Origin of the sequence: Xanthomonas sp. DAR 35659 (genome assembly GCF_041242975.1) — a bacterium.
In the GTDB taxonomy this organism is placed as follows: domain Bacteria; phylum Pseudomonadota; class Gammaproteobacteria; order Xanthomonadales; family Xanthomonadaceae; genus Xanthomonas_A; species Xanthomonas_A medicagonis.
The window spans coordinates 1,066,553-1,180,066 of record NZ_CP162488.1; the positions used below are offsets into that span (position 1 = coordinate 1,066,553).

Here is a 113,514-nt window from a genome sequence, read left to right on the forward strand (position 1 = left end):
ACACCGGCGGCAAGGGCCTGTTCGGTGTTGCCGCGCAGTTGCGCCTTGACCTGCGGATCGGCGATGGCGGCGGCCGCTTCGGCGATGCCCAACGCCTGCGCGACCGGGGCCAGCGCCGTTGCGTCGTCGCCGGCGCGGCCGTCGCGCCACAGCCAGTCGAACAGCCCGTCGATCGCCTGCGGGGTGCCGCCGGCGGCGATGCACAGCCGCAACGCGGCCAGCGGGTTGAACGGATGCGCCGGCGGAAAGCGCAGCGGCACGCCTTCCTGTTGCGCCTGCCACTGCACGAACTGGTAGGTGAAGCCGCGCTTGTGCGGGATTTCCGCCGGGCCGCGCGTGTGCAGATGCTGCAACACCGCGCCGAACACGATCGGCACCGGCACGATCTGCGCGAACGCGGGCAGCGCCTTGAGCTTGTGCCAGTGCAGATAGGAAAACGGCGAGACGAAATCGAAATACCAGTGCAGGCGCATCGTGCTTCTCCGGCGGACCACGGCCAGCTTAGCGCGATGCGCCGGAGGCCGGCGCATGCTGCAGTGCGAAGCGACCATGTCGCCGCGGCGTCGGGCTGGCGGCTGGCGTAGACAACGCGGCAGTGCCGGTCTCGCCCGGGTACGGGAACTGGGAAGCGTCGCACGCACGGAGGTTGGAGCGGATAGCGCTATTGCGCCAGCGCATGCCGCGCGCGCTTCTTTTCATAGCTCGCCGCCGCTGCGCCTTGCTAGGGTCCGCCGCGACAGCAGTGTCGCTGTCATGCGCCGACCGGCCAGGAGCATCGCCATGCATCACCCGCACGCCGTTCCGATCGCCACGTCAGTCCCATGCGTCCGTACGCCGCACGCTTCGCTGCGCCGGCGCCTGCTGCAGACCCTGTTCGCCGTCGCCTGCCTGGCGGCCGCGCCGCTGGCGCTGGCCGGGCCCTACAAGATCTTCGGCAACCACTACGCCTGGGTCAACAATTTCAACGACCCCAATAACGTCATCCAGGGCAGCTTCGGCACCGGCAGCACGCCGGAGCTGACGGTGACCTTCAATTTTTCCAGTTCCAATCTCTATGGCTACCCGGCGATCGTGCGCGGCTGGCACTACGACTGGAACCCGACCAGCGACACCCTGTTCCCGCGGCAGGTGTCCTCGCTCAGCACGATCCCGGTCAAGTTCAACTACAGTGCCGGCGGCAGCAACCTCGGCGGTGACTTCGCCTACGACCTGTTCTTCCGCCACGACACCAGCAAGGGCGTGCCGCAGCTGGAAGTGATGATCTGGGGCGGGCACAACTCCTGGCCGATCGGCACGCTCACTGCCAGCAACGTGATCAGCGCTGGCGGCTATACGTTCGATCTGTGGGAGGGCAACAACAGCGCTGCGGGTTACTACGTCTACACCTTCATCCCGCACGGCACCGCCGGGCAGCCCAACCTTCCCACCAGCGGCAGCCTCAACGTCGACGTCAAGCCGTTCCTGAACTGGCTGCAGGCCAACCGCAGCCAGGATCGCCGCTACAGCAACGCGCTGTACCTGCACGTGGTCGAGGCCGGGTTCGAGGTGGTGCGCGGCAACGGCTGGGCCAAGGTCAGCGCGACCATCGATGCGCATTGAGCCGGCGATGGGCGTGGCACCGGTGCGCATGCGTGGCGGGGACGCGGCAAGGCCGCGTGCCTGCTGATGGCTCGGGCCACGCCGCGCAGTGCGCCACGGCGTGCTGCAGGGCGCCTTTGCCGACTTCGGGAAGTGTCCTGTAGGAGCGGCTTCAGCCGCGACGAGGCGTTCCCGGGAAAGCCCGTCGCGGCTGAAGCCGCTCCTACAGGGCAAACCGCATCAGCTTGATTGCGGCGAAAGCAGGTGATCAGCGGTGCGTGCCGTCGCCAGTCGAAGCGGCTGGGATGATGCTTGGGGCGGGTCAGTTCGCGCTGTCTGGCGATGCCGGCGCGCTGGGATATCGCTCCTCGTCGAGCGCAACGAGGCAGGCGCGAGGGTCGAGCGATTGCAAGGCCTGGCGCATCGCAAGGCGAAAGGCCGCGAAGTCGAAGTCCCGTGGCTTGCGTCGCGCGCTGGCCGCGCGATCGATGGAGCCGAGCACCGACTGGTTGAAGAGCTCCAATTGCGCCATTGGACTGATCGAGCGGATCTCCGGCCAGTCCATTTGCGCAACGGAGATCAGCCGTTTGCTCTTGGGCCGATAGCTGACGTAGCCGCGGGTTTCCTCGAAGGTGAAGCCCTCCTGGGAGTCCGCGATCTCGAACCCCAGGACATACATGTCGATCGCGTTGCCGAAGTGCAGGGGCGACATGGCGGCATTGATCAGTGCCTCGATGCGTCTGAGTCGAAGCCAGCATGCGCCTTTGCTCATATCGAACACCCATCCGGACTCGATGCGTTCCGCGTATTTCACGGTCCAACTCGACGTCAGTTCGATAGAGAACCTCATGGGGACGCGCTCGCCGGATGGTGGCGGCGAGCGCATCCAGCGCGTTGCGAGGACATGGTGTTAGCAGGCGACCAGATCACCGAACGACGCTCCGGGGCATCGCTACTGCGGATACGCCCGCGGCAGCGCGCCGGCCTGCTTCATGTAGCGATCGCGCAGCTCGGTCTGGCGCGACCGCATCGGGATCGCGCGACCGCCCAGCCACACCTGCTCGGCGTAGTGCGCCACGTCCAGCGGATCGCCTTCCCACAGCACCAGGTCGGCCAGCTTGCCCGGGGCGATGCTGCCCAGCTTGTCGCCCACGCCCAGCGCCTCGGCCGGCACCCGGGTCAGCCCGGCCAGGCCCTGCTCCCAGGGCAGGCCGTGGGCCACCGCGTTGCCGGCCAGCTGGCGCTGTTTGCGCGCGTTGTGCGCGCCGTCGCCGCCCTGGGTGAAGCTCACCGCGACACCGGCCGCGTTCAAGCGCGCGGCGTTCTCCAGGGTCGCACCGATCTGGTCGAAGCTGCTGGGCAGGTCGTCCAGCGCGTTGACGAACACCGGCACCTTCACCGCCGCCAGCAGCGGCGCCAGCTTCCACGCCTCGTCGCCGCCGGCGATGGCGATGCGCACCTTCTCGCGCTCGGCCCAGCGCAGCAGCTGGCGGATGTCGGCGGCACGGTTCACCGCCACCACGATGCGGCCCTGGCCGGCCAGGTACCTGGCCAGCACGGCGCGTCCGGCCGGGGTCAGCAGCGCGTGCGGCGAGTCGGCCGGCATGCGTCCGCGCGCCTCGGCCACCAACTGGTCGAGCAGCATCCATTGCGCCGCGCGCGACTTGCCGCTCAGTTCCAGTGCGTCGCTGCCCAGGCGCACGTACAGCGCGCGCGGGCCGATCGGGTCGGGGCCGCCGTCCAGGCGCATGACCCCGCCCTGGCCGGCGATGAAGGCGCCGCCGCTGTTGGCGCCGAGCGCGGTGAAGCCGATGCCCTCCACGCGCGCGACCGGGATCAGCACCGAGTCCGGGTTGTAGGCCAGGGTCACGTCGAATTCCGGGCGCATCGGCTGGTCGTGCGGCAGGCTCAGCGCGCTGTCCACGGTGGAGGATTCGCCGGACACTTCCTCGATGCCGATTTCGGTGATGCCGCCGAACAGCGCCGGGGTCAGCGGCCGGCCCTTGGCCTCGACCACGGTCACGCCGGCCGGCGCCGCCAGGCCGGGGCCGACCGCGCGGATGGTGCCGCCCTGGACCAGCACGTCGGCATTCTGCAGGGTGCCGCGGGCGCTGGCGGTATGCACGGTGGCGCCGCGGATCAGCACGTCCTGGGCGAAGCCGGGCACGCTGCCCAGCGCCAGGCACGCGGCGAGCGCCAGCCGCTGCGTCAACGCGCGGCGCGCATGCGAGTAGGAACGGCTCATCGGGCAGCCTCCTGGCCGAGCATGAAATCGGAGGTGGGTTGCAGACGGCGATCGGCGCGGTCGTAGACCTGCGCGCCGTCGATGTAGACCTTCTCGGCCAGCGCGTAGGAACTGAAGGGATTGCCGTTCCAAAGCACCACGTCGGCCATCTTGCCCGGCTCCAGCGCGCCGGTCTGCTTGTCGATGCCCAGTGCCTTGGCCGGGTTGCTGGTCAGCCAGCGGATCGCGCGCTCGGGCGGAATGTCGATGCCGGCGCGGCGGCCGGCGGCGATCGCCTTGGCCGCTTCCTGGTTGAGCCGCTGGATGCCTTCCTCCGAGTCCGAATGCACGATCGCGCAGCCGTTGGCGGGGCGGTCGACCAGGGCGATGTTCTCCTGGATGCCGTCGAAGGCCTCCATCTTGAAGCCCCACCAGTCCGCCCACAGCGCGCCGCAGACGTTCTCCTGGGCCAGGCGGTCGGCGATCTTGTAGGCCTCCACGCCGTGATGGAAGGCGGCGACCTTGAAGCCGAACTCCTTGGCCAGGTCGAGCATGGTGGTCATCTCGTCGGCGCGGTAGCAGTGGATGTGCACGCGGATGTCGCCGTTGATCGCGCCGGCCAGGGTGTCCAGCTTCAGGTCGCGCTTGCCGCCGCTGTCGCCGCTGCTGTCGTTGTCGCCGGCGCCACGGCTCCACCAGTGGCGCTTCTCCGGCGCCCGCTTCTTCGGCGCGTTCTTGCGCAGGTACTCGCTGGCGTCGATGAACGCGGCGCGGTAGCCGGCGACGTTGCCCATGCGCGTGGCCGGGCCGCCCTTTTCGCCGTAGACCCGCTTGGGGTTTTCGCCGCAGGCCATCTTCAGCCCCCACGGCGCGCCGGGGAACTTCATCGCCTGGTAGGTGGTGGCGGGCACGTTCTTCAGGGTCACGCCGCGGCCGCCGACCAGGTTGGCCGAGCCCGGCAGCACCTGCAACGCGGTGACGCCGCCGGCCAGCGCGGTGCCGAAGCCGGGATCCTGCGGCCACACCGAATGCTCGGCCCAGACGTTGGGCGTCACCGGCGCGGTCATCTCGTTGCCGTCGCTGTGCGCGCCGACGCCGGGACTGGCGTACACGCCCAGATGCGAGTGCACATCGATGATGCCGGGCGTGACCCACTTGCCGTGGCCGTCGATACGGGTGACGTTGGCCGGGGCGGCGAGCGCGCGGCCCACCGCCTGCACACGGCCGTCCTGCAGCAGCACGTCGGCGTCGTCCAGGCGTTCGCCGTTGCCGGTCAGCACGGTGGCGTGCTCGATCAGCACCGGCGTGGATGCCAGCGGCCGGTAGGTGCTGGGGTAGGGGTCTTCGACGAAGCGCGAGGCCGCCGCGGCAGGGCCGCACAGCGCCACGCCCAGGCAGGCGAGCAGCAGATGACGCATCAGATTGTCCCCGGATGTTGGCTGCCGCGATGCAGCCGCCTGCGCACGCTAGCCCGAGCCGGCGCGCTTGCCAAGTGTCGTGCGGCGGGATTTGGGATTCGGGATTGGGGATTCGCAAAGGCGAGCTGGCAGGCGGATGCCTGGCCCGGCAGAGGCTCGTTGGCAGCGCGGTACGGCGCCGCCTCGGCCGATGCGATTTTGCGGAAGCATGGTGGAACGGCGGAGCGATGGTCCGGGTGCGGTCGGCAGGGTCGATCGCGCTGCGCCGACAGCCCGCGGAGCGCTCGCCGCACACCGTCTGCCGACGTGGGATCGGGTATAGAAGCCCAATGCCGACCGATGGAGCCGCAATGTCACAGATCCTGCCCCACGCCGTCGTGGAATTCTGGCGCAGCGCCGGTCGCGCGCGCTGGTTCGCCACCAATGAGTCGTTCGATGCGAACGTGCGCCAGCATCTGCTCGACGCGCACCATGCCGCGGCGCGTGGCGAGTACCCGGCGTGGCTGGACAGCGCCGAGGGCGCGCTGGCGCTGTTGCTGTTGCTCGACCAGGTGCCGCGCAACGCGTTCCGCGGCAGCGCGCATGCGTACGCCACCGACGGCCTGGCGCGGCGCTACGCGCGGCTGGCGCTGGCGGCCGGCCACGACCGGCAGGTGGAGCCGGAGCTGCGCATGTTCTTCTACCTGCCGTACGAGCATGCCGAAGATCCGGCGCTGCAGCGCGAGGCGGTGGAACTGTTCAGCGCGCTGGGCGACGCCGACTGCCTGCAGTGGGCGGTGCAGCACGAGGAGATCATTCAGCGCTTCGGCCGCTTCCCGCATCGCAATGCGGCGCTGGGGCGGGAGACGACGCAGGAAGAACAGCGCTTCCTGGATGAGGGCGGCTTCGCGGGGTGAGCGGCGGACGACGCGCGGCGCTCTTGTAGGAGCGGCTTCAGCCGCGACAGGGGCTACGGTGAGCGTGTGTCGCGGCTGAAGCCGCTCCTACAGTGCGGGGGCAAGCTTCTTGCGACGGCGGGCGGCGCTCAGCAACCGCCGACCAGGTCCTCGAGTTTCCATGCACCGTCGACCGCGTGCAGCAGCCAGAAACCGTGGGTTTCGTAACCGGAGTGCTGGATCAGGAAGTCCACGGTACCGTCGGCATCCATGTCGGCGAACTGCAGCACGGCGTAGTCGTCGTGGCGCTCGTCGCAATCGTCGCAGCCGTAGTCGGCGACGCTCTTGCGCAGGCGCCAGCCGGTCTCGCCGCGTTCCAGCACCGCCAGCAGCGTGGCCAGCTTGGCCGATGGCGCGTCGTCGGCCGTCGCGGGCGCCGCCGGGCCGTAGGCGCTGGCGGTGACCACGGCGATCTCGTGGCCGGGACGCGTCGTATCGGCGATCACCGTCAGCATCCGTGCCGCATCGGCCGGTGGCGTCGCGAGTTTCGCCAGCAGCGCCTTCAGCGCCGCCGCGGGCAGGCGCTTGCGCAGGGACGGATCGTTGCCCAGCGCCTGCAGCAGCGCGCGTTGCTGCGGTGCGTCCAGATCGCGGCGAACGAAGCGCTGGCCGGGATTGAGGTCGAACGAGGCGAGCAGGGCGTCCTGCGCCAAGGTGGGGCCGTGCGCGGTCTTCAAGCGCACGCGCAGGTCGCCGCCGCACATGGTGTTGTCGTCGATCGAGAAGCCCAGCGGCGTGGCCATGCCGCGCTCGGCGCCATCGACGAACACCCGCATCGGCCGCTTCAGCCCGCGCCAGTTCGCCAGGTCGGCCTCGTCCGATGGGGTATTGCGCACCGGCACGTAGCTCATCACCGTGGCGTCCCCGCCGAGCGGAGCGACGTAGAGCACCGCCGGGGGCGGCGTGGGCTGCGCCGCGCCGGGCGCGGCGGCAGCGGACGCGGCGGCCACGCCGAGCAGGGTCGCCATGCAGCATCGCAGGGTACGCATCATCGAAATCGCTCTCCGCCGAAGTGCTTCATAAAAAACGGGCGACCCAGTGGCCGCCCGCGGTGTGTCGCCGTCCTGCGTGGCGTCGTTCAGTACTTGGCCACGCCGCTGTCGACCTGGTCGGCCCAGGCGTCGATGCCGCCGACCACGTTGTGCACGCGGGTGAAGCCCAGCGCACGGAACTGTTCGGCGGCCTGCGCGCTGCGCCCGCCGTGGTGGCACAGGAACGCCAGCGCGGTGTCCTTCGGCAGCGCTTCCAGTTGCGCGCGCTGATCGCCATCCAGGGTGCGGAACGGCACGTTCACCGAGGCGACCGCGCGCTCTTCCGGCGGGCGCACGTCCACCAGGATCAGGCCGCCGGCGCGCACCTGGTCGTCGGCGTCGCGCGGGCTGAGGTCCTGCACCGGCCTGGGCGCGTTGGGGTTGTCGATGGCCAGGCCGCGGCCGCGCAGGTCGTCGACCCAGTCGATGGTGATGCCGTCGGCGCGGCGCGCGCTGGCCAGGTCGAACTGCACGCGCAGGCCGTTGGATTCGGCGGCGATGGCGGTGGGATCGGTCGGGGCGAGCTGGAAATTCGGCTGGAACTGCGCGTCGATCGCCAGCGCCAGGGTCGCGCCGGGCGCATCGGCCAGCGCGCCGCGCAGCATTTCCGCGGCCGCGTCGGTGATGGTGATCGACGGCGGAGTGCGGTCCGGTGCCTCGAGCCCGAGCAGTTCGCTCAGTTCGCCGCTGCCGGCCATCTGCAGGATGATGTCGCTGCCGCCGATCAGCTCGCCGTTCACGTACAGCTGCGGAATCGTCGGCCAATCGCCGTAGACCTTGATGCCTTCGCGGATGTCCTGGTCGGCCAGCACGTTGACGTGGGCGAAGTCCACACCCAGCTCGTTCAGCGCGCCCACCGCCTTGGCGGAGAACCCGCACTGCGGCATGCTCGGCTGGCCTTTCATGAACAGCACGACGCGGTTGGAGGTGAGCAACGCTTCGATGCGGGAACGCAGGGCGGGATCGAGGGACATGGCAGTGATTCGGTCGCTGAGTCGGACCAGCCATTCTACGCCCCATGGCATCATGGGGCATGACAGTTCCGGAAACGCTGCATCGCGTGCCCAACCACCCGTACCGCTGGCTGCCCTGGGCGCTGGCCTCGCAGGCGCTGGTCGCCGCGCTCTGGTGGGCCTGGGGCTGGCGCATCGGGCTGCCGGCGCTGCTGGCCTCGCACGCCGCGTTCGTGCTGCCGGTATTCCTGCCGCGCGCCTGGCTCTACGGCCCGGTCCTCAGCCGCCTGCCGGGCGCCGCGCCGCGGGTATGGCTGACCATCGACGACGGCCCGTCCGACGACACCGGGCCGATCCTGGACCTGCTCGACCGCCACCAGGCCAAGGCCACGTTCTTCCTGGTCGGCGAACGCGCCGCCGCGCGTCCCGATCTCGTACGCGAGATCCTGCGCCGCGGCCACGGCATCGGCAACCATAGCCACACCCATCCGCAGGCCTGGTTCTGGGCGCTGGGTCCGCGGCGCATGGCGCGCGAGATCGACCAGGCGCAGCAGGCGCTGTCCGCCATCGCCGGCAGTGCCCCGCGCTGGTACCGCTCGGTGGTGGGCATGACCAATCCCTTCGTCGCCGCGCCGCTGCGCCGCCACGGGCTGACCCGCGTCGCCTGGAGCGCGCGCGGCTTCGATGGCGTGGCCTGCGATCCCCAGGCCACGGTCGCGCGCATCGTGCGCGACCTCGCGCCCGGCGCGATCGTGCTGCTGCACGAGGGCGCGGCGCATGGGCACAACGTGGCGATCGTGGCGGGCGTGCTGCAGGCCGTGCAGGAGCGCGGCTACAGCAGCGTGGTGCCGCAGTAGCGGCGACCGTCGCGCTTGCGGTGCGCGCGCCTGCTGCCGAGCCGGGACATCGAAGGGGCTGCGGACATGACGCCCAAGGCCAGCGCCGGCCTCAGCTTTCCTGCATGAGCCCGAACGCCAGCAGCGCGACGATGACGAGCAGGGTGGCGATCGAGAAGATCAGTCCGAGTACGCCGTACAGCTTGCGCCGGTCGCGCTGGAACAGGCAGCCGACGCCCAGCCCGGCCGCGGCGAGTTCGGCGAAGACGGTGATCATCAGTCCCAGGCCGATCAGGATCGCCGCCAGCGATTCCTCGTCCAGGCCGTCGGGCCGCGTATACGACAGCACGCCGCTGAGGGCGATCAGCGCGAAGCTGAGCACCGCGGCGATCAGGCTGACGGCGAACGAAGCGATGCCGAGGCCGGAATAGGGGGCAGGAGTTGGGGAGGTCATGGAAGCTCCAAGGGCGGGAAGAACCGTTCCGGCGCGGTCGCGCACGGGAAGATGGGAAAGAAGGAGCGCGCATGGCGCCGGCTGCGTCGGCGCGCACCGTGGTGGCGTCGACCGCGGGCGGGCGGCGGGCATTGCGTGCTGGTGCGGTCGGGCGTGACGAGGAACATCGCGCGCATCGCCAGGTCGGGCATGGTTCCCTCCATGGAATGCGAGCGCCGCCGCCGACGCGCGATCGGCGACGCGGCAGTATAAGCATCGTGCGCCGCGGCGCTGGCGCTGGCGCTGGCGCTGGCGAAGCGCGGCAGTGCCTGTGCGCTGCCCTGCGGATGCGCGAATGCAGCGCGCCGATGCCGGCGCAGGTGGACGTTGCCGAACGCGCGGCGCGCGGTGGCGCCGCGCCATTTCCTGGCCATCGCGCGCCGAACCGCCTCAGCGCGGCTCGGCGACGATCAGCCAGTTGTTGAACGGGGTATTGCCGTACAGCGGCGCGAACGTGGCCTGCAGTCCGGCCGCGTCGAGTTGGGTCTGCAGGCTCTCGCGGGTGGGATAGCACTTGGGCACTTCCTGCATCCAGCCGGCCAGGTGCGCGAGTACGTCGGTGATGCGGCTGGTGCGGCCGCGGCCGCTGCTGTCGCCGAGGCCGCTGCGGATCACCAGCTTGGCGCCCGGCGTCAGCATGCGCGCGACGCTGCGGATCAGGTTGGCCTGCATGGCCTGGTCCAGGTACTGCAGCACGTCCAGGATGGCGACGCTGCCGTGGTGCTCGGGCCAGGACTGGCCCAGGTCGACCACCTCGAAGCGCGTGTCCTGCAACCCGTTGCGTGCGGCGATGGCGCCGGCGCGGCGGATCTTGGCCGCATCGATGTCCACGCCGTGGTAGCGCTGCCGCTGGCGGTCGGCGCGCAGCGCATGCGCGAGCAGGCCCAGGCCGCAGCCCAGGTCCAGCACCGGCGCGTCGGTGCCGCGCAGCGCGGCGAGCACGCCCGGGTACAGCGGATCGGTGCGCAGCTTGGTGCGCGTGTAGTAGTAGTCGTAGCGATTGCCGAGCGGATGCGTGGGCAGGAAGGCGCGGGCGATGGCCTGCGCCTGCGGGCGGGTCATGGGCTGGGTGGCGCTGGCGTCGCGCAATGTCGGTCCTTGGCAGCGGGGCGTCGTACGCCGCTAGGCTAACGCATCGCGCGCCGCGGGCAACACCTGATCGGTCCAGCGCGCATACATCGCCGCCGAGGGATGCAGGCCGTCGGCGGCTAGCATCGCCGCGCTGCCGCCGCCATCGCGGCTGGCCGTGGTGATGTCGACGAAGCGCACCGCGCGCGCCAGGCAGCACGCCTGCGCGGCCGCATTGAACGCATCGATCTGCGTGCCGATGCGGGCCGGATCGTGCGCGGGCGGCTGCGCGAACGCGGTCACGCCCCAGTCCGGGATCGACACCACCAGCACCCGCCGCGCCCACCCGTCGGCGAACCCGATCGCGCGCTGCAACAGCGCATCGAACTGCGCGCGGTATTCATCGAGGGGGCGCCTGCGGTACTGGTTGTTGACCCCGATCAGCAACGTCACCAGATCGAATGGCCCCTGCGGCGCCGCCGCGTCGATGCCGGCCGCGAGCTCGTCGGTGGTCCAGCCGGTGGTGGCGACGATCCGCGGATCGGCGATGGCGATGCCGTCGCGGCGCAGCGCCGCGACCAGTTGCATCGGCCAGCGCCCGTCGGCGTCCACGCCTTCGCCGATCGTGTAGGAATCGCCCAGCGCCAGATAGCGCAGCGGGACCTGCTGGAGCGTGGCGAAACTGCCCTGGCTCATCTACGCAACACCGAAGGCTGCCACGTCACCGGGATTCGCGGTCGCAGGAACGGCAAACGCTTTGCCAATTCCCATTCCCCATTCCCGATTCACCGCCCCGCAGCCACACTGCGCGGCTTCAGCGGCACCACCTTGGTCGCCGCCTCGGCGCGCCGCGCCAGCACGCGGTCGATGCGCGCGAACACCTCGCGCATCACCGCCGCCTCCGGCAGCAGGGTCACCCGGAAATGGTGGCGGTAGGGCACGTTGAAGCTGGAGCCGGGCACCACCAGCACGCCTTCGTCGTTCATCAGCTCCAGCGCGAAATCGTGGTCGTCGAAGGCGCGCGCGGCCGCGCCGACCACCGCCGGGAACGCGTACAGCGCGCCGGCCGGCTGCGCCAGCGACAGATGCTCGCTGGCCGCGCAGGCCTCGATCACCGCGCGGCGGGTCTCGTACAGGCGGCCGCCCGGCGCGCACAGCGGCGAGATCGTATCCGGGCCGTTGACCGCCGCGTCGATCGCGTACTGGCCCGGCACGTTGGCGCACAGGCGCAGCGCGCCGAGCAGGTCCATCGCGTTGCGGAACTCGGTGACGCGCTCGGCGGCGCCGGACAGCAGCGCCCAGCCCACCCGCCAGCCGCAGGCGCGATGCACCTTGCTCAGGCCGCCGAAGCTGATGCACGGATGCTCGCCGGCCAGCGGCGCGACCGGCACGAAGGCGGCGTCGTCGTAAAGCACCTGGTCGTAGATCTCGTCGACCATCAGCAGCAGGTTGTGCTTGGCCGCGATCGCCACGATCTTCTCCAGCAGCTCGCGCGAATAGCTGGCGCCGCTGGGATTGTTCGGGTTGATCAGCACGATGGCGCGGGTGCGCGAGGACACCAGCGTCTCGATCTCCACCGGGTCGGGCTGGAAGCCGTTCTCCGGCGCGCAGCGGTAGTACACCGGGCGGCCGTCGTTGAGGATGGTGGCGGCCGACCACAGCGGGTAGTCGGGCGAGGGCACCAGCACTTCGTCGCCGGGGTTGAGCAGCGCGCGCAGCGACAGGTCGATCAGCTCGCTGACGCCGTTGCCGACGAAGATGCGGTCCGGATGCGCATCCGGGTGCTGGCGCCGCGCGTAGGCCGCGGCGATCGCCTCGCGCGCCTCCGGCAGGCCCTGCTGGTGGGTGTAGGGATCGGTGCGGCCCATGTCGTCGGCGATCGCGCGCTGCAGGTGTTCCGGCGCGCGGAACCCGAACGCGCCGGGATTGCCGATGTTGAGCTTGATCAGCTTGCGCCCCTGCGCCTCCAGCTCCCGGGCTCGCCGCGCCAGTTCGCCGCGGATTTCGTAGCGGACTTCGGACAGGCGTTCGCGGATCGCGAGCGGCTTGATCGGGGGCGTGGGCATTGCATTGGCCGGTGGGGGCGTGGAACCGGCATGGTAACGGAAATGCGACATGGCGGCCGGGCCGGGCCGGCACCGTCTAGAATCCGCCCATGACCTCCCCTCCGATCGACTTCGACGCACTGCGCCCCATCGGCTGGCCCTGGCCCGGATTGCCCGAGGAGCCGGCCTGGCGCGCGCTGTTCGACGCGCACCCGCTGGCGCGGCCGGCGCGGGTCAGCGAGCAGCACCGCACCGGCTACGTGGTGGCCGATGCGGTGGACACCGGCTTCAAGGTCGAGTCGCTGCCGGAGTGGCAGCGGCCGCGCTTCCCCAGCCACGAGCGCGCGGCGGTGGGCGACTGGGTGCTGCTGGAGGACGGCAAGCGCATCGTCGCGCTGCTGCCGCGGCGCACCGCGATCAAGCGCGGCGCGGCCGGCGAGCACTACCACCAGCAGGTGATCGCGGCCAACATCGATACGGTGTTCATCGTCTGCGGGCTGGATGCGGACTTCAATCCGCGCCGCATCGAGCGCTACCTGCTGCTGGTCGGCGGCGGCGGCGCCGCGCCGGTGGTGATCCTGACCAAGGCCGATCTCACCGAGTACGCCGACGATGCGCTGGCGGTGCTGGAGGAACTGGCGGCGCAGGACATTCCGCTGCTGACCGTCAACGCCAAGCAGGCCGACAGCGTCGCGGCGCTGCGGCCCTGGCTGGGCGCCGGGCGCACCGCGGTGCTGGTCGGCTCGTCCGGCGCCGGCAAGTCCACGCTCACCAACACCTTGCTCGGGGTGCAGAAGATGCGCACCGCGGCGGTGCGCGAGAACGATTCGCGCGGCCGCCACACCACCACCCACCGCGCGCTGCTGCCGCTGCCCTCGGGCGCGTGCCTGATCGATACGCCGGGCATGCGCGAACTCAAGCCCACCGGCGAGGAGGACCTGGCCGAGGGCGGTTTCGCCGACATCGAGGCGCTGGCCGCGCAGTGCCGTTTCAACGACTGCGCGCACCACGCCGAGCCGGGCTGCGCGGTGCAGGCGGCGATCGAGCGTGGCGAGATCGACGCGGCGCGCCTGGCCAATTACCTGAAGCTGCGCGAGGAGGTCGCCGGCGCCGCCGGCAAGCTGGCGCAGCGCCAGGCGCAGAACGCGGCCGCCGGCAAGGCCGGCAAGCCGGGGCCGGGCAAGCCCGGCGGCCGGCGACCGCCACCGCGCACCCTGCGCCGCTGACCCGTCGCCGTACGCGCCCAGGTTCGCGATGACCGCGCTGCCCGCCGACATCCGCCACCACGCCGCGCTCGATGCGCGATTGGTCAAGGCGGTACGCGGCATCCGCCTGCTCGCTCTGGCGAGTTGGCCGGCGGCGTTGCAGGCGCCGTTCCTGGACAGCGTGGCGCGCGGCCAGCCGCGGTTGCCGCAGGTGCAGTACCCGCGGCTGGATTTCGTCGACACGCGCCGCGAGCTGGCGGCGATCGCGCAGGCGGCCGATGCTGCGCATCCGCTCGGCGCCTACCTGCAGGCCTCGGTGCGCAGTTGGGACCTGGCCGCGGCGTTGCTGGAGTCGCTGGGCACGCCCGCGGTCGGCGCGTACTCGACGCAGCTGTTCGGCGCCCCCGAGGATCCGATGCCCGGGCATGGCCCGACCACCCGCGATGCCGCGCGCCACTTCATCCACATCGCGCAGGAACTGGATCGCGAGCTGCTGTCGGCCGAGGAGCAGGTACCGGTGTCGGCCAGCGCGCTGCGCCTGCTGCTGCAACGCGACCTGGACGAATTCTTCGGCGCGCGGGTGATCGCGGTGGAACTGGATCCGGAGCTGCTGGCCAAGGCCGCGGCCGGCGCGCACCGCATCCGCCTGCGCTCCGGCGCCTCGTTCAGCGGCTACGACCGCGCGCAGCTGTTCCACCATGAAGCGCTGGTGCATTCGTTGACCGCGCTCAACGGCCGCGAGCAGGTGCAGTTGCCGAGCCTGGCATTGTCCTCGCCGCGCACGACGGCGACGCAGGAGGGCCTGGCGACCTTCGCCGAGCAGATCACCGGCAGCATCGACATCGAGCGGATGAAGCGGATCAGCCTGCGCATCGAGGCGATCGCGCTGGCCCGCGACGGCGCCGACTTCATCGAGGTGTTCCGCTACTTCGACGCGGCCGGGCAAGCGCCGGCGGAGAGCTTCTCCTCGGCGCAGCGCGTGTTCCGCGGCGTGCCTACCGCCGGCGGCGCCGCGTTCACCAAGGACACGGTGTACCTGCGCGGGCTGGTGTCGGTGCACACCTTCTTCCGGCAGGCGCTGCAGCGCGACCGCCTGCCGCTGTGCCGCTGGCTGTTCGCCGGCAAGATGGCGCTGGAGGACGTGGCCGCGTTCGCGCCGCTGTTCGAAGCCGGCGTGCTGGCGCCGCCGCGCTGGCTGCCGAGCTGGGTCGCCCGCGCCAGCGGCCTGGCCGGGATGCTGGCGTTCTCGCTGTTCGCCAACCGCATCCGCATGGACCAGGTGGAGTAGGGGGCGATCCGGAAATCAAGGAGCTGGCGCCGCACGAGGCGGGAAGCATTCGTGGGGCGCTGCCGCGTGGACGATCGAAAGCGTCGAATGCCACTGCATCGTTCTGGGGATGGCGATTGCAACCTCGCATTGCGGGCTGCCGGCCGTTCGGCACTTGAAAAATAAAAGAAATTCGATGTCTATTTTCCAGGGCGGGGAGAGGATTTACTCATGGTCGTCTCGCTTGCAAGAGAAAGAACCACGTGCTTATTCTGGGCCGCACATTTATCGTTAACGGGGGAGGCTCGCGTGTCTATAACGGAAGGCAAGGATGGGAATGCGGGAGCGGCAGGTGTCATTGCGCAGTTGCGCAGGCAAAATAGAATTCTGAAGATTTTTTCGGCTGTGGCGCTTGCCTTTCCTTTGACCTTGATGCTGATGGGTGCCCGAAGCCCTGCCGGCAAGCAGGTGTTCTCCGAGATAGATGTCAAGCGCATCAATATCGTCAATGAGGACGGGTCCAGATCCATGGTGTTGGCGGCCCGCGGATTGCTGCCCGATCCGGTGATGGACGGAAAGGTCGTGAAAACCGAAAGGAGCAAGATGCCAGGCATGCTGTTCTATAACGGCGTGGGCGACGAGGTCGGTGGGCTGATCTATGACGGCAACATCGATAAGGATGGGCAGCCCAGTGGTGGCGTGCATCTTTCGATGGATCGGTTTGGCGGAGATCAGCAACTGGCGCTGCATCATTACGAGGAGGGCGGATCCATGGAGACCGGCCTTTCCGTGTTCGACCGCGGACTCTCCAAGCAGTACGAGGGAATCTATGAGAAGTATCTGGCCGCTCCGGAAGGGCCGCAGAAGGATGCGCTGTTGAAGCAGTGGAAGGATGCGGGCGGTCAGCAGACGCAGAGGCTCTTTGTCGGCCGCACTCTCGGAAAGTCGTCTGCCGTCATTCTCGCGGACAATTCCGGAAATCCCAGGATCATCATGTCCGTCGCTCCCGGCGGGAAGGCATCGTTGGACTTTATGGATGACAAGGGCGACGTTATCCAGAGTCTCCCGGAAACACCCGTCGTGAAGAAGTAACCGCACGGTCTGGAGTCGTCATCGAGCAAGATAAGCTTGGCCGAGGGAATGCAGAGAGGCGTATGGCGTGACCGGGCTCTCGTGGAGATCGAGATAGGGATGGTGGGGGAGCCGCATTTGCGTCGTCGGCCGGTGATTGGGGGGCGAAGATCGAATGCAGCCGTTGGGCGGCGTAGGGCAAGCATGTAGGGCGGGACGTCTGTGCAGGTCGATGCACATGGCACAATCGCCCCCCAACGAACAGCGGGAACATATGGACATCGAACGCCTGCTCGACCTGCTTGGTCACACCTCCGCCAGCCCGGCGCTGATGGATTTCCTTGCCACCAACGGCATCGTGCAGACGCCGAAGGGCGATTGCACGACGCGGATCAAGAACCGGGACAAGACGCTCTCGCTGGAGTTCGGCCTCACCGACAGCTTCAACGAGACCGCACTCGAGCCGGCGGTGGGCGCGGGGTGGTTCGCGTTCGAGTCGGTGGACGTGCATCGTCGCTTCGGCGGGACCTTGCCGTTCGGCTTGTCCTTCGCGGCCACGCCTGCCGCGTTGGAGGCGGCGCTGGGGTCGCCGCTGGAGCCGTGCCGCGGCAGGGTGCAGACGCATTACCGGGCGCCCTATCTGGTGCGGGTGTTCTTCGCCGGCGGCAAGGCGCCGCAGATAGAGACGTTCCGGTTTTCGCTGCCGGACAGGTACAGCCTCGAGAACCTGCCGATCCAGTGGCATGGGCGGCGGCCTGCCGCGACGCGCGTACCGGTGTCGTCACCGGCGCTACCGGCAATGCCGGCCATGGAACTGCTGGAGTGGTTGGGTGTCTCGCCGGAGCATGCCGGGTTCGATGCCTGGTTGCGTGCGCACGGGGCGGTCGAGCGCCCGCATCGCGCCTCGCGCGCCGACGACGCGGAGGCGATCCGTCGCGCACGGCTGAGCGAGATCGACGAGATCGAGCGCCAGAGCGTGGCGCTGATCTACGAGGATGGTGCTGCCTATCGGCGGCTGTTCGACACGTCGGCACCGGCGCCCGAGGGCGACTTCGTGCTGCAACAGGTCGCGTTCTACGCACCGGGCATTTCCGGGTATGCCGGTTACACGCCCGCGCTTCCGTTCGCCCTGGTGTTCGCGGACGCGCCGGCGGCGGTCCGCGCCAAGCTGGGTCCACCGCGCGCCACGCGGATGCTGCACGGGTTGCTGGCGGATCTGTGGGTGAGCCGCGACTGGCATGTCACCGTCAGCTACGACGCGGCCCGCACCGGCATTGCCATCGTGCATGTGCGCAGGCCGAACTTGTACGACCTGCGCATGATCGGCGCGCTGCCTTGCCCGCCCGCGGCGCCGTCGGCGGTGGATCTGAATGTGCTCGGTGCATTGCTGGGGAAGGAGATCGACGACCCGGCGGTGCGCGCGGCGCTGCAGCCGATGGGATGGAGTGACGCGGCCGATGCCCTGGCGGCGGATGGCGGGCGCGTGCACGACGATCTCATGCGCCATGGCCTGCGCCTGGACGTCGCGCGCACGCGCGGCAAACGTCTGGGAATTCTGCGCGGATCGGCAAAGCACAGCGCGCGCCTCATCGGCATCCACGTCCATCGCGCGGGGGATCTGGGACGTCACGGGTTCCAGGGCGCGCTGCCGTTCGGCCTACAGTTCCATTTCACGCCGGAACAGATCGTGCAGTGCATGCAGCGCGAGCCGGACACGCATGGAGTGACGCAGGACACCGGCGACTTCGCCTGGCAGATGGAGGGCCGTCGCCTGCATGTGGTCTGCAGCCTCATCGACTGGCAACTTTATCGCCTCTCGTACACGGTGAACGAATCGGCATAGCAGTCAGTGACTTGGCGCCGCAGCGTGTGGCGTCGGTGGCTTGTGGTGTCGATCGGTCGAGCTGAACGGCGCTGCGCGACGCTCACTTGCCGCGAATGCGCGGCTGCCGATACTGCCGCGCCTGGCCATGCCCGCGCATGGCCGCCTTCCCACGAAAGGACATCCGCATGAAGATCCTGATGGTGCTGACCTCGCACGACCGTCTCGGCGATACCGGCCACAAGACCGGTTTCTGGCTGGAGGAGTTTGCCGCGCCCTACTACGTGTTCAAGGATGCCGGCGCCGACATCACGCTAGCTTCGCCCAAGGGTGGACAGCCGCCGCTGGACCCCAAGAGCGATGCGGCCGACGCGCAGACCGACGCCACGCGCCGCTTCAAGGGCGACCCGGAGGCGCAGCAGCAGTTGGCGAACACGCGGCCGCTGGCCGATGTGCAGATGGCCGATTACGACACCGTGTTCTATCCCGGCGGCCACGGCCCGCTGTGGGACCTGGCCGAAGACCCGACCTCGATCGCGTTGATCGAGGCGTTCGAGCGTGCCGGCAAGCCGATCGGCTTCGTCTGCCATGCGCCGGGCGCGCTGCACCTGGTCACTGCTGCCGACGGTACACCGCTGGTCAAGGGGCGCCGTGTCACCGGTTTCACCAACGGCGAGGAAGCGGCGGTCGGGTTGACCGAGGTGGTGCCGTTCCTGATCGAGGACGAATTCCAGCGCCTGGGCGGCCGATACGAGAAGGGCGCCGACTGGGGTGTGCACGTGGTGGTGGATGGCCGCCTGGTCACTGGGCAGAACCCGGCCTCGTCCGAGGATGCGGCGAAAGCGTTGCTGGGTTTGCTGGGCAAGTGACTGGCCGGCGGGGCGCGTTTGTCGGCGGATCGCTGGCTGCGCGCCGCCACGCCGGCGCGAGGGGCTTGCAGGCGACTGGCGAGGCAAGCTGCCTGCTCGCCTGTGGTAGGGGCTTCGGTTCCGGCTGAGTGCGGAGCCGCGCAGGTATCTGGACTTCGCTTGTCGCGGCTGAAGCCGCTCCTACAACTACGCGCGGCCCCTGTAGGAGCGGCTTCAGCCGCGACTGCATCCGGAGCCGCGCAGAGATCCGGACGGTATTCTTCGCTCAGCCACGCCGCCACCAGCGCAAGCCGTAGGCCGGCAAGATGCCATCCCATGCCTGTGGCGTGGCCGCATCGATTCCGCCATCGGCGATGGCCTGCCAGTGGCCGCTGCCCAATGCGCTGCGATCCACCGCCACCGGCTGCGCGCTGAAATTGTAGGCCGCGACGAAGTCCTCGCCGCGGGCGATGCCGAGCAGGGCCGGGTCGCCCAGCGGCAGCGCACGCAGCGGTTGAGTGGCGGCCAGGGCGGCAGTGGTGGCGCGCGCGGCGATCAGGCGACGCAGGCGGATGTACACCTGGCCGGCGAGCGCGTCGCGGTCGTGGCGCTGTGCGGCACGTGCCCAATCCATGATCGGGCGATGCAGCCAGCGGCCTTCATGGCGGCGCAGCGGATCGTTGCGATAGTCCTCGTCGTTGCCCAGCGCCAGTTCGTCGCCCATGTACAGCAGCGGGATGCCGGGCATCGCCAGCGCCACGGCGTACAGCAGCAGTAGGCGGCGCACGCCCAACTCCAGCGCGTCGGCGTCATCGGCGGCCAGCGCCGCGGCGATGCCGGTCAGTGCCGCGCTCATGCCGTTGCTGCCGTGCACGCCATCGCCGCTACTCTGGAATGCTTCGCCGCGCGCATAGCTGTCCGACGTGCGGCCGGCATAGAACTGGGCGATGCGCGCCAGCGCGAACGGGGCGACGCCATCGTCGCCGGCGGCTTCGCGCTGCAGCACGTTCCAGCCGATGTCGTCGTGGCAGCGCACGTAGCTGAGCCAGCCGCAGGCCGGCGGCAGCGCCGGGGTGCGTGCGATCGCCGCCTGCACGATGTCGCCGCGCTGCTCGGCCAGCGCCACCCAGCCGGCCGCCATCAGGGTGCTGTGGTAGGCCAGATGGCATTCGTGGCCGCGTGCGTCGCCGTCGCCGAAGTAGGGCGGCAACTGCGCCATCGGCACGATCGCCTCGGCCTTCAGCAGCACCGCCGGGGCCAGGATGTCGGTGAGCGCGCGCAGCGCCTGCAGGATGGTGTGCGCCTCCGGCTGGTTCATGCAGGCGGTGCCCGGACGCTTCCACAGGTAGGCGGTGGAATCCAGGCGGAACACCTCCACGCCCAGGTTGGCCAGGTGCAGCAGCGCCAGCGCCATCTCGCCGAACACCGCCGGGTTGCTCCAGTCCAGATCCCACTGGTAGGGATAGAACGTGGTCCACAGCCAGGCGCCGGCCTCCTCGACCCAGGTGAAGTTGCCCGGCGCGGTGTGCGGGAACACCTGGGCGAGGGTGCCTTCGTAGGCGTCCGGTGCGGTGCGGTCGGGGAAGTGGTGGTAGTAGTCCAGGCTGCGCGTGTCGCCGCGCTTGGCCGCCAGCGCCCACGGATGGTCGTCGGCGGTGTGGTTGAGCACGAAGTCGGCGCACAGGCTGATGCCGGCTTCGCGCAGGCGCGCGGTCAGCGCGGCCAGGTCGGCGTTGTCGCCGAGCCGCGGCTCGACCTGGCCGTAGTCGCTGACCGCGAAGCCGCCGTCGTTGTCGCCGGCGCGCATGCGCAGGAACGGCAGCAGATGCAGGTAGCGTACGCCCAGCTCCTGCAGGTACGGCACGCGTTCGCCGACGCCGGCCAGGGTGCCGGCGAAGCGGTCCACGTAGGCGCTGTAGCCGAGCATCGCCGGGCTGGCGAACCAGTCGGGGGCGCGCTCGGCATCGAGCCGGCGCAGCGCTGGTGGGCGCGCGTTGGCGGCGGCGGCCAGTTGCGTCAACCACTGCGGCAGCCACTGCGCGAACGCCGGATGCGCGCCGTACAGCGCTTGCAGCGGCGCCAGCAGGCGTTCGCCATGGCGCTGCAGGCGCGGCAGCAGCGCCGCGGCGGCGTCCGGATCGAGATGCGCCTGCCACAGCGTGCTGGCGAGACGGGAGAGGGCGATGGGGGTGGGGGCGGTCATGGGCAGATCGTCCGCGCCCCGGGCGGGGCGCGGAGGTGCGGTCCTCGTCAGAAGTCGTAGCGCAGGCTGATGCTGGACGTGCGGCCCGGGATCGAGCGCGCGCGGATCACGTCGGAGGAGGCATCGGCGATCGACCCTTCCTCGGCTTCGGTCAGGCCGAAGGTGTCGAACAGGTTGTTGACGTTGAGCGAGACGGTCAGCGCGTCGGTGATGCGATAGTCGGCGAACAGGTTGACCTGCGTGTAGCCGGGCATCTTCAGTTGGTTGCTGTCCTGGGTGTAGGCCGAGCTGGTGCCGATCGCGTTGACGCCCACGGTGTAGCGTTCGCCGCGGTAGCTGGGGGTCAACTGCCAGACGAAGCGGGCCTGGCGGCGCGGGGTGTTGCCGGCGTTGGCCGGGGTGATCTGGTCCTTGTCGATGGTGGCGTCGGTCCAGGTCAGCCCGCCGTTGAGGTTGAAGCCGCCGCTGCGGTACGCAGCCTCCAGTTCCAGGCCATGCGCCTTGTAGGTGCGGTCGAAGAAGCGCTGGGTGGTGGCTTCGTAGTTCTGCTCCTGGGTGCGTGCGGCGAAGGCGGTGGCGAACAGGCTCAGCCCGCCGCTGCGCCATTTCAGCCCGCCTTCGAGCTGCTTGACCACGTTCACCGCCTCGTTGGAGGACACCGAACCGTCGGCGCGGACCACGCCGAACAGCAGGCGGTCGGCATTGGCGCGGGCGCCGCGGCTGTAGCGCGCGAACGCGGCCAGGTCGTCGTTGAGCATGTAGTTGCCGCCGAGCGAGTACGACAGGTAGTTCCAGTCGTAGCGTACCGGCTTGGGATTGGCGTAGTCGATGGTCGCCACGCTGCGCTCGGGCGCCTCGATCACGCCGTCGCCGTCGACATCGACGTTGCTGGCCAGCAGGCCGCCGGCGGTGTTGCCGCGGGCGCGACCCATGTCGTAGCGCAGGCTGCCGTCCACGCTCAGCGGGCCCTGGTCCCAGCTCAGCGCCAGGTACGGCGCATTGATGTCGTAGCGCACGTCGTAGTGGCGGGTAGTGTCCAGGCCCCAGTACGGCACGCCGTAGGCATACAGGCCGTCCTGCGACAGCAGGCCGCCGCCGGCGTCGACCACGTCGAGCAGCCGCGGACGGTGCGCCAGCGACTGCACGTAGGAGTTCCAGGTCCAGTCCACGTCGATGGTCTGCCGCGAGGTGTACCAGCCGGCCTTGAGGTTGAGCGTGCCGCCGTCGGCCGCCGCGAAGTCGCGCGCCAGGCTGAGGTCGTTGACCGCGTTGCCCAGGTCGTTGAGGTGCACGTTGAACAGATGCGTGCGCAGCGCCAGGCCGCTGTAGGCCTGGCCGGCGTTCGGGCCGTCGACGTAGCGCAGGCTGGCGCCGGCGCCGCCGATGCTGGCGGCCAGGGTCGCGGCATCGGTGACCTGCGCGGGGAACGGCGCGACGAAGCGGCCGGACGTGTCGGCGATGCGGAACTTGTCGGTCAGGGTCCAGCCGCCCAGCTCGAACTGCGCCTCGGCACCGAACGCGCGCGACACCGGATGCATGCCGTCGCCCAGGTCCACCCGCGACGGCTTGTTGCCGCCATCCAGCGTGGCGCTGCTGCGGAAGTAGGGGCTGTACAGCGTGTCGGTGCCGGGATCGAAGCCGTCGATGCTGCCGAAGTGCGGCGACCCGTCGCTGCCGCTGGTCCGGGTCGGCACCGGCAGGTAGCCGGCGGCGCGGTCGTTGAGGTACTTGGCGTAGACGCGCACGTAGCCGTTGTCGAACAGCCGGGTCAGGTTGGCCTTGAGTTGGCCGCCCTTGTCGGTGGTGTAACCGGCGTCGCGCACGCCGTCGCCGCGGCGGTAGAAGCCGCCGACGTTGAACTGCCAGTGCTCGGCGAACGGCGCACCGTAGTCGAAGTCCAGGCGGGTGTTGTCGTAGCCGCCCAGGCCGCGGGTGAGGCCGATGCTGCCGCCGGCGGTCTCGCCGGTCTTGCTGATGAAGTTGATGATGCCGCCGGGCGAGTTGCTGGCGAAGGTGGAGGCCGAGCCGCCGCGGATCGCCTCGATGCGCTCCAGGCTGTAGTCGGCGCGCAGGAAGATGTCGGCGTTGCCGAAGGCGATGTCGCCGAACTCCAGCACCGGCAGGCCGTCTTCCTGCAACTGCAGGAACTTGGCGCCGCCGGAAGCGACCGGCAGGCCGCGCACGGCGATGTTGGCGTTGCCTTCGCCGCCGGTGGATTCGGACCGGATGCCGGGGATGTTGCGGAAGATCTCGGCGGTGCTGCGCGGCGCCGATTGTTCGATCGCCTCGGCGCCGACGGTGCTCACCGAGACGCTGGAGGTGAGCTTGCTCTTGGGCGTGGCGGTGCCGGTCACGAAGACCGAATCCAGGCTGACCACGTCGCCTTGCGCGGGATTGGGCTGGGCGGCGGGCGCGGCCGCGTCCTGGGCGAAGGCCGCCGGGGCGGCCAGCGCCGCGGCGACGGCCCAGGCCAGGGTATGCAGGCGGATCGAAGGGTGGTGCATCGCTATCTCTCCCGAAGCGAGGGGTGACGCGGGTAGGGCCTGCATGCGGCGTGCGGCGGCGTGGGCCGGCGCTTCGCCCATGCCGGGCAGGCGGTGGGGTGGCGCAGTGATACGGCGCTCTACAATCGATTGCAACTTGCAGTGCAGCAAAGTTCGCATCCGCCACGGTCGTGTGAGAAAAGTCTTTTGTTTTCCGCGATCTCGTGGTGCGGCGCAGCGTTACAAACGATTGCAAAGACCCGAACATTCGCTCCGCCGCCGCGGTCCGCCGCCCGCGGTGTCCTTGGCTTCCTGTCAGGCTAATGCCCATGCGCTCCGATCGCCCCTTGCTTCCGCTGTCGCGCGTGCTGGCGCTCAATGCCGGCTTCTTCGGCGTGCAGTACAGCTTCGGTCTGCAGCAGAGCAACATGAGCCCGATCTACAACTACCTGGGCGCCGATCACGCCAGCCTGCCGTACCTGTGGTTGGCCGGTCCGATCACCGGGCTGGTGCTGCAGCCGCTGGTCGGCGCGCTGAGCGACCGCACCGTCACCCGCTGGGGCCGGCGCATGCCGTACATGGTGGTCGGCGCGCTGGTGTGCAGCCTGTGCCTGCTGCTGATGCCCTTCAGCGTGGCGCTATGGATGGCGGTGAGCCTGCTGTGGATGCTCGACGCGGCCAACAACGTGGCGATGGAGCCGTATCGCGCCCTGGTCAGCGACGTGCTGGCGCCGCGCCAGCGCCCGCTGGGCTACCTCACCCAGAGCGCCTTCACCGGGCTGGGCCAGACCTTGGCCTATGTGACGCCGCCGCTGCTGGTGTGGTTCGGCATGAACCAGGACGCGGCCAATGCGCATCGCATCCCCTACGTCACCATCGCCGCCTTCGCGATCGGCGCGGGATTCTCCGCCGCCTCGATCCTGCTCACCGCGCGCAGCGTGCGCGAGCCGGTGTTGCCGCCGCTGGAATTGGCGCGCCTGCGCGGCGCGCCGGCCGGGCCGCTGGCCACGCTGCGCGAGATCGCCGATGCGGTGCGGCACATGCCGCCGACGATGAAGCAGATGGCGCCGGTGATGCTGTTCCAGTGGTATGCGATGTTCTGCTACTGGCAATACATCGTGCTGTCGCTGTCGACCACCCTGTTCGGCACCACCGAGGCCGATTCGCACGGCTTCCGCGAAGCCGGCCTGGTCAACGGCCAGATCGGCGGCTTCTACAACTTCGTTGCTTTCCTTGCCGCGTTCGCGATGGTGCCGGTGGCGCGCCGGTTCGGCCCCAAGGCCACGCACGCGGCCTGCCTGCTCGCCGCCGGCATCGGCATGTGTTTGCTGCCGGCGATCCACGACCGCTGGCTGCTGCTGCTGCCGATGGTCGGCATCGGCCTGGCCTGGGCGAGCATGATGGGCAATCCCTACCTGATGCTCGCCGACAGCATTCCGCCCGAACGCACCGGTGTGTACATGGGCCTGTTCAACCTGTTCATCGTGCTGCCGATGCTGATCCAGATCGTGACCTTGCCGATGTACTTCGATTCCCTACTGCACGGCGACGCGCGCAACGTGATCCGCCTGGCCGGGGCGCTGATGTTGATGGCGGCGGTGGCGATGCTGTTGGTCAAGGGCCGGGAATCGGGAATCGGGAATGGGGAATCGAAGAAGGGACGTCGATAAGGCTTCAGTTCGCGCCGCCGCGCTTTTCCGATTCCCTACTCCCGATTCCCCATTCCCGGCTCCTCACGCCGAATCGCGCACCACCAGCCGCACCGCCAGTTCCACCGATTCCAGCGGCTCGCCGGCGATCAGGCCCAGCACGCCGTTCACCAGCAGCGTCGCCGCCTGCGCCAGATCCTGGCGCACCGTGGTCAGCGGCGGCTGGCTATAGGCGGCCAGCGGGATGTCGTCGAAGCCGACCAGCGAGATGTCCTGCGGCACGCGGTGGCCGGCCTCGGTCAGCGCGCGGATCGCGCCCAGCGCGATCACGTCGGAGGCGGCGAACACGGCATCGGGCGGATCGGCTTTCTTCAGCATCGCCCGCGTCAACCGGTAGGCGTCCTCGCTGAGAAAATGGCTGCGCGCGTGCAGCCGGGGATCGAATTCCAGGCCATGGCGCTCAAGCATGCTCCGGTAGCCGGCGAAACGCGGCGCCACTTCCGGCAACCGCTCGTCGCCCAGGAAGGCGATGCGCCGGCGACCGATTTCGATCAGGTGCGCGGTGGCCAGTTCGCCGCCGCGCAGGTTGTCGCTGCCGATGCTGACGTAGGCCTGGCCGTCGATGCGGCTGCCCCACACCACCATCGGCAGGCCGCCGCGCGCGGCCGCGTCCAGGGCGGCGTGTTCGGAACTCTGCCCGAGCATGATCACGCCGTCGGCGCGGCTGCCGCTGGCCAGGTCCTCGACCCAGTGGTCCTGGTGACGGTCCAGCTTGGACAGCAGCATGCTGCAGCCGCGCGCGGTCAACGCATCGGCGAGCAGCGCCAGCATGGTCATCATGAACGGGTCCGACAGCGGCTGCTCATGCGCGTGCATCAGTGGCACGGCGACGCAGACGATGTTGGAGCGCCGCGAGCGCAGGCTGCGCGCGACCGGATCGACGCGATAGCCGGCCTCGCGCGCCAACTGTTTGATGTAGGCGCGGGTGCGCTTGGCGACTACCGGGCTGTCGGCCAGCGCGCGCGAGACGGTGGACTCGGACACGCCGGCCATGCGCGCGATATCGGCCATCTGCAGGCGCGCGCCGGGCGGGCTGTGGTCGGGATTGTCGGGCATGCGGTGGCGGCGGGTGGCGCGTGGAGCGGGACCGGCAGTGTATGCCACCCGCCGCGCCGTGAACGCCTGCGCGTGCGCAGGCGATCGCGGCGCACGCCTACGCCATGTGCAGGCCGCCGTTGACCGCGTAGTCGGCACCGGTGACGTAGGCCGCCTCGTCGGAGGCCAGCCAGCCGCACAGCGCGGCCACCTCCTCGGGCTTGCCGAGCCGGCGCAGCGGCACCGAGGTGGCCAGACGGTCGAGCACGTCCGGCGGAAAGCTGCTGATCGCCGCGCTGGCGATGTAGCCGGGCGAAACGGTGTTGACGGTCACTCCGCGCGAGGCCACTTCCTGCGCCAGCGCACGGCTGAAGCCCTGCATCGCGGCCTTGGCGGTGGCGTAGTTGATCTGCCCGATCTGGCCCTTCTGCGCGCTGACCGCGCCGATGTTGACGATGCGCCCCCAGCCGCGCGCGGTCATGCCGTCCACCACCTGCTTGGTGATGTTGAACAGCGAATTGAGGTTGCTGGCGATCACCGCCTGCCAGTCCTCGCGGCTCATCTGCCGGAACAAGGTGTCGCGGCTGCCGCCGGCGTTGTTGACCAGCACGTCGATCTCGCCGACCTCGGCCTTGACCTTGGCGAACGCGGCGACGGTGGAATCCCAGTCGGTGGCGTTGCCCTCGGAGGCGATGAAGTCGAAGCCCAGCTCGCGCTGCTCGCGCAGCCACGCCGACTTGCGCGGCGAGTTGGGGCCGCAGCCGGCGACCACGGTATGGCCGTTGCGTGCCAGCTTCTGGCAGATGGCGGTGCCGATGCTGCCCATGCCGCTGGTGACGTAGGCGATTCTGAGGGTCATGGAGAACTCCTTCGGAGTTGGGAATCGGGAATGGGGGATCGGGAATGGTGGGAAGCGAGGGTGCTCTTGCGATTCCCGATTCTCGATTCCCCATTCCCGGCGGCGCTCAAGCCGCCAGCGGATACAGCGCGAACAGCAGGCTGCCCGCCATCAGCAGCAGCGAAATCAGCACCGCCCACTTCAGGGTGAAGCGCTGGTGGTCGGCGAAATCGACCTTGGCCAGGCCGACCAGCAGGTAGGTGGACGGCACCAGCGGGCTCAGCAGGTGCACTGGCTGGCCGGCCAGCGAGGCGCGGGCCATTTCCACCGGGGTGATGCCGTAGTGGCTGGCCGCTTCGGACAGGATCGGCAGCACGCCGAAGTAGAAGGCGTCGTTGGACATGAAGAAGGTGAACGGCATGCTGGCGATCGCGGTGATCACCGCCAGGTACGGGCCCCAGGCGTCGGGGATCACCGCCAGGAAGCTGCGCGACATCGCCTCGACCATGCCAGTGTTGGAGAGGATGCCGGTGAACACGCCGGCGGCGAAGATCAGCGACACCACCGACAGCACGTTGCCGGCATGGTTGACCAGGCGCCGGCGCTGTTCGGCCAGGTTCGGATAGTTGATCAGTAGCGCCAGCGCGAAGCCGATCATGAACAGCACCGGCATCGGCAGCACGCCGATCACCAGCGCGGCCATCAGCGCCAGGGTCAGCGCCAGGTTCACCCACAGCAGCTTGGGTCGCTTGATGTCCTCGGCGTCCTCCACGGTCGGCAGCGCATCGCCGTCGTCGGCCACGCTGCTGTCCAGCCAGGCGTCGCCGGGCAGGGTGGCCACGCCCAGGCGGCGCCGTTCCTGCATGCCCAGGTACCAGGCCAGGACCAGGATGCCGGCGATCGCCAGCGCCATCGCCGGCACCAACGGCACGAACACGTCGGCCGGGTCCACGTGCAGCGCGGTGGCCGCGCGCGCGGTCGGGCCGCCCCATGGCGTCAGGTTCATCACGCCGCCGGCGAGGATGGTCACGCAGGTCATGTTCAGCGCGTTCATGCCCAGGCGCCGGTACAGCGGCAGCATCGCCGAGACGGTGATCATGTAGGTGGTGGAGCCGTCGCCGTCGAGCGAGATCAGCAGCGCCAGCACCGCGGTGCCGACCACGATCTTCATCGGGTCGCCCTTGACCAGGCGCAGGATGCGCCGCACCAGCGGATCGAACAGCCCGGCGTCGATCATCACCCCGAAGTACAGGATCGCGAACATCAGCATCACGCCGGTCGGCGCGATCTTCTTGATGCCTTCCAGCATCATCTCGTTGATGCCGGTACCGAAACCGCCGGCCAGCGCGAACACGATCGGCACGATGATCAGTGCAACCAGCGGCGATAGCCGCTTGCTCATGATCAGGTACATGAAGGTGATGACCATTCCGAAACCGAGCGCGGTCAGCATGGAAGTTCCTTGGGTGGTGCGGGGAAGAGGTGTGGCGCTCTTGTAGGAGCGGCTTCAGCCGCGACAGCCAGGCAGCAGAAAGATCCTGTCGCGGCTGAAGCCGCTCCTACAGAGAACAGCGGAATCAGAAGTCATACTGGAAGCGACCAGTGATCGCGCGGGTATGGTCAAGCGTCGTGCCGGCCAGGTGATCGCGGTTGCGGCTGTCGATCAGGTTCAGCATCAGCCGCAGGTTGGGCTTGAGATACCAGTTGCCGGCCAGCGTCCACGACGCGGTCGAGGCATCGAGGAAATCCGCCTGGCCATCCAGGTGCTGCGTGCCCTGCATGCGGTCGTAGCGCAGCGCCAGTTCGAACGCGCCGCGCGGATGGTTGACCTGCTTGATGCGGGTGAAGCGCCCGGTCTTGCCGTCGTAGCGGCGCGATTCGCCGGTGACGAACCAGCTCACGAAGCCGTAGGCGGACAGCACCTGCGCGCGTTGCGCGCCGTCGTCGAACACGCCGCCGCTGAATTCGCCCTGCCACGACAGCGGGCCGCTCACCTGCGCGTACTCCAGCGACCACTTGTCCACGTCGGTGTCGCGGCCGTCGGCGAAGCGCGCCAGGGTGATGCGGCTGTCGTCGGACAGATGCCCGGCCGGGCGCGGGCGGATGCTCAAGGCCGGCGCGCCGTTGGCGCCGGGATGGTCGTAGCGCTCATGCGCCAGCGACAGGCCCAGGTGCAGCACGTCGCCCTCGCGCGCGCCCGGCGCCCAGGTGCCGCGGCCGCCGACCGCGTCGCCCTTGATGTTGGACACGTCGATGCTTTCCAGGCTGTAGACGCTGGCGGCCCAGGTGTAGTCCTTGCCGGCGGCCTGCCACGACACCGCCTTGCGGTACAGCGGCGCCAGCGTACTGGCCGCGCCGCTGCGTTCCAGGAACTGGCCGAAGTTGGAGCCGGTGCGGTCGTCCAGCGAGAAGTACTGCTTGAACTGGCCGATGCTCAGCGTGCCGGCGTCGAAGGTGCGGGTCAGGTAGACGTCCTTGGCCTCGATGCCCTTGCCGTTGAAGTCGTCCTGCAGCCCGGCGAAATCGCCTTCGACCTTGTAGCCGAAGCCGAAGAACTTGCCGGACACATCTAGCCACAGCCGGCGGATCTCGGTGTCGTCGGGATTGGGCGTGCCGCGGCCATCGTTGTCGAACTGGGCGAAGTCCCAGTGCAGGCGCCCGCCGAGTTCGGCCGTGACCGGGCCGCTGTCGTCGTCGGCGGCGCGCGCCGTTGCGGCCAGGCACAGCAGCGCGCAGGCGCTGCCCAATGTCAGAGTCTTCAGTTCCACGTCCCCTCCCAGGTGCGTGTCGCAGCGATTGGATCGGTCCGGCGGCACCCGCCATGGACCGGCATGGGCGCAGCCTAGTCGGGCTTAGCTGTCATCGACCTGTCGGAAGGCCGGGAATGGGGAAGGGGGAATCGGGAATGGAAAAAGCGGGGTGTCGGAATGCGTTAGGCTTTTGCGGTTGCCGTTTCCATTCCCTATTCCCGATTCCCTGTTCCCGGCCCCAATGCGCCTGCTCCTAGTAGAAGACAACGCCGACCTCGCCGATGCGATCGTGCGGCGCATGCGCCGCAGCGGGCATGCGGTGGATTGGCAGCGCGATGGGTTGGGCGCGGCCAGCGTGCTGCGCTACCAGAGTTTCGACCTGGTGGTGCTGGACATCGGCCTGCCCGGGCTCGACGGCTTGCGGGTGTTGGCCGGATTGCGCGAGCGCGGCGATACCACGCCGGTGCTGATGCTGACCGCGCGCGACGGCATCGAGGACCGGGTGCAGGCGCTGGACGTGGGCGCGGACGACTACCTGGGCAAGCCGTTCGACTTCCGCGAGTTCGAGGCGCGTTGCCGGGTGCTGCTGCGGCGCAACCGCGGCCAGGCCAGCGAGGTGGTGCAACTGGGCGGGTTCGCCTTCGACAACGCCGCGCACAGCGTCAGCCTGGACGGCGTGCCGATCGAACTGCCCAATCGCGAGTACCGGTTGCTGGAGATCCTGATCGGCCGGCTCGGCCAGGTGGTGGGCAAGGACGAGATCGGCAACGGCCTGTTCGGCTTCGACGACGAGGCCGGGCCGAACGCGATCGAGCTGTACGTCGGGCGCCTGCGCAAGAAGCTGGCCGGCGCGCCGTTGCGCATCGTCACCGTGCGCGGGGTCGGCTACAAGCTGGAGGCGGCCGACGCCGCGCCGGCACCGCCGCACGATGGCGGCGGCGATGGCTGAGGCCGCGCTGCCGGCGCCATCGATCCGGCGCACGCTGCTGCTGTATCTGGGGGCGCTGTCGCTATGCGGGGCGGTCGCGCTGTTCTTCGCCGCGCGCGACTACGGCCAGCGGGCGGCCAACCGCTCCTACGACCACCTGCTGGTGTCCTCGGCGCTGTCGATCGTCGATTCGGTGGCGTTGGCCGAGGGCGAATGGCAGGTGGACCTGCCGTACGCGGCGCTGGACCTGTTGGCGATGGCGCCGGAAGACCGCGTGTTCTATCGCGTGTTCGATGCGCGCGGTCGCACCATCACCGGCTACGGCGACCTGCCGCGCGTGCCGTCGCTGCCGCGCCCCGGCGCGCCGCCGCAGTTGTTCGATGCGGCCTACAGCGGCGAGCAGGTGCGCTTTGTCGTGGTGGCGCGGCGGGTGTCGTCGGCATCGGCGCAGGACGAGGTGTGGGTGCAGGTGGGGCAGACCCGGCGCGCGCGCGCGTCGCTGGCGCAGGACGTGGTGTGGCATGCACTGGTCGCGATCGCGCTGCTGTCGCTGTTGTCGCTGGCGCTGGTGTGGCTGGGCGTGTATCGCGCGCTGCGCCCGTTGCACAAGATCGAGCGCGACCTGTCGCGGCGCGAGCCGTCGGACCTGAAGCCGCTGGCGGTGGCCGCGCCGCAGGAGATGCACCAGATGGTGGCGGCGCTGAACCGCTTCATGGCGCGCCTGGCCAGCAGCAACGAGACCTTGCGCGCGTTCATGGCCGAGGCCGCGCACCAGATGCGCACGCCGCTGGCGGCGCTGCGCGCGCAGGCGCAGCTGGCGCTGGACGACGACGATCCGCGCGACATGCGCCGCAGCCTGGAGGCGATCGAGCGCAACGCCACGCACATGAGCCGGCTGCTCAACCAGTTGCTCAGCGACGCCAGCGTGATCCATCGCTCCAACCTGCAGCGCTACGCCAGCGTGGACCTGGCCGAGGTGGTGCACCAGGCCTTGCACGAGGCGTTGCCGCAGGCGCAGCCGCGTCCGCGCGTGCAACTGGCCATCGCCAGCGAGACCGCACTGGTGCGCGGCGATGCCCTGCTGCTGCGCGAGGCGATCAAGAACCTGATCGACAACGCCAGCAAGTACGGCGGCGATGGCGCGCTGCAGGTGGCGCTGACCTGCGAGGCGCGCGAGTGCGTGGTGACCGTGGCCGATCACGGTCCCGGCATCGCCGCCGCCGATGCCGAGCGCGTGTTCGAACGCTTCGCACGCGGCGAGGGCGCGACCGCCGGCGGCGCCGGGCTCGGCCTGGCGATCGTCAAGCGCGTGGTCGACGGCCACGGCGGGCGCATCGATCTCTCCAATCGCGTCGGCGGCGGCCTGATCGCCAGCCTGCGCCTGCCCAGGTTGCATCCATGACCCCGTTTCGCTCGCTGCGCGTGGCGCTGTTGCTGCTCGGCTGCGCGGTGTACCACCCCGCGTGGGCCGCGCCCGGCGATATCCGCCGCTTCCCGGCGCAGGGCGTGCCCGAGGCGCGGCTGTGCATCCAGGGCTCCACCGACATCGAGGTGTTCGCCGCGGTGATTGGCGACTATCAACGACTGCATCCGCGCACCGAGGTGGTCTACCAGGACGTGATCGCCTGGGACATGTACCAGCGCTACCTGCATCCGGCGCCTGGTGCGCGCTGCGCCGACCTGCTGATCAGCGCCAGCATGGACCTGCAGACCAAGCTGGCGAACGACGGCCACGCGCTGGCGCACCGCTCGCCGCAGACCGAGGCGTTGCCGGCATGGGCGCAGTGGCGGCACGAGGTGTTCGGGATCAGCTACGAGCCGGTGGCCATCGTCTACAACACCGCGCGGCTGCCGGCGGCGCAGGTGCCGCGCACGCGTCGCCAGTTGCTGGAACTGTTGCGCGCGCCGGGCCAGCCGTTGCGCGGCAGGGTCGGCACCTACGACGTGGAGCGCAGTGGCGTCGGCTACCTGTTCGCGACCCAGGACGGGCAGATCGGCAGCATGGCCGGTGCGCTGCTGGCGGCGCTGGGCGACAACCAGGTGGTGTTGGAAGAGCGCACCGGCGTGCTGCTGGACCGGGTCGGTCGCGGCGAACTGCTGCTGGCCTACAACGTGCTCGGCTCCTATGCGCAGGCGCGGATCGACGCCGGCGCGCCGCTGGCGATCGTGCAGCCGGAGGACTACACCCTGGTCGCGCTGCGCACCGCGGTCATCCCGCGCGATACGCCGCATGCGGCCGAGGCGCGCCGGTTCCTCGATTACCTGCTGTCCCCGCGCGGCCAGCGGGTGTTGTCGCGCGAGGCGCGGCTGCAGCCGATCCTGGCGGAGGCGGGCGCCGCGGACCGTGCGACGCGCCCGGCGATGCGCCCGATCGCGCTTGGGCCGGGGTTGCTGGTGTACCTGGACGCGCTCAAGCGCCGCCAGTTTCTGCAGGCCTGGCGCAGCAGCATGCGCCGCAAGCCGCCGCGCTGAGGCACTGGCGCGGCGGGCCCTTCAACGCGCGAAGCGCGGCGCGTGCGCGGTGGAGTGCAGGATGCGCACGCTGTCGCCGAGGTGTTCCGGCGGGCTGCCGGCCAGCAGGGCCTGCACTCGCGGCCGATCCGGCGCCGGGCCGGCGTCCACGCCGACCCAGGCGTTCTTGCCGGCGCCCTTGGCCGCGTACAGGCAGCGGTCGGCCAGGCCCACGCTCTGCTCCCAGTCGCCCAGCGCCGGCCACGCCGCCACCAGCGGCCACGGCGCGAAGCCGATCGAACAGGTCAGCGCCAGCTCGCGCTGCTCCAGGACGAAGCGCTGCGCCGCCACCGCCGCGCGCAGGCGCTCGGCGAGCGTCGGCGCGGCCGTGTCGCGCGGCAGTCGGGTGACCAGCAGGAACTCCTCGCCGCCCCAGCGCACCAACAGGTCGCGCTCGCCGCACAGCGCGCGCAGCGCGTCGGCGCATTGCACCAGCGCGGTGTCGCCGGCCTGGTGCCCGTAGTCGTCGTTGATGCGCTTGAAGTTGTCCACGTCGATCATGAAGAAGTACAGCGCATCGACGCTGCTGCCGGCGTCGAGCTGGGCGCGCAGCGCCGGGCATTCGCGCGCCAGCCAGTCCTGCAGTTCGCGGCGGTTGGACACCCGGGTCAGCGGATCCAGGCGGGTGGCCGCCTCCAACTGCGCATTGCTCTGCAGCAGCTTCTGGTTGGCGCGCTCCAACTGCCGGGTGCGCTCGGCGACGGTGAGGTTCAGCAGTTCGACCATGTCGCGTTCGCGATTGACCGTGCGCCGCACGCGCTGCGTGGTCAGGCCCAGCAGCAATACGCCCAGCAGCGCGTAGCCGGCATAGGCCAGCGGATGCCGCCACGGCGGGGGCCGCACCTCGATCTGCAGCGTGCGCGAGGCGCCGAACTGGCCGTCGCGGCCGGCCGCCTGCACGTGCAGGGCGTACCGGTCCGGCGGCAGGTGGCTGACCGAGAACTCGCTGTGCGCGGTCTGCGGGTAGATCCAGGTCTTGTGCAGGCCGTCGACCCGGTAGCGCAGACGCGCCGTGCCGGGCGCGGTGAAGTCGATCGCGGTCATGCCCACGGTGAACACGTTGTCGCGATGGTCCAGCACGATCCGGTGCGCGTAGACGATATCGGTCTCGCTCTGCCGCTCGCCGGTGTTGCGGGTGTCGCTGGCGTCGAGCACGTGCAGGTCGGTCAGTACCGCGCGCGCCGGCGGGCTGCGCAGCGGCAGGCGGCGCGGATCGACCACGTCCACGCCCTGCGTGCCGCCGAAGTACAGCAGGCCGCGGTCGTCGCGGTAGCCGTGGCCGCTGTTGTACTCCTGGTTCTGCAGGCCGTCGCGGCGGCCGATGTTCTGCACGATGCGGGTCGCCGGATCCAGCACGCTCAGGCCGTTGTTGGTGCTCAGCCACAGCCGTCCCTGCGGATCGGGCAGGATGGTGTACACGACGTTGCTGCTCAATCCTTCGCGATCGGTATAGCGCGTGGCGAAGTCGCGCTTGAGGTCGATCCGGTACAGCCCGCCGGAGAAGGTGCCCACCCACAGCGCGCCGTTCTGTTCGTGCAACGACCACACCGACGCATACAAGCCGGTGCCGCCGGGACGATACGGCTCGGCCGCGCGATCGCCGCGCATGCGCCACAGGCCGCAATCGTTGCAGCCGATCCACAGCGTGCCCTGGGCGTCGCGGTACAGGCGGGTCAGCGTCCGCCCGGCCAGTGGCGCCCAGCGCGGGTCGTCCTGCACGCGGCCGTTGACCACCCGAGTCAGGCCGCGGCGGGTGGCGACCCAGAGCGTGTCGCCTTCGCCCAGCAGGTCGTTCACGTGCTCGTCGGCCAGCCCGTCCACGCGCGCCAGCGCGCCGCCCTCGCTCAGGTGCCACAGGCCGTGGCGGGTGCCCAGCCACCAGCCGCTGCGGTCGCGGGCGATGGCGCGCACGGCGCGCGCGGCCATCGGCGCGGAACTGCGCCACGGCGCGCGGTTGCCGTCGCGCAGCAACAGCCCCTGGTCGGTGCCGATCAGCATGCGCTCGCCGTCGCGCCAGAGGCTGCGCACGCTGGAGCTGGGCCAGGCTGCGGTGTCGCTGAGGTTCTCCTCGTCGTTGCGGATCACCGTCGACAATGGCCGTACCCGGTACAGGCCGCCGGTGTAGGTGCCGATCCACCAGGTGCCGGTGCCGTCTTGGTAGAAGCCGTTGATCGCGCTGCGCGGCGGCGCGTCGAAGTGCAGCCGCTGCGGCGCCGTCGCCGCGCTGTCCAGTTGCGTCACCGTGGCGTTGCTGGAACCGACCAGCACGCGTCCGTCGGCCAGGCGGATCAGGGCGCTGAGATCGCCGTGCTCGGTCAGCAGTTGCTCGCGGCTCCAGTGCGCCAGGACCGCGCCCCGCGGATCGAGCTTGAACAGCCCGGCACTGGCCGAGGCCAGCCACAGGCCCTCCGGTCCGGACTGCAGCGCCACGCATTCGCCGATGCCCGGTGGCGCGGGCAGCGGCTCGCGCGCGGTGGCGCTGAGCAGCCACAGCCGGCACTGCCGGTCCAGCGCCACCGCGCGCGTGCCGTCGGGCATCCAGGTCAGGCCGACCACCGGCGCATCGCCGCCGAGTGCGGCGACGCGGCTCACCGCGGCATCGACGTGGTCGATGCCGCGCTCGGTGCCGAGCCAGGCGCCGCCCTGCGGATCGATCAGGATCTTGGTCACCCGGTTGTGCGACAGGCCCTGCGCCATCGCCAGCCGATGCCGCCGCCAGGTGGCCAGTTCGATCACTTCCAGGCCCGCGTCGTTGGTGCCCAGCCACAGCCGGGTGCCGCGCGTCTCGAAGGCCAGGCTGTCGACGCTGCTGCTGAGCAGGCTTTGCCGGTCGCTGGGGCCCAGTTCGTGCCGATAGGTCCGGAACAGGTGGCCGTCGAAGCGGTTGAGCCCCTCCTGCGTGCCGATCCACAGGAAGCCCTGGTCGTCGCTCTGCAGCGCGTTGATCGAGAGTTGCGACAGGCCCTCGTCCAGGCCGAAGTGCTCCAGGCTGCTTGGCAGCGCGGGATCGTCGGCGGCGGCGACCGTGGCCGCCGCAGCCACGGCCAGGCTCGGCGTGCATAGCGCCGCCAGCAACGCGCAGCGGCGCGCGGCGGCACGCACGGCCGGCAGGAAGGTCGAAAGGAGTCGGCTCACGCCACGCTATCGGCCCAGGGCGGCGCTGCTTGAATGGTACCGATGCCCGGAATGTGCGCGATGCGCGCGGCCATGGCGTCGCGCCCGCCCGCTGTGCGCGTCGGCCACTCGCCAATGGTCCAGATCGAGGTCGTCCCGACCGGCGGCGAATCTGGTCCTCGTTCCGGCTGGTCGAGGTCCAGCGGCGCCATCCCGGGCAAGAACCGGCGCCGGGATACGTCCGCAGCCGCGGCGCATGCCAGACTGTCGCCATGGAGACGCCCAAGATCCTGGTCGCCGACGACCATCCCCTGTTCCGCGCCGCGGTGTTGCACGCGCTGCGCCAGGCCCTGCCGCGCGCGCTGGTGACCGAGGCGGCCAGCGCCGCCACGCTGGATGCCGCGCTGGCCGCGTTGCCCGACGCCGACCTGGTCCTGCTGGACCTGGCGATGCCCGGTGCGCGCGGTTTCTCGGCGCTGTTGCACGTGCGCGGCGAACATCCCGAGGTGCCGGTGGTGGTGATTTCCTCCAACGACCACCCGCGGGTGATCCGCCGCGCGCAGCAGTTCGGCGCGGCCGGTTTCATTCCCAAGTCCTCGCCGGCCGAGACCATCGGCATCGCGGTGGCGGCGGTGCTCGACGGCGGCACCTGGTTCCCGCCGCTGACCGCGGCACGCTCGGAGGCCGACGCGCAGTTGGCGGCGCGGCTGGCGCAGCTGACCCCGCAGCAGTTCCGGGTGCTGCTGTGCCTGGCCGACGGCCTGCTCAACAAGCAGATCGCCTACGAGTTGGGACTGGCCGAGAACACCGTGAAGGTGCATGTGACCGCGATTCTGAAGAAGCTCGAATGCCACAGCCGGACCCAGGCCGCGGTGCTGGTCAAGGCGCTGGAGCCGGAGGGCGAGGCCTGACCCCGGGCGCCGGCGGGGGGCGTTTTCTGCGACGCCCGGATACGCGATGCTATGCGCCGATGCCCGCGCCCCCGCGGGCGGAGACCACCGGACCATGCCCACCACCACCATCCGCAACGAGCAGACCGCCCACTATCCGTTCCTGCAGGAAATGCTGGACGACGACTACTTTCCCCGGTCGCTGGTCGGCAAGGGGCAGAAGATCCTGCTGCGCTTGTGCGAGGCGATCGAGGCGCAGGCCCCGGCGGACCTGCCGGCGCTGTACCGGCTGACCCACGCCGCCACCGAGGAGTTCAACGCCCTGGCGCTGGAATTCGAAGCCCACGACAGCGAGATCGAGACCGCCGCGCGCGAGAACATCGGCGTGGACTTCCTGTACATCGCCAAGGCCTACGGCTTCGAAGACGCCGACGTCGAGGAGCTGATCGCCCCGCGCGAGTGGTGAACGCCGCAGTGGGCGGCGGGCGTCGCGCGATGCGGCGAGGCGCGCGGCCGGAGCGAAGGCTGGGCGGCGCGCTCGCGACCCTGATGCTGCCCGGTTCGGTAACATGCGCGCGATCGATGTCGCCGGGGCGATCGAGGCCCCCGCGTTCAGCCATGGACTGGAAATGAACAATCTCCTCCCGCGTTGCCTGCTGGTGCTGTCGTTGCTGTGCGGCGTGTCCGGCTGCTGGCTGGCGCCGCCGTCGCCGGCCTCGCAGTCGGCCTACAGCCTGGACCGGGTGTTCTCCGACCCGAAGGCGCAGGCCCTGGCGCTGGCCGCCGAGCAGGGCAACGCGGCCGAAGTGCGGCGCCTGATGAAGGACGAGAAGGTCGACCCGGACCACATCTTCGGCGCCGACGGCATGCCGCTGCTGGCGTGGCCGGTGTTCACCGAAAGCCCTGAGGGGCTGCGGGCGATGCTGGAGAATGGGGCCGATCCGAATGCGGCGCAGCCCTATCCCAGAGAAAAGGGGCGAAGCCAAACCAATGCAAACAATGCCATGGTGCTGGCGGCACAAAAAGAAGATCAAGTTTACCTGCGCTTATTGCTCGACCACGGTGGCGATCCGAACACGCGCAATTCAAATGATGAGTCGTTGACATTTCATGCGCTGATTCATCAAAACAAGCAAAAAAACGTAAAACTCTTGATCGAGCGCGGTGCGAACGTGAATGATCGGGCTGGGATGGGAGGGACGCTCCTTGAGCTCTACACATCACGCGGCGGGTTTGAGATTTCCTACTGGTTGCTTCAGCATGGCGGTGACCCGAGCTTGGTCTATCAGTATGGAAAACCTGCCCATCGCCGTGACTCGCATGTGGTCCAATCGATGTTCTGGTACCCAGCTCCGGAAATTTCCCGTGAATGGCAGCGCAAGTGCCAAGTATGGCTGTTGCAGCATGGCTACAGTCGGCCTCCACTCTCCAATCAGTATCGTGAAATGAGGATGCATTTCGGATTCGCGATCGAAGAAAAAGATGTGCCTCTGCCCTGACCAAGAAAGTCTGAAAAAATAGGAAGGATTCTATGGCGACCAATGAAGAACTACAGCAACGGCAGGCCCTGCTGCGGCAACTGGCCGGTGAGAGCGGTGCGGATGCCGCTAACCACGGAGAGCAGCTAACGCAGATCTATCATGATCGTGAAATGGCGGGTCTTGCTGCGGATGTCTATCAGTCGGCTAAAGGCGAGGGGCAGGCGCCAACGGGCTGGGTACGAGTCAGCGAAGACTCCGATAGGCTTGGCGAATATGCCAAACAGCTGGGCGTAAGCAAAGAGGAACTTAAAGATCTGCTAAGTCCTCGGCAATCCGGCTTTCGCGCCGAGATCTACCTGCCGGATCCCAACGTCCTCGGCCCAGGCTACAAGCCGACCTTGGTCTTCAAAGGCTCCTCCGGCGAAGTGAAGATGCCGGACGGCACCCTGCGCGACACGACCGGCGAGGATTTTGCCGCCAACAACTTTCCGCAATCGGTTGGCCTGGAAACCGACTATTACGACCGCGCCATGAGCCTGGCGCTGAAATTGAAGGATGGCGGCGTCGACTTCGAAATCGCCGGCCACTCGCTCGGCGGCGGCCTGGCCTCGGCCGCCGCCGCCGTCACCGGGGCGCGCGCGACCACGCTCAACGCGGCCGGTCTGCATCCGGCCACCGCGCAGCGCTTCGCCGAACAGAATCCCGGCGTGCGGGTCTACGACACCCAGCGCATCGTCACCGCCTACCAGGTCAGCGGCGAGCTGCTGAACAACGGGATCCAGGAGAACGTCCACCGGCTCGACGCAGTCCAACGCCGGCAGTTGGGCGAGGTGATGCGCGAAACCTGCGAACTGCTCAACCAGGTGCCCGAAGGGCGCGCCATGCTCAAGCGCACCCTGGACGCCGCGGTGCCGCCACAGGCGCAGGGGGCAGTGCACGCGTTCGTCGACCGTCTCGCCGAGGGCGACACGGAGAAGTTGTTGGAGGAATTGCCGCTGGCCGCCGGACGTGTGCAGCCGTTGCTGGTCGCCAAGACCGTCGATGCCGACGGCAAGGTGGTCGCGCGGCGTTCGCCGCCGTCGCTGCAGGAGGTCAGCGAACTTGCCGGGCCGGCGTTAAGCGTGCTGCATGCGGCGACGCGCGGCGCCCATGCCGGCCACCGCGTCGGCGAAGCCGTCGCCGCGGCGGGGCGGCTCGCCGAGCGCGGCCTGGATGGTTCCGGCGATCTGGCCCGCGACGTCAGCGGGCACGCGGCGAACCTGGCCCGCGATGCGACGCACGCGGTGGGCACGACGATGGCCGAGGCGCGGTCGGCGTTCGGCGACGCCCAGTCGGACGCCGCGCGCTTGCGCGGCGAATTGCAGGCGCGCGGCGCGGCGCTGGGCGCGCGACTGCTGCGCGGCACCGAGCAGTTGTTGCCCGAGGCTTTGCAGGGCACGCTCGGCGGCCAGGCCGAACGCCTGGAACAGGCTGGCGCCGAAGCGCAGCGGCAGGCCACGCAGGAAGCCGCGCAGAGCCAGCGCGCGACCCGGGCCGACGTCGCCACGATCCGCGCGAGTTCGGCGCTACTCGGCGGATTGCAGCATGTGGGCATTACCGAGGCCGGACGGCAGCTGGATCGAGGTCTCGACGCCGCCGGGAAAGCGCTGTCCTTCGCCGCCGATCGCGCGCCGGGCGCGATGGCGGCGCAAAGCGCCGCCAGTGCCGGCACCGTCGCCGCCGCGCAGGAGTTGGTTGGCCCGGTCGGGAACTGGAACGCGGCCAAGACCGCCGCGCTCGCCGGGACCGTGATTCCCTCCGGATCGGAGGCGATGGAGCGCCACCTCAACGGCACCATCCTGCCGAGCATGGACAGCCGCGTCGCCGAGCGCGAAGCCGCGGCGCGGCAGCATCTCGCCGCGCCGGCGCAGCATCAGCCGCCGCCAAAGGCCAGCGATCCGTCCCAGCCCGGGCATCCGGACCATGCGCTGCAGCAGCAGATCAAGTCCGGCGTGGAGCGATTGAACGCGCAGCTGGGGCGCGGCTGGGATGAATCCAGCGACCGCCTGACCGCCAGCCTGCTGGTGTTGGCCAAGCGCGAGGGCTTGACCCGGGTCGATCACGTCGGGCTCAACGCGCCGACCGCGACGCTGCAGGCCGGCCAGACCGCCTTCGTGGTGCAGGGAGACAACAAGGATCCGGCCCACCTGCGCGCCGCCATGCCGACCGAACAGGCGCTGCAGACACCGCAGGCGCAGTCGTTCGCGCAGTTGGAGAGCGTCAATCGCGATCTGGCGCAGGCGCGCGCGCAGCAGGCGCAGAACGAGGCATTGGCGCAGCAGCGGGCGCCGGCACCGGCGTTGGGCTGAGCTTGGTGCGGTGTCTCGGTGCATTGGCGGTCGCTCGCGTCGCCAGGATTTCGCCCAAGGTGAAGTGGTCGGCGTAACGCTTCTAACCAATTCTCGAGACACGGACGCGGGGCGGGCCGCCACTTCACGCAATGCGTGCAACGCATCGCGTGATCTACCCAGGTCTAGCCGCGCAGCAGCATCTGCGTCATCAGCGCGCGCAGCGCCGGCGCGCGCACCGGCTTGGACAGGAAACCCCAGCCGCGTTCCTGGGCCAGCGCGCGCAAGGCCGGATCCGGTTCGGCGGTGACCAGGATCACCCGCGGCGCGGCGTTCCAGCGTTCGCATAGCCGGGCGAACAGGGCCGGGCCGTCGTGCGCGCCCATGCGCACGTCCAGCAGCACCAGCTCCGGCGCCTGACCCGGCTGCGCCGCGGCCAGTGCGTCCTCTGGGCCTGCCGCCAGTTCCACCCGGCACGCCCAGCGCTCCAGCAGCGCGCGGCTGGCCTCGCACACGCGCGGATCGTCGTCGATGCACCAGACCCGGCAGCCGTGCAGGATCGGGTCGTCGCCGTTGTCGCTGGCCATCGCGGTCGGCGGCTGCAGCCGCGCCGCGGCGGCGGCATCGCCCAGCGGCACGGTGACCGTGAACACGCTACCGTGGCCCAACTGCGAACGCAGGCCGATGCGGTGGCCGAGCAGGCGACCGATGCGCTCCACGATCGCCAGGCCTAGCCCGGCGCCGCGGTCCTGCGCGACGCCGTCGCCGAGGCGGCGGAATTCCTCGAAGATCTCCTGCTGCAACGCCTCCGGGATGCCGGGGCCCTGGTCGTGGACTTCGATGCGCAGGCTGTCGCCGTCGCGCCGGCAACCCAGCAGCACGCGGCCGCGCGGGGTGTAGCGCAGCGCGTTGGACAGGAAGTTCTGCAGGATGCGCCGCAGCAGCGTCTCGTCGCTGCGCACCGCCGCGCGCGTGGGCACGTAGTCCAGGCGCAGGCCGCGATCCTCGGCGACGATGCCGAACTCGTGCGCCAGCGCCTGCAGCAACGGTCCCAACGCGAAATCGCGCACCTGCGTCTTCAGCGTGCCCGCTTCCAGGCGCGAGATGTCCAGCAGGCTGTTGAGGATCGCGTCCTGCGCGACCAGCGCGTTGTCGACATGGTCGGCGAGCTGCCGCGCGTCGGCGTCGGGCAGCCTGCCGCGCAGCGCCGAGACGAACATGCGCGCGGCGTTGAGCGGCTGCAGCAGGTCGTGCACCGCCGAGGCGACGAAGCGGGTCTTGTAGCGGTTGGCGTTCTCCGCCTCGCGCTTGGCCTCGGCCAAGTCGCGGGTGCGCTCGGCCACGCGATGCTCCAGCGCGTCGGCCAGCGAGCGCAGTTCGCGCGCGGCGTTCTTGTAGCTGGTGATGTCGGCGTAGCTGGTGACGAAGCCGCCATCGGGCAGCGGATTGCCGCGGATTTCCAGCACCGTGCCGTCGTCCTTCTCGCTCTCGCGCATGTGCGGACGGCCGCTGCGCAGGTGATCCAGGCGGCGCTGGATCGCCGCCTCCACCGGGCCGGGGCCGAGCAGGCCGCGGCGCGCGTTGTAGCGGAACACGTCCTCGATCGGGCGGCCGATGCGGATCAGGTCCGGCGGGAAGCGGAAGATCTCCAGGTAGCGCGAATTCCACGCCACCAGGCGCAGTTGCGCGTCGATGATCACCACGCCCTGCGGCAGGTGCTCCAGGCTGCGGCTGAGGCCGGTATCGGCCTGCTGCGCCGCCTGCACGATGCCGTCCTGCGCGGTGCGCAATTCCTGCGCGTGTTGCTGCAGCAGCGTTTCCAGCTCGCGCCGGCTGCGCTGGCGTAGCCGCGCCAGGCGCTGGCGCTGCTGGAACAGCAGGCCCAGGAACACCAGCGCCAGCCAGATGCCGCCCGCGGCCAGGGCGGCGGCGCGGCCGGCGGCGCGGCTGCCGCCGAGGTCGTGCAGCAGATGCAGGCGCCAGCCGCTCTCCGGCAGCGCCATGCTCTGCCACAGCACCGGCATGCGTTGCGCGGGCACGTCGATGCGCACCACCTGGCTGCCGTCGTCCAGCGTCTCCAGGCTGCGCCGCTGCGTCGGCAGCAGCGCCTGCCGCGCGTACTGCCGGGTGGCGAGCAACTCCTCGCGTTCGTGCGCGCTCAGCGGCTGCAGCTGGCGGTAGCGCCAGGCGTCGCGGCTGGACAGGAACACCACGCCGTGGCGGTCGCTGACCAGCACCACATCGGGCACGCGCAGCCACTCGCGTTCCAGCGCGGCCAGCTCGATCTTGATCACGATGACGCCGAGGGTGCGCCCGGCCTCGTCGCGGATCGCCTGCGACAGGAAGTAGCCGGGCACGCCGGTGGTCATGCCGATGCCGTAGAAGCGGCCGCTGCCCTGCGCCAAGGCCTGCTTCACGTAGGGGCGGAAGCTGTAGTCGGCACCGACGTTGCTGCTGGTCAGGCGCCAGTTGCTGGCGGCCACGGCGACGCCATCGGCGCCGATCAGGGTCAGCGTCGAGGAGCGGGTGACGTCGTTGGCGCGTTCCAGCTTCAGGTTCAGTCGCTGGTGCGTGGCCGGGTCCGGCGGCTGGGTCAGTGCCGCGCGCAGTTCCGGATCCAGCGCCAGCACCTGCGGCAGGGTGCGGTAGCGGTCGATGCGCTGCTGCAGGCTCTGCGCGTACAGATCCAGTTGCTGGCGCAGTTGCCGGCTCTCGGCGCGCAGCGCGCGCTGCTCGGCGAACTGCCCGGCCGAGAACATCGCCAGCGCCATGCCGCCGAGGACGGCGAGCAGGAGCAGGGCGAGGTGGCGATAGCGCGAAGCGGACTGCATGCGGAAGAGTGGCCGGACGAGGCCGTCAGCTTAGCGGCAGCCGGGCGCGTGCGTGCCGCAGGCTGCAAACGCGGGCGGGTTCGACCGCGTTGCCGGTCGCGGTGGCCACGGGCGCAATGCGGCACCGTGGCGCGGCCGGCAGACGCAGGCCGCGCCATGGCGAAGGAAGCGTCCCGCCCGGGCGCTGCCGAGCGGGTGGCAAACCAGGAACCCGTCAGCGCCTGCCGATCAGAACTGGACCTGCGCGCGCAGGTCGAACGAATCCGGCTTGGTGCGCACGCCGGCACGCTCGGCGTCGGCGCGCACGTAGTTGGCTTGGAACTTGAAGTGGCTGGTCAGGTACCAGTTCGCGCCCACGGTCCAGTCGTGCTGGCGGCCGCCGAGCACGCTGCCGTCGTCCAGGTCCAGGCGGCTGTAGCGCACCAGCAGTTCCACCGCGCCATAGGCATTGGCCGGCTTGATGTTGGCGACGTTGCCGGCGCTGTACGGACGCGACTCGCCGGTCAGCACGTAGCTGGCGAAGGCGTACTGGCCATCGGCGGTGTAGTCGGGGCGGCCGTTGTCGCGGGTGACCTCGGCGCGCAGCGCCTCGCCCTGCAGCGAGAACGGGCCCTTGATCCAGATCGCCTCCAGGCCGGTGCGGCGCACCTGGTCGGCATCGACCAGGGTGCCCGAGTCGACCAGGCGCACGTCGGTCAGGCCGGCTTCCGGGCGCGCGCGCAGGCGCACGCGCGGGCTGAAGCTCACGTCCAGGCCGTTGTGGTAGCCGCGCGGATTCTCCTGCGAATAGGCCAGGCCCAGGTGCAGCACATCGCCCTCGGCCTTGAACGGGGTCCACACGCCGCGCACCGCCTGCGTGGTGCCGGGATTGTCGCCCTGCAGGTCCTTGCCGCCGTACGCGCCGGCCTGCAGCAGGTACTGCGGACGCTCGAAGGTCCATTCCACGCCGGTGCGGCGGCCCTGGTAGATCGCCTGGATCGGCAGCGCGGTTTCCAGGAAGCTGTCGGCGCGCGAACTGGTCACGCCTTCCAGGCCGACCGGCACCTTGATGTAGCCCAGGCGCACCTTGCCGTAGTCGGCGCCGAACAGGGCCTTGGTCTCGAAGCGGAAGAACACGTCCAGCCACAGCTTGGACTGGAAGTCGAAGTACACCATCGCGTCGTACACGCCCTTCTTCTTCAGCGTCGCACCGAATTCCTTGCGGCGGAAGGCGTTGTCGTCCTCCAGCCGCGGATCGTCGTCGGAGAAGTTGTTCCAGTCGTAGCCGTAGTTGCCGGTGACGGCCAGTTCGGTGCCGTCGTTGAAGGCGACCTTGGTCGGCCAATCGTCGAAACCGCTGGCGGCGGCGGGAGCGGCGGCGGTCAGGCACAGCGCGGCGAACAGAAGGGAATGGCGCATGGTGTGAGGTCTTCTCGATGAGGAAAAAGCGCGCCGGCACTCGACTGACGGGACGGCAAGGCTTGCGCGGGCGGTGCAGCGGACAACCGAGCGGGGCCGACCCTCGGCCGCGCTGCGGGCGCGTCCGTCGGAACAACGAGCCGCCCGCATGCAATAGCGGACGCATCCGGCGGTTCTTTACAGCGATGTTGCGATGGTGCGACGGCGCATTCCCCCTGAATACGCATGCGCCGGCGGCAGCGCCGGCGGCGGATCGGGACGAGGCGCCGCGCCAGCGGGGGCGTGCCCCGGCGCTGGCATTGCGCGTCGCACCGCCCTCCCAAGCGCGTGCCGGGGACACTGTAACTGCGCCGGCAACGCTGCGAACAGAGGACTAGTACCAATAGGTTATCTGCTTAGAAGCCGGCGCCGCGTACAAAGGCAGCGTTCCGCGACCCGTCTCGGGTTGCCGGCCTCTCTGCTCCGGAGCGCACGCATGCATATCCCAACTTCCCCGGCCACCCAGGCGCCGTCGCGACCGGTACCGTTCTATCGGCATACCTATGTCCAGGTGTTGGTGGCTATCGTCATCGGCGCGGCGCTCGGCCATCTGGAGCCGCACTTCGCCACCCAGCTCAAGCCGCTGGCCGACGCCTTCATCAAGCTGGTGAAGATGATCATCGCGCCGGTGATCTTCCTGACCATCGTCACCGGCATCGCCGGCATGACCCATCTGAAGACGGTGGGCCGGGTGTTCGGCAAGGCGATGGTGTACTTCCTGTTCTTCTCCACCCTGGCGCTGGTGGTGGGCATGATCGTCGCGCACGTGGTGCAGCCGGGCGCGGGCATGAACGTCAACGTGGCGACGCTGGACCAGAGCAAGGTCGATGGCTACGTGCAAAAGTCGCACGAACTGACCCTGCTCGGCTTCCTGATGGACATCATCCCGAAGACCTTGCTCAGCCCGTTCGTCGGCGACAACATCCTGCAGGTGCTGTTCGTGGCGGTGCTGTTCGGCGTGTCGCTGGCGCTGGTCGGCGAGCGCGGCAAGCCGGTGCTGAACGTGCTGGAGGCGCTGGTCGCGCCGGTGTTCAAGCTGGTGCACATCCTGATGAAGGCCGCCCCGATCGGCGCGCTGGGCGCGATCGCCTACACCATCGGCGAACACGGCCTGCATTCGCTGGTGCAGCTTGCCTGGCTGGTCGGTTCGTTCTACGTCACGTCCTTGCTGTTCGTGGTGGTGATCCTCGGTGCGGTGGCCTACTTTTGCGGGTTCTCGATCTTCAAGCTGATCCGCTATCTGAAGGCGGAACTGCTGCTGGTGCTGGGCACGTCATCGTCGGAATCGGCGCTGCCGTCGCTGATGGAGAAGATGGAGCGCGCCGGCTGCGAGAAGTCGGTGGTCGGCCTGGTCGTGCCCACCGGCTACTCGTTCAATCTCGACGGCACCAACATCTACATGACCCTGGCGGCGCTGTTCATCGCCCAGGCCACCAATACGGAACTGACCCTTGGCCATCAGATCACGCTGCTGCTGGTGGCGATGCTCAGCTCCAAGGGCGCGGCCGGCGTGACCGGCGCCGGTTTCATCACCCTGGCGGCGACGCTGGCGGTGGTGCCGGAAGTGCCGGTGGCCGGCATGGCGCTGATCCTGGGCGTGGACCGCTTCATGAGCGAGTGCCGCTCGCTGACCAACTTCATGGGCAACGCGGTGGCGACCGTGGTTGTGTCGCGCTGGGAGAACGCGCTGGACCGCGATCGCCTGCGCCTGGCACTGGATGGCGAGGCCGCGCCGTTGCCGGCGGTGACGGCCGAGCCGCTCGCGGTCCGCTGATCCGCGGCAGCGCACGACGCGCCGGCAGTGCCGGCGCGTCGCGCTTTTTCCGGCGCCGGCGCGCGCGGCGACAGCCGCCAGACAGGCCGGCCACGGCCGCGGAGGGTAGAATTCCCAGCCTCCGCGCCTTTCGACAAAAGAAGCCCTCGATGTCAAACGACGATTTCAAACAGGCCGCCCTCGACTATCACCGCCAGCAGCCGCCGGGCAAGATCAAGGTCTCCGCGACCAAGCCGATGCTGACCCAGCGCGACCTCTCCCTGGCCTATTCGCCGGGCGTGGCCTTCGCCTGCGAAGCGATCGTCGCCGACCCGAACCAGGCTAGCGAACTGACCGCGCGCGGCAATCTGGTCGCGGTGATCAGCAACGGCACCGCGGTGCTGGGCCTGGGCAACATCGGCCCGCTGGCGTCCAAGCCGGTGATGGAAGGCAAGGGCGTGCTGTTCCAGAAGTTCGCCGGCATCGACGTGTTCGACATCGAGATCAACGAGAACGATCCGGACAAGCTGGTCGACATCATCGCCAGCCTCGAGCCGACCTTCGGCGGCATCAACCTGGAAGACATCAAGGCGCCGGAGTGCTTCATCGTCGAGCGCAAGCTGCGCGAGCGCATGAACATCCCGGTGTTCCACGACGACCAGCACGGCACCGCGATCATCGTCGGCGCGGCCGTGCTCAACGCGCTGGTGGTCACCGGCAAGAAGATCGAAGAGGTCAAGCTGGCCACCACCGGCATGGGCGCGGCCGGCATCTCCTGCGTCAACATGCTGGTCTCGCTGGGCCTGAAGCCGGAGAACATCCTGGCGCTGGACCGCGACGGCGTGATCCACACCGGCCGCACCGACCTGGATCCGGACAAGGCGCGCTACGCCCGCGACACCGACAAGCGCACCCTGGCCGAGATCGTCGAGGGCGCGGACATCTTCCTGGGCCTGTCGGCCGCGGGCATCCTCAAGCCGGAGATGGTGGCGACGATGGCGCCGCAGCCGGTGATCTTTGCGCTGGCCAATCCGAATCCGGAAATCACCCCGGAGGCGGCCAAGGCGGTGCGCCCCGACGCGATCATCGGCACCGGCCGTTCGGACTATCCGAACCAGATCAACAACGTGCTGTGCTTCCCCTACCTGTTCCGCGGCGCCATCGATGTCGGCGCCACCGGCATCAACGAGGAGATGAAGATCGCCTGCGTCAAGGCGATCGCGGCGATGGCGCGGCGCGAGGCCTCGGACCTGGGCGCGGCCTACGGCGGCGAGACGCCGAGCTTCGGCCCCGACTACCTGATCCCGCGGCCGCTGGATCCGCGCCTGCTGGTCGAACTGTCCTCGGCGGTGGCGCAGGCGGCGATGGAGTCGGGCGTGGCCACGCGGCCGATCGCCGACATGGCCGCCTACCGCGACAAGCTCAGCCAGTTCGTCTACCGCACCAGCCTGATGATGAAGCCGGTGTACGACCGCGCCCGCGCCGACAAGCAGCGCGTGGTCTACGCCGAGGGCGAAGAGGAAGTGGTGCTGCGCGCGGTGCAGAGCGTGATCGACGAAGGCCTGGCGTTCCCGATCCTGATCGGCCGCCCCGACGTGATCGAGGCGCGCATCCAGCGCCTGGGCCTGCGCATCACCGCCGGCGTGGATTTCGAGATCACCAACATCCACGACGATCCGCGCTTCAACGACTACTGGCAGTACTACCACGCGCTCACCGAGCGTCGCGGCGTCACCGTCACCGCGGCCAAGGAACTGATGCGCTCGCGGCCGACGCTGATCGCGGCGGTGATGGTCGCGCGCGGCGAAGCCGATGCGCTGCTCACCGGCGTGGTCGGTCGCTTCCACAAGAAGCTCGGCTACGCGCGCAGCGTGATTCCGCTGGAGCCGAAGGTCAGCTCGACCTCGGCGATGACCGGCGTGATCAACCAGCAGGGCGCGTTCTTCTTCGTCGACACCCACGTGCAGGAAGATCCGAGCGTGGAGCAGATCGTCGAGGCCACGCTGCAGGCCGCCTATCGCCTGAAGCTGTTCGGCATCGAACCGAACATCGCGCTGCTGTCGCATTCCAACTTCGGCAGCCACGATTCGCGCGACGCGCTGAAGATGCGCCAGGTGCGCGAAGCGCTGCTCAAGCGCAAGCCCGAGCTCAACATCGACGGCGAGATGCAGGGCGACACCGCATGGGACGAAGCGCTGCGCAAGCAGATCATGCCCAACAGCACCCTGAAGGGCCGCGCCAACCTGTTCGTGCTGCCGAACCTGGAAGCGGCCAACATCGCCTACAACCTGGTGCGCGTGTTCACCGACGGCGTGGCGATCGGCCCGATCCTGATGGGCATCTCCAAGCCGGTGCACATCCTTACCACCAGCGCCACCTCGCGCCGGGTGATGAACATGACCGCGATCGCCGCGGTCGATGCGCAGATCCGCAAGCAGTTGGAGGCGGAGAAGGGCGCGCCGTAACGAGCGTGGGTGGGATGCCCGGCGGGTGCGCGCGCGATCGCCGATCGCGCCCGCTCGGGCGGGCCGGCGATGCGGGAATCGGCGTGTGTTGCTTGCGGACGTGGCGCGCTAGCGGACTTGCCGCTGCGCAATCGCAGCGTTGGCACCCGGGTGGCGTGGGCCAGTGCCCATGTGACCAACGGCCGGTGCGGGCCGCCGGCCGGGACATGCGGCATCGTGCTGGGCGGAAGCGGAAGCTGCGGTGCGGCGTTGGGGGTGGCGCGCATCGCGATGCGCAAGGGTGACCAGGGTGCGCGCCCGAGGCGCGTCGCTGGTTTCGCTGGGCATATCGGAATGAGGCGCGTCGCGCCCGGTCTCGATTGGAGCAGCGCTCCAACGACCGACTCCAGGGTGGGGTGGTGTCCTGCGCTTGCGTTGCCCAGGCCCGCATGCCGATGCCGCACCTCGCCTGGCTGCGACGCGACGCGGCCCGCGAATCGCAGGCCGGCAGCGCATAAACGGTTTAAAGTTCCGCGCGCAACGGTCGGCAACCGGCCAGCACAGACATCACGCTACCAAGCGCGTTGCGTGCGATTCGTGCAACGCCGAAGCGGCGCCAATACGGCGCCGCGAGGCCCTCAGGCCATCCGCTTGCCTACCGGCAACGGCAGGCTTTCGTGCTCGCCCTGGTTCAGCTTGGACGGCTTGCCGGTCAGCAGCACATAGGCATCGACGCCGGTAAGTTCGGCGATCTTCAGCAAATGCCGGGCATTGGGCACCGAACGATTGTTCTCCCAGTGACCCAGCGTGCTATGCGCCACACCAAGCAAGGCTGCCAGCTCGCGCAGCGTGAAACCGGCATTGCGCCGCGCCTGCATCAATCGCACACCTATATCCACGGGACACCTCGGAGCGGCAGGTTTGCGCCGCGTGTTCCCGAGCATAGTGGATGTGATCGTCCCGTATCAAGCCGGTCCATGCGGGTCATCCGAACCCGGCCACGACCTGGCTTGGACCCGGGCCGTCTGCAGCGAGACAGTGGCGAGACAGGAACGAGACAAGGGGGGCTGCGAGTCGGCATCGGGCGGCGCCCCTCGGCGCGCGCGCCGGGCGGACTGCTAGAATTCGCTGTCCCCACCCGCCGTGCCCTACCGCCATGAGCCATACCGCCACCGCGCCCGCCAATGCAGAGAAGCGCTACAGCGTCCACCGCGCCGACCTGCCGCTGAGCTGCCCGACCCCGGAGATGGCGCTGTGGAACTCGCACCCGCGGGTCTATCTGCCGGTGGACGAGGAACCCAGCCACGAGGCCAAGTGCCCGTACTGCGGCGCGGTCTTCGTGCTGGTCGACTGACCGCCGGCGCGATGCAGCGCCTGACCGTGGTGCAACTGCTGCCGGCGCTGGAATCCGGCGGCGTCGAACGCTCCACCCTGGAAATCGCCGCGGCGCTGGTCGCCGCCGGGCATCGCGCGCTGGTGGTGTCGGCCGGCGGCCGGCTGCTGCCGGCGCTGGCCGCGACCGGGGCCGAGCACATCGCCCTGGACATCGGCCGCAAGTCGCTGCTGACCCTGCGCCACGTGCCGCCGCTGCGCCGCCTGTTCGTGCGCGAGGGCGCGGACATCGTGCATGCGCGCTCGCGGCTGCCGGCCTGGCTGGGCTGGTACGCGCTGCGCGGGTTGCCGGCGGCGCAGCGGCCGCGCTTCGTCACCACCGTGCACGGGCTCAATTCGCCCAGCCGCTACAGCGCGATCATGACCCGTGGCGAGCGCGCGATCTGCGTGTCCGCCACGGTCCGCGACTACGTGCTGCGCCATTACCCGCGTACCGACCCGGCGCGGCTGCGGGTGATCCCGCGCGGCATCGATCCGGCGCAGTTCCCGCGCCGTCCGCGGCCCGATCCCGCGGCGCGCGCCTGGGCCGCGACCCAGGCGCCGGCCATCGCCGGCGACGGTCCGCTGCTGCTGTTGCCCGGGCGCGGTACCCGGCTCAAGGGCCACAGCGACGCGTTGCGCCTGCTCGCCGCGCTGCGTGCCGACGGCAGCGATGCGCGGCTGTGGTTGCCCGGCGCGCGCGAGGCCGGGCGCGCGGCCTATGTGCAGGAACTGGAGGCCGAAGCCGCGGCGCTGGGCATCGCCGCCGCGGTCGCGTTCACCGCGCCGACCGCGCGCATCGCCGAGGCCTATGCGGCCAGCGACCTGGTGCTGCAGCTGTCGCGCAAGCCGGAGGCGTTCGGGCGCACCGTGGTCGAGGCGCTGGCGGTGGGGCGGCCGGTGCTGGGCTGGGCGCACGGCGGCGTTGGCGAGTTGCTGGCGCAGTTGCAGCCCGAGGGCGCGGTACCGGCCTTCGATCCGGCGGCCTTGTGCGCCGCCGCCACGCGCCTGCTGGCGCATCCGCCGCCGCCGCTGGCGGCGATCCCCTACACCCTGCAGGCCATGCAGCGTGCGACCCTGGCCGTCTATGACGAACTCCGCCACTGAGTCCTCCCTGCTCCCGCCGCTGACGTCGGCGCGCAGCGAACGCTGGGCGCCGGTGTGGGTGCTGACGTTCGTGGCGCTGTGGCCGGCGCCCGGCCTGGCCGCCGCGGTGCTGGCGCTGGGCGCGCTGGTCACCCTGGCGCGGTTGCTGCACAGCCGCTTCCGCGGCGGCGCCAGCCTGCTCAGCGGTCCGGCCTGGGCGCTGACCACGCTGCTGTTCCTGACCTATTGGCTGCCGCAACCGTTGTCGGCGCTGGACGCGGTGGACGTGCCGCTGGCGCTGCGCGAATCGGCGGTGGACCTGCGCTTCCTGCCGTTCCTGTGGCTGGTGGCGATGGCGGTGGCGACACCACGCGGCCGCCGGACCACCTTCAACGGCCTGGCCATCATCGCCGCGCTCTGGACCGTGGATGCCCTGGCGCAGGCGCTGTTCGGCACCAGCCCGTTGTTCTGGTCGATGGACCAGCTGAAGTGGGCGATCAGCCAGCATGGCCTGTGCACGGCGCAGGAGATCGCGCTGGCCGATCGCCTCAGCGGCGTGTTCGGGCCGTGCAACCTCAAGTTCGGACAGGTGCTGGCCAGCCTGTCGCCGTTTCTGCTGTTCGCGGCCGGGCGCCGCGGCGGCGCCTGGGGCTGGCTGCTGGCGACGGCGCTGGTGGGCGTGGTGTTGCTGCTGGCCGGGTCGCGCGCCTCATGGATCACCTATGCGCTGGTGGTGTTGCTGTCAGGCCGGCGCCTGCTCGGCACGCGCCGCCTGCTGGCGCTGGGGGTGGCCGCGGTGTTGGTCGCCGGTGTGCTCGGCGCGCTCTCGCCGCAGGTGCGCGAACGCTTCGCCCGCACCACGCTGGCGCTCAGCGGGCGCGCGGCCGACGTCAACGCGGCGCTGGCCGGGCGCAGCCAGATCTGGGACGCGTCGTTGTGCATGATCCGCCAGCATCCGCTCAATGGCGTCGGCGTGCGCGGCTTCCGCGAGGCCTATGTGGGCTGCGACCCGGATCCGGCGCACGGCGGCGCCTGGGGCCGCGAGCCGGCCTTCCATGCTCACCAGGTCGTGCTCGAAGTGCTCAGCGAGACCGGCGTGATCGGTTTGCTGCTGTGGCTGGCCGGCGCCGCGCAGGCGTGGCGCGCCTGGCGCTACGCCTCGCCGCAGGCGCGCGAGCGGGCGCGGCCGGCGATGCTGGCGCTGCTGGCGACGGTGTTCCCGTTCAACACCCACCTCGCGTTCTATTCCTCGTTCTGGGGCTCGCTGGCGCTGATGCTGGTGGGCCTGTATGTCGGCGCGCTGTTGGCCGAGGAGCGCGACGCCGAGGGCGATGGCGCGCAGGCGGCCTTGCCCGCCTCTGCCTGACCGCGATCGCACGAGGCTTCGCCCGTACCCTCATCCGCCCCTGCGGGGCACCTTCTCCCGAGGGGAGAAGGAACAGCCTAGCCCCTCTCCCGCCGGGAGAGGGGTTGGGGTGAGGGTCCGGCGCGAAAGCGACGCGCGGAGTTGGGTGCACGAGGCTTCGCCCGTACCCTCATCCGCCCCTGCGGGGCACCTTCTCCCGACGGGAGAAGGAAGAGCCTAAGCCCCTCTCCCGTCGGGAGAGGGGTTGGGGTGAGGGTCCGGCGCGAAAGCGACCCGCAGACTCAGGCGCGCAATGGTGCGGCGCCCATTTCCCCGCATCCAGCTCAGTCGCGTTCGTAGAACGTGCTGCGGCCGCCGGGCTGGCGCTTGAAGCGGCGGTGGATCCAGAGATACTGCGCCGGCGCCTCGCGCACCATCGCCTCGATCGCGGCATTGACCCGCGCGGTGTCGGCGACCATGTCCTGCGAAGGGAAGTCCTCCAGCGGCGGGGCGATGCGCAGCACGTACTCGGCGCCTTCGCGGCGGTGGAAGTACGGCACCACCGCGCAGCCGGTCAGCCGCGCCAACTGGTGGGTGGCGGTGATGGTGGCCGCGGGCATGCCGAAGAACGGTACGAACACGGTGTCCTTGCCGCGCATGTCCTGGTCCGGCGCGTACCACAGGAAACCGCCGCGCTTGAGGTGGCGCACGCTGCCGCGCAGGTCCTCGTTGGCGAACATGGCACTGGCGTAGCGCAGCCGGCCGCGCTTGACCGCCCATTCGAACACCGGATTGCGGTGGCGGCGGTACATACCGGCCAGCGGCACGTATTGGCACAGCAGGCGGCCGCACATCTCCAGGGTCATGAAATGGCCCGATACCAGCAGCACGCCGCGGCCCTGCGCCTGCAGCGCGCGCAGGTGGTCCAGGCCTTCGATGCGGGTGCGGCCGCGGATCGCGGCGAGGCTGCCCCACCAGGCGCGCGCGAACTCGAACACGCCCACGCCCAGCGCATCGAAGCTGTCGCGGAGCAGGCGTTCGCGCCACGCCTCGCTCTGTTCGGGGAAGCACAGTTTCAGGTTCACCTCGGCGGCGTGGCGGCGGGTGCCGGCAAGGCGCAGGGCGAGCCAGCCGACGCCGCGGCCGAGCGCGCGCTGCAGCAGCCAGGGCAGCCGCGCCAGGACCACGGCCAGGCCGAGCAGCAGCCAGGTCGGCCAGTGCCTCGGCGAGCGCGGCGGCGGCGCGGCGGTGGTGGCGGAGGCCGGGGGGGCGGGGGAGGCGTCTGACATGGGCCAAGTTTAGCGGGTGCGGGCGCACCAGGGTCGGCGTGGTGCGGCGCCGCGCATCCGCTGCGCGCGGTCGGCGCGGTGCCGGCGATCGTCTGCCGCCTGCGCGACGCAACCCGGTATGCTTTCGCGATGCGCAACGATTTCATCGAACGGCTGCTGCGCGGCCTGTATTCGGCCGTGCTGTACCTGCTGCTGCCGGTCACCGTCTATCACCTGGTCTGGCGCGGGTTCCGCGTGCGCCAGTATTTCCAGCGCTGGGACGAGCGCTACGCCTCGTATCCGCAGGCGCGCGGCGAGCCGCGGGTGTGGGTGCACGCGGTGTCGGTGGGCGAGGTCAACGTCGCCGCGCCGGTGGTCAACGCGTTGCGCGCGCAGCGTCCGGACATTCGCTGGGTGATCACCACCATCACCCCGACCGGCTCGGAGCGGGTGCGCGCGCTGTGGGGCGACGCGTTGGACCACGTCTACCTGCCCTACGACGTGCCCGGCAGCGTCGGCCGTTTCCTGCAGCATTTCCGCCCGAGCCTGGCGCTGATCCTGGAAACCGAGTTGTGGCCGAACATGCTGTTCGGCTGCCGCGACCGCGGCATTCCGGTGTACGTGCTCAACGCGCGGCTGTCGGCGCGCTCGCTGCGCGGCTACCGCCTGTTGCGGTCGCTGATCGGGCGCGCGCTGCGGACCGTCGCCTGCGTGGCCGCGCAGTCGCAGGCCGATGCCGAGCGCTTCATCGAACTCGGCGCGCGTCCGCAACAGGTGCGGCCGCTGGGCAACATGAAGTTCGATATCGCCGTGCCCGAGCACCTGCCGCAGTTCGTGGCCGCGTTCGGCGAACGCGTGGCGCCGGGGCGGCCGGTATGGATCGCCGCCAGCACCCACGAAGGCGAGGAGGCGGCGGTGATCGAGATGCATCGGCAACTGCGCCGGCAATGGCCGGACCTGCTGCTGCTGTGGGCGCCGCGCCATCCCGAACGCTTCGCCAAGGTCGAGGCGCTGGCGCGCGACCAGGGCTGGCGCGTGGCCACGCGCCGCCAGCAGCAGTGGCCCGGCGCCGACGACGACGTGTTCGTGATCGATACGCTGGGCGAGTTGATGCTGTTCTACGCCTGCGCCCAGGTCGCCTTCGTCGGCGGCAGCCTGCAGCCGATCGGCGGGCACAACCTGCTGGAGCCGGCCGCGGTCGGCACGCCGCCGGTGAGCGGGCCGCACCTGCACAACTTCGCCGACATCTCGCGGCGCATGCGCGAGGCCGGCGCGGTCGCGATCTGCGAGGACGCCGTGGCGGTGTGCGCGGCGCTGCGCGACCTGCTCGGCGACGCCGCCGCGCGCGCGCGCATGGCCGAGGCCGGATGCGCGCTGGTCGCCAACGGACGCGGCGCGCTGCAGCGCGTGCTGCAACTGGTCGCGCACGACCTGCCGCCGGTCGCGCACGCGCCGCCGGAGTAAGGCAGTTGGCGCCGCGCCGGTGCAGGGCGGTGCCGGACAAGGTGCGCTGCGGCCCGGGTTGGTCGCGCACGTCCACGATGGCCAGGTCGACCGACGCCGGCACCGGCGCGAGAGCGCCCGCGCATCCAGGCCCGCGCATCGACGGGCGCGCGCCGGACACACGAACGGCGGACCCGAGGGCCCGCCGTTCGCGGTTCCGCGCCGACGCCGCGGGCGTTATTGCATGCTGGTGCCGGAGTTGAGCTTGGACTCGGCGCTTTGCGTCAGCAGCGCGTTGATCGACTGCACCTCGGCCACGTCCAGCGAGCCCAGCGCCTGGCTCAGCAGCAGTCGGTTCTGCAGGAAGTTGTAGCGCGCCTGCGCATACGCCAGCTGCGCCTGGTACAGGGTGCGCTGGTTCTGCACCACGTCCAGCACGGTGCGCGTGCCCACTTCCAGGCCGACCTGCGAGGCGTCGTAGGCCGCCTGCGCCGACACCACCGCCAGGCGCCGCGCCTCGATCTCGCTGATGCCGGCGACGACGGTCTGGTACGCGTTGCGGGTGTTGCGGTCGAGCGCGCGCTTCTGCTGCTCGTAGGTGTCCTGGGCGATGTCGCGCTGCGCCAGCGCCTGGCGCACCGCCGACTGGGTGGCGCCGCCGGCGAAGATCGGGATGTTCAGGGTCAGGCCGATGGTGTTGCTGTCGGCGCGCGGGGTGCTGCCGCTGCCGGAAACGCTGTCGCCCCAGTTCGCGTCGCGGCCGGCGCTGGCGGACAGGTTCAGCGTCGGCAGGTGGCCGGCGCGCGCCGCCGAGACGCTGTTCTCGGCCGCCTGCACCTGGTACTGGTAGGCGCGCAGCGACGGATTCTTGTCCAGCGCCGAGGCGATCAGGCCGTCGATGTTGCTGCTTTCGGCCGGCAACTGCGGACGGAAGTCCTCCGGCAGGCCGCGCAGGTCGCGCACCGGCTGCCCGGTGATCTCGGTCAGTGCCTGGTACAGGTCCTGCAGCGAATTGCGCGCGGTGATCGTGTCGGCGCGCGCCTGGTCGTACTCGGCGCGCGCTTCGTGCACGTCGGTGATCGGCGCCAGGCCCACTTCCAGGCGCTTGTCGGCGTAGTCGAACTGCTTCTTGGCCGCGGCTTCGTTGGTCTGCGCGGCGACCAGGGACTCGATCGCCACCAGCACGTTGAAGTAGGCCGCCGAGGTGCGCACGATCAGGTCGTCGTTGGCCGATTCCAGCGTGTAGTCGGCGGCCAGGCTGCGCGCCTTCTGCGCGCGCAGCGTGGAGAACTGGGCGAAGTTGACCAGCGTCTGCTGGCCCTGGATCGCGTAGCTGCGGCTCTTGCCGGTGCCGTCGACCTGGCCGCCGCCGCGCTCGATCTCGCTATGGCTGCGCTGCAACGACGCCGAGCCGTTGAGCTGCGGCAGCAGCGCGGCGCGCGCCTGTACCGCGCCTTCCTTGTCGTACAGCCGGGTCGATTCCGCGGAGGCCAGCTGCGGGTCGCTGTTGCGCGCCATTTCGTAGACTTGCAGCAGGTCCGCGGCATTGGCGGCCAGTGGAGACAACGCGGCGGCCAGCGCCAGGACGAGGGATCGGCGGATCATTGCGGCTTCCTTGGACGGATCAGAAAGTGAACTGGGGGACCGGCGCGGCACCGCGCAGGTAGTACGCCAAATCGGTTTCGAACAGCGATTCCACGCGCGGCGCGCCGGCGTCGGCGTGGACCAGCACCGCCTCCATCACCGGGGCGCGGCCGCGGATCGCGAACAGGCGTCCGCCGGGGCGCAGCCAGGCCAGGAACTGCGGCGGGATCTCGGTGACCGCGGCGGTGACGCAGACCACGTCGAAGCGGCGCTCGCTGTGCCAGGCGAAGGCGTCGGCGGTCTCGATGCGCACGTTGCTGCCCAGCGCAGCGGCGTCCAGGTTGGCGCGCGCGGCGGCGGCCAGGGCCGGCTCGACCTCCAGGCTGACCACCTCGCGGCCGAGTTCGCCCAGGCAGGCGCTGACGAAGCCGCTGCCGGTGCCGATCTCCAGCACGTCCTCGCCCGGCTGCAGGTCCAGCGCCTGCAGCATGCGGCCTTCGATCACCGGCTTCATCATGAACTGGCCATGCCCCAGCGGAATCTCCAGGTCGGCGTAGGCCACGGCGCGGTGGGCCGGCGGCACGAAGGCCTCGCGCGGCAGCCGCGCCAGCACGTCGAGCACGCGCAGGTCGAGCACGTCCCAGGGACGCACCTGCTGTTCAACCATCTTTTCGCGGGCTTGGGAGTAGTCGATCGTCATCTGGGGCATCCAACGCGGTGGGTCGCGCATTTTAGCCGGCGCGGGGGCCGTGCGTACGTCGCAGCATCGCCGCAGGCCCGGCGCGGCGCGCAGTGCCGGAAGTCACCGGGTCGCCCCGCCGGGGCGGGGTCAGCGCGGCGCATAGGCGCGCAGGAAGAAATCGACGCTGGCCTCGACATGGGCCTGGATCCGGCCCGGCCCGGCGTCGCGGCACAGGCCGCACATCATCAGCGAATGCAGTTCGCCCTTGACCAGGCAGAAGAACTGCGAGGCGGCCAGGATCAGGTCGGGGATGTCCAACTCGCCGGCCGTGACGTGGGCCTGCAGCAGCTGCGCCAGGTCTTCCTGGGTCCGTTTCGGACCCGCATTCCAGAACATCTCGCGCACGTAGGCGTCGCCGGTGCCCGGGTCGAGCATCATGCGGTGGGTCGCCATGGCCGATTCGCTGCTGATCATGGCGAAGAATGCCAGGCCGATCTCCACCAACTGCGCGCGCAGCGGTCCCTTGCGCGCATGCCCGAACAGGTCGTCGGGCAGCAGCGCCTGGCACTGCGCGCGCACCGCCTCGGCGAACAGGGTCTCCTTGTCGCCGTAATGGCTGTAGACGGTGAGCTTGGACACGCCGGCGCGCGCCGCGATGCCGTCCATGCTGACCCCGCTGAAGCCCAGTTCGGTGAACAACTGCTTGGCCGCTTCCAGGATCGCCGCGCGCTTGCCCATGTCCTTCGGGCGCCCCGGTCCGGCGGCGCGGGCAGTGGCTTTGGGGGAGGGAGCGGCGGAAGGCTTGCTGACCATGGCGCAATACTAGACCAGTCGGTTCGATATTTATACTATACCGCACGGTTCAATTAACGTGGCGGCCTGGGAACGCGTCGCTCACCCCGGTGCGTGACCTGGCGGTTCAGCCCGCAGCAGGCTTGCCCTCGGTTCCGGCGGCCGATGGCGCCCGGCGCAATGAATCGCTTATGCGTGCCTTACATTCGGCTAACGTTCGGCTCATTGTCGGCTAATCGAGGGCGCCGACGATGCCGCCATGGTCATCGTCCCCGTCTCCGCCGCGTTTCCCTCGCGCTTCGCCAGTGCCGTGCTGATCGGTCCCGCACACCCGGCGCGCGCCTCCGTCGAAGCCTTCATCGCCCGCGTCTATCGGCAGCGCTATGGCGCCGTGCTGCGCGGCTTCCTGCCGCATCTGCTCGCCTACCACGACGCCGATGGCACCTTGCGCGCCGCGCTGGGGCTGCGCTGCGCCAGCGAAGGCGACCTGTTCGTCGAGCAGTATCTCGAGCGGCCGGCGGAGCTGGCGATCGCCGCGCGGGTGCCGCGCCCGGTGGCGCGCACGCAACTGGTGGAGGTGGGGAATTTCGCCGCGGACCAGCCTGGCGACGCGCGCGCGATGATCCAGGCGCTGACCGCCACCCTGCATGCGGCCGGGCTGCGCTGGGTGCTGTTCGTGGCCACCCGGCAACTGCGCAATACCTTCGACCGCCTGCACCTGGCGACAGTGGATCTGGGCGAGGCGCGCGGCGAGCGCCTGCGCGGCGACCCCAGCGACTGGGGCGACTACTACGCCGCGCAGCCGCGGTTGATGTTCGGCGACATCGCCGCCGGCCACGCCTTCCTGCAGCGCGACGCCGCACCGCGGCAGGACGCGGCGGCGCCTCTCCAGGCCGGCATGTTCGGCATCTGCATGGCCGGTGCGCCGTGAGCGCGCCCGGGTTCGCCGAGCTGCTCGGTCAATTGCGTGGCAACCAGGAGCGCCTCCTTACCGGCCATGGCGCGATCGGCGACGCGGCGCTGGCCGACCAGGTCCGCGCGCTGGCCGATGCGTTGCAGCGGCACGACCTGCACTGCGTCGCCAGCCGCCTGGACAATGGCAGCGACTGGCTGGCGCTGGACCTGGCGATCCGCCTGCGCGGTGGCGTGCACGTGCCGCTGCCGACCTTCTTCAGCCCGGCGCAGGCCCAGTACGCGCTGGACAGCAGTGGCGCGCAATGCCTGGTCGCCACCGCGGGTGCGCTGCCGGGACAGGGCGAGCCATTGTCGCTGCCGCTGTCGACGCCCGGCGTGGGCTGCTGGCGGCTGGCGCCGACCCCGGTGGCGCTGCCGGCCGGCACCGGCTGCATCACCTACACCTCGGGCACCACCGGCCAGCCCAAGGGCGTGTGCCTGGAGGCGAGCGCGCTGCTGCAGGTCGCGGCGTCGCTGGTCGACGCGGCCTCCGCGCTGGCGCCGCGCCGGCACCTGTGCCTGATGCCGCTGTCGACCTTGCTGGAGAACGTCGCCGGGCTCTATGCCACGCTGCTGTCCGGCGCGCAGATCGCGCTGCCGTCGCTGGCCGAGATCGGCTACAGCGGCGCGGCCGGACTCGACATTCCCCGCTTGATCGCCTGCCTGCACCGCTACCAGCCGGAGAGCGTGATCCTGGTGCCGCAACTGCTGCTGGCGCTGGTGATGGCGGCCGAGCAGGGCGTGGCGCTGCCGGCGTCGCTCCGCTACCTGGCGGTCGGTGGCGGCCGCGTCGGCCCGGGCCTGTTGCGCCGCGCCGCGGCGCTGCGGCTACCGGTGTTCGAAGGCTACGGACTGACCGAGTGCGCCTCGGTGGTGGCGCTGAACCGGCCCGAGGCGCAGCGCCCGGGCAGCGTCGGCCGCCCGCTGCCGCACGCGCAGGTGCGCGCGATCGACGGCGAACTGTGGGTCGACGGCGTGCGCTGCCTGGGCTATCTCGGCGCGAAAGGACCGCCTGCCGGCGCCATCGCCACCGGCGACCTGGGCCATGTCGACGATGCGGGTTTCGTCCACGTCACCGGCCGCCGCAAGCATGTGTTCATCACCGCCTACGGCCGCAACGTGTCGCCGGAGTGGGTGGAAAGCGAACTGTTGCAGCACCCGCACATCGCCCAGGCGGTGGTGTGCGGCGAGGCGCGCGCGCACAACCTGGCGGTGCTGTGGCCGCGCAGCGCCGCGCTGGACGATGCGGCGATCGCGCGCGCCCTGGCCGACGTCAACGCCGGCTTGCCGGACTACGCGCGCGTGTCCGGCTTCGTCCGCGCCGCCGCGCCCTTCAGCGCCGGCGATGGCCTGCTCACCGGCAACGGCCGCCCACGCCGCGACGCGATCCTGCGGCGCTACGCCGATGCCATCGCGCAGCGCTATGCCGAACTCGAATCCCCATCCTTCCACGGAGTTTCCCGATGAGCTTCCACCAACGCCTGCTTGCCGACACCCAGGCCGAACGCGCCGCGATGATCGCGATCCCCATCATCCAGTCGGCCCTGGCCGGGCAGATCGCGCGCGAGGACTACATCGCCTTCCTCGGCCAGGCTTACCACCACGTGCGGCACACGGTGCCGCTGCTCATGGCCTGCGGCGCGCGCCTGCCGGCGCGGCTGGAATGGCTGCGCACGGCGGTCGCCGAATACATCGAGGAGGAACTGGGCCACCAGGAATGGGTGCTCGACGACCTGGCCGCCTGCGGCGTCGATCGCGCCGCGGCCGCGGCGTCCGCGCCGGCCGCCGCCACCGAACTGATGGTGGCCTACGCCTACGACACCATCGCCCGCGGCAATCCGGTCGGCTTCTTCGGCATGGTCCTGGTGCTGGAAGGCACCAGCGTGGCGTTGGCCACGCGCGCGGCACAGAGCATCGAGACCTCGCTGGGGCTGCCGCGCACCGCGTTCAGCTACCTGCTGTCGCATGGCGATCTGGACGTGGGACACGCCGATTTCTTCGCCGGGCTGATGGACCGGCTCGACGATGCCGACGACCAGCGCGCGGTGCTGCATGCGGCCAGGCGCTTCTACGGCCTGTATGGCGACATCTTCCGCAGCCTGCGCACGCTGCCGGCGCCGCGCATGGCGGAGGCGGCATGATGGACCTGGGCGGGCGCAGTGTGGTGTTGACCGGGGCCAGCGGCGGGATCGGCGCGGCGCTGTGCGGCGAACTGGTCGCCGCCGGCACCCGGGTGCTGGCGATCGGGCGCGATCCGCTGCGGCTGGCGGCGCTGGCGAGCCGGCATCCGCCAGGGCGGGTGCTGCCGTTGCCGGCGGACCTGTCCAGCGACAGCGGCCGCGCGCAGGTGCTGGCCGCCGCGTGCGTGTTGCAGGCGCCACCGTCGCTGCTGCTGATCGCGCATGCGCAGAGCGGCTTCGGTCTGTTCGCGGAACAGTCCGGGCAGGAACTGCAGCGCATGCTGGAGACCAATCTGCTGGCGCCGATGCTGCTGGTGCATGCGTTGCTGCCGCTGCTGCAGGCGCAGCCGCAGGCGGCGGTGGTGGCGGTCGGCTCGACCTTCGGCAGCCTGGGCTTCCCCGGCTTCGCCGGCTACAGCGCCAGCAAGTTCGGTCTGCGTGGCTTGATCGAGGCGCTGTCGCGCGAGTACGCCGATCGCCACGTGCGCTTCCAGTACCTGGCGCCGCGCGCCACCCGCACCGCGTTCAATACCGCCCAGGTCGATGCGTTGAACCAGGAACTGAAGGTCGGCGCCGACAGCCCCGAGCGGGTCGCGCGGGCCTTGCGCGAGGCGATCGAGCGCGGCGATACGCGCCTGCAGATCGGCTGGCCGGAAAAGCTGTTCGCGCGGCTCAACGGCGCCTTGCCCGGCCTGGTCGACCGCAGCCTGAAAGCGCAATTGCCCGTCGTGCGCCGGCATGCCGCCAGCGTCGCTTCCACTCCCGGAGAGTCCAGATGAACGCCTGCCGCCGTTGTGTGCTCCTGCTCCTGTCGCTGCTGCCGCTGGCCGCGGTCGCCGCCACCGCTACCCCGTTGTCGCCCGCGGTCGCCGCCGTGCGCGAGCAATGGGCGCAGGTCGCCTACCAGACGCCCAAACCGCAGCGCGCGCAGGCCTATTCGGCGCTGGCCACGCATGCGGCGCTGGCCAGGCAGGCCGCGCCGCAGGATCCGGCCGCGCTGATCTGGGAAGGCATCGTGCTGTCCAGCGAGGCCGGCGAGCGCGGCGGCCTGGGGGCGCTGAGCCTGGTCAAGCGTGCGCGCGCCGATTTCGAGCAGGCGCTGAAGCTCGATCCGGCCGCGCTGAACGGTTCGGCCTGCACCAGCCTCGGCGCGCTGTACTACCAGGTGCCCGGCTGGCCTGTGGGTTTCGGCGACGACGCCAAGGCGCGCACGCTGCTGCAGCAGGGCCTGCGCTACGACCCGGACGGGATCGACGCGAACTATTTCTACGGTGACTTCCTGCGCGACCAGAAGGACTGGGCCGGCGCGGCATCGGCGTTGAAGAAGGCGCTGGCGGCGCCGCCGCGGCCGGGCCGCGCATTGGCCGACCGCGGCCGCCGCGAGCAGATCCAGGCGGCGCTGCGCGAGGTCGAGCCACACCTTGCCAGCCATTGAGCGGGCGCACACACTGGCCGCCATGCGCATCTTGCTGGTCGAGGACGATCTGTCGCTGGGCGAAGGCATCCGCACCGCATTGCGCCGCGCCGCCTATTCGGTGGACTGGGTGCAGGACGGCGCGGCGGCGCTGATCGCGATCGGCGACGGCGGCATCGACCTGGTGCTGCTGGACCTGGGCCTGCCGCGCATGGACGGGTTGGAGGTGATCCGGCAATCGCGTCAAGCCGGCGCCGACGTGCCGATCCTGGTGCTGAGCGCGCGCGAGCGCCCGGCCGACCGCGCGCTGGGCCTGGACCTGGGCGCCGACGACTACCTGGGCAAGCCCTTCGACACCACCGAACTGCTGGCACGGACCCGCGCGTTGCTGCGGCGCAGTGCCGGACGCGCCACGCCGCAGTTGCAGATCGGTGCGTTGTACCTGGACCCGGAACGGCTGGCGGTGCGCTGGCGCGGGCGCGCGCTGGACCTGACCCGGCGCGAGTTCGCGCTGCTGTGGCTGCTGGCCGAGCGCCACGGCCGCGCCATCGCCCGCGAGGCGATCCAGCAGCGGCTGTATGGCTGGGACGAGGACGTGGCCAGCAATGCGGTCGACGTGCACGTGCACCAGTTGCGGCGCAAGCTCGACCCGGCGCTGATCCGCACCGTGCGCGGGGTCGGCTATGCGCTGGACGAACAGGCGGCGTCCGCGGTGGCGGCGCCATGAGTTCGATGCGGCGGATGCTGCTGGGCGGCCTGCTCGGCGTGGTGACCCTGGTGTTCGCGGTGGCGGCGTTGCTGAGCTACCGCGCCGGCCTGCAGGAGGCCGGCGAGATGTTCGATGCCAAGCTGGCGCAGTCCTCGCGGGTGTTGATGAGCCTGGTCGACGAACCGCTGGGCGAGTTGTCCCGGCTCGGACCGGCCGGCGAGCCGATCGTGATCCATGGCTGGCACGGGCAGGCGCAAGGCGTGGGCGAGGCGCTGGCGTTCCGCACCGGCCATGCCTACGAAAGCAAGCTGGCGTTCCAGGTCCGCGACGACCGTGGTCAGTTGTTGCTGCGCTCGGAGAGTGGCCCGACCCGGCAACTGGCGCCGCTGGTCGCCGGGTACGCCGACGTCACCCTGGATGGCCGCCACTGGCGCACCTTCACTCTGCATTCGCCGGGCGGGCGCTGGTTCCAGACCGGCGAGCAGGCCGATATCCGCCAGGAGCTGGCCGAGGACATCGCGCTGGGCACCGCCTTGCCGCTGCTGCTGGCGATGCCGGTGCTGGCGCTGCTGGTGTGGGTGGTGGTGAACTGGGCCAGCCGCGCGTTGAGCCGGGTCTCGCAGGCGATCGGCGAGCGCGACCCGCAACGGCTGGAACCGTTGCCGCTGCAGGGCGTGCCGCGCGAGATCCATGGCCTGGTGGCGGCGGTCAACGCGCTGATGCGACGCCTGGAAGCCGCGCTGGCGCGCGAGCGCCGTTTCATCGCCGATGCCGCGCACGAACTGCGGACCCCGATCGCCGCGTTGAAGGTGCATGCCGACAATCTGCGCCAGGCGCGCGACGCCGCCGAACGCAACGAGTCGCAACGGCACCTGGACGCCAGCGTGCGGCGGGTGGAGCGGCTGGTCGCGCAGTTGCTGACGCTCAGCCGGGTCGAACCGGGCGCGGCCATGCCGGCGCAGCAACGGCTGGCGCTGGATGGCCTGGTCGCGCTGCAGGTGGACGAGGCGCAGCCGCTCGCCGCGCGGCGCCAGCAACAGGTGCGCCTGGTCTGCAACGATCCGGTGATGCTGCTCGGCCACGAAGCCGGCCTGTCCGCGCTGGTGCGCAACCTGATCGACAACGCCCTGCGCTACGCCCCGCCCGGCGGGCAGGTGGAGGTCGCCCTGCGCGGCGAGCGCGGCCAGGCCTGCTTCACGGTCGAGGATTCCGGCCCCGGGATCGCCGAGGCGGCGCGCGCGCGCGTGTTCGAGCGTTTCCATCGAGAACTGGGCAGCGGCGTGGAGGGCAGCGGGCTGGGCCTGGCGATCGTGCGCGAGGTGGTGACCGCGCACGGCGGCGACATCGTGCTCGATACCTCGCCGGCGCTGGGCGGGCTGCGGGTCAGGGTCCGGCTTGGCCTGGCGTAGCGCCGCGCGCGCGGCCCAGGCCGGGGCGGTGTGAGGAACGTCCTGACATCGGCAGCGAACGTGGAGTGATAAATTGGCTTCTTGTGCCAGTTGAAGCCCGCGCACCGTCGGGGGGCGCGATTCGGAACGCAATGAAGCAGGGGGACCCGCGTCAGTTCACCGCCCACGGCGCGCCTGTGTCGCGCCGCCGCGCGCGCGTGGGCGGCGTTTTGCTGCTGCTGGCGCTGTTGCTGTCCGCATGCTGGAGTGCGGGCGCCGCCGCGCCGGCCTTGTCCGAGCGCAGCGTCGTCGAGCGGCCGACCGTGGTGCGCTGGACCATGGACGACGGCTTGCCGCACAACCTGGTGCATGCGTTGGCGCAGGACCGCGACGGCCTGCTGTGGGTCGGCACCTGGGAAGGGGTGGCGCGTTTCGATGGCCGCGCGTTCACCGTGTTCGATCGCCAGAACACGCCGGGGATGGAGATGTCGGGCGTGTTCGCGATCGTGCCCGAGCGCGATGGCGGCGTGCTGGTCGGCACCGCCTACGACGGGGTGTTCCGCTACGCCGACGGCCGCTGGCAGCACCTGGGCGATGCGCGGGCGCGGCGCTTGCCGGTGGTGTCGATGCTGCGCGACCGCAACGGCGCGCTGTGGGTTGGCAGCGAAGGCGGCCTGTTCCGGATCGAGGCCGATGGCCGCCTGAACGCGGTCGGCGCCGTGGCCGGCCTGCCGGCGGTGCGGGTCGCGGCGCTGCTGCAGCGGGCCGACGGCGGCATCCTGGTCGGCACCGCGCAGGGCCTGTTCCGGCTCGATCCGGCCACACAGCGCGCGCAGCGCTGGGGCCGCACGGCGGCGATGCGCGATGCGCCGGTGCGGCGCCTGAGCCGCGACCGCGATGGCGGGTTGCTAGTCGCCGGCGATGCCGGCGTGTTCTGGCTGCGGGCCGACGGCACGCTGCGGTGGCTGCGCCAGGGCCAGCGGATCGATGCCGCGGTGCAGGACCGCCAGGGCCAGTTGTGGACCAGCCTGTCCGGCGGGCAACTGCTGCGGCTCGCGCCGAACGGGAGCAGCGAGGAAATGCTGTCGATCTCCGGCGTGGTCAGCCCGGCGTTGCTGGAGGACCGCGAAGGCCTGATCTGGGCGGGCAGCACCGATGGCCTGTTCCGCGTCGCCGCGGGCGATGCCGGCGGCCTGACCCGGCGCGACGGTCTGGCCGGCGAGTACGTGCGGGTGGTGCAGCAGAGCGCCGACGGCGCGATCTGGATCGGCCATGCGACGGGACTGGATCGCTGGCAGCACGGTCGGGTCGAGGCGGTGCGCATCGCCGCCAGCGGCCGCGATCCATCGGTGCTGGCGCTGGCCGCGGCCAACGACGGCGGCATGTGGGCCGGCACCTACGACCAGGGCGTGCTGCTGCTGACCGCCGACGGCAGGATCCGGCAACGCCTCGGTCCCGAGGCCGGCGTGCCGCGGGCGACCGTGCGCGCGCTGCTGCAGGATGCCGACGGGGGCCTGTGGATCGGCACCAATGCCGGACTGGCGTATCGCAACCGCGGCCGCACCCGCGTGTACACCGTGGCCGACGGCCTGCCGGCGGCGCAGGTGCAGGCGCTGTACCGCGACCGCGCCGGCGTGCTGTGGATCGGCACCAGCGACGGCATCGCGGCGCTGTCGGCGGCCGGCGCGCTGCGCGCGTGGCCGGCCGGCGCCGCGTTTCCGGCGCACAACGCCTTCGATTTCCTGGGCGATGCCGACGGCACGCTGTGGATCGCCAGCGACCGCGGCCTGCTGCGTTGGCGCGACGGCCGCTTCCGCATCTACGACCATCGGGTCGGGTTGCCGCGCGACAAGCTGTTCCGGATCCTCGACGACGGCCAAGGCCATCTGTGGACGACCAGCAACCAGGGCGCGTTCCGCATCGCGCGCGCCGACATCGCGCAACTGGACGGCGGACGCCGCAGCTGGCTGACGGTGGACGTGGTCGATCGCAGCGACGGCATGCCCGGGAGCCAGGGCAACGGCAGCAGCGCGCCGGCCGGCTGGTTGAGCCGCGACGGCACGTTGCTGGTGCCGACCTCCGCCGGCCTGGCGTTGATCGATCCGGCGCTGCCCGCCCGGCAGGCGCTGCGCGCGCCGGTGGTGGTGATCGAGCGGCTGCAGGTCGACGGCCAGGAGCAGCCGCTGCGCAGCGACTACCGTCTGCCGGGCAGCGTCGGCCGGCTCAGCGTCGACTACGCCGGCCTGAGCTTCCGCTCGCCGGACAAGGTGCGCTACCGCTATCGCCTGCATGGCTTCGACCGGCGGTGGATCGACGCCGGCCGCAACGAGGAGGCGGTCTATACCAACCTGCCGCCGGGCGACTACCGGCTGGAGGTGCAGGCCACCACCAGCGCGCTGGACTGGGCGCGCGACGAACTGGTCGGGCGCGCGTCGCTGCGGCTGCAGGTGGTGCCGCCGCTGTGGCAGCGCGGCCCGTTCGTGGTGCTCGCGGCGATCGCCTGCAGCGGCCTGCTGCTGTGGTGGTATCGCGGTCGCAGCCATCGCTACCTGCGCCGCCAGCGCCGGCTCAACCGCATCATCGCCGAGCGCACCCACGAGTTGCGCGCGAAGAACCTGGCGCTGAAGCTGGCCGATCTGGAGCGCGAGGAACTGGTGCGCAAGCTCGCCTACCAGGCCGGCCACGACGCGCTGACCGGGTTGCCGAACCGGCGCACCGCCGATCCGCACCTCGCCGCCGCGCTGGAGCGCGCGCTGGCCGCGCAGGCGCCGCTGTGCGTGGCGCTGCTGGACATCGACAACTTCAAGCGGATCAACGACAGCCACGGCCACGAGATCGGCGACGAGGTGCTGCGCCGGGTCGGCGAGGTGTTGCGCGCCACGCTCGGCGAGCAGGCGTTCGCCGCGCGCCATGGCGGCGAGGAATTCCTGCTGGTGCTGCCGGGCCTGGACCGGGAGGCGGCGCGGGCGCGGCTGGACGCGCTGCGCGGCCGCGTGGCCGCGGTCGTGGTCCACGACGTCGATGGGCAGGACGTGCGCTGCACGGCCAGCATCGGCTTCGCCTGCGTCGGCCCGGAGCTGCGCACCCGCCGGGAACTGCTTGTGCTGGCCGACCGTAATCTGTACCGGGCCAAGCGCGAGGGGCGCGATCGGGTGGTCGGATAGCGGCGTGGCGTGCGCGCCAGGGGCAACGGGATGGCAGCGGGCGGCATGCGGCTTTCGCCACAATCCAGGCAGACGCGGTTTGCCCTGTAGGAGCGGCTTTAGCCGCGACGGGCTTTACCGGGAACGCCTCGTCGCGGCTAAAGCCGCTCCTACAGGAAACTAGAGGGAGCCCTTTATCGCCACCTGCAGGTGCGGCCGGGTAGGCGCCGCAATGCCTACTTGCCGCGACCGCGTCCGCGCAGCGGAGCGCTGCGCTTCCATCGATGCATCAGCGCGTGGCCCTGGCTATCGAACCGGCGCCGTCCGGCATCTGCAGCCTGTCCCAATCCCGAATCCCGAATCCCGGCTCCCCGCCTACAGCCGTTCCAGCACCGCGCGCGTCGCCGACTCGGTGGCAATGCCATGACCAGGCGCGGCCAGGTCGGCGGTGAAGGCGCGCGCGTCGAGCGCGGCATTCACCGCCTGCTCGATCGCCGCGGCTTCGGCTTCCAGGCCAAGCGAGTGGCGCAGCAGCAGCGCCGCGCTGAGGATGGTCGCGTAGGGATTGGCGATGCCCTTGCCGGCGATGTCCGGCGCCGAGCCGTGGATCGGCTCGTACAGGCCGATGCGGCCTTCGCCCAGCGAGGCCGACGGCAGCAGGCCCAGCGAGCCGGCCAGCATCGAGGCTTCGTCGGTGAGGATGTCGCCGAACATGTTCTCGGTGACGATCACGTCGTACTCGCGCGGCTTGGCCAGCAGGTGCATGGCCATCGAATCGACCAGTTGGTGTTCCAGGCGCACGTCCGGGAACTCCTCGCGGCCGATGCGCGCGGCGACGTCGCGCCAGAGCCGCGAGGTCTCCAGCACGTTGGCCTTGTCCACCGAGACGACGTGGTTGCGGCGTTGCTGGGCCAGGCGGAACGCGCTGCGCAGCACCCGCTCGATCTCCGCGACGGTGTAGCGGCACAGGTCGCTGGCGTCGCTGGCGCTGCGGGTCTTGTCGCCGAAGTAGATGCCGCCGGTCAGCTCGCGCACCACCACGATGTCCACGCCCTGCAGCAGGTGCGGCTTGATCGGCGAGGCGTCCAGCGCCGCCGGATGCGGCTTGACCGGGCGCAGGTTGGCGAACAGGCCCAGGCCGCGGCGGATCGCCAGCAGGCCCTGCTCCGGGCGCACCTTGGCGTTGGGATCGGACCACTTCGGCCCGCCCACCGCGCCCAGCAGCACCGCGTCGGCGCGCTGGCAGGCGGTCAGCGTGGCCGCCGGCAGCGGCTCGCCGTGGCGGTCGATGGCGATGCCGCCGATGTCGTGTTCGTGGAACTGGAAGGCGTGGCCGTGGCGCGCGGCCACGGCGCGCAACACCGCGACCGCGGCGGCGGCGACTTCCGGACCGATGCCGTCGCCGGGCAGGACGACGATGTCAGCGTGCATGGGTGGCCTCGTAGCGTTCGATGTCGGGTTGGCGCAGCAGCAGGTAGCCCATCTCGTCCACGCCCTCGAGCAGGCAGGTCTGCGAGAACGCATCGAGCGGGAAGGCGTAGACGCGGCCGTCGGGCGTGCGCAGCTCGCGCGCGGCCACGTCCACGGTCAATTCGTCGTCCGGGCGCTGCATCAGTGTCTGCACGTCGTCCTCGGCCAGCACGATCGGCAGCAGGCCGTTCTTGAGGCTGTTGTTGCGGAAGATGTCGGCGATCTCGCTGCTGACGATGGCGCGCAGGCCCAGGTCGGTCAGCGCCCACGGCGCATGCTCGCGCGAGGAGCCGCAGCCGAAATTGCGCCCGGCCAGCAGGATCTGGCGGCCGGCGTTGTGCGCCTGGTTGAAGGCGAACTCCGGGTTCGGCGTGCCGTCGGCCTGCCAGCGCCAGTCGTTGAAGGCGTGGCGGCCGAGGCCGGCGCGTTCGGTGGTGGACAGGAACCGCGCCGGGATGATCTGGTCGGTGTCGATGTTGGTCTGGCGCAGCACCACGCTGCGCGAGGTGAGGGTGGCGAAGCCGGCCATCACGGGGTCTCCTGGGAAGCGGCGGCGTCGGGGGTGGGCACGGCAGCGGCGTCGGCCGGCGGCGGCAGCGCCGCGGGGGGCGTGTGCGGCGGCAGCAGCGGCTGGTGGCGATGGGCGAAGGCGCGGGTGGTGGCGGCGACGAAGGTCAGCGTGGCCGCGAACGCGGCGATGTGCGGGGCCATCACGCGACCTCCGCGAACAGCGCGCGCGGATCGCTGACCTGGCCGTTTACCGCCGCCCAGGCCGCGGTCAGCGGCGAGGCCAGCAGGGTGCGCGAACCCGGACCCTGGCGGCCTTCGAAATTGCGGTTGCTGGTGCTCACCGCCAGTTGCCCCGGCGCGACCAGGTCGCCGTTCATGGCGATGCACATCGAACAGCCGGACTCGCGCCATTCCGCACCGGCCGCGCGTACCACCTCGTGGATGCCCTCGGCCTCGGCCTGGCGCTTGACGATCTCCGAACCCGGCACCACCAGCATGCGCACGTGCTGCGCCACCTTGCGGCCGCGCAGCACCTGCGCCACGGCGCGCATGTCGCTGAGCCGGCCGTTGGTGCAGGAACCGACGAACACCACGTCCACCGGCGTGCCGATCAGCGCATGCCCGGCTTCCAGGTGCATGTAGTGCAGGCCCTTCTGCGCCGCCGGATCCTGCGCGGCCGGGATCGGCACGTCCACCGCGATCGCGGTGCCGGGGTGGGTGCCCCAGGTCAGGGTCGGGCGGATGTCGCGCGCGTCGATGCGCACCTCGGCGTCGAAGCGCGCGCCGGGGTCGCTGCGCAACTGCGACCAGCGCTGCACGGCGGCGTCGAAGTCGGCGCCCTTGGGGCCGCGCGGGGTGTTGGCGACCCAGTCGAAGGTGACCTGGTCCGGCGCGACCATGCCGGCGCGCGCGCCGGCCTCGATCGACATGTTGCACAGGGTCATGCGCTGCTCCATGTCCATCGCCTCGATGGTGGAGCCGCGGTATTCCAGCACGTGGCCGGTGCCGCCGTTGACCCCGATCACGCCGATGATGTGCAGGATCACGTCCTTGGCGCTCACGCCCGGCGCCAGCGGCCCGTCGACGGTGATCGCCATGGTCCTGGCCTTGCGCTGCAGCAGGCACTGCGTGGCCAGCACGTGGCCGACCTCGCTGGTGCCGATGCCGAACGCCAGCGCGCCGAACGCGCCATGCGTGGAGGTGTGGCTGTCGCCGCAGACGATGGTCATGCCGGGCTGGGTGAAGCCCTGTTCCGGCGCGATCACGTGGACGATGCCGCGATTGTCCGAGCCCATGTCGAACAGTTCGATGCCGTAGTCGGCGCAGTTGCGCGCGAGCATGTCCACCTGCGCCTCGGAGGCCGGGGTGTAGTACGGCAGCTTGCCGTCGGCGCCGCGCGGCAGGGTCGGCGTGGAATGGTCCATCGTCGCCTTGGTGCGGTCGGGCCGGCGCGGCGCCAGGCCGCGCGCCTTGAGCTCGGTGAACGCCTGCGGCGAGGTCACTTCGTGGATCAGGTGCAGATCGATGTACAGCACCGCCGGGGCGGCGGCGCTTTCGGGGACGACGACGTGCGCGTCCCACAGCTTGTCGTACAGGGTGCGGGGGGCTGGGTTCATGACCGATAACCTTGCGTGGGTCTTGGAACGGGCGGGCTCAGGCGTCGACCTGGGCCGGCACGATGGCGTGGAAGCGCAGGCGGACGTAGTCGGCGCTCCAGCGGCCGCGATCGTCGCACAGCGTTGGCGTCAGCAATGCGACGGCGGTGGCGAGCACGTCCTGGCGTGTGGCGTCGTTCAGGCCGAGCAGGAATGGATCGGCGAACGTGCGCAGCCAACCGGCCATGCCGGTCGGCAAGGGCGTGGGCCGCGGCAGCAGCGCGATCTGCAGCACCTGGAAGCCATGCGCCTGCAGGCGCTGCGCATAGGCCTCGGCGCTGGGAAAGAACCACGCGAACGCCGGCGCCGGCGCGCCGTGCAGACGCAGCGCCGCATGCAGCGCGGTGACGATCGCCGCCACGTTGCCGTGGCCGCCGAATTCGCCGACGAAGCGGCCGCCCGGGCGCAGCGCGCGGCGGACGCCGGCCAGCACCCGGTCCGGCTCGCGCATCCAGTGCAGCGCGGCATTGCTGAACACCGCATCGAAGCGCGCGTCGAACGGCAGGGCGTGGCCGTCCAGCACCTGCGCCTCCAGCCCGCGCGCGCAGGCGGCCGCGACCAGCTCGGGCGAGGCGTCCACGCCCAGCACCGTGGCGCCGCTGGCGGCCAACTGGGCGGTCAGCACGCCATCGCCGCAGCCCAGGTCGAGGATGCGCTCGCCCGGCTGCGGCGCCAGCAGGTCCAGCACCGGCGTTCCCAGCGCCGGCACGAAACCGGCGTCGGCGGCATAGCCCTGCGCGTTCCAGCGCTGGCCGGCGGCGGGGACGAGGGAGGCGGCCATGGTGTTCAGGCGGCCGCGTCGGCGGTCGCCGCCGGCGCGCCCTGGCGTTGGCGCAGCACGCGGTTGGCCACGTCCAGCCAGGCCAGCGCGCTGGCCTCGATGATGTCGCGGCTGGTGCCGGTGCCGTCGTACTCGACCTCGCCGTGGCGCACGCTGAGGTTGGCCTCGCCGCGCGCGTCGGCGCCGATGCCGACGCTGTGCACCTGGTAGCTGTCCAGCACCAGCTGCACGCCGGTGGCGGCCGACAGCGCGGCGAACAGCGCATCCACCGGGCCGTCGCCCTCGGCGCGCTCGCTGACCCGCTGGCCGTCCGGATCGGACAGCTCGACCTGCGCGCTGGCGCGCTGGCCGCGGTCGCTGACGGTCATCGACGACAGCCGGTAGCCCTGGCTCTCCGGCGCGTCCTGCATCATCGCCTGCAGGTCGGCGTCGTTGACCACGCGCTGCTGTTCGCACAGCGCCTTGAACGCATCGAAGGCGATGTTCAGTTCGGCCTCGTCCAGCACGTAGCCGAGCGCACGCAGGCGCTGCTCGACCGCGGCGCGGCCGCTGTGGCGGCCCAGCACCATCTGCGAGGACTCCCAGCCCACGTCTTCCGGGCGCATGATCTCGTAGGTGCCGCGGTGGCGCAGCATGCCGTGCTGATGGATGCCCGACTCGTGGGCGAAGGCGTTGCCGCCGACGATCGCCTTGTTGCGCTGGACCGGCATGCCGACCAGCCGCTGCAGCAGCTGCGAGGTGGCGACGATGCGCGGCGTATTGATCGCGGTATCCAGCTCGTAGAACGCGTTGCGTACCTTCAACGCCATCGCGATCTCTTCCAGCGCGCAGTTGCCGGCGCGCTCGCCGATGCCGTTGATGGTGCATTCCACCTGCCGCGCGCCGCCCTCCACCGCGGCCAGCGAATTGGCCACGGCCAGGCCCAGGTCGTTGTGGCAGTGGGTGCTGAACACCACGCGGTCGGCGCCGGGCACGTTGGCGATGATCCGCGCGAACATGCCGCGGATCTCTTCCGGGGTGGTGAAGCCGACCGTGTCGGGCAGGTTGATGGTGGTGGCGCCGGCGGCGATCGCCACGCTGGCGACCTCGGCCAGGAAATCCTCCTCGGTGCGGGTGGCGTCCTCGGCCGAGAACTCCACGTCGTCCACGTACTGGCGCGCCAGCGACACGTGCTTGCGCACCGACTCCAGCACCTGCTCGCGGCTCATCCGCAGCTTGTGCTCGCGGTGCAGCGGGCTGGTCGACAGGAACACGTGCAGGCGCGGATGGGCCGCCGCCTCCAGCGCCCGTGCCGAGGTCTCGATGTCGGCGGCCAGGCAGCGCGACAGCACCGCCAGGGTCGGGCCGCGCACTTCGCGGCCGATCAGCGCCATCGCCTCGCGGTCGGACTGCGAGCTGGCCGGGAAGCCGGTCTCGATGATGTCCACGCCCAGTTCGGCCAGGGCGCGCGCCATCACCAGCTTCTGCGGCGGGGTCATGCTGCAGCCGGGGGATTGCTCGCCGTCGCGCAGGGTGGTGTCGAAAATGCGGATGCGGGGGGTCTGGGAAGAAACGGAAGTGTTCACCAGATGGGTTCCTCTACGGCGGCGGTGGCTTGCGGATGGGGATGCGGGGACGGAGCGATGCGGGCAGGAGCGGGCGGGGCGGGACGTTGGCTGCGAAGTCGCTCGGCGCTGCGGCGGCGCGGCTTGCGCGGCGGGCGCGGGCGCACCTCCGACAGCAGCGTCGCCAGCACGCCGGCGTCGATGTTGCCACCGGACACCACCGCGCACTTGCGCTTGCCGGCGACGCGGCGCCCGGCCGCCAGGGCCAGCGCGCCGGCGCCCTCGGCGATGACGTGCTCCTCCAGCGCCAGGCGGACCAGCGTTTCGCGCAGTTCCGCCTCACGCACGATCACCACATCGTCGAGCAGGCTGGCGCACAGCCGGCGGGTGATGAACCCGGGGATTTTAACCTTGACGCCGTCGGCCAGGGTGGGCACCGGATCCACGGCGCGGACGTCGCCGCGGATCGCCCGCGCCATCGAGTCCACGCCTTCGACCTGGGCGCCGACCACGCGCACGCCCTGCGAGCGCAGCGCCAAGGCCACGCCGGAGGCCAGGCCGCCGCCGCCGATCGGCACGATCACCACGTCCGGGGCGTGCGCGGCCAGCTCGATGCCGACGGTGCCCTGGCCGGCGATCACGTCCGGATCGTCGAACGCGGACAGGAAGCGATAGCCGTTCTGCTCGGCCAGCTCGCGGGCGAAGGCGAAGGCCTCGTCGTAGCTGTTGCCGTGCTGGCGCACGGTGGCGCCCCAGTGGGCGACGCCTGCGATCTTGGTCTGCGGCGCGCCGTGCGGCATCACCGTGATCGCCTGCACGCCCAGCCGGTGCGCGGCCCAGGCCACGCCCTGCGCATGGTTGCCGGCGGAGGCGCAGATCACCGCGCGCTCGTCGCCGCGTTCCAGCCCGGCCAGCAGCGCGTTGAGCGCGCCGCGGACCTTGTAGGAGCCGGTGCGCTGCAGGTTTTCCAGCTTCAGCCAGACGCCGAAGCGCTCGGCGTAATGCACCGGCGTCGGTGACAGGTAGCGGCGCAGCCGCGCCTGCGCGGCCAGCACGTCGGCCACGCTGACGGCGACGTGGCCTACATCCGGCTCCTGCGGGGCGGGGCGGCCGGCATCAGACATGGTGGGGCCGGGAGTGGGGATTGGGGAGTGGGGATTCGTGGCGGGAATCCGGGGGGCTGATGCGAAGAAGCGACCTCCGTGGAAGAAGATGCCTCCGCATGGCGGTACGGCGCTGGCGCGGCAGGGCTGCCGCGCACGCCGGGACGTTGGGGCGCGCGCCCAATCCCGACTCCCCAATCCCGAATCCCGGCCCCATCACGCTACGCCATCCAGCGCGGTCACGCGCACCGATTCGCAGTCGTAGACCTTCTCCATCTGCAGGCGCAGGGTCTCGCCGGGGCGGTTGCCGTCCACCACCAGTTGCAGATGCCAGCGGCCGGCGTCCTCGGCCACCGGCGCGCCGCTGATCGAGATCGGCGCGAAGCCGCGGCGTTCGGCCATGCCGATCGCGCGCAGCAGGGCGCCGTCGATCGGTTTCAGCACCAGGTCAAGCTGGTAACGCATGTGTCGTCTCCTGGCGCTGGGCAGCGGGATTGCTTTCCAGCATGGTGCTGTTGGCGGTGTTCGGCGGCACCAGCGGCCACACGTTGGCGCGCGCGTCGATGGCCACGTGCAGCAGCGCCGGGCCCGGCTGCGCCAGCAGCTCGGCCAGTGCGTCCTCGACCTGGCCGCGCGCGGTGATGCGCTTGGCCGGGATGCCGAACACCTGTGCCAGCGCGGCGAAATCCGGGTTGTCGGACAGGTCGATCTCGCTGTAGCGCTCGGCGAAGAACAGCTCCTGCCACTGCCGCACCATGCCCAGCGAACTGTTGTCCAGCAGCACGATCTTCACCGGCAGCTTGCAGCGGGCGATGGTGACCAGCTCCTGCACGTTCATCATGAAGCTGCCGTCGCCGCTGACCAGCACCACCGTGCGGTCCGGGCAGGCGAACTGCGCGCCCATCGCCGCCGGCAGGCCGAAGCCCATGGTGCCCAGCGCGCCGCTGGTCAGGTGGTTGCGCGGGTGGTTGAAGCGGCAGTGCTGGGCGACCCACATCTGGTGCTGGCCGACGTCGCAGGCGATCACGGTGTCGGCCGGGGCCAGTTCGCTCAGCCGCTTCAGCAGGCCCGGCGCGTAGATGTCCTGGCCGGGCGCGTCGTAGCGCGCGCCGAACTTCTCGCGGTGGCCGACGCAGCGCGCGTGCCAGGCCTCGCAGGTGCTGGTCGCCGCGGCCAGCGCGCGCAGCGCCTGCGCCACGTCGCCGGGCACGGCGATGTCGGCCTGGCGCAGCTTGGAGATCTCGCAGGCGTCGGCGTCCAGGTGGATGACCCGCGCGAACGGCGCGAACTCGGCCAGCTTGCCGGTGGCGCGGTCGTCGAAGCGGGCGCCGACCACGATCAACAGGTCCGACTCCTGCACCGCCATGTTGGCGGCGCGGGTGCCGTGCATGCCGAGCATGCCCAGGTAATGCGGGTGCGCATGCGGCAGCGCACCCAGGCCGCGCAGGGTCAGCACGGTGGGGATGCGGGTGGCCTCGACGAAGTGGCGGAACGCGTCCACCGCATCGCCCAGGGCGATGCCGCCACCGCCGTAGATCACCGGCTTCTCGGCACCGGCGATTGCCGCCAGCGCCTCGGCCAGCACCGCGTCCTGCGGCGCCGGCGGGGTCGGCACCGCCGCCGGCACGTGCGCGGGCAGATGCGTGGCATCGGCCAGCTGCACGTCCTTGGGCAGGTCGATCAGCACCGGACCCGGGCGGCCTTCGCGGGCGATGCGGAACGCGTCGCGCAGCACCTGCGGCAGGTCGTCCACGTGCCGCACCAGGAAGCTGTGCTTGACGATCGGCAGGGTCAGCCCGAACACGTCCAGTTCCTGGAACGCGTCGGTGCCCAGCAGCGGCGTGGCCACCTGCCCGGTCAGGCAGATCATCGGCACCGAGTCGAGCATCGCATCGGCGATGCCGGTGACCAGGTTGGACGCGCCCGGACCGGACGTGGCGACGCACACGCCGACCCGCCCGCTGGCGCGGGCGTAGCCGTTGGCGGCCAGCGCCGCGCCCTGCTCGTGGCGGACCAGGATGTGCTTGAGCTGGCTGTCTACCAGCGCGTCGTAGAACGGCATGATGGTGCCGCCCGGATAGCCGAACAGCGTGTCCACGCCTTCGGCTTCCAGGGCCTGCGTCAGCCAGCGCGCGCCGTTGCGGGGCGTGCCGTGAGCGGAGGAGTTCATACGGTGGCGACCTTTCGGTGGAAGCGGGTGGGGGAGCCGCGGATTACGCGGCCTTGGTGCCGCCGGCGGCCGGTGCGGCAGCGGCGTCGCCGTTGAGCCACACCATCTTGGCGCGCAGCTGCTTGCCGACCGTTTCGATCGGGTGGTCCAGATCGGCCTGCTTGAACTTCTTGTAGTTCGGCAGGCCGGCGTCGTATTCGGCCACCCAGTTCTTGGTGAAGGTGCCGTTCTGGATGTCGGTCAGCACGTCGCGCATGCGCTCCTTGGTGGCCGCGTCGATCACCCGCGGGCCGCTGACGTAGTCGCCGTACTGCGCGGTCTCGGAGACGAACTCGAGCATGCGGGTGATGCCGCCTTCGTAGAACAGGTCGACGATCAGCTTCAGTTCGTGCAGCACTTCGTAGTAGGCGATTTCCGGCTGGTAACCGGCTTCCACCAGCACTTCGAAGCCGGCCTGCACCAGCGACGAGGCGCCGCCGCACAGCACCGCCTGCTCGCCGAACAGGTCGGTCTCGGTCTCTTCCTTGAAGGTGGTCTTGATCAGGTTGGCGCGCGCGCCGCCCAGGCCGGCGGCGTACTCCAGCGCGAACTGCTCGGCCTTGCCGCTCTTGTCCTGGTACACCGCCCAGATGCACGGCACGCCGCGGCCGATCTCGTACTCGCGGCGCACCAGCGCGCCCGGGCCCTTCGGCGCGACCAGCACCACGTCCAGGTCGGCGCGCGGCTTGATCATGTCGAAGTGCACGTTCAGGCCGTGCGCGAACAGCAGGCAGGCGCCCTGCTTCATGTTCGGCGCCAGCACTTCTTCGTACAGCTTCTTCTGCACCATGTCCGGGGTCAGCACCGCGACCAGGTCGGCGTCCTTCACCGCCTCGGCGGGGCTCTTCACCACGAAGCCGTCGGCCTGCGCCTTGGCTTCGGTCGGGCCGCCGGCACGCAGGCCGATGGTGACGTCGAAGCCGGACTCGCGCAGGTTCAGCGCGTGCGCGCGGCCCTGGCTGCCGTAACCGACGATGGCGATCTTGGTGGTGGGCTGGGCGGAACTGGTCATGGGGCGGATGTCCTTGAACGGTGTTGGAGTGGAGAGGGGTCTTGCATTCGTGGTCACTGAAACGAAAAACCCCGCGCCGTTGCCGGTGCGGGGTCTGATCGAATCCTGGCTGCTTGTCGCTTACACGCCGGTTCGTCCCGCACTTGTGGGCGAGGTAATAAGCACGAGTACGAGGAGCGACGCGGCAGCGTCCGCGCGCAACGCGGCGGGCTGGCGGGTCGACTTCGGGCGGGTGTGGCGCTGCAACATGCAGCGAGATAACCATGGGCTTTGCGCGACTGTCAACTGTGTTGCGGGCCTGCATCGGCGAATATGCCGAAAGCCGCGCCAGCGCTGCATGGTTACGCATGAAACGGAGGTGGCGCAGGCGGCGAATAGCGCCAATTGCGCGGAAATCCGGCCTTCGCCGATGACGCGTCGTGCACGCGTGCGCGGCGGCGTCGGCCGCACTCGGGTACGGTGGACGTCCCCTGTTTCCCGGAGAGCCGCGCATGTCCGTTTCGCTTCCTTCCCTGGCGCGCCTGGCGCTCGCGCTGGCGCTGGCGACGTCGGTGCCGGCGCAGGCCGCCGACCGCATCACCGGCCAGCCGTTCGCGACCCGCTCGGAAGTGATCGCCCCGCACGCCATGGCCGCCACCTCGCAGCCGCTGGCCACGCAGATCGCGCTGGAGACGATGCGCGACGGCGGCTCGGCGGTGGACGCGGCGATCGCCGCCAACGCCGCGCTGGGACTGATGGAGCCGACCGGCAACGGCGTCGGCGGCGACCTGTTCGCCATCGTCTGGGATCCGAAGACGCACAAGCTCTACGGCTACAACGGCTCCGGGCGCTCGCCGAAGGCGCTGACCCTGGCCGAATTCCAGCGCCGCGGGCTGAAGGAGATCCCGGCCACTGGCCCGTTGCCGGTCTCGGTGCCCGGTGCGGTCGATGGCTGGTTCGCGCTGCACGAGCGTTTCGGCCGCAGGACCATGGCGCAGAACCTGGCACCGGCGATTCGCTACGCCCGCGACGGCCATCCGGTGGCCGAGACCATCGCCTACTACTGGGACCGCTCGGTGCCGCGGCTGTCGCAGTACCCCGGCTTCAAGGAGCAGTTCACCGTCGACGGCCGCGCGCCGCGCAAGGGCGAGCTGTGGAAGAACCCGAACCTGGCCAACACCCTGCAGCAGATCGCCGACGGCGGCCGCGACGCGTTCTACAAGGGGCCGATCGCGCGCACCATCGATGCCTACTTCAAGGCCAACGGCGGCTTCCTGCGCTACGAGGACCTGGCCAGCCACCACGGCGAATGGGTCGAGCCGGTGTCCACCAACTACCGCGGCTACGACGTGTGGGAACTGCCGCCCAACAGCCAGGGCATCGCCGCGCTGCAGATGCTCAACATCCTGGAAGGCTACGATTTCTCCAGGATCCCGTTCGGCTCGGCCGAGCACGTGCACCTGTTCACCGAGGCGAAGAAGCTGGCCTTCGCCGACCGCGCGCGGTTCTACGCCGACCCGGCGTTCCAGCCGGCGCCGCTGGCGCGGCTGATCTCCAAGGACTACGCCGCGCAGCGGCGCGCGCTGATCTCGATGGACAAGGCGCTGAAGGAAGTGCAGCCGGGCACGCCGAAGCAATTGGAGGAGGGCGACACCATCTACCTGACCGTCGCCGATGCCGACGGCATGATGGTGTCGCTGATCCAGTCCAACTACCGCGGCATGGGCAGCGGCATGGCGCCGCCGGGGCTGGGCTTCATCCTCCAGGACCGCGGCGAGATGTTCGTGCTGCAGAAGGACCATCCCAACGGCTACGCGCCGGGCAAGCGTCCGTTCCAGACCATCATCCCGGCGTTCGTGACCAAGGACGGCAAGCCGTGGCTGAGCTTCGGGGTGATGGGCGGGGCGATGCAGCCGCAGGGCCACGTGCAGATCCTGATGAACCTGATCGACTTCCACATGAACCTGCAGGAGGCCGGCGACGCGCCGCGGATCCAGCACGACGGCTCCACCGAGCCGACCGGGCAGGCCACGGCGATGCGCGACGGCGGCGAACTGAACCTGGAGACCGGGTTTTCCTACGACACCATCCGCGAACTGATGCGCAAGGGCCATCGGGTGATCTTCGCCGATGGTCCCTACGGCGGCTACCAGGCGATCGCTCGCGATCCGGTCAGCGGCGTGTATTACGGCGCTTCGGAAAGCCGCAAGGACGGGCAGGCCGCCGGCTACTGAGTCCGGCCGGCACGCCGTCGCCGGCGGCCCGCTGCCGCGGCCGACGGCAAGCGGCGCCTGCGATCAGCGCGGCTCCCGCGCGCCCGCCGTCTCATCGCCGGTGGCGCCCTGCGCCGCCTGCTCGCGCGCGATCCAGGCCTCGATCATGTGCCGGGCGCGTTGCGCCTGGCGGTGTTGGCGGTTGGATTCGGCATCGAGCACGCGGTACAGCGACACGATCACCAGCACCATCAGCAAGGCGAACGGCAACGCGGCGATGGTGATCACGCCCTGCAGCGCGTCCAGGCCGCCGGCCAGCAACAGTACCGCCGCGATCAGCGCCACCGCCACGCCCCACACCAGCTTGCGCGCCAGCGGCGGGTCGCCGGCCTCGTCGGTGGACATGCTGGCCAGCACCAGCACCGCCGAATCGGCGGAACTGACGAAGAAGATCATCAGCAGCAACAGCGCCACGCTCGACAGCAGCAGCGATCCCGGCAGGCTGTCGAACAGGGTGAACAACACTGTCTCGTAGCCGTTGTGCAGCGCCTGCAGCATGTCGACGTGGCCGAACAGTTGCGACCACAGCGCGGTACCGCCGAACACCGAGAACCACAGGAAGCCGAGCAGGGTCGGCGCGAGCACCACGCCGACGACGAATTCGCGCACGCTGCGGCCGCGCGAGACGCGGGCGATGAACGAGCCGACGAACGGCGCCCAGGCGATCCACCAGGCCCAATAGAAAATGGTCCAGTCGGCCACCCAGCGATCGCCGGAGAACGGCGACATGCGCAGGCTCATCGTCACCAGCTGGTTGAGGTAGGTGCCCAGCGTGGTGGTGAAGGTGTCGAAGATGAAGCCGGTGGGACCGAGCACCAGCACGGCGGCCAGCAACAGTGCCGCCAGCGCCAGGTTGATGTTGGACAGCCACTTGATGCCGCGTTCCACGCCGGTGCTGGTGGAGATCATGTACAGCACGAAGGCCACGGCGATCACCGTCATCTGCAACGGCAACCCCGCGTGCACGCCGAACACGCGCTGCACGCCGGCGGCGATCTGGATGGTGCCGAAGCCCAGCGTGGTCGCCACGCCGACCGCGGTGGCGACCACCGCGGCGATGTTCACGCTCTGCCCGATCCAGCCGCGATGATGGCGGCCGATGACCGGCTGCAGGATGTCGCTGATCAGCCCGCGGCCGTTGCGGTTGTACTGGAACCAGGCCATCGCCAGGCCGATCAGCCCGTAGATCGCCCAGGGATGCAGGCCCCAGTGGAAGAAGGCATAGCGCATCGACGCGCGCGCCGCCTGCATGCTCTCCGGCGCCAGCCCTTCCGGCGGCTTGAGGAAATGCGAGATCGGCTCGGCCGCGCCCCAGAACACCAGCCCGATGCCCATGCCGGCGGCGAACAGCATCGACAGCCAACTGGCGCGGGAGAAATCGGGTTCGGCATCTTCGCCGCCGATGCGCAGGTTGCCGAAGCGGCCGAACGCCAAGTACAGCAGGAAGCTCAGGGTCAGGAACACGATCAGCAGGTACAACCAGCCGGCGCTGCGGATCACGTCGGCCAGCGCGGTCTGCACCACTGCGTTGAACGGGCCGGGGGCGAGCCCGGCGATCAGCACCAGCAGGGCCACCAGCGCGATGGAAATGCGGAACACCATGGCAGGAGAGTCTCCGGTCGGGAAGCGCGAGAGGGCGCCGGCGCAACACGCGCTGGCGCTACGCCGCGGCCGCCGTCGTGCCTGCTGCGGGGCGGGGACCATACCGGGCTCACCGTCACGAGGCCGTTATGGCGCGCTGCGCAGGCTGTGCCCGGCGTGTTGCCGTGCCGTGCCGCGGTGTCGGAGCGGGAGGCGGGCCGTCCTGTGCCAGCGTCGTGCCTGAACGCGCAAGGCGGCGGGCATGACGCCGGTCCCGGTTGCGCACCCGCCCGCTCAGCTTGCGCGGCGGCGGCCGATACCATGGCGGAAGGATTCCTGGAGGGGGAAGACGATGGCGTTGTTCACACGCAGCCCAGGCGCCGATGCCGGGCATGCCGCGGCCTTGCCGGATGCGCCGGTGGCGCTGCTCAGGTTGGACCAACAGGGGCGCGTGAGCGCCGCCAACCGTGCCGCGCTGGATCTGCTCGGACTGCAGGGCGACGCCCTGCTGGGCGAACCCTGCGAGGCGGTCTGGGGCCTGCCGCTGGCGGCGCTGGTCGGCAGCGAAGGCAGTTGGCTGGCGTCCAACGACGACCCGGCGCGGCGGGTGCGCTACCAGCGCGATCGCGACGGCGACGGTTGGCTGCTGTCGCTGCCGCACGCGGAGACCGCCACGCTGCTGCGCGACGTCGCCCTGCTCGGCGCCGGCCAGACGCAGGGCGCGACCAGCCCGGCGTTGCAGGCGCTGGCGCAGCGACTGCAGGCCGGCGCGCAGGCGCAGGCATTGCTGGAGCGCGTCGGCGAGCGCCTGACCGGCTGCGACCTGGACCTGGGCCTGCACACGCCGCTGTTGCCGCAGGAGACCGAAGCGATGGCCGGCCGGCGCCTGTCGGCCGGGTTCGGCAATCTCGCCGAGGCGATCCGCCAGGCGGTCGCGCTGTCGCTGCAGATCGCCGCCGACGTGCCGCACGTGGTCGCGGAGAACGACGAGCTGGCGCGGCAATCGCAGACCCAGATGGACGCCTTGCAGACAGTGGTGGCGACCACCCGCCGACTGCTGCAGGGGCTGCAGGAGATGAACCAGGAACTGCGTGCGGTGATCGCGGTGGCGGCCAGCGCCGACGACAGCGCGCGCCAGGGCGTGGACGCGGCGCGCGCGCTGGGCCAGGCGATGCGCGAAGTGGAACGGCGTTCGGCGCGCGCCAGCGAGGTCATCGCGGTGATCGACGCGGTCGCGTTCCAGACCAACATCCTGTCGATCAACGCCAGCATCGAGGCGGTGCACGCCGGCCCCGCCGGGCGCGGCTTCGCCGTGGTCGCCAGCGAAATCCGGCGCCTGGCCGAGCAGGCCGGCGCCGCGGCGCGCGACGTGCGCACCATCATCGGCGAGACCGGCAGCGCGCTGAACGAGAGCGCCGCCTCGGCGCAGCGCACCGAGCAGGTGCTCGGCGGCATCGGCGAGCTGCTCGGGCGCGCCAGTGCGGCGATGGAGACCGTGGCCACCCGCGTCGCCGCGCAAGGCGAGGAGATCGGTGGCATCGATCGCGCGGTCGAGCACGTGGTCGGACTCAGTCGCAGCAATCTGGAGCACGTTTCCAAGGTGGTCGAGCGCAGCGCGGCGCTGGCCGCGGGCAGCGCCACGCTGCATGACTGCGTGGGCCTGTTCCGGCTGCCGGCCGACCCCATGCGGCAGCCGCGCCACGCGCGCGTCCGCGAGCTGGCGACGGCGACCGCCGGGCGCATCGGGCAGGCGCTGGCCGATGCCGTGGCGCGCGGCCGCATCGGCGAGGACGCCTTGTTCTCCACCGAGTACACGCCCATCGCCGGCATCGATCCGCCCAAATACCGCACCGCGTTCGACGCGCTATGCGACGAACTGCTGCCGCCATTGCAGGAGCCGCTGCTGGCCGCGCATCCGTGGATCGTGTTCGCGATCTGCGCCAATCCGGACGGCTACGTGCCGACCCACAACCTGCGCTTCAGCCAACCGCTGAGCGGCGATCGCGCCCGCGACCTGGTCGGCAACCGCACCAAGCGCATCTTTTCCGACCGCGTTGGGCGCAGCGTCGGCCGCCATACCCAGCCCTATCTGCTGCAGGTATACCGGCGCGACACCGGGCAGATCCTGTTCGACCTGTCGGTGCCGGTGAACGTGCGCGGCAGACACTGGGGCGGTCTGCGCGTGGCCTACGTGCTGGAGTGAGCGCCACCCGGGTGCTGGACAAAAAAACGCCACCGGCGGGACGCCGGCGGCAGGGGAGAGAGAGCGTGGTTCTTGTGCGGCCAGGCTAGGCGCGGCATGTGGCCGAGGTTTGTCGCGGCAAGCCTGTCGCATGGCACGGCCGACACGAAGCCGTGCCGGTTGTGCGCCGATTCAGCCAGTCGGCCGCGCCGATGCGCGGCACGGGCGTTGCCGAGCGCGGCGGAACACGGTGCGCCGGACGCATCGGCCTCCCAGGCAGATCAGCGTAACGGCGAGCGGCCGGCCCACAGTTCGCGGCAGACGCTGTCGACATCGAGCGCGTCGTCCTCCAGCACCGCGTCGACGAAGGCCTCGCGCGCCTGCTGCGGGCTCATGCCGGCGCGGTAGTCGCGGGCGACGCGGGCATTCGCCGGCAGTCGGATGAAGTTGGACTCCGGGGCGACCAGGTCGCCCTCGAACGTGCCGAGGAACTCGATACTATGCGCATCCTCGATCAGCGTGCCCACGCGGCCGTGCCCGGTGCAGCCGAAGATGCGATCGCCGTAGGACAGGCCGACCAGGGTCTGGCAGTCCAGGTCGCCGAACACGTAGAGGCCGCCGTTGGCGATCACCGCGCGGGCGCGCAGCTGGCCGGCGACGATCAGGCTGCCGATATCGTTGACGAACAGGATGTCGCATTCCAGATCGCCGAGGACCACAAGCACGTTCTGGTCGATCTCCAGCGCCCCATCGATCCGCAACGGGCCGTCGCAGGCATCGAAGCCCTCCTCGCCGGCGCGGAAGCGCAGGTGCTCCCAGTCCGTCGGGCAGCGCGCCTGCAATTCGGCGGCTTCGGCGTCGGTCAAGGGGCGGCGTGCAATGGTCGAGGGCATGGTGGGTGACATCCAGTCTGGGTGGGCGCGCAGCATGGCCGACGGGCGCGGAGACGTCCAGATCGGCGCCAGCAGGAAGCGCCTGCAGTCGGCGCGCGGCCGGCCGCGCATTGGGGCCACCGCGCGTTTCGTGTTCTAATCCGCGCCGAAGCGGGGGTACCTGCGGCCATGCGGCCGGCGGGTTGAGACAGTCCCTTCGAACCTGACGCGGCTCATACCGCCGTAGGGAAGCTTCGCAGCCATGCTCCGCGCCCGAGGTCCGTGCGCGGAATGCGGATGCGCCGCCGCTTCGTCCCGCCCGCCCAGGGCTCGCACAGGACGAAGGCCATGAACGCAGTTCCCTCCGCGCTGATCCAGCAGACCGAGCAGCTCTCCGAATCGGTGACGCGCCCGATCCCCGGCTCACGCAAGATCCATGTGCAAGGCACGCGCGCCGACCTGCGCGTGCCGATGCGCGAGATCGCGTTGACCCGCACCCCGACCCTGTTCGGCGGCGAGGACAATCCGCCCATCACCGTCTACGACACCTCCGGCCCGTACACCGATCCGGACGCGGCGATCGATCTGCGTGCCGGCCTGGCGCCGCTGCGCGCGCGCTGGATCGAGGAACGTGGCGACAGCGTGGCGCTGGACCGGCTGAGCTCCGCGTTCGGCCGCGAGCGCGAGGGCAATGCGCGGCTGGACGCGGTGCGCTTCCCGGGCCGGCGCCTGCCGCGGCGCGCGGCGGCAGGCGCCAACGTCACCCAGATGCACTACGCGCGGCGCGGCATCGTCACCCCGGAAATGGAGTTCGTCGCGATCCGCGAGAACCAGCGGCTGGAGGCGGTGCGCGATGCGCAGCTGCGCCAGCAGCATCCCGGCGAGGCGTTCGGCGCCAGCATCCAGCCGTGCATCACCCCGGAATTCGTGCGCGCCGAGATCGCCCGCGGCCGCGCCATCCTGCCGTGCAACATCAACCATCCGGAAAGCGAGCCGATGATCATCGGCCGCAACTTCCTGACCAAGATCAACGCCAACATCGGCAACAGCGCGCTCAGTTCCGGCATCGCCGAGGAAGTGGAGAAGCTGGTGTGGGCGATCCGCTGGGGCGGCGACACGGTGATGGACCTGTCCACCGGCAAGCACATCCACGAGACCCGCGAGTGGATCGTGCGCAATTCGCCGGTGCCGATCGGCACCGTGCCGATCTACCAGGCGCTGGAAAAGGTGGATGGCCGCGCCGAGGAACTGACCTGGGAGATCTTCCGCGACACCCTGATCGAGCAGGCCGAGCAGGGCGTGGACTACTTCACCATCCATGCCGGGGTGCTGCTGCGCTACGTACCGCTGACCGCCAAGCGCGTCACCGGCATCGTCTCGCGCGGCGGCTCGATCCTGGCCAAATGGTGCCTGGCGCATCACAAGGAGAACTTCCTCTACACCCACTTCGAGGACATCTGCGAGATCATGAAGGCCTACGACGTGGCCTTCTCGCTGGGCGACGGGTTGCGCCCGGGCTGCATCGCCGACGCCAACGACGCCGCCCAGTTCGGAGAACTGGAGACGCTCGGCGAACTGACCAAGATCGCCTGGAAGCACGACGTGCAGACCATGATCGAAGGCCCAGGCCACGTGCCGATGCAATTGATCAAGCAGAACATGGACAAGCAGCTGCGCGAGTGCGGCGAGGCGCCGTTCTACACGCTGGGGCCGCTGACCACCGACATCGCGCCGGGCTACGACCACATCACCTCGGCGATCGGCGCAGCGATGATCGGCTGGTTCGGCACCGCGATGCTGTGCTACGTCACGCCGAAGGAGCATCTGGGCCTGCCCAACCGCGCCGACGTGCGCGACGGCATCATGGCCTACAGGATCGCCGCGCACGCGGCCGACCTGGCCAAGGGCCATCCGGGCGCGCAGGTGCGCGACAACGCGCTGAGCAAGGCGCGCTTCGAGTTCCGCTGGGACGACCAGTTCCACCTGGGCCTGGATCCGGACAGGGCCAGGGAGTTCCACGACGAGACCCTGCCCAAGGACGCGCACAAGCTGGCGCATTTCTGTTCGATGTGCGGCCCGCACTTCTGCTCGATGAGCATCTCCCAGGACCTGCGCGGCGAGTCCGCGCAGGGCACCCAGGACGTGCGCGACTACGCCGCCGAGCACGGCGTCGGCGAGACCGACGCGCTGCAGGCCGGCATGGCCGAGAAGGCGGCGCAGTTCCGCGACGCCGGCGCCGAGGTGTACCGGCAGGAGTAGCCGCCGCGCCGTCACCGCCGTGGCGTGCGCTTGTCTATGATGCGCGCACTCCACTTTCGGAAGTCCGCATGCTCCGCTACGCGATCGCCCTGCGCCGCCACCCATCCGCGTTGCTGCTGGGCGTGCAGTTGCTGGGGCTGTTGCTGTATCCGCTGATGGAGGACACCGCGGCCGGGCGCGCGCTGTTCGGCGCGTTCGGCATCGTGGTGCTGGGCCTGGCGCTGTGGGTGGTCAACCGCAGCCCGGCGGTGCTGTGGATCGCCTGGTGCCTGGCGCTGCCGTCGGTGGTGCTGTCGATCGCCGCGGCCCTGCTCGGCAGCGCGGCGCTGGCCATCGCCGCGCAGTCGCTGGAGAGCCTGCTGTACTTCTATACCGCGGCCAGCCTGATCGCCTACATGCTGCAGGACCACGAGGTCACCCGCGACGAACTGTACGCGGCCGGCGCGACCTTCACCTTGCTGGCGTGGGCCTTCGCCTTCGCCTTCTCGGTGTGCCAGCAGTGGTTGCCCGGCAGCTTCACCGCCGCGGTGGACGCGTCGTCGCCGCGCACCTGGATGGAACTGCTGTACCTGAGTTTCAGCGTGCTGTCCGGCGTGGGCCTGAGCGACGTGGTGCCGGTGCAGCCGCTGGCGCGTTCGCTGGTGATGCTCGAACAGTTCGCCGGGGTGATGTACATCGCGCTGGTGGTGTCGCGGCTGATCGGGCTCAGCGTCACACGAAAACCGAAAGCCTGAATCGCAGCTAAAAAAAACGCGCCAAGGGCGCGTAATCGTGCAACGTTTATCTGAGCGTCGTCGGCGGAGAGAGAGCCTGTAGTTGCTTCGCCACGCGTGGTGGCGGCAGCGACTAGGGTAGAATTTGTCGGCGTCGCCACGCCTGGCTGCATTCGTCGCATGGGTTTGCCGAATCTGCCCGTTGGCGCCATCCGGCGCCGCGTCGCGACGCATTCCCCTCCCTCGCAGATCGTTGTTGCCCTCGTCGCGCATGTCCTCGCCTTCTTCCGCCAACCCGCCGCTTCCGGATCGGATGCAGGTCGGCGATTGCCTGGTGCTGCTGTCGCTGCGCGAAGTGCATGCGCCGCGCGCGCGCCGGCCGCAGCGGCTCACGCCCAAGGCGATGGGCGTGCTGCGCGTGCTGCTGGCGCAGCCCGGGCAGGTGGTGGAGCGCGAGACGCTGCTGGCCCAGGTGTGGCCGGATACGTTGCCGACCAACGATGTGGTGACCCAGGCCGTCACCCAGTTGCGCAAGGCCTTCGCCGCCGGCGCCAAGGGCGATGCGCCGGTCTATATCGAGACCCTGGCCAAGACCGGCTATCGGCTGGTGGCGCCCGTGCAGGCGGTGCCGGACGTGGCCGCGGACATCGCGCAGCCGGCCGCTGCGGCGGTCGCCGAACCGACGGCCGTCGCGGCGCAGGCCACGCTCGAGCCGCCGGCCGACACCGTGCTGGCGCCTGTCGCCGCGCCGCCGCCAGCCCCCTCGCAGGCGCCCCCGCGGCGGGCGCAGGTGGCGCTGGCCGCCGTCGCCGGCGCGGGCCTGATGCTGCTGGCGATGCTGCTGTGGTGGCTGCCGCGCGCCGGCCTGGAAGCGGCGCAGGGCGAGCAGGAGCGGGTGGTCGGCAGTCCCGAGCCGCCGTATCGGCTGATCACCACGATGCCGGGCTTCGAACTGGAGCCGGCGCTGTCGCCGGACGGCACGCAGGTGGCGTTCGCCGCCGGCATCGCCGGCCGCAGCGGCACGCAACTGTTGGTGCAGGCGACCGGCCGCGCGGCCGGCAGTGCGCCGTCGCGGCCGCTGCTGGCGCCGGGCCCGGACGAGTCCGACCGCTTGCCGGCCTGGTCGCCCGACGGCCAGCGCATCGCCTTCGCCCGGCTCGGTCCCGAGGGCCGTTGCCAGGTGATGATCGCCGCCGCCGACGGCCACGGCGCCGCGCGCACCGCGGTGCGCTGCGACGGCACCGAACTGCTCAGTTTCGCCTGGACGCCGGACGGGCGCGGGCTGCTGTTCGGCAGCATGACCGGGCGCCAGGCCAGCCGCGGCATCCGCGTGCTCGACCTGGCCAGCGGCCGCTGGCGTGCGCTGGCGTATCCGATCGCCGAAGGCGATTTCGACTATATGCCGCGCTATTCCCCGGACGGGCGGTGGATCGCGTTCGTGCGCAATCCGCAGATGGGCGGGCTGTGGCGGATGCCGGCCGCCGGCGGGCGCGCCGAGCCGCTGACCCGCGAGTTCGCCGAGATCCGCGGCTGGGACTGGAGCGAGGACGGCCGCGGCATCGTGTTCGGGCGCCGCATCGACAGCGAGACCCGCCTGTACCGGCTGGATACCGCCTCGCTGCGGCTGCGCGACCTGGACGTGGGCGACGCGCAGTCGCCGACCGTGTCGCGCGATGGCGGACGCCTGGCCTTCGTGCACCGGCGCCCGCAGTTCGCGCTCTACCGCATCGCCGCCGGCGACGGCCGCGGCAAGCGCGACAGCCAGCGCCTGTTCGCCTCCACCGGGCGCGACGGGCAGCCGGTGATCGCGCCCGACGGCCGCCAACTGGCCTTCACCTCCGACCGCTCCGGCAGCTATGCGCTGTGGTGGGGCGACGTGACCCAGCCGCAATCGCTGCGCCAGATCGAAGGGCTGCGCCCGGAGAACCGCCAGTCGCCGGCCTGGTCGGCCGATAGCCAGTCGCTGCTGGTCAACGGGCGCGATCCGCAGGGGCGCTCGGTGCTCTACGAAGTGCGTCCGCAGTCCGGCAGCGTGGTGCCGCTGCCGGTGCCCTCCGGCGAGCCGCTGCAGGCGGTGTACACCGCCGATCCGGGGCAGTTGCTGGTGTTGCTCGGCGAGAACGGGCACACCCGGCTGCACCTGTACGACCGGCGCAGCCAGCCGTGGCGGCGCCTGGCCACGCTGGACGACGTCTCGCAGCTGCGCATGGATCCGCTCAGCGGCCAGGTGCTGTTCACCCGCCTGGCGCGCAGCGGCCTGTGGCGCGCCGACGCCACCCTGGATCCGGCCAGCGTGGCGGTGGTGGATACGGCGGTGCCGTCGCTGTGGCGGTACCGGACCTGGGCGGTCGGCGCGACCGGCGACGTGCGCTATCTGTTCCCGACCGGCGAATGCGCCAGCCGGCTGGCGCGCATCGGCGGCGGGCTCGGCGACAGCGTGTGCCTGGACCGCGACCGGCTCAGCTCGGTCAACGGCTTCAGCATCGACCCGCGCAGTGGCGACGTGTACGCGTCGCTGGCGGTGGAGGACGGCAGCGACATCGGCTTCATGCGCATGCCCAAGAACGCCGGCTGGTTCTCGGTGATCACTTCCAAGTGGTTGCTGCGCAAGGGAAATTGACCTTCGTAAGTTGTTCGTGCCGGCGTCGTGCCGATTTCGGACAAACATCGCCACATCGTCCTGACCCTGCCGCCACATTCGGCAAGACTGCGCGCCGGTTCAAGCAAACTGGGTGCGTCGCATGCGGCATGTGTTCCTGGCCGATCGTGGGCAACAACTGATTCTGGACAACGACGACGCGCCGGTCGGATCGGCCTGCCTGGGCGCGGCGCGCCTGGGCAGCCTGCAGGCCGCCCAGGCGGCGTTCACGGTGTGGATCCAGGTGCGCGGCAGCGCCTGGATCGACGCCAAGGAAGGCCGCTTCGAACTGCGCCGCGGGCAGTGGCTGGCGTTCGAGCGCGATTCGCGGCCGCTGGTGCAGGCCGACCGCGACGGCTTGTGCATCGGCCTGAACCTGGACGCCGACGCCTTGAAGGCATTGGGGCGGATGGCCGATGCGACCCTGTACGCCGGCCGCGGCGCGCTTTCGATCGGCGAGGCGCGCATCGCGCTGCGCCTGTGGCGGCAGGCCGCGGCGCGGCCGGGCGAGGTGCTGGCGATGCGCCCGGTGCTGCTGCACCTGGCCTCGATCCAGGGCGAACTGTCGCACCGCGTGCAGCGCTGCCCGGGCCGCTCGCGGGTACGCAAGCGCCAAGTGTTCGGGCGCATGCAGCGCGCGCACCTGTACCTGGACGGCCACCGCGACCGCGTGGTGCGCATCAGCGAACTGGCCGAACTGACCAACTTCTCCAGTTGGTACCTGTCCAAGACCTTCCAGAGCCTGTACGAGGAAAGCCCGCAGGCGCTGTCGGCGCGGCTGCGCCTGGAACGCGCCGCGGACCTGCTGCGCGAGACCACGATGATGATCGGCGAAGTCGCTGCCGCCAGCGGTTTCGACAACTGCTGCAGCTTCGCCCGCGCGTTCCGTGCGCGCTTCGGCGTCTCCGCTTCGCAATATCGGCAAGCGGCAACGGTGCCGCCAGAATCGGCAAAGTCTGCGAACGGCAGGGGCAAAGCAGTCACGCTCACCGGAACGTAACGTGCCGGGGGCGCTTAACACGCCCCTAACGTTACCCTGGAGAGATTGATGAACTTTCGCACTTCCGCAGTGCGGCTGGGCTTGCTGCCCGCCAGCATCGCGATCGCGTTGACGCCGGCCATCGCCGGCGCGCAAGAGTCCACCGCCACCGATGGCGCCCCGACCAACCTCGACCGCATCGAGGTCACCGGCTCGCGCATCCGCCAGGCCAGTTCCGAGACCGCGCAGCCGGTGATCGCGCTGCAGCGCGCCGACATCGAGAAGCAGGGCTTCACCAGCGTCGCCGACATCGTGCAGAACCTGGCCGCGACCGGTTCGCCGGCGATCAGCCGCGCCGACGCCCTGTCCTCGGGCGAAGAAGTCGGCGGCCAGTACGTCGATCTGCGCAACCTCGGCCCGGAGCGCACCCTGGTGCTGCTGGACGGCAAGCGCATGGGCATCAGCTCGGCCGGCTACAGCGACCTGGCCTCGATCCCGACCTCGATGGTCGAGCGCGTGGAAGTGCTGACCGACGGCGCCTCGGCGATCTACGGTTCCGACGCCATCGCCGGCGTGATCAACATCATCACCCGCAAGAATTTCAACGGCCTCGACGCCAGCGCCTACATCGGCCAGTACGGCCAGGGCGACGGCCAGAAGCAGACCTACAGCTTCGCCTACGGCACCACCACCGACCGTGGCTCGCTGAGCCTGGGCGCCGAGTACAGCAAGGAAGAGCCGGTCTACGCCAAGGACCGCTCCTTCACCGCCTCGCCGAACGGCGTGTACCACCCGGTTCCGACCAGCGACGCCGCCGTCAACGGCTGGAGCGCCGCCACCAACCGCGGCGTGCTGATCGATGGCGACGACAACTGGTACACCCTGAACCAGGGCGGCAACCCCGCCAACATCGGCGACTACCACCCGACCGATTACCGCGACTACACCAACGCCAACCAGGAAATGTTCCTGCAGACGCAGATCGAGCGTCGCTCGGTGTTCGCCAACGGCAGCTTCGACCTGACCGACAATCTGCGCGCCAAGGCCGACGTGCTGTACACCCGTCGCGAGACCCTGCAGCAGATCGCCGGCTACCCGTACCAGTCCGAGGTCTATTCGACCCCGCTGGCCGCCGACAGCATCTACAACCCGCTGGGCACCGAAGCCAACTTCATCCGCCGTACTTCGGAAGTGCCGCGCCAGACCCGCTCCGAGCTGGAAACCTTCCGCTTCAGCGGCGGCCTGGAAGGCTCCTTCCAGCTGGGCGACAACTACTGGGATTGGGACGTGGGCTACGTCTACAACCAGAACAAGGGCACCAAGACCGGCACCGGCAACCTGTTCATCCCGAACGTGACCAACGCCGTCGGCTCCTCGTTCGTCGACGCCAACGGCGTGGCCCGTTGCGGCACCGCCGGCAACGCGATCGCCGGCTGCACGCCGTGGAACCCGCTGCTGCCGTACGGCGCCACCGGTGCCGGCTCGCTGGCCGACCCGGCGCTGCAGGCCTACCTGTTCCTGCCGTCGCACGACACCTCGACCACCACCACCAAGATCTACAGCGCCAACCTCAGCGGCACCATCATGGCGCTGCCGGCCGGCGACCTGGCGATGGCGGCGGGCTACGAGCACCGCAGCGAGAACGCCAAGTACGAGCCGGACGCGCTGCTGCAGTCGGGCCTGAGCACCGACCTGGCCGGCGCGCCGACCAAGGGCGGCTACTCGCTGGACGAGGTGTACCTGGAGTTCAACATCCCGGTGCTGGCCGACATGCCGTTCGCCAAGGAACTGTCGTTCGACGTTGCTGGCCGCTACTCGGACTACAACACCTTCGGCGACACCACCAACAGCAAGTTCGGCCTGAAGTGGAAGCCGATCGACGACCTGCTGGTGCGCGGCACCTACGCCACCGGCTTCCGTGCGCCGACCGTGGCCGACCTGTTCGGCGGCACCTCGCAGACCTTCGACAACTACACCGACCCGTGCGATACCAGCTTCGGCTCGGCCGCGCGCAACCCGTCGGTCGCGCAGCTGTGCGGCGCGCAGGGCGTGCCGGCGAACTTCCGCCAGATGACCTCCGGCGGCGCCACCTCCACCGGCCCGGGCACGCAGTCGTACAGCGCGTTCGAGTCCGGCTCCAATGCGCAGCTGCTGCCTGAGACCTCCAAGACCTACACCGTGGGTCTGGTCTACAGCCCGAGCTACGTCAGCGGCCTGGACGTGAGCCTGGATTGGTGGAAGATCCGCATCGACGACGTCATCGCCGCCGAGTCGGTCACCTCCATCCTCAACCAGTGCTACGTGCAGAACATCGCCTCGGCCTGCGACCGCTTCACCCGTGCCACCGAAGGCCGCAACATCAACCAGGTCGACACGGTCACGCGTACGCTGATCAACGGCGGCTACCAGGAGACCGCGGGTTACGACCTGGGCGTGCGTTACCGCCTGCCTGACACGGCATTCGGCAACTTCGTCGTCGACTGGAAGACCACCTACGTGGACTACCTGTCGTACAAGCGCGACAACGAATCGCAGACGCCGGTCGAACAGCGTAATGGCTGGTCCAGCGCCGACTGGGGTTCCAACTTCCGCGTGCGTTCCAATCTGAACCTGGATTGGAGCTTCGGCAACCTGGGCGTGAACTGGGGCGTGCGTTACTACTCCGGCACCAAGGAAGCGTGCTCGTACGAAGGCGGCAGCGAGTGCAATCTGCCGAACTTCTCCTCGGCCTACACCCAGCTGCAGCCGTCGCGCGAAGTCGGTTCCAACACCTTCCACGACGTGCAGGTGCGTTACACCGCGCCGTGGAATGCGACGATCGCGGTGGGCGCCAACAACGTGTTCGACCACCAGGGTGCGCAGATGTACAGCAAGCCGAACTCGAGCTTCTCGTACTACGGCGGCTTCGACATCGGTCGCTTCCTGTACATGAAGTACACCCAGCGCTTCTGATCCAGTCGCGTCTGAGCAACAAGAAAGACGGGCCGCAAGGCCCGTCTTTTTTTGGTTTGGTGCAGCGCGGTAGTGCGCTGGATCATGCGGTGGCTTGAGCGGGCGGTTATCCGTACGCGACCGGTGGTGGTGTTCCGTCGAACCACCTTGGCGATGGCGGGCACTCCGTCGGCACGGCATTTCGCGGGTTGGACGGTTTCCGATTGGAGGCTCGATCCAGCAGCGATGATCGCTGCAAAGCAGTTGCCGGCGCGGTCGTGTCGACGCCATGGCTGAGGCCCGGGGTTGATCGGGCTGCCTCACGCGGAACTAAATTGGGCTGATGCCTTTGAATGCCCCAAATCTTCCGATGTCTGCTCCTGCCGCTCTCAAGAACGCCACGGCAGCGTCGAAATCCTCGAATTCTCGGCGTTGTTCAAAGTCGCCGTAGTCATCGACCGCGTCGATCTTCGAGAGCTCGATTGAAAACGTGTAGGCAAGGAATTTCTCGCCGATTCTTTTGATGGCGTATTGATTGAAGATCTCCACGCCATCCGGCCTGGTTTCCTCGGAGTAGCCTTTTGTCCTCCTTGAATTCAGGGCATCGAGCAAGGGCGAGTCGTTCAAACTTGTCTCCACGGGGAATTTCGGACGTCCGGACATCCATGGTGTCGATCGCCATGTGAGGCTGGGCGTGTTCGCTGCCCAGCGTCTTCGCTGTTCAAGCTTCGGCAGCGTGCGTTCGGATGCAGCTTTTGCTTCCTGCCGATATTGGATTGCGTCACTTCTTCTACCACTCGGACTCTTGCTGGAAACATCGCTGGTCGACGCGGCGGTGCTGGGCGAGGAGGGGAGGCGGACTCAGTGAATCACTTCGCTGGCGATCGTTTCGTCGCCATCCAACCTTCCGCGACGTATCGGTCTGCTGTACGAGCGTGATACGGGATGGGGGTGTACGACGGGTGCGGCAGCGTGTCGCGAAGGCTGGATTCAGGGATCTGCCACGCCATCCGGGCGACGCTGCCGGTGCGATCGCGGGTCTTTGTAGCACCGTGGTCCGGCAGTGCGGAAGAAGTGCGCGCCGCTGAGGGAGCGTCTCGCCGTTGCGTCCCCATGGGCCGGCGTAGACCGGCCGTGTGCGCTTGCAGGCGCGTCGATGTCGTCGGACGAATTGGTGGTGCTGCGGGGTCGACAGCACTCGCATCCCGCCCGCCACGATCGGCGAGCGGTTGGTCGGTCGCTCAGGTGCGATGGCGCCGGTCGACTTACGCCGAGGTGAGTCCCATCAGGTTTTCCGCCTGTTCGCGCCAGGTCGGCAGCTTGTTCAGCACGCCGGTCTTGGCCAGGTAGTCCTCGTCGACCTCGGTGCCGCTGGCCAGGGCCATCGCCACGTGCACCGCGCCGGTCACCCAGAAGCTTCGGGTGCTGGAGCGTTGCGGTTGGCGATGGAACGCCACCGCCTCGATGATCGGCATCGGCAGGCCCCACAGGCCGAGCAGGTAGGCGCCGGCCTCGGCGTGGCCGGGGCGGTCGTCGGACGCGTCCACGGCCGGCTCGCGCTCGTTGCGGATACCCGGCAGCAGCAGGCCGATATCGGCCAGCAGCGCGGCGGTCGCGCCGAGTTCGGCGCTGGAGGACGGCAGCATCTTCGAGGCCAGCTTCGAGGCCATCAGCGAGCGCTGCTGCAACGCGTTGCGCTCGGCGTTGGACAGCGCCTGCACCGAGAACACTTCGCTGGCCAGCACCAGGTCGCGCAGGGTGGCGATGCCCAGCCGGGTCACCGCGGTGCGCAGGTCGGACATCGTGCGGCCGTTGGAGAAGTACGCCGAGTTGCACAGCTGCAGCACCTTCGCCGCGATCGCCGGATCGGCCGAGACCAGCTTGGCCAGGTCGGCGGCATTGCTGCCGTCGTCCTGCTCCAGCGCATGCATCAGGCTCAGATACAGATGCGGCGGCGACGGCAGTTTCTCGATGCGGCCGATGCTGGTGCGCAGGCTCTGGTTGCTGAGCAGTTCCTGCAGTTCCTCGATGCTGGTGACCGCTTCGAGCAGCATTTCCGGCGCCAGCGGCAACGGCAGGAAGCGATGCGCCACGCCGATGATCCGCGCCGGCGGCGCGCGATTGCTCTGCTCGGCCTCGATCAGCGCGATACGGATGGTCTCCGGACTCAGCGTGCGGATCTGGCCCAGCAGCGTGGCCGTGGTCAGGTCCGGCAGCGCCGGCGCGGCGATCACCGCATCCAGCCGCACCGTGGCGGCGGCGGCGATGGCGGCGTTGCCGTCGAGCACGGTCTGGACTTGCCAGTCCTCGCCCAATTCGCGGATGTATTCGGTCACTTCGGCCGGCAGACTCGCTTCGTCGCCGACGAACAGGATGCGCAAGAGACTATCCCCCAATAGGGACCGGTTGACGCTCGACCGGCCCGGACATTCAGTCCGCAATGTACCGCAAACTCCGCGAACGGGGCAGCGTGCGCCGTCCTGAAACGTGAAGCAGGTCAGCCGCGACGGGCACGTGCCCGCCGCGGCTGCGGGGTCAGGCGCCAGCCTTGTAGCGCTCGACCGCTTCCAGCAGGATCTGCTTGGCCTCGGCGGCGTTGCCCCACCCGTCCAGCTTGACCCACTTGCCCTTCTCCAGATCCTTGTAATGCTCGAAGAAGTGGCCGATGCGCTCCATCCAGTGGCCCGACACCTGGGCGATGTCCTCGATGTGGCCATAGCCCTCGAACACCTTGGCCACCGGCACCGCCAGGATCTTCTCGTCGCTGCCGGCCTCGTCGCTCATCTTCAGCACGCCGACCGGGCGGCAACGCACCACGCAGCCGGGCACCAGCGGCAGCGGCAGCACCACCAGCACGTCGGCCGGATCGCCGTCGCCGCACAGGGTGTTGGGCACGTAGCCGTAGTTGCAGGGGTAGCGCATCGGGGTGGAGAGGATGCGGTCGACGAAGATCGCGCCGCTGGCCTTGTCCACTTCGTACTTGACCGGCTCCGAATCCTTGGGGATTTCGATGACGACGTTGATTTCTTCCGGGAGATTCTTGCCGGAGGTGACCAGTTCCAGACCCATGCGCTAGCTCCAGTGGAGTGGCTTCTAAAGAGGCAGGCATTCTAGTCGGTTGGCTGTTGCAATGCAGCGCGTGCGGCTAAGCCTATTCCTACAGGGCGTTCGGAGCTCCGTACCCGTGCGCATGGGCGGATTCCGATAGCGGCGGCCCGGCCCTGGCGCGACGCTGTGCGCACAGTCCACCCAAGGAGCAAGGCGATGAAAGGAATCCTGTTTTCGGCCGGCGCGGTGCTGGCGGGCGCGCTGCTGGTTGTCGGTGCGGCCCGGGCGCAGGCGCAGCAGGTCTACGTGGATGCGGTCGACTATCCCACCGCGGGCGCGGGCTGGGAGGCGTTCGACGACCTGGAGCGGCGGCTGGCCGAGGACTTCGACCAGAGCTGCGGCGACACCTTCTGCGAGGGCGAGTACAGCGACTACCAGCCGCTGCGCTATCGCTGTTCGGTCCGCCAGCGCGATGGCGTGATCGGCCAGTGCGTGTGGACCTTCGGCGCCAGCGAGGCCAGCATCGACCCGGCCACCGGCCAGGTGCAGGTGGATGCGAAGCTGTGGCAATGCCCGACGCCGTTGCTGCCGCAGACCCGGCTGGTCGCGCTGTACCAGGCCCTGGCAGGGGAGCATCCGTTGTTCGCGCCGCTGCCGCACAGCCAGCGCAGCGTCAACGATGGCCTGATCGACTGCCTGTAGGGCGCATCCTCGATCCCGAGCGGCTGGTGCCGCTGTTGCGCGCGATGGGCGACGCAGGCGGGGACGTGACAAGTGCGGTCGCGAATAGAGCTCTGCGGGCTGGGTCAGCCGGTCCCCAGCCGGCGTTAGGCGGCCAAGCTTGGTGGCAGGTCAGGCACGGCGCCGACTGGCGACCGGTCAGGCCCGATGTCTCGTTGGGCCTCGATGACGTGCACGGGTGTGCGGCGCGGGCGGTCGGCCGGCGCCGCAGAACGGCACCGCTTACAGCAGCGGCACCATCAGCAAGGCGACGATGTTGATGATCTTGATCAGCGGGTTGATCGCCGGCCCGGCGGTGTCCTTGTAGGGATCGCCGACCGTGTCGCCGGTGACCGCGGCCTTGTGCGCCTCGCTGCCCTTGCCGCCGAAGTGGCCGTCCTCGATGTACTTCTTGGCGTTGTCCCAGGCGCCGCCGCCGGTGGTCATCGAGATCGCCACGAACAGTCCGGTGACGATGGTGCCGATCAGCAGGCCGCCGAGCGCGCGCGGGCCGAGCAGCAGCCCGACCACCACCGGCACCGCCACCGGCAGCAGCGAGGGCACGATCATTTCGCGGATCGCCGAGCGGGTCAGCATGTCCACCGCGCGGTCGTACTGCGGCTTGCCGGTGCCCTGCATGATGCCGGGGATCTCGCGGAACTGGCGGCGCACCTCCTCGACCACGGCGCCGGCGGCGCGGCCCACCGCCTCCATCGCCATCGCGCCGAACAGGTAGGGGATCAGTCCGCCGAGCAGCAGGCCGATGATCACCGTGTGGTCGGACAGGTCGAAGGCGAAGGTTTCGCCCGGGTGCGCGGCGCGCAGGTTGTGCGTGTAGTCGGCGAACAGCACCAGTGCGGCGAGTGCTGCCGAGCCGATCGCATAGCCCTTGGTCACCGCCTTGGTGGTGTTGCCGACCGCGTCCAGCGGGTCGGTGACCGCGCGCACCTCCGGCGGCAATTCCGCCATCTCGGCGATGCCGCCGGCGTTGTCGGTAATCGGGCCGTACGCATCCAGCGCCACGATCATGCCGGCCATCGACAGCATCGCGGTGGCGGCGATGGCGATGCCGTACAGGCCCGACAGCGCGAACGCGCCCCAGATCGCCGCGCACACCGCGATCACCGGCAGCGCGGTGGACTTCATCGAGATACCCAGCCCGGCGATGATGTTGGTGCCATGGCCGGTGGTGCTGGCTGCGGCCACGTGCTGCACCGGCTTGTACTGGGTGCCGGTGTAGTACTCGGTGATCCACACGATCAGCCCGGTCAGCGCCAGGCCGATCAGCGCGCAGCCGTAGAGCTTGGTCGCGCCGGACGCGGTATCGCCCATCAGTTGCTGGGTCACCGGCCAGAACGCGATCGCGGCGAGCACCGCCGAGACCAGCACGCCCTTGTACAGCGCGCCCATGATCGAGCCGCCGGGCCGCACGCGCACGAAGAAGGTGCCCACGATCGAGGCGACGATCGAGGCCCCGCCGAGCACCAGCGGATACAGCACCGCGTTGCGCCCGGCCTCGGCCGCCATCAGTCCGCCCAGCAGCATCGTCGCGATCACCGTGACCGCGTAGGTCTCGAACAGGTCGGCGGCCATGCCCGCGCAGTCGCCGACGTTGTCGCCGACGTTGTCGGCGATCACCGCCGGGTTGCGCGGGTCGTCCTCGGGGATGCCGGCCTCGACCTTGCCGACCAGGTCCGCGCCGACGTCGGCGCCCTTGGTGAAGATGCCGCCGCCCAGCCGCGCGAAGATCGAGATCAGCGAACTGCCGAAGGCCAGGCCGACCAGTGCGTGCAGGCTGTCCTCCACGCTGCGGCCCAGCCACTGCAGCACGCCGTAGTAGCCGGCCACGCCGATCAGGCCCAGTCCGACCACCAGCATGCCGGTGATCGCGCCACCACGGAACGCCACGTCCATCGCTGGCCCCAATCCGCGCCGGGCCGCCTCGGCGGTGCGCACGTTGGCGCGCACCGACAGGTTCATGCCGATGTAGCCGGCCACGCCCGACAGCACCGCGCCGAGCGCGAAGCCGCCGGCGGTGTACCAGCTCAGGAAGAACCCGACCAGCAGCAACAGCGCCACGCCGGCGATGGCGATGGTCAGGTACTGACGGTTGAGATAGGCGCGTGCGCCTTCCTGGATCGCATCGGCGATCTGCCGCATGCGTTCGTTTCCTGCCGGCTGCGCCAGGATCCAGCGCGTGGACACGATGCCATAGAGAATCGCCAAGGCCGCGCACGCCAGTGCCACGGTGACCGCATATCGTTCCAGCATGACCCCTCCCAAGGATGTGGATGTCGCCCAAGCATGTGGACGTACTGCGGGATCACACCGAAGGGAGTCCGACACCTGCCACGACTCCGCGGCCGCAACGCGCCGGTGGTGCGTATCGCAATGCTCGACCTGGCCTGAACCGGGCCGAGTATGCGCCCGGGTCCCCCGCATCGCCAGCCGCCGCCGTCGGCCTGGTCTTGGCGCGTCGTTCAGTCTGCGCGTGGCAGCGTTGCGCATCGCTTTCAAGGAGCATGCCCATGCACTCGACGACCCCGGCGCGGCAGCGCGCATTCGCTTCGACCCTGGCCCTGTGCCTGGGCGCCGGCGCCCCGCTGGCGGCACTGGCCGCCGATCCCGTACCGGAGCTGCAGCGCCAGCCCGGTACCGCGCAGGCGGTCGGCGTGGTGCACACGATCCGGCAGATCCCCGAAGCCTGCGTGCGCTTCGAAGGCGTCTACACAGGCGACGCCGCGCAACCGTACAAGTTCTCCGCCGTGCGCAGCAGCCCCACCTGCCAGCCGCGCGCCAGGCTGGTCGAGTTCGACCAGGCCAAGCCCAGCGAGGCGACCGGCTGGAAGTTCAACGATGTGATCCGCATCCCCAGCGCGGCCTGCCCGTCGCAGCAGGCGGTGGTGCGGGTCTGGCGCAAGCCGGTGGCGACCAAGGCGGATCTCGACGGCCAGGGGCAGTCGCGGATCTACCTGGAAGAGGCCAAGAAGCAGGCGGCGGCCGGCGCGATCGCGCAGGTGCCGCAGTTCGCCGCGCAGATGACGCTGGAAGGCAAAGCCTGCCGCTGAGTCGGGACGCGTCGCGGCATTGCGCCGCGCGCGGCATCCCCACTGGGTCCTGGCGGGATTTGCGGGACGTCGCTCGCTGCGTGCCTGCTTAAGCGCCGCCGCCGAGGCAATGCATGGACATCGGCGGGTTCTGCGCGTCCTCGCCTGGTGCAATGCGCATGCCCTCAAGCGTCATCGCGTCCAGCGCCGCTGGCGGCCGTCTCGGACTGTCGCGCCCCGCCGCCGAGGCGCACTGCCGTTGTTTCAGGTGTGCAGTTCGGCGCGTGGGCGCCTTCGAGCCGGTGCAGGCCTAGCGCGCCGCGTCCGGCCCTTGTCGCCGCCGCCGCAACCATTCGTCGGCGACCTCGCCCATGTTCTTGGGCACACCGTCCTTGATCCATGCCATGAAGCCGCGATCGAACTTGAACTCGGCGCCGCATGTGCCGCTGAGGAAGCGGCGGACTGCCTGCGTATTCCGATAGGTCTTGTCGACCGGCGTCGCGTGTGTGATCGGGCCGTTGTGCCAATCGAAGCTCATCTCGTTCCTTGCTGATCGTGTGCGCCGGTCGCGGCCTTGTCTTCCGTCGCGCTCCTGGAAATACTACCGCACGCGCCAAAAGGTCCGAGCATCCGTGCGGTTTCAATCGATTGTCGGCGGCTTGTTGTGGCTGGTGGCGGCGACGGCCGCGAGTACGGCCGCGATGTCTTCCGCCACGGCGGCCTCGCCGGTCGTGCCGGACGCGCCCGCGCCGGACGCGGCGGCGCGCGTCCAGGCCGCCAACGACCAGTCCGTGCAGGACGCCATGCATGGCCGCTATCTGGATGCCTCGTTCGGCCTGCTGGTGCATCTCGGCGTCGCCTCGGCGGGCGACATCCAGGATGAGGACGTGTTCGATCAATGGGCGCAGGTGATGTCGTGCATGACCGGCATGCCGACGTTCAATCCGGCGAAGGCGGCGGATTTCCACGTGCCCGAGGAACAGCTCGCCGACCTGCGCGCCGCGCACGGCGTTTCCGCGCTTGCGGAGATCGTGCGCCGCGCGCGCCGCACCAGCATCGTGATCCTCGACGAGAACCATCTCGATCCACGCGGCCGCGCGTTCGCGCTGGAGGTCGCGCGCGCCTTGCGCCCGCTCGGCTACACGACGCTGGCGGTGGAGGCGTTGAAGCGCGATGCCGACGATGCGGTCTCGCGCGACAAGATGGCGGCGCTCTCGAAGGACGGCTATCCACGGCAGACAAGCGGCTACTACCTGCACGATCCCGTCTTCGCCGATTTCCTGCGCCAGTCGCTCGCGCTGGGCTACCACCCGGTGTCGTACGAAACCACGCGCACGGACTACGCCGCCGATCCCGGTGAGGCCCAGGCGCAGCGGGAGCAGGACCAGGTCGACAACCTCATCCGGCGTGCGCTCGGGCAGGCTCCCGCCAGCAAGATCCTGATCTATGCCGGCGAACACCATGCCGCCGAACGGCCGATCGCCGCAGAGGGCGCAAAGGTCGAGATGATGGCGCAGCGCCTCAAGCGGGCCACGGGCATCGATCCGCTGACGATCGACCAGGCGGGCCTGTCGCCGATTCCGATGAATCGGCCCGACGCCGACCTGTACGCCATCGCCGAGCCCAAGACCCATGGCCGATCCGTGGTGCTGATGCGGCACGGCAAGCCGCTGACGGTGGGCCTGCTCGCGGGTTCGGTCGATCTTCAGGTTGTGCACCCGCGCACGACGCTCGTCGCCGGGCGTCCGCAATGGCTGGAGGGCATGGGCCGCACGCCGAGTCCGATCCCGCAGGCGCTGTTGCCGACGGCCGGCACCCGCCTGGTCCAGGCCTTCGTCGCGCGCGAGGGCGACGACGCGATCGCGCTGGACCAGGTGCTGGTCGCGCCGGGAACCGCGGCGCCCGCGTTGATGCTGCCGTCGCTGCCGGTTCGCTATGCCGTGCAGGAACGCGACGCGCGCTGAGGCCTGCAACGCGATCGGCACAGCCGGCCCAATCGCGTTGCCAGGTCTTGGGCAGTCGTGAGGCTGCGCTGCGCAGCCGCACTTGGCAGCAGGTTGGAGAACTGATGCCACTGCGTTCTTTCCGGCGCTCCTCGGCGCCTGCGTGATCCTGCAGGCGGCGCGATCCCGCCGCGCGGCGAGATCGCATCCGTTCCCGCCGATGCGCCGTCATGGCCGGCGCGCACCGTGAGGGTCACCCCTCCCAGGCGGGCAGCTTCTTCTTCACCGCCACGTTCTTCAGCGCCACGTACTTCGGCAGCCCGTCGCTGCGGTCGTAGGGCGGGTAGGCCTCGCCGCGGATCAGCGGTTGCAGGTAGCGGCGCGCTTTCTCGGTGATGCCGAACCCGTCCTTGCGCAGGAACGCCGGCGGCATCTTCTTCTCGTGGTTGGCGATCTTGCTCAGCGGTGCGGCCTCGATCTTCCAGCGGTACGGCGCATCGCTGCTGCGCACGATCACCGGCATCACCGCGTTCATGCCTTTCAGCGCGAACTGCACTGCGGCCTTGCCGGCCGCCTGCGCCTGCTCCCAGTCGGTCTTGGAGGCGATGTGGCGGGCCGAGCGCTGCAGGTAGTCGGGCAGGGTCCAGTGCACCTTGTAGCCGATTTCGGCCTTGACCTTGCCGGCCAGATACGAGGCCACGCCGCCGAGCTGGCTGTGGCCGAACGCGTCGGTGCCGCCGCCGGCATCGGCGACGAAGCGCCCGTCCGCGGTCTGGATGCCTTCGCTGGCCACTACCACGCACCAGCCGACCTTGTCCACCACCTTGCGCACCTGCGCCAGGAAGGCGGCTTCGTCGTAGGCGCGCTCGGGGAACAGGATGATCTGCGGCGCGTCGTCCGGCGACTGCGCGGCCAGCCCGGCCGCAGCGGCCAGCCAGCCGGCATGGCGGCCCATGGCTTCGTAGACAAACACCTTGGTCGAGGTCTCGGCCATCGCCGCCACGTCCAGCGCCGCCTCGCGCACCGCCACCGCGGTGTACTTGGCCGCCGAGCCGAAGCCGGGGCAGGTGTCGGTGACCGCCAGATCGTTGTCGATGGTCTTGGGCACGCCGATGCAGTGCAACGGATAGCCGAACGCATCGGCCAGCTGCGACACCTTCCAGGCGGTGTCGGCCGAATCGTTGCCGCCGTTGTAGAGGAAGTAGCGCACGTCGTGCGCCTTGAACACCTCCAGCAGGCGCTCGTACTTGGCGCGGTCGGTGTCCAGCGACTTGAGCTTGTAGCGGCACGAGCCGAACGCGCCGCCCGGCGTGTGCGCCAGCGCGCGGATCGCCGCGGCCGATTCCTTGGAGGTGTCGATCAGGTCCTCGCGCAGCGCGCCGAGGATGCCGTTGCGCGCGGCCAGCACCTTCACCTTGCGCGCCCGCGCCTCGCCGATGACGGCGGCGGCGCTGGCGTTGATGACGGCGGTGACGCCGCCGGACTGGGCGTACAGCAGGGTGCCTTGGGCCATGGTCGGGGTTCGCTCCTGGGGTGGGGACATTGCCGGGACATTGCCCGGATGCGGTAAGCTGGGGGAATTGCGGTACAGCGCAGGCGAGGTCCCCCGAGTCTAACGCCGCCGGCCGCGCACGGTACTTTCCTCGAGGAGTCAGGTTGATGCGATTGGTTCTGTTGGGACCGCCCGGATCGGGCAAGGGCACGCAGGCGGCCCGCCTGAAGGACGAGCTGCAGATTCCGCACATTTCCACCGGCGACCTGCTGCGCGCCGAAGTCGCCGCCGGCACTCCGCTGGGCGTGCAGGCCAAGGAAGTGATGGCGCGCGGCGACCTGGTCTCCGACGACATCCTGCTCGGCATGCTCGAATCGCGCCTGGGCCGCGACGACGTCGCCAATGGCTTCATCCTCGACGGCTACCCGCGCAACCTGGCCCAGGCCTCGGCGCTGGACGAACTGCTGGCCAAGATCGGCCAGCCGCTGGACGCGGTGGTGCAACTGGACGTGGCCACCGAACTGCTGGTCGAACGTATCGCCGGCCGCGCCAAGGCCGAAGGCCGCGAAGACGACAATCCCGAGTCGGTGCGCAAGCGCCTGCAGGTGTACAACGACTCGACCGCGCCGGTGATCGGCTTCTACGACAAGCGCGGCACCCTGGCGCGCGTGGACGGCGTCGGCTCGCTGGACGACGTGCTCGCCCGCATCCTGGCGGCGATCGGCCGCTGAGCCGGCCCTGCGCCGGGCGGCCGCGCTGCGGCGCCCGGCGCGTTTGGTGCGCGCAGGCCATCCGTGGCCGCGCCTGCATGGGCGCGAGGCGAACCTGGTCGGGTGCGATGGGGGGCTTTTCGGCCCTGGCAGCATCCGCCGTCGGAGGGATCATCGCGGCGTCCGTCGCGATGGAATCCTCTCCAGCAAGAAGCGCGCGTTGCGCAAGCTGGGTGCACTGTAGGAGGGGCTTCAGCCCCGACCTGCATCCGCGGCCGGAAGACTCGCCGCTGCGTTCTTCGCGGTTGAAACCGCTCCTGCAAGAAGCTCGCGCTGCGCTGGCTGGGTGCACTGTAGGAGGGGCTTCAGCCCCGACCTGCATCCGCGACCGGAAGACTCGCCGCTGCGCTCGTCGCGGTTGAAACCGCTCCTACAAGAAGCTCGCGCTGCGCTGGCTGGGTGCACTGTAGGAGGGGCTTCAGCCCCGACCTGCATCCGCGGCTGGAAGACTCGCCGCTGCGTTCTTCGCGGTTGAAACCGCTCCTGCAAGAAGCTCGCGCTGCGCTGGCTGGGTGCACTGTAGGAGGGGCTTCAGCCCCGACCTGCATCCGCGACCGGAAGACTCGCCGCTGCGCTCGTCGCGGTTGAAACCGCTCCTACAAGAAGCTCGCGCTGCGCTGGCTGGGTGCACTGTAGGAGGGGCTTCAGCCCCGACCTGCATCCGCGGCCGGAGGACTCGCCGCTGCGCTCGTCGCGGTTGAAGCCGCTCCTACAAGAAGCTCGCGTTGCGCTGGCTGGGTGCACTGTAGGAGGGGCTTCAGCCCCGACTTGCATCCGCGGCCGGAAGACTCGCCGCCGCGTTCGTCGCGGCTGAAGCCGCTCCTACAAGAAGCTCGCACTGCGCTGGCTGGGTGCACTGTGGGAGGGACTTCAGTCCCGACGGCGTCCGCAGCCGGAGCGCTCGCCGTTGTCTTTGCCGCAGTTGAACCATCTCATCAAGCGCCGCGTGATCCACGCGCTCTCGCGCTGCGGGCGAAACCCTGGGCGCCCAACCCATTGGCGGCCTGGCCATGGCGCACGGCTCCCACTGCCGCACGCTCGGCGCGACGCGCACCACGCTGGCTGGCTCACGCCAGCGTCGCAGTCCAGCGAAGGCCGGGCGACACCGTACCCCCCGCCACGCGCGAGGGCGGGCGGGAGGCCGGAAACCATCAGGTGCCAGCGAACGGGCTTGCTCAGGGCCCCACAACATGAGCTCCCTTGGGGATGGCCTCTTGGGGAGTAGGACCGCAGGGTGTTGCGGCTGGCCCGTTCATTTTCGGTGTCGGCTCCCGACTTGCCTATCGGGAACTTTCTGCGGGGCATGTGGGGGATTCCCTGCTTGACGCGGCGGTGGTTCCGGGCCCCGAAACGGCGCGCGCGCCGGGGCCGACCAGCAGTGCCCGCCGTCGGCCGCCCGGCACGCCGGTTTGCGCGCGTCGGGGGATCGGCGACAATCGGCGCATGAGCAAGCTCCATATTCTCGGCATCGCCGGTACATTCATGGGCGGTGTCGCCGCGCTGGCGCGCGAACTCGGCCATGACGTCGAAGGCAGCGACCAGGCGATCTATCCGCCGATGTCCACGCAACTGGAACAGTTGGGGATCGCGTTGAAGCAGGGCTATCTGCCCGAGCACATCGACGCCGACTGCGCGCAGGTGATCGTCGGCAATGCGTTGTCGCGCGGCAACCCCGCGGTGGAGGCGGTGCTGGACGACGGCCGCGCCTACACCTCCGGCGCGCAGTGGCTGAGCGAGCAGGTGCTGCCCGGCCGCGACACGCTGGCAGTGGCCGGCACCCACGGCAAGACCACCACCACCAGCATCCTCACCTGGCTGCTGCACGCCGCCGGCCGCGAGCCCGGCTTCCTGATCGGTGGCGTGGCCGAGGATTTCGGGGTGTCGGCGCGGCTGGGGCGTCCGGTTGCCGAACCCTCGTCCGTCGCTTCGCGCCACCTCTTCCCGGGGGAAGACGGGGATCAGAGGCCGGGCCCGACGGACCGGCCGCTCTTCGTTGTCGAAGCCGACGAGTACGACACCGCGTTCTTCGACAAGCGCAGCAAGTTCGTGCATTACCGGCCGCTGGTGGCCATCCTCAACAACCTCGAGTACGACCACGCCGACATCTTCCCGGACGTGGCGGCGATCCAGCGCCAGTTCCACCATCTGGTGCGCACCGTGCCGCGGCGCGGGCGGCTGATCGTCAACGGCGAGGACGCGCACCTGCGCGAGGTGCTGGCGATGGGCTGCTGGACGCCGGTGGAGCGGTTCGGCTTCGATCCGGCGTTCGAATGGAGCGCGCGCCTGCTGGCCGACGATGGCAGCCGGTTCGTGGTGCTGCAGCACGGCAGCGAACTGGGCGAGGTGCGCTGGCCGCTGCTCGGCCGGCACAACGTAATGAATGCGCTGGCGGCGCTGGCCGCGGCGCATGCGGTCGGCGTGGCGCCGGCGCAGGTGATGCCGGCGCTGGCGCGGTTCCGCAGCGTCAAGCGGCGCCTGGAAGTGCTCGGCCAGGCGCGCGGCATCACCGTCTACGACGATTTCGCGCATCACCCCACCGCGATCCGCACCACCCTGGAAGGCTTGCGCGCCAAGGTCGGCGCGGCGCGCATCGTGGTGGCGATGGAGCCGCGCAGCAATTCGATGCGCCTGGGCGCGCACGCGCAGGCGCTGGCGCCGTCGCTGGACGCGGCCGATGCGGTGGTGTTCCTGCAACGCCCGGAACTGGCCTGGGACGCCGCCAAGGTGATCTCCGCCGTGCGCGGCCAGGCCAGCGCCGCCGCGGACGTGGACGCGCTGCTGGCGGCGCTGCAGGCGCAGGCGCGGGCCGGCGACCATGTGGTGTTCATGTCCAACGGCGGCTTCGACGGCGCGCCGCGGCGTTTCCTGGCGGCCTTGCAATGAGCGCCGTGGGCCGCGGCGGAGCGCGCGCATGAGCGAGGAGCGCGGCACCCTGCCGCTGTTCCCGCTGCAGGCGGTGCTGCTGCCGGGGGCGGCGATCAAGCTGCGCGTGTTCGAACGCCGCTATCTGGATATGGTGCGCGACTGCGGCCGCAGCGGCAGCGGCTTCGGCGTGTGCCTGATCCTGGAAGGCGCCGAGACCGGCGCGCCGGCGGTGCCGGCGGCCTACGGCACCGAGGCGCGCATCGTCGATTTCGACCTGGGGGCCGATGGCGTGCTGGTGTTGAGCCTGCGCGGCGGGCGCCGCTTCCACGTGCTGCGCAGCCGGGTGCGCGATAACGGCCTGGTGGTCGGCGACGTGTACTGGCGCGAGCCGGACAGCGACGACGAACTGCAGCCGCAGCATGCGCTGTTGTCGACCGTGCTGGACAGCATCCTCGACCAGGCCGCCAGCGTGTATCCGGTGACCGGTCCGCGCCTGCTCGACCAGGCCGCCTGGGTCGGCTGGCGCCTGGCCGAACTGCTGCCGCTGCAGGAGCGCCAGCGCCTGGCGCTGTTGCAGGAGGACGATCCGCACGAGCGGCTGGAGCAGTTGCTGGGGTGGATTCCCTGAGGGGCCGGGATTGGGGATTGGCAGGGCTGCGTGGCGGACCGCCAGCGGTGTCTGTCGAACGCCACGCTCCGGCGCTGCCGTAGGAGCGGCTTCAGCCGCGACAGGCGCCCTCCCTCGCTGGGATCGTCCATGCCATGGCGCTGAACGCGTAGATGCGACGAACCGGCCTGGATCATCCGGCGCGATACGGTTCGCCGGACGGTGTCTGTCGCGGCTGAAGCCGCTCCTACAAGCGCTTCGCTCCGCGCGCCGTTGGCGGTGAAAAGCGGAGGGGTTTGCGTTATTCGGCGTCCACCGGCGCTTCGCCCTCGGTGCGCACCAGCAATACCGGCACCCGCGAGGGCTGGTGCATGTCCTTGCGCGTGGGCAGTGCGTGCAGTGCCTCGGTGACCGCGTTGAGCGCCGGATCGGCGCCGCGCAGCGGGCGCCACAGGCCGATCAGGTTGAAGTGGCGTTCGTAGCGCAGGCTTTGCGCGCTGCCCAGCCATAGCGGCGCGTTGCCCGGTTGCAGCCGCGCCGGCGCCGGCCACAGGCGCAGCGCGTACAGTTCGCCGGGACGCGGGCCGGGGCGCAGCATCAGCAGCGATTCCACCTGGGTGTCCAGCGTCGCCGGCAGCACTGGCACCTGTTCGGCCTGCGCCTTGTAGTCGAGCAGTTGCAGCGCCTGCTGCCAACCGGCCTGCGGCTGCACGCGCCAGCCGGCGGCTTCCAGTTGGCGCTGCAGCGGCGGCAGCGGCCCGGCCACCTGCAGGTCCAGCGGCCAGCGCTGGCTGTCGTCGAACTCATTGCGCCGCGACGGCAGCAGGCGCCATCCGTCCTGCCACCACGCGCTCGCGGCCAGATCCATGCGCACCGGCGGCGGCGGTTCGAACTTGGCCAGCTTGCGTTCCAGATCGCGCGGCGCATACCACAGCGCCGCGACGACGAAGCCGCCGTAGAACAGCCAGGCCAGCGGTTTCATCCAGAACGAGCGGTTGAAGCGGCGCCGATAGGCGATGCCCAGCACCAGCAGCCAGAAGATGCCGAACAGCATGCCGCCGACCACGTCGCTGAGCCAGTGCGCGCCCAGGTACAGGCGGGCGAAGCCGATCAGCGTCACCACCACGCCGGACAGCAGGTACGGCCACACTCGCGAGCGTCCGGGCAGCTCGCGCGCGATCAGCACCGCGAAGAAGCCGAAGCTGATCGTGGCCATGGTCACCGCCACCGACGGGAAGCCGAAGCCGCTGCTGGCGGCCGGCGGGCGCACCACGTGCACGGTGGTGCCGAGCAGCTTGGTCAGGGCCAGCCCGAAGGCCAGCGCCGCCAGCCAGTGCGCCGCGGCCATCCAGCGCCGGCGCCAGGCCAGGTAGCCCAGGCCGAGCGCGGTCGCCGGCGCCAGCACCTGCCAGTCGCCGAGCGAGGCCAGCGCGGTCATCGGGTAGTCGGCCAGCGGATTGCGCAGCGCCAGCATCAGGTCGTGCACGGCCAGGTCCAGCGACAACGGCTCGCCGTGGCCCACCACCACCATCAGCAGCGCGAACCAGCCCCAGCCCAGCGCCAGCAGCATCACCGCCAGCATCGCCAGCGGCACAGACTCGCGCCGCTGCGGATCGAACACCGCGATCGGGTAGCGGCCCAGCAGCGGGTGCCGGCGCGACCAGTCCAGGCCGCGCGCCAGCAACGCGTCCATGTGTCCGGCCGACCAGCGGTAGCCGTACAGCACGATCGCCCACACCAGCCCCAGCGCCACCACCAGCAGGCCCAGCACCAGGAACAGGCGCCCGGCGACCGCGGCGACCGCGTCGTAGGCCTGGCCCAGCAGCCAGCCCGGACCGAGGAACAGCAGCGACCAGCTCACCGCGGCGAGGCCGCTGGCGAGGAAGTAGCGGCGCAGCGGCATCTTCAGCATGCCGGCCACGGCCGGCACGAACGGGCGGATCGCGCCGACGTAGCGCGCGACCAGGATGCTCTTGAAGGCATTGCGGCGGAACATCACTTCGCCGCGATCCAGCAGCTGCGGATAGCGCCGGAACGGCCAGTAGTTGCGCAACTGGTGGCCCCAGCGATGGCCGACCCAGTAACTGAGCGCATCGCCGGCCAGCGCGCCGAGGGCCGCGCTGATCACCGCGTACGGGCCGGAGATCTGGCCCAGGCCGATCAGCACGCCGATCGCGAACAGCAACGGCAGCGCCGGCACGATGGTGCCCAGCACGATGACCGCATCGCAGAACGCGATCGCGAAAATGACCGCGCCGGCCAGGATGGGATGCGTTGCGACCCACTCCAGCGTGGCGTCGATCCATGGTGCATTCATGGGGGGAGTATAAGTGGGCGAGCATGGCGTTCCGCTTAAACTGGGTGGATGCCACGCGCGCCGGCCGCCTCCGCCCAGATCCTCAAGTCCGACAGCTTCGGTCGCATCCTGCTGGTGCGCGACGGCGCGGGCGTGTTCGTGCGCCGCGACCTGACCGCCGCGCCCTGGTGGCTGCGGCTGCCGGCCTGGTGGCTGGCGCGGCGCGAGGCGCGGGCATTGCGCCAGTTGGCCGGCATGGCCGCCACGCCGCAGTTGCGCGGCTGGGACGGCACCTTCCTGGACCGCAGCTACCTGGCCGGGGACGCGATGTACCAGCGCCCGCCGCGCGGCGACCTGGCCTATTTCCGCGCGGCGCGGCGCCTGCTGCAGCAGGTGCACCGGCGTGGCGTGGCGCACAACGACCTGGCCAAGGAGGCGAACTGGCTGGTGCTGGAGGACGGCGGGCCGGCACTGATCGACTTCCAACTGGCGGTGCGCGGCGCGCCGCGCTCGCGCTGGATGCGGCTGCTGGCGCGCGAGGACCTGCGCCACCTGCTCAAGCACAAGCGCATGTACTGCGCGCATGCCCTGACCCCGGTCGAACGGCGCCTGCTCAAGCGCCATTCCTGGGTGCGCGAGCTGTGGTTCGCCACCGGCAAGCCGGTGTACCGCTTCGTGACCCGGCGCGTGCTCAAGTGGGAGGACAACGAGGGGCAGGGGCCGAAGCCCTGAGGGGTCGGGAGTGGGGAATCGGGAATGGGGAATGGGAAGAGCGAACTGCGGTGGCGGTTGGTGCGTCGGCTCGCGGCGGGGAGGCGCTAAGCTGTTCCTATTCCCGATTCTCCATTCCCCATTCCCATGACCTTACAAGGCAAAACCCTCCTCATCACCGGCGCCTCGCGCGGCATCGGGCTGGCGATCGCGCTGCGTGCGGCGCGCGACGGCGCCAATGTGGCGATCGCGGCCAAGTCGGCGGTGCCCAACCCAAAGTTGCCCGGCACCATCCACAGCGCGGCGGCCGCGGTCGAGGCGGCCGGCGGGCGCGCGCTGGCGCTGAAATGCGACATCCGCGAGGAGGAGCAGGTGCGCGCGGCGGTGGCGGCGACGGTCGCCGCCTTCGGCGGCATCGACATCCTGGTCAACAACGC

At 70.2% G+C, this 113,514-nt stretch carries 90 protein-coding genes and 1 riboswitch (2 of these 91 only partly in view); of the genes, 45 read left to right on the plus strand and 45 right to left on the minus strand.

The window, feature by feature from the left end; all coding sequences use genetic code 11:
* Window positions 1-473, minus strand: the 5' portion of a protein-coding gene (locus tag AB3X07_RS04585; RefSeq protein ID WP_369943156.1) for a 2-hydroxychromene-2-carboxylate isomerase. It extends 157 nt beyond the left edge of the window; the window shows 473 of its 630 coding nt (coding positions 1-473); its start codon is at window positions 471-473; its stop codon lies beyond the left edge, outside the window.
* A 307-nt stretch (window positions 474-780) separates the two neighbouring features.
* Between AB3X07_RS04585 and AB3X07_RS04590 the strand changes: the two genes are divergently transcribed.
* The gene (locus AB3X07_RS04590) at window positions 781-1,599 is read left to right on the plus strand and encodes a GH12 family glycosyl hydrolase domain-containing protein (protein ID WP_369943157.1); all 819 of its coding nucleotides are present in this window, start codon (window positions 781-783) and stop codon (window positions 1,597-1,599) included.
* A gap of 301 nt (window positions 1,600-1,900) precedes the next feature.
* Here the strand turns inward: AB3X07_RS04590 and AB3X07_RS04595 are convergent, their stop codons facing one another.
* From AB3X07_RS04595 to AB3X07_RS04605, 3 genes are all read right to left on the minus strand, one after another.
* On the minus strand, window positions 1,901-2,428 hold the full coding sequence (locus tag AB3X07_RS04595; RefSeq protein WP_369943159.1) for a hypothetical protein: 528 nt from the start codon (window positions 2,426-2,428) through the stop codon (window positions 1,901-1,903).
* Window positions 2,429-2,530: 102 nt separating this feature from the next.
* Window positions 2,531-3,823: an amidohydrolase family protein gene (locus AB3X07_RS04600; protein ID WP_369943161.1), complete on the minus strand. Its 1,293-nt coding sequence runs from the start codon at window positions 3,821-3,823 to the stop codon at window positions 2,531-2,533.
* Window positions 3,820-5,220, minus strand: coding sequence for an amidohydrolase (locus tag AB3X07_RS04605; protein ID WP_369943163.1), 1,401 nt, complete (start codon window positions 5,218-5,220; stop codon window positions 3,820-3,822). Before AB3X07_RS04605 ends, AB3X07_RS04600 begins: the two co-directional genes overlap by 4 nt.
* A gap of 350 nt (window positions 5,221-5,570) precedes the next feature.
* Between AB3X07_RS04605 and AB3X07_RS04610 the strand changes: the two genes are divergently transcribed.
* Window positions 5,571-6,116, plus strand: coding sequence for a DUF924 family protein (locus AB3X07_RS04610; RefSeq protein WP_369943165.1), 546 nt, complete (start codon window positions 5,571-5,573; stop codon window positions 6,114-6,116).
* Window positions 6,117-6,244: 128 nt separating this feature from the next.
* On the opposite strand, the gene AB3X07_RS04615 is transcribed toward AB3X07_RS04610, so the two are convergent.
* Window positions 6,245-7,144 (minus strand): hypothetical protein, encoded by a 900-nt coding sequence (locus AB3X07_RS04615; RefSeq protein ID WP_369943167.1) that lies wholly within the window; start codon window positions 7,142-7,144, stop codon window positions 6,245-6,247.
* 89 nt (window positions 7,145-7,233) lie between these two features.
* The gene (grxD, locus tag AB3X07_RS04620; protein ID WP_369943169.1) at window positions 7,234-8,160 is read right to left on the minus strand and encodes a Grx4 family monothiol glutaredoxin; all 927 of its coding nucleotides are present in this window, start codon (window positions 8,158-8,160) and stop codon (window positions 7,234-7,236) included.
* Between the two features lie 44 nt (window positions 8,161-8,204).
* On the opposite strand from grxD, the gene AB3X07_RS04625 reads away from it, so the two are divergent.
* Window positions 8,205-8,996, plus strand: a complete 792-nt coding sequence (locus tag AB3X07_RS04625) for a polysaccharide deacetylase family protein (protein WP_369943171.1) — start codon at window positions 8,205-8,207, stop codon at window positions 8,994-8,996.
* 91 nt (window positions 8,997-9,087) lie between these two features.
* Here the strand turns inward: AB3X07_RS04625 and AB3X07_RS04630 are convergent, their stop codons facing one another.
* The 5 genes from AB3X07_RS04630 to AB3X07_RS04650 form a co-directional block, all read right to left on the minus strand.
* Window positions 9,088-9,429 carry a hypothetical protein gene (locus AB3X07_RS04630; RefSeq protein WP_369943173.1) on the minus strand — a complete coding sequence of 114 codons (342 nt, stop codon included), beginning with the start codon at window positions 9,427-9,429 and terminating at the stop codon, window positions 9,088-9,090.
* A complete protein-coding gene (locus AB3X07_RS04635; protein ID WP_369943175.1) occupies window positions 9,426-9,842 on the minus strand; it encodes a hypothetical protein in 417 nt (138 codons plus the stop codon). Before AB3X07_RS04635 ends, AB3X07_RS04630 begins: the two co-directional genes overlap by 4 nt.
* A 16-nt stretch (window positions 9,843-9,858) precedes the next feature.
* The gene (locus AB3X07_RS04640) at window positions 9,859-10,530 is read right to left on the minus strand and encodes a methyltransferase domain-containing protein (RefSeq protein WP_369944650.1); all 672 of its coding nucleotides are present in this window, start codon (window positions 10,528-10,530) and stop codon (window positions 9,859-9,861) included.
* A gap of 60 nt (window positions 10,531-10,590) precedes the next feature.
* Window positions 10,591-11,232 (minus strand): SGNH/GDSL hydrolase family protein, encoded by a 642-nt coding sequence (locus AB3X07_RS04645; RefSeq protein ID WP_369943177.1) that lies wholly within the window; start codon window positions 11,230-11,232, stop codon window positions 10,591-10,593.
* Between the two features lie 89 nt (window positions 11,233-11,321).
* A complete protein-coding gene (locus AB3X07_RS04650) occupies window positions 11,322-12,602 on the minus strand; it encodes a pyridoxal phosphate-dependent aminotransferase (RefSeq protein WP_369943179.1) in 1,281 nt (426 codons plus the stop codon).
* Between the two features lie 89 nt (window positions 12,603-12,691).
* Here AB3X07_RS04650 and rsgA point away from each other — a divergent pair, with 89 nt between their 5' ends.
* The 5 genes from rsgA (at window position 12,692) to AB3X07_RS04675 (ending at window position 18,815) form a co-directional block, all read left to right on the plus strand.
* A complete protein-coding gene (gene rsgA, locus AB3X07_RS04655) occupies window positions 12,692-13,807 on the plus strand; it encodes a ribosome small subunit-dependent GTPase A (RefSeq protein ID WP_369943181.1) in 1,116 nt (371 codons plus the stop codon).
* 28 nt (window positions 13,808-13,835) lie between these two features.
* A complete protein-coding gene (locus tag AB3X07_RS04660; RefSeq protein WP_369943183.1) occupies window positions 13,836-15,074 on the plus strand; it encodes a flavohemoglobin expression-modulating QEGLA motif protein in 1,239 nt (412 codons plus the stop codon).
* A 210-nt stretch (window positions 15,075-15,284) separates the two neighbouring features.
* Window positions 15,285-16,145, plus strand: a complete 861-nt coding sequence (locus tag AB3X07_RS04665) for a hypothetical protein (protein ID WP_369943185.1) — start codon at window positions 15,285-15,287, stop codon at window positions 16,143-16,145.
* A gap of 253 nt (window positions 16,146-16,398) precedes the next feature.
* On the plus strand, window positions 16,399-17,967 hold the full coding sequence (locus AB3X07_RS04670; protein WP_369943186.1) for a hypothetical protein: 1,569 nt from the start codon (window positions 16,399-16,401) through the stop codon (window positions 17,965-17,967).
* A gap of 167 nt (window positions 17,968-18,134) precedes the next feature.
* On the plus strand, window positions 18,135-18,815 hold the full coding sequence (locus AB3X07_RS04675; protein WP_369943188.1) for a type 1 glutamine amidotransferase domain-containing protein: 681 nt from the start codon (window positions 18,135-18,137) through the stop codon (window positions 18,813-18,815).
* Window positions 18,816-19,080: 265 nt separating this feature from the next.
* On the opposite strand, the gene AB3X07_RS04680 is transcribed toward AB3X07_RS04675, so the two are convergent.
* Complete coding sequence (locus AB3X07_RS04680; RefSeq protein ID WP_369943190.1) at window positions 19,081-20,997, minus strand: alpha-amylase family glycosyl hydrolase; 1,917 nt, start codon at window positions 20,995-20,997, stop codon at window positions 19,081-19,083.
* A gap of 47 nt (window positions 20,998-21,044) precedes the next feature.
* Entirely contained in the window at window positions 21,045-23,501 is a 2,457-nt protein-coding gene (locus AB3X07_RS04685) for a TonB-dependent receptor domain-containing protein (protein WP_369943192.1), read from the minus strand.
* A 308-nt stretch (window positions 23,502-23,809) separates the two neighbouring features.
* Here AB3X07_RS04685 and AB3X07_RS04690 point away from each other — a divergent pair, with 308 nt between their 5' ends.
* Entirely contained in the window at window positions 23,810-25,150 is a 1,341-nt protein-coding gene (locus tag AB3X07_RS04690) for an MFS transporter (protein ID WP_369943194.1), read from the plus strand.
* 63 nt (window positions 25,151-25,213) lie between these two features.
* Here the strand turns inward: AB3X07_RS04690 and AB3X07_RS04695 are convergent, their stop codons facing one another.
* The 4 genes from AB3X07_RS04695 to AB3X07_RS04710 form a co-directional block, all read right to left on the minus strand.
* Window positions 25,214-26,245, minus strand: coding sequence for a LacI family DNA-binding transcriptional regulator (locus AB3X07_RS04695; protein ID WP_369943195.1), 1,032 nt, complete (start codon window positions 26,243-26,245; stop codon window positions 25,214-25,216).
* Between the two features lie 97 nt (window positions 26,246-26,342).
* Window positions 26,343-27,083, minus strand: a complete 741-nt coding sequence (gene phbB, locus AB3X07_RS04700) for an acetoacetyl-CoA reductase (RefSeq protein WP_369943197.1) — start codon at window positions 27,081-27,083, stop codon at window positions 26,343-26,345.
* Between the two features lie 106 nt (window positions 27,084-27,189).
* Window positions 27,190-28,515, minus strand: coding sequence for a CitMHS family transporter (locus AB3X07_RS04705; RefSeq protein ID WP_369943199.1), 1,326 nt, complete (start codon window positions 28,513-28,515; stop codon window positions 27,190-27,192).
* Between the two features lie 124 nt (window positions 28,516-28,639).
* Entirely contained in the window at window positions 28,640-29,830 is a 1,191-nt protein-coding gene (locus tag AB3X07_RS04710; protein WP_369943201.1) for an OprO/OprP family phosphate-selective porin, read from the minus strand.
* Window positions 29,831-30,053: 223 nt separating this feature from the next.
* Between AB3X07_RS04710 and AB3X07_RS04715 the strand changes: the two genes are divergently transcribed.
* Genes AB3X07_RS04715 through AB3X07_RS04725 form a run of 3 tightly spaced genes read left to right on the plus strand, consistent with a single transcriptional unit; the run spans window position 30,054 to window position 33,212 of the window.
* Window positions 30,054-30,761, plus strand: a complete 708-nt coding sequence (locus tag AB3X07_RS04715; RefSeq protein WP_369943203.1) for a response regulator — start codon at window positions 30,054-30,056, stop codon at window positions 30,759-30,761.
* Window positions 30,754-32,142 carry a sensor histidine kinase N-terminal domain-containing protein gene (locus AB3X07_RS04720; RefSeq protein WP_369943205.1) on the plus strand — a complete coding sequence of 463 codons (1,389 nt, stop codon included), beginning with the start codon at window positions 30,754-30,756 and terminating at the stop codon, window positions 32,140-32,142. Before AB3X07_RS04715 ends, AB3X07_RS04720 begins: the two co-directional genes overlap by 8 nt.
* Window positions 32,139-33,212 carry an ABC transporter substrate-binding protein gene (locus tag AB3X07_RS04725; protein WP_369943207.1) on the plus strand — a complete coding sequence of 358 codons (1,074 nt, stop codon included), beginning with the start codon at window positions 32,139-32,141 and terminating at the stop codon, window positions 33,210-33,212. The genes AB3X07_RS04720 and AB3X07_RS04725 overlap by 4 nt, the downstream gene beginning before the upstream one ends.
* Before the next feature lie 21 nt (window positions 33,213-33,233).
* Here AB3X07_RS04725 and AB3X07_RS04730 read toward each other — a convergent pair whose 3' ends face one another.
* Both AB3X07_RS04730 and AB3X07_RS04735 read right to left on the minus strand, forming a co-directional pair.
* The gene (locus AB3X07_RS04730) at window positions 33,234-36,386 is read right to left on the minus strand and encodes a diguanylate cyclase domain-containing protein (RefSeq protein ID WP_369943209.1); all 3,153 of its coding nucleotides are present in this window, start codon (window positions 36,384-36,386) and stop codon (window positions 33,234-33,236) included.
* Entirely contained in the window at window positions 36,383-36,577 is a 195-nt protein-coding gene (locus tag AB3X07_RS04735) for a hypothetical protein (RefSeq protein ID WP_369943211.1), read from the minus strand. The genes AB3X07_RS04730 and AB3X07_RS04735 overlap by 4 nt, the downstream gene beginning before the upstream one ends.
* Window positions 36,578-36,637: 60 nt before the next feature.
* Between AB3X07_RS04735 and AB3X07_RS04740 the strand changes: the two genes are divergently transcribed.
* From AB3X07_RS04740 to AB3X07_RS04755, 4 genes are all read left to right on the plus strand, one after another.
* Window positions 36,638-37,276, plus strand: a complete 639-nt coding sequence (locus tag AB3X07_RS04740; protein WP_369943212.1) for a LuxR C-terminal-related transcriptional regulator — start codon at window positions 36,638-36,640, stop codon at window positions 37,274-37,276.
* A gap of 94 nt (window positions 37,277-37,370) precedes the next feature.
* Window positions 37,371-37,721, plus strand: a complete 351-nt coding sequence (locus AB3X07_RS04745; protein ID WP_369943214.1) for a DUF5713 family protein — start codon at window positions 37,371-37,373, stop codon at window positions 37,719-37,721.
* Window positions 37,722-37,824: 103 nt separating this feature from the next.
* Window positions 37,825-38,754 carry an ankyrin repeat domain-containing protein gene (locus AB3X07_RS04750; protein WP_369943216.1) on the plus strand — a complete coding sequence of 310 codons (930 nt, stop codon included), beginning with the start codon at window positions 37,825-37,827 and terminating at the stop codon, window positions 38,752-38,754.
* Window positions 38,755-38,786: 32 nt separating this feature from the next.
* Window positions 38,787-41,084 carry an XVIPCD domain-containing protein gene (locus AB3X07_RS04755; protein WP_369943217.1) on the plus strand — a complete coding sequence of 766 codons (2,298 nt, stop codon included), beginning with the start codon at window positions 38,787-38,789 and terminating at the stop codon, window positions 41,082-41,084.
* 164 nt (window positions 41,085-41,248) lie between these two features.
* Here AB3X07_RS04755 and AB3X07_RS04760 read toward each other — a convergent pair whose 3' ends face one another.
* A complete protein-coding gene (locus tag AB3X07_RS04760; protein ID WP_369943219.1) occupies window positions 41,249-43,894 on the minus strand; it encodes a PAS-domain containing protein in 2,646 nt (881 codons plus the stop codon).
* A gap of 228 nt (window positions 43,895-44,122) precedes the next feature.
* The gene (locus AB3X07_RS04765; RefSeq protein WP_369943221.1) at window positions 44,123-45,292 is read right to left on the minus strand and encodes an OprO/OprP family phosphate-selective porin; all 1,170 of its coding nucleotides are present in this window, start codon (window positions 45,290-45,292) and stop codon (window positions 44,123-44,125) included.
* 475 nt (window positions 45,293-45,767) lie between these two features.
* On the opposite strand from AB3X07_RS04765, the gene AB3X07_RS04770 reads away from it, so the two are divergent.
* Window positions 45,768-47,105 (plus strand): dicarboxylate/amino acid:cation symporter, encoded by a 1,338-nt coding sequence (locus AB3X07_RS04770; protein ID WP_369943223.1) that lies wholly within the window; start codon window positions 45,768-45,770, stop codon window positions 47,103-47,105.
* A gap of 149 nt (window positions 47,106-47,254) precedes the next feature.
* Window positions 47,255-49,549 (plus strand): NADP-dependent malic enzyme, encoded by a 2,295-nt coding sequence (locus AB3X07_RS04775; RefSeq protein ID WP_369943225.1) that lies wholly within the window; start codon window positions 47,255-47,257, stop codon window positions 49,547-49,549.
* A 617-nt stretch (window positions 49,550-50,166) separates the two neighbouring features.
* On the opposite strand, the gene AB3X07_RS04780 is transcribed toward AB3X07_RS04775, so the two are convergent.
* A complete protein-coding gene (locus AB3X07_RS04780; RefSeq protein ID WP_369944651.1) occupies window positions 50,167-50,406 on the minus strand; it encodes a helix-turn-helix domain-containing protein in 240 nt (79 codons plus the stop codon).
* A gap of 278 nt (window positions 50,407-50,684) precedes the next feature.
* Here AB3X07_RS04780 and AB3X07_RS04785 point away from each other — a divergent pair, with 278 nt between their 5' ends.
* From AB3X07_RS04785 to AB3X07_RS04795, 3 genes are read left to right on the plus strand one after another with little or no spacing between them, the layout of a single operon-like run.
* Window positions 50,685-50,882, plus strand: coding sequence for a zinc-finger domain-containing protein (locus tag AB3X07_RS04785; protein ID WP_369943227.1), 198 nt, complete (start codon window positions 50,685-50,687; stop codon window positions 50,880-50,882).
* 11 nt (window positions 50,883-50,893) lie between these two features.
* A complete protein-coding gene (locus AB3X07_RS04790) occupies window positions 50,894-52,006 on the plus strand; it encodes a glycosyltransferase (protein WP_369943229.1) in 1,113 nt (370 codons plus the stop codon).
* Window positions 51,987-53,351, plus strand: a complete 1,365-nt coding sequence (locus AB3X07_RS04795) for an O-antigen ligase family protein (RefSeq protein ID WP_369943230.1) — start codon at window positions 51,987-51,989, stop codon at window positions 53,349-53,351. The genes AB3X07_RS04790 and AB3X07_RS04795 overlap by 20 nt, the downstream gene beginning before the upstream one ends.
* A 323-nt stretch (window positions 53,352-53,674) precedes the next feature.
* Here the strand turns inward: AB3X07_RS04795 and AB3X07_RS04800 are convergent, their stop codons facing one another.
* Window positions 53,675-54,619, minus strand: coding sequence for an LpxL/LpxP family Kdo(2)-lipid IV(A) lauroyl/palmitoleoyl acyltransferase (locus tag AB3X07_RS04800; protein WP_369943232.1), 945 nt, complete (start codon window positions 54,617-54,619; stop codon window positions 53,675-53,677).
* Between the two features lie 129 nt (window positions 54,620-54,748).
* On the opposite strand from AB3X07_RS04800, the gene waaA reads away from it, so the two are divergent.
* Window positions 54,749-56,062: a lipid IV(A) 3-deoxy-D-manno-octulosonic acid transferase gene (gene waaA / locus AB3X07_RS04805; RefSeq protein ID WP_369943234.1), complete on the plus strand. Its 1,314-nt coding sequence runs from the start codon at window positions 54,749-54,751 to the stop codon at window positions 56,060-56,062.
* Between the two features lie 216 nt (window positions 56,063-56,278).
* On the opposite strand, the gene AB3X07_RS04810 is transcribed toward waaA, so the two are convergent.
* From AB3X07_RS04810 to AB3X07_RS04820, 3 genes are all read right to left on the minus strand, one after another.
* Entirely contained in the window at window positions 56,279-57,646 is a 1,368-nt protein-coding gene (locus tag AB3X07_RS04810; protein WP_369943236.1) for a TolC family outer membrane protein, read from the minus strand.
* A 19-nt stretch (window positions 57,647-57,665) separates the two neighbouring features.
* On the minus strand, window positions 57,666-58,325 hold the full coding sequence (locus AB3X07_RS04815; RefSeq protein WP_369943238.1) for a protein-L-isoaspartate O-methyltransferase family protein: 660 nt from the start codon (window positions 58,323-58,325) through the stop codon (window positions 57,666-57,668).
* A 129-nt stretch (window positions 58,326-58,454) separates the two neighbouring features.
* Window positions 58,455-59,120, minus strand: a complete 666-nt coding sequence (locus AB3X07_RS04820) for a TetR/AcrR family transcriptional regulator (RefSeq protein WP_369943240.1) — start codon at window positions 59,118-59,120, stop codon at window positions 58,455-58,457.
* Window positions 59,121-59,358: 238 nt separating this feature from the next.
* Between AB3X07_RS04820 and AB3X07_RS04825 the strand changes: the two genes are divergently transcribed.
* The 8 genes from AB3X07_RS04825 (at window position 59,359) to AB3X07_RS04860 (ending at window position 68,908) form a co-directional block, all read left to right on the plus strand.
* A complete protein-coding gene (locus tag AB3X07_RS04825; protein ID WP_369943242.1) occupies window positions 59,359-60,030 on the plus strand; it encodes a thermostable hemolysin in 672 nt (223 codons plus the stop codon).
* Window positions 60,027-61,520: an AMP-binding protein gene (locus tag AB3X07_RS04830; RefSeq protein WP_369943244.1), complete on the plus strand. Its 1,494-nt coding sequence runs from the start codon at window positions 60,027-60,029 to the stop codon at window positions 61,518-61,520. Before AB3X07_RS04825 ends, AB3X07_RS04830 begins: the two co-directional genes overlap by 4 nt.
* Window positions 61,517-62,194 (plus strand): TenA family transcriptional regulator, encoded by a 678-nt coding sequence (locus tag AB3X07_RS04835; protein WP_369943246.1) that lies wholly within the window; start codon window positions 61,517-61,519, stop codon window positions 62,192-62,194. Before AB3X07_RS04830 ends, AB3X07_RS04835 begins: the two co-directional genes overlap by 4 nt.
* Complete coding sequence (locus AB3X07_RS04840; RefSeq protein WP_369944653.1) at window positions 62,194-63,012, plus strand: SDR family oxidoreductase; 819 nt, start codon at window positions 62,194-62,196, stop codon at window positions 63,010-63,012. The genes AB3X07_RS04835 and AB3X07_RS04840 overlap by 1 nt, the downstream gene beginning before the upstream one ends.
* Window positions 63,009-63,668 (plus strand): hypothetical protein, encoded by a 660-nt coding sequence (locus AB3X07_RS04845; protein ID WP_369943248.1) that lies wholly within the window; start codon window positions 63,009-63,011, stop codon window positions 63,666-63,668. The genes AB3X07_RS04840 and AB3X07_RS04845 overlap by 4 nt, the downstream gene beginning before the upstream one ends.
* A gap of 22 nt (window positions 63,669-63,690) precedes the next feature.
* Window positions 63,691-64,374 (plus strand): response regulator transcription factor, encoded by a 684-nt coding sequence (locus AB3X07_RS04850; protein WP_369943250.1) that lies wholly within the window; start codon window positions 63,691-63,693, stop codon window positions 64,372-64,374.
* A 17-nt stretch (window positions 64,375-64,391) separates the two neighbouring features.
* Window positions 64,392-65,765: an ATP-binding protein gene (locus AB3X07_RS04855; RefSeq protein WP_369944655.1), complete on the plus strand. Its 1,374-nt coding sequence runs from the start codon at window positions 64,392-64,394 to the stop codon at window positions 65,763-65,765.
* A 131-nt stretch (window positions 65,766-65,896) separates the two neighbouring features.
* Window positions 65,897-68,908, plus strand: coding sequence for a two-component regulator propeller domain-containing protein (locus AB3X07_RS04860; protein ID WP_369943252.1), 3,012 nt, complete (start codon window positions 65,897-65,899; stop codon window positions 68,906-68,908).
* A gap of 354 nt (window positions 68,909-69,262) precedes the next feature.
* Here the strand turns inward: AB3X07_RS04860 and leuB are convergent, their stop codons facing one another.
* From leuB to ilvC, 10 genes are all read right to left on the minus strand, one after another.
* Window positions 69,263-70,318 carry a 3-isopropylmalate dehydrogenase gene (leuB, locus tag AB3X07_RS04865; RefSeq protein WP_369943254.1) on the minus strand — a complete coding sequence of 352 codons (1,056 nt, stop codon included), beginning with the start codon at window positions 70,316-70,318 and terminating at the stop codon, window positions 69,263-69,265.
* The gene (gene leuD / locus AB3X07_RS04870; RefSeq protein ID WP_017914017.1) at window positions 70,308-70,886 is read right to left on the minus strand and encodes a 3-isopropylmalate dehydratase small subunit; all 579 of its coding nucleotides are present in this window, start codon (window positions 70,884-70,886) and stop codon (window positions 70,308-70,310) included. The genes leuB and leuD overlap by 11 nt, the downstream gene beginning before the upstream one ends.
* Window positions 70,886-71,068, minus strand: coding sequence for a hypothetical protein (locus AB3X07_RS04875; RefSeq protein WP_369943256.1), 183 nt, complete (start codon window positions 71,066-71,068; stop codon window positions 70,886-70,888). Before AB3X07_RS04875 ends, leuD begins: the two co-directional genes overlap by 1 nt.
* A complete protein-coding gene (gene leuC / locus AB3X07_RS04880) occupies window positions 71,068-72,483 on the minus strand; it encodes a 3-isopropylmalate dehydratase large subunit (protein WP_369943258.1) in 1,416 nt (471 codons plus the stop codon). Before leuC ends, AB3X07_RS04875 begins: the two co-directional genes overlap by 1 nt.
* A 37-nt stretch (window positions 72,484-72,520) precedes the next feature.
* The gene (locus tag AB3X07_RS04885; protein ID WP_369943260.1) at window positions 72,521-73,303 is read right to left on the minus strand and encodes a class I SAM-dependent methyltransferase; all 783 of its coding nucleotides are present in this window, start codon (window positions 73,301-73,303) and stop codon (window positions 72,521-72,523) included.
* A 5-nt stretch (window positions 73,304-73,308) separates the two neighbouring features.
* The gene (locus tag AB3X07_RS04890) at window positions 73,309-74,868 is read right to left on the minus strand and encodes a 2-isopropylmalate synthase (RefSeq protein WP_369943261.1); all 1,560 of its coding nucleotides are present in this window, start codon (window positions 74,866-74,868) and stop codon (window positions 73,309-73,311) included.
* The gene (locus AB3X07_RS04895) at window positions 74,865-75,971 is read right to left on the minus strand and encodes a threonine dehydratase (protein WP_369943263.1); all 1,107 of its coding nucleotides are present in this window, start codon (window positions 75,969-75,971) and stop codon (window positions 74,865-74,867) included. The genes AB3X07_RS04890 and AB3X07_RS04895 overlap by 4 nt, the downstream gene beginning before the upstream one ends.
* 195 nt (window positions 75,972-76,166) lie before the next feature.
* On the minus strand, window positions 76,167-76,415 hold the full coding sequence (locus tag AB3X07_RS04900; protein WP_010343388.1) for an ACT domain-containing protein: 249 nt from the start codon (window positions 76,413-76,415) through the stop codon (window positions 76,167-76,169).
* The gene (ilvG, locus tag AB3X07_RS04905) at window positions 76,399-78,120 is read right to left on the minus strand and encodes an acetolactate synthase 2 catalytic subunit (protein ID WP_369943266.1); all 1,722 of its coding nucleotides are present in this window, start codon (window positions 78,118-78,120) and stop codon (window positions 76,399-76,401) included. The genes AB3X07_RS04900 and ilvG overlap by 17 nt, the downstream gene beginning before the upstream one ends.
* Before the next feature lie 43 nt (window positions 78,121-78,163).
* The gene (ilvC, locus tag AB3X07_RS04910; RefSeq protein WP_010343386.1) at window positions 78,164-79,171 is read right to left on the minus strand and encodes a ketol-acid reductoisomerase; all 1,008 of its coding nucleotides are present in this window, start codon (window positions 79,169-79,171) and stop codon (window positions 78,164-78,166) included.
* 491 nt (window positions 79,172-79,662) lie between these two features.
* Between ilvC and ggt the strand changes: the two genes are divergently transcribed.
* Window positions 79,663-81,384, plus strand: coding sequence for a gamma-glutamyltransferase (ggt, locus tag AB3X07_RS04915; RefSeq protein WP_369943268.1), 1,722 nt, complete (start codon window positions 79,663-79,665; stop codon window positions 81,382-81,384).
* A gap of 63 nt (window positions 81,385-81,447) precedes the next feature.
* Here the strand turns inward: ggt and AB3X07_RS04920 are convergent, their stop codons facing one another.
* The gene (locus AB3X07_RS04920) at window positions 81,448-83,025 is read right to left on the minus strand and encodes a BCCT family transporter (protein WP_369943270.1); all 1,578 of its coding nucleotides are present in this window, start codon (window positions 83,023-83,025) and stop codon (window positions 81,448-81,450) included.
* Window positions 83,026-83,356: 331 nt separating this feature from the next.
* On the opposite strand from AB3X07_RS04920, the gene AB3X07_RS04925 reads away from it, so the two are divergent.
* Window positions 83,357-85,207 (plus strand): methyl-accepting chemotaxis protein, encoded by a 1,851-nt coding sequence (locus AB3X07_RS04925; protein WP_369943272.1) that lies wholly within the window; start codon window positions 83,357-83,359, stop codon window positions 85,205-85,207.
* 260 nt (window positions 85,208-85,467) lie between these two features.
* Here AB3X07_RS04925 and AB3X07_RS04930 read toward each other — a convergent pair whose 3' ends face one another.
* On the minus strand, window positions 85,468-86,079 hold the full coding sequence (locus AB3X07_RS04930; RefSeq protein WP_369943274.1) for a hypothetical protein: 612 nt from the start codon (window positions 86,077-86,079) through the stop codon (window positions 85,468-85,470).
* A 142-nt stretch (window positions 86,080-86,221) separates the two neighbouring features.
* A riboswitch (TPP riboswitch) is annotated at window positions 86,222-86,326 on the plus strand.
* 80 nt (window positions 86,327-86,406) lie between these two features.
* Between AB3X07_RS04930 and thiC the strand changes: the two genes are divergently transcribed.
* The 5 genes from thiC (at window position 86,407) to AB3X07_RS04955 (ending at window position 95,599) form a co-directional block, all read left to right on the plus strand.
* Complete coding sequence (gene thiC, locus AB3X07_RS04935) at window positions 86,407-88,317, plus strand: phosphomethylpyrimidine synthase ThiC (RefSeq protein WP_369943276.1); 1,911 nt, start codon at window positions 86,407-86,409, stop codon at window positions 88,315-88,317.
* A gap of 68 nt (window positions 88,318-88,385) precedes the next feature.
* A complete protein-coding gene (locus tag AB3X07_RS04940; protein ID WP_369943278.1) occupies window positions 88,386-89,051 on the plus strand; it encodes an ion channel in 666 nt (221 codons plus the stop codon).
* 250 nt (window positions 89,052-89,301) lie between these two features.
* A complete protein-coding gene (locus AB3X07_RS04945; protein ID WP_369943280.1) occupies window positions 89,302-91,650 on the plus strand; it encodes a winged helix-turn-helix domain-containing protein in 2,349 nt (782 codons plus the stop codon).
* Between the two features lie 121 nt (window positions 91,651-91,771).
* On the plus strand, window positions 91,772-92,668 hold the full coding sequence (locus tag AB3X07_RS04950) for a helix-turn-helix transcriptional regulator (protein WP_369943282.1): 897 nt from the start codon (window positions 91,772-91,774) through the stop codon (window positions 92,666-92,668).
* A gap of 48 nt (window positions 92,669-92,716) precedes the next feature.
* Window positions 92,717-95,599 carry a TonB-dependent receptor plug domain-containing protein gene (locus AB3X07_RS04955; RefSeq protein WP_369943284.1) on the plus strand — a complete coding sequence of 961 codons (2,883 nt, stop codon included), beginning with the start codon at window positions 92,717-92,719 and terminating at the stop codon, window positions 95,597-95,599.
* 309 nt (window positions 95,600-95,908) lie between these two features.
* Here the strand turns inward: AB3X07_RS04955 and AB3X07_RS04960 are convergent, their stop codons facing one another.
* The 3 genes from AB3X07_RS04960 to ppa all read right to left on the minus strand — a co-directional run bounded on the left by AB3X07_RS04960 (window position 95,909) and on the right by ppa (window position 98,647).
* Window positions 95,909-96,205, minus strand: coding sequence for a hypothetical protein (locus AB3X07_RS04960; protein WP_369943286.1), 297 nt, complete (start codon window positions 96,203-96,205; stop codon window positions 95,909-95,911).
* A gap of 638 nt (window positions 96,206-96,843) precedes the next feature.
* Entirely contained in the window at window positions 96,844-97,959 is a 1,116-nt protein-coding gene (locus AB3X07_RS04965; RefSeq protein WP_369943287.1) for an HDOD domain-containing protein, read from the minus strand.
* A gap of 154 nt (window positions 97,960-98,113) precedes the next feature.
* On the minus strand, window positions 98,114-98,647 hold the full coding sequence (gene ppa, locus AB3X07_RS04970; RefSeq protein ID WP_369943289.1) for an inorganic diphosphatase: 534 nt from the start codon (window positions 98,645-98,647) through the stop codon (window positions 98,114-98,116).
* A gap of 195 nt (window positions 98,648-98,842) precedes the next feature.
* Here ppa and AB3X07_RS04975 point away from each other — a divergent pair, with 195 nt between their 5' ends.
* A complete protein-coding gene (locus AB3X07_RS04975) occupies window positions 98,843-99,328 on the plus strand; it encodes a hypothetical protein (RefSeq protein ID WP_369943291.1) in 486 nt (161 codons plus the stop codon).
* Window positions 99,329-99,589: 261 nt separating this feature from the next.
* On the opposite strand, the gene AB3X07_RS04980 is transcribed toward AB3X07_RS04975, so the two are convergent.
* A complete protein-coding gene (locus AB3X07_RS04980; RefSeq protein WP_369943292.1) occupies window positions 99,590-101,617 on the minus strand; it encodes a sodium-translocating pyrophosphatase in 2,028 nt (675 codons plus the stop codon).
* A 251-nt stretch (window positions 101,618-101,868) separates the two neighbouring features.
* Between AB3X07_RS04980 and AB3X07_RS04985 the strand changes: the two genes are divergently transcribed.
* A complete protein-coding gene (locus AB3X07_RS04985) occupies window positions 101,869-102,414 on the plus strand; it encodes a hypothetical protein (RefSeq protein ID WP_369943294.1) in 546 nt (181 codons plus the stop codon).
* 289 nt (window positions 102,415-102,703) lie between these two features.
* Here the strand turns inward: AB3X07_RS04985 and AB3X07_RS04990 are convergent, their stop codons facing one another.
* Entirely contained in the window at window positions 102,704-102,931 is a 228-nt protein-coding gene (locus tag AB3X07_RS04990; RefSeq protein WP_369943296.1) for a DUF6434 domain-containing protein, read from the minus strand.
* 94 nt (window positions 102,932-103,025) lie between these two features.
* On the opposite strand from AB3X07_RS04990, the gene AB3X07_RS04995 reads away from it, so the two are divergent.
* Window positions 103,026-104,357 (plus strand): hypothetical protein, encoded by a 1,332-nt coding sequence (locus tag AB3X07_RS04995; protein WP_369943298.1) that lies wholly within the window; start codon window positions 103,026-103,028, stop codon window positions 104,355-104,357.
* A gap of 232 nt (window positions 104,358-104,589) precedes the next feature.
* On the opposite strand, the gene AB3X07_RS05000 is transcribed toward AB3X07_RS04995, so the two are convergent.
* Window positions 104,590-105,849 carry a 6-phosphofructokinase gene (locus tag AB3X07_RS05000; RefSeq protein ID WP_369943300.1) on the minus strand — a complete coding sequence of 420 codons (1,260 nt, stop codon included), beginning with the start codon at window positions 105,847-105,849 and terminating at the stop codon, window positions 104,590-104,592.
* Between the two features lie 146 nt (window positions 105,850-105,995).
* On the opposite strand from AB3X07_RS05000, the gene AB3X07_RS05005 reads away from it, so the two are divergent.
* From AB3X07_RS05005 to AB3X07_RS05015, 3 genes are all read left to right on the plus strand, one after another.
* Complete coding sequence (locus tag AB3X07_RS05005; RefSeq protein ID WP_369943302.1) at window positions 105,996-106,559, plus strand: adenylate kinase; 564 nt, start codon at window positions 105,996-105,998, stop codon at window positions 106,557-106,559.
* Between the two features lie 1,482 nt (window positions 106,560-108,041).
* The gene (mpl, locus tag AB3X07_RS05010) at window positions 108,042-109,481 is read left to right on the plus strand and encodes a UDP-N-acetylmuramate:L-alanyl-gamma-D-glutamyl-meso-diaminopimelate ligase (protein ID WP_369943304.1); all 1,440 of its coding nucleotides are present in this window, start codon (window positions 108,042-108,044) and stop codon (window positions 109,479-109,481) included.
* A 28-nt stretch (window positions 109,482-109,509) separates the two neighbouring features.
* Window positions 109,510-110,091 (plus strand): LON peptidase substrate-binding domain-containing protein, encoded by a 582-nt coding sequence (locus AB3X07_RS05015; protein ID WP_369943306.1) that lies wholly within the window; start codon window positions 109,510-109,512, stop codon window positions 110,089-110,091.
* Window positions 110,092-110,371: 280 nt separating this feature from the next.
* Here the strand turns inward: AB3X07_RS05015 and AB3X07_RS05020 are convergent, their stop codons facing one another.
* Window positions 110,372-112,387, minus strand: coding sequence for a bifunctional DedA family/phosphatase PAP2 family protein (locus AB3X07_RS05020; RefSeq protein WP_369943308.1), 2,016 nt, complete (start codon window positions 112,385-112,387; stop codon window positions 110,372-110,374).
* 48 nt (window positions 112,388-112,435) lie between these two features.
* On the opposite strand from AB3X07_RS05020, the gene AB3X07_RS05025 reads away from it, so the two are divergent.
* Entirely contained in the window at window positions 112,436-113,098 is a 663-nt protein-coding gene (locus AB3X07_RS05025) for a serine/threonine-protein kinase (RefSeq protein ID WP_369943309.1), read from the plus strand.
* Between the two features lie 126 nt (window positions 113,099-113,224).
* Window positions 113,225-113,514 carry the beginning of an SDR family oxidoreductase gene (locus AB3X07_RS05030; RefSeq protein WP_369943311.1) on the plus strand. It continues 526 nt past the right edge of the window, so 290 of the gene's 816 nt are visible here — the first part of the coding sequence; it begins with the start codon at window positions 113,225-113,227; the stop codon falls past the right edge of the window.

What these genes read in the sequence shown, in the direction of transcription:
- AB3X07_RS04590 (WP_369943157.1), top strand. Translation starts at nt 781, where the DNA reads ATGCATCACCCGCACGCCGTTCCGATCGCCACGTCAGTCCCATGCGTC.
- AB3X07_RS04595 (WP_369943159.1), bottom strand. Translation starts at nt 2,428, where the DNA reads ATGAGGTTCTCTATCGAACTGACGTCGAGTTGGACCGTGAAATACGCG.
- AB3X07_RS04600 (WP_369943161.1), bottom strand. Translation starts at nt 3,823, where the DNA reads ATGAGCCGTTCCTACTCGCATGCGCGCCGCGCGTTGACGCAGCGGCTG.
- AB3X07_RS04605 (WP_369943163.1), bottom strand. Translation starts at nt 5,220, where the DNA reads ATGCGTCATCTGCTGCTCGCCTGCCTGGGCGTGGCGCTGTGCGGCCCT.
- AB3X07_RS04610 (WP_369943165.1), top strand. Translation starts at nt 5,571, where the DNA reads ATGTCACAGATCCTGCCCCACGCCGTCGTGGAATTCTGGCGCAGCGCC.
- AB3X07_RS04615 (WP_369943167.1), bottom strand. Translation starts at nt 7,144, where the DNA reads ATGCGTACCCTGCGATGCTGCATGGCGACCCTGCTCGGCGTGGCCGCC.
- grxD (WP_369943169.1), bottom strand. Translation starts at nt 8,160, where the DNA reads ATGTCCCTCGATCCCGCCCTGCGTTCCCGCATCGAAGCGTTGCTCACC.
- AB3X07_RS04625 (WP_369943171.1), top strand. Translation starts at nt 8,205, where the DNA reads ATGGCATCATGGGGCATGACAGTTCCGGAAACGCTGCATCGCGTGCCC.
- AB3X07_RS04630 (WP_369943173.1), bottom strand. Translation starts at nt 9,429, where the DNA reads ATGACCTCCCCAACTCCTGCCCCCTATTCCGGCCTCGGCATCGCTTCG.
- AB3X07_RS04635 (WP_369943175.1), bottom strand. Translation starts at nt 9,842, where the DNA reads ATGGCCAGGAAATGGCGCGGCGCCACCGCGCGCCGCGCGTTCGGCAAC.
- AB3X07_RS04640 (WP_369944650.1), bottom strand. Translation starts at nt 10,530, where the DNA reads ATGACCCGCCCGCAGGCGCAGGCCATCGCCCGCGCCTTCCTGCCCACG.
- AB3X07_RS04645 (WP_369943177.1), bottom strand. Translation starts at nt 11,232, where the DNA reads ATGAGCCAGGGCAGTTTCGCCACGCTCCAGCAGGTCCCGCTGCGCTAT.
- AB3X07_RS04650 (WP_369943179.1), bottom strand. Translation starts at nt 12,602, where the DNA reads ATGCCCACGCCCCCGATCAAGCCGCTCGCGATCCGCGAACGCCTGTCC.
- rsgA (WP_369943181.1), top strand. Translation starts at nt 12,692, where the DNA reads ATGACCTCCCCTCCGATCGACTTCGACGCACTGCGCCCCATCGGCTGG.
- AB3X07_RS04660 (WP_369943183.1), top strand. Translation starts at nt 13,836, where the DNA reads ATGACCGCGCTGCCCGCCGACATCCGCCACCACGCCGCGCTCGATGCG.
- AB3X07_RS04665 (WP_369943185.1), top strand. Translation starts at nt 15,285, where the DNA reads ATGGTCGTCTCGCTTGCAAGAGAAAGAACCACGTGCTTATTCTGGGCC.
- AB3X07_RS04670 (WP_369943186.1), top strand. Translation starts at nt 16,399, where the DNA reads ATGGACATCGAACGCCTGCTCGACCTGCTTGGTCACACCTCCGCCAGC.
- AB3X07_RS04675 (WP_369943188.1), top strand. Translation starts at nt 18,135, where the DNA reads ATGAAGATCCTGATGGTGCTGACCTCGCACGACCGTCTCGGCGATACC.
- AB3X07_RS04680 (WP_369943190.1), bottom strand. Translation starts at nt 20,997, where the DNA reads ATGACCGCCCCCACCCCCATCGCCCTCTCCCGTCTCGCCAGCACGCTG.
- AB3X07_RS04685 (WP_369943192.1), bottom strand. Translation starts at nt 23,501, where the DNA reads ATGCACCACCCTTCGATCCGCCTGCATACCCTGGCCTGGGCCGTCGCC.
- AB3X07_RS04690 (WP_369943194.1), top strand. Translation starts at nt 23,810, where the DNA reads ATGCGCTCCGATCGCCCCTTGCTTCCGCTGTCGCGCGTGCTGGCGCTC.
- AB3X07_RS04695 (WP_369943195.1), bottom strand. Translation starts at nt 26,245, where the DNA reads ATGCCCGACAATCCCGACCACAGCCCGCCCGGCGCGCGCCTGCAGATG.
- phbB (WP_369943197.1), bottom strand. Translation starts at nt 27,083, where the DNA reads ATGACCCTCAGAATCGCCTACGTCACCAGCGGCATGGGCAGCATCGGC.
- AB3X07_RS04705 (WP_369943199.1), bottom strand. Translation starts at nt 28,515, where the DNA reads ATGCTGACCGCGCTCGGTTTCGGAATGGTCATCACCTTCATGTACCTG.
- AB3X07_RS04715 (WP_369943203.1), top strand. Translation starts at nt 30,054, where the DNA reads ATGCGCCTGCTCCTAGTAGAAGACAACGCCGACCTCGCCGATGCGATC.
- AB3X07_RS04720 (WP_369943205.1), top strand. Translation starts at nt 30,754, where the DNA reads ATGGCTGAGGCCGCGCTGCCGGCGCCATCGATCCGGCGCACGCTGCTG.
- AB3X07_RS04725 (WP_369943207.1), top strand. Translation starts at nt 32,139, where the DNA reads ATGACCCCGTTTCGCTCGCTGCGCGTGGCGCTGTTGCTGCTCGGCTGC.
- AB3X07_RS04735 (WP_369943211.1), bottom strand. Translation starts at nt 36,577, where the DNA reads ATGGCGCCGCTGGACCTCGACCAGCCGGAACGAGGACCAGATTCGCCG.
- AB3X07_RS04740 (WP_369943212.1), top strand. Translation starts at nt 36,638, where the DNA reads ATGGAGACGCCCAAGATCCTGGTCGCCGACGACCATCCCCTGTTCCGC.
- AB3X07_RS04745 (WP_369943214.1), top strand. Translation starts at nt 37,371, where the DNA reads ATGCCCACCACCACCATCCGCAACGAGCAGACCGCCCACTATCCGTTC.
- AB3X07_RS04750 (WP_369943216.1), top strand. Translation starts at nt 37,825, where the DNA reads ATGCGCGCGATCGATGTCGCCGGGGCGATCGAGGCCCCCGCGTTCAGC.
- AB3X07_RS04755 (WP_369943217.1), top strand. Translation starts at nt 38,787, where the DNA reads ATGGCGACCAATGAAGAACTACAGCAACGGCAGGCCCTGCTGCGGCAA.
- AB3X07_RS04760 (WP_369943219.1), bottom strand. Translation starts at nt 43,894, where the DNA reads ATGCAGTCCGCTTCGCGCTATCGCCACCTCGCCCTGCTCCTGCTCGCC.
- AB3X07_RS04765 (WP_369943221.1), bottom strand. Translation starts at nt 45,292, where the DNA reads ATGCGCCATTCCCTTCTGTTCGCCGCGCTGTGCCTGACCGCCGCCGCT.
- AB3X07_RS04770 (WP_369943223.1), top strand. Translation starts at nt 45,768, where the DNA reads ATGCATATCCCAACTTCCCCGGCCACCCAGGCGCCGTCGCGACCGGTA.
- AB3X07_RS04775 (WP_369943225.1), top strand. Translation starts at nt 47,255, where the DNA reads ATGTCAAACGACGATTTCAAACAGGCCGCCCTCGACTATCACCGCCAG.
- AB3X07_RS04780 (WP_369944651.1), bottom strand. Translation starts at nt 50,406, where the DNA reads ATGCAGGCGCGGCGCAATGCCGGTTTCACGCTGCGCGAGCTGGCAGCC.
- AB3X07_RS04785 (WP_369943227.1), top strand. Translation starts at nt 50,685, where the DNA reads ATGAGCCATACCGCCACCGCGCCCGCCAATGCAGAGAAGCGCTACAGC.
- AB3X07_RS04790 (WP_369943229.1), top strand. Translation starts at nt 50,894, where the DNA reads ATGCAGCGCCTGACCGTGGTGCAACTGCTGCCGGCGCTGGAATCCGGC.
- AB3X07_RS04795 (WP_369943230.1), top strand. Translation starts at nt 51,987, where the DNA reads ATGACGAACTCCGCCACTGAGTCCTCCCTGCTCCCGCCGCTGACGTCG.
- AB3X07_RS04800 (WP_369943232.1), bottom strand. Translation starts at nt 54,619, where the DNA reads ATGTCAGACGCCTCCCCCGCCCCCCCGGCCTCCGCCACCACCGCCGCG.
- waaA (WP_369943234.1), top strand. Translation starts at nt 54,749, where the DNA reads ATGCGCAACGATTTCATCGAACGGCTGCTGCGCGGCCTGTATTCGGCC.
- AB3X07_RS04810 (WP_369943236.1), bottom strand. Translation starts at nt 57,646, where the DNA reads ATGATCCGCCGATCCCTCGTCCTGGCGCTGGCCGCCGCGTTGTCTCCA.
- AB3X07_RS04815 (WP_369943238.1), bottom strand. Translation starts at nt 58,325, where the DNA reads ATGACGATCGACTACTCCCAAGCCCGCGAAAAGATGGTTGAACAGCAG.
- AB3X07_RS04820 (WP_369943240.1), bottom strand. Translation starts at nt 59,120, where the DNA reads ATGGTCAGCAAGCCTTCCGCCGCTCCCTCCCCCAAAGCCACTGCCCGC.
- AB3X07_RS04825 (WP_369943242.1), top strand. Translation starts at nt 59,359, where the DNA reads ATGGTCATCGTCCCCGTCTCCGCCGCGTTTCCCTCGCGCTTCGCCAGT.
- AB3X07_RS04835 (WP_369943246.1), top strand. Translation starts at nt 61,517, where the DNA reads ATGAGCTTCCACCAACGCCTGCTTGCCGACACCCAGGCCGAACGCGCC.
- AB3X07_RS04840 (WP_369944653.1), top strand. Translation starts at nt 62,194, where the DNA reads ATGGACCTGGGCGGGCGCAGTGTGGTGTTGACCGGGGCCAGCGGCGGG.
- AB3X07_RS04845 (WP_369943248.1), top strand. Translation starts at nt 63,009, where the DNA reads ATGAACGCCTGCCGCCGTTGTGTGCTCCTGCTCCTGTCGCTGCTGCCG.
- AB3X07_RS04850 (WP_369943250.1), top strand. Translation starts at nt 63,691, where the DNA reads ATGCGCATCTTGCTGGTCGAGGACGATCTGTCGCTGGGCGAAGGCATC.
- AB3X07_RS04860 (WP_369943252.1), top strand. Translation starts at nt 65,897, where the DNA reads ATGAAGCAGGGGGACCCGCGTCAGTTCACCGCCCACGGCGCGCCTGTG.
- leuB (WP_369943254.1), bottom strand. Translation starts at nt 70,318, where the DNA reads ATGCACGCTGACATCGTCGTCCTGCCCGGCGACGGCATCGGTCCGGAA.
- leuD (WP_017914017.1), bottom strand. Translation starts at nt 70,886, where the DNA reads ATGGCCGGCTTCGCCACCCTCACCTCGCGCAGCGTGGTGCTGCGCCAG.
- AB3X07_RS04875 (WP_369943256.1), bottom strand. Translation starts at nt 71,068, where the DNA reads ATGGCCCCGCACATCGCCGCGTTCGCGGCCACGCTGACCTTCGTCGCC.
- leuC (WP_369943258.1), bottom strand. Translation starts at nt 72,483, where the DNA reads ATGAACCCAGCCCCCCGCACCCTGTACGACAAGCTGTGGGACGCGCAC.
- AB3X07_RS04885 (WP_369943260.1), bottom strand. Translation starts at nt 73,303, where the DNA reads ATGGCCGCCTCCCTCGTCCCCGCCGCCGGCCAGCGCTGGAACGCGCAG.
- AB3X07_RS04895 (WP_369943263.1), bottom strand. Translation starts at nt 75,971, where the DNA reads ATGTCTGATGCCGGCCGCCCCGCCCCGCAGGAGCCGGATGTAGGCCAC.
- AB3X07_RS04900 (WP_010343388.1), bottom strand. Translation starts at nt 76,415, where the DNA reads ATGCGTTACCAGCTTGACCTGGTGCTGAAACCGATCGACGGCGCCCTG.
- ilvG (WP_369943266.1), bottom strand. Translation starts at nt 78,120, where the DNA reads ATGAACTCCTCCGCTCACGGCACGCCCCGCAACGGCGCGCGCTGGCTG.
- ilvC (WP_010343386.1), bottom strand. Translation starts at nt 79,171, where the DNA reads ATGACCAGTTCCGCCCAGCCCACCACCAAGATCGCCATCGTCGGTTAC.
- ggt (WP_369943268.1), top strand. Translation starts at nt 79,663, where the DNA reads ATGTCCGTTTCGCTTCCTTCCCTGGCGCGCCTGGCGCTCGCGCTGGCG.
- AB3X07_RS04920 (WP_369943270.1), bottom strand. Translation starts at nt 83,025, where the DNA reads ATGGTGTTCCGCATTTCCATCGCGCTGGTGGCCCTGCTGGTGCTGATC.
- AB3X07_RS04925 (WP_369943272.1), top strand. Translation starts at nt 83,357, where the DNA reads ATGGCGTTGTTCACACGCAGCCCAGGCGCCGATGCCGGGCATGCCGCG.
- AB3X07_RS04930 (WP_369943274.1), bottom strand. Translation starts at nt 86,079, where the DNA reads ATGCCCTCGACCATTGCACGCCGCCCCTTGACCGACGCCGAAGCCGCC.
- thiC (WP_369943276.1), top strand. Translation starts at nt 86,407, where the DNA reads ATGAACGCAGTTCCCTCCGCGCTGATCCAGCAGACCGAGCAGCTCTCC.
- AB3X07_RS04940 (WP_369943278.1), top strand. Translation starts at nt 88,386, where the DNA reads ATGCTCCGCTACGCGATCGCCCTGCGCCGCCACCCATCCGCGTTGCTG.
- AB3X07_RS04945 (WP_369943280.1), top strand. Translation starts at nt 89,302, where the DNA reads ATGTCCTCGCCTTCTTCCGCCAACCCGCCGCTTCCGGATCGGATGCAG.
- AB3X07_RS04950 (WP_369943282.1), top strand. Translation starts at nt 91,772, where the DNA reads ATGCGGCATGTGTTCCTGGCCGATCGTGGGCAACAACTGATTCTGGAC.
- AB3X07_RS04955 (WP_369943284.1), top strand. Translation starts at nt 92,717, where the DNA reads ATGAACTTTCGCACTTCCGCAGTGCGGCTGGGCTTGCTGCCCGCCAGC.
- ppa (WP_369943289.1), bottom strand. Translation starts at nt 98,647, where the DNA reads ATGGGTCTGGAACTGGTCACCTCCGGCAAGAATCTCCCGGAAGAAATC.
- AB3X07_RS04975 (WP_369943291.1), top strand. Translation starts at nt 98,843, where the DNA reads ATGAAAGGAATCCTGTTTTCGGCCGGCGCGGTGCTGGCGGGCGCGCTG.
- AB3X07_RS04980 (WP_369943292.1), bottom strand. Translation starts at nt 101,617, where the DNA reads ATGCTGGAACGATATGCGGTCACCGTGGCACTGGCGTGCGCGGCCTTG.
- AB3X07_RS04985 (WP_369943294.1), top strand. Translation starts at nt 101,869, where the DNA reads ATGCCCATGCACTCGACGACCCCGGCGCGGCAGCGCGCATTCGCTTCG.
- AB3X07_RS04990 (WP_369943296.1), bottom strand. Translation starts at nt 102,931, where the DNA reads ATGAGCTTCGATTGGCACAACGGCCCGATCACACACGCGACGCCGGTC.
- AB3X07_RS05000 (WP_369943300.1), bottom strand. Translation starts at nt 105,849, where the DNA reads ATGGCCCAAGGCACCCTGCTGTACGCCCAGTCCGGCGGCGTCACCGCC.
- AB3X07_RS05005 (WP_369943302.1), top strand. Translation starts at nt 105,996, where the DNA reads ATGCGATTGGTTCTGTTGGGACCGCCCGGATCGGGCAAGGGCACGCAG.
- mpl (WP_369943304.1), top strand. Translation starts at nt 108,042, where the DNA reads ATGAGCAAGCTCCATATTCTCGGCATCGCCGGTACATTCATGGGCGGT.
- AB3X07_RS05015 (WP_369943306.1), top strand. Translation starts at nt 109,510, where the DNA reads ATGAGCGAGGAGCGCGGCACCCTGCCGCTGTTCCCGCTGCAGGCGGTG.
- AB3X07_RS05020 (WP_369943308.1), bottom strand. Translation starts at nt 112,387, where the DNA reads ATGAATGCACCATGGATCGACGCCACGCTGGAGTGGGTCGCAACGCAT.
- AB3X07_RS05025 (WP_369943309.1), top strand. Translation starts at nt 112,436, where the DNA reads ATGCCACGCGCGCCGGCCGCCTCCGCCCAGATCCTCAAGTCCGACAGC.